Origin of the sequence: Sphingopyxis sp. H073 (assembly GCF_001468395.1) — a bacterium.
GTDB lineage: Bacteria > Pseudomonadota > Alphaproteobacteria > Sphingomonadales > Sphingomonadaceae > Sphingopyxis.
Genome location: NZ_LNSG01000007.1, coordinates 114,050 through 229,392, shown reverse-complemented (window position 1 = coordinate 229,392; position 115,343 = coordinate 114,050). Strand labels below are relative to the sequence as shown.

General features: G+C 66.7%; 100 protein-coding genes and 2 tRNA genes (2 of these 102 running past the window's edge). 51 read left to right on the top strand and 51 right to left on the bottom strand.

Annotation, left to right across the window (positions count from 1 at the left end; all coding sequences use genetic code 11):
* The 3 genes in view from ATE64_RS15090 to ATE64_RS15080 are tightly spaced (at most 22 nt apart) and all read right to left on the bottom strand, a layout consistent with a single transcriptional unit that may run on beyond the window.
* A protein-coding gene (locus ATE64_RS15090) for an SPOR domain-containing protein (protein ID WP_058457520.1) crosses the window boundary here: on the bottom strand, window positions 1–194 show its 5' portion. Its footprint begins 1,243 nt before the window's first position; the window shows 194 of its 1,437 coding nt (coding positions 1–194); its start codon is at window positions 192–194; the stop codon falls past the left edge of the window.
* Window positions 195–216: 22 nt separating this feature from the next.
* Window positions 217–888: a hypothetical protein gene (locus ATE64_RS15085; RefSeq protein WP_058457521.1), complete on the bottom strand. Its 672-nt coding sequence runs from the start codon at window positions 886–888 to the stop codon at window positions 217–219.
* A gap of 17 nt (window positions 889–905) precedes the next feature.
* Entirely contained in the window at window positions 906–1,628 is a 723-nt protein-coding gene (locus tag ATE64_RS15080) for a ParA family protein (RefSeq protein WP_058457522.1), read from the bottom strand.
* A gap of 259 nt (window positions 1,629–1,887) precedes the next feature.
* Between ATE64_RS15080 and ATE64_RS15075 the strand changes: the two genes are divergently transcribed.
* Window positions 1,888–3,042: an SPOR domain-containing protein gene (locus ATE64_RS15075; RefSeq protein WP_058457523.1), complete on the top strand. Its 1,155-nt coding sequence runs from the start codon at window positions 1,888–1,890 to the stop codon at window positions 3,040–3,042.
* Window positions 3,043–3,441: 399 nt separating this feature from the next.
* Window positions 3,442–5,199 (top strand): chloride channel protein, encoded by a 1,758-nt coding sequence (locus tag ATE64_RS15065; RefSeq protein WP_231729186.1) that lies wholly within the window; start codon window positions 3,442–3,444, stop codon window positions 5,197–5,199.
* Window positions 5,200–5,215: 16 nt separating this feature from the next.
* On the opposite strand, the gene serB is transcribed toward ATE64_RS15065, so the two are convergent.
* Entirely contained in the window at window positions 5,216–6,100 is an 885-nt protein-coding gene (serB, locus tag ATE64_RS15060; RefSeq protein ID WP_058457525.1) for a phosphoserine phosphatase SerB, read from the bottom strand.
* On the opposite strand from serB, the gene miaA reads away from it, so the two are divergent.
* From miaA to ATE64_RS15025, 7 genes are all read left to right on the top strand, one after another.
* Window positions 6,099–7,076, top strand: a complete 978-nt coding sequence (miaA, locus tag ATE64_RS15055) for a tRNA (adenosine(37)-N6)-dimethylallyltransferase MiaA (protein ID WP_058457526.1) — start codon at window positions 6,099–6,101, stop codon at window positions 7,074–7,076. The genes serB and miaA overlap by 2 nt on opposite strands.
* Before the next feature lie 86 nt (window positions 7,077–7,162).
* The gene (gene ilvB, locus ATE64_RS15050) at window positions 7,163–8,917 is read left to right on the top strand and encodes a biosynthetic-type acetolactate synthase large subunit (protein ID WP_058457527.1); all 1,755 of its coding nucleotides are present in this window, start codon (window positions 7,163–7,165) and stop codon (window positions 8,915–8,917) included.
* 4 nt (window positions 8,918–8,921) lie between these two features.
* A complete protein-coding gene (gene ilvN, locus ATE64_RS15045) occupies window positions 8,922–9,437 on the top strand; it encodes an acetolactate synthase small subunit (protein WP_058457528.1) in 516 nt (171 codons plus the stop codon).
* A 92-nt stretch (window positions 9,438–9,529) separates the two neighbouring features.
* Window positions 9,530–10,564: a ketol-acid reductoisomerase gene (ilvC, locus tag ATE64_RS15040; protein ID WP_058457529.1), complete on the top strand. Its 1,035-nt coding sequence runs from the start codon at window positions 9,530–9,532 to the stop codon at window positions 10,562–10,564.
* 187 nt (window positions 10,565–10,751) lie between these two features.
* The gene (locus ATE64_RS15035) at window positions 10,752–11,885 is read left to right on the top strand and encodes an 8-amino-7-oxononanoate synthase (protein ID WP_058457530.1); all 1,134 of its coding nucleotides are present in this window, start codon (window positions 10,752–10,754) and stop codon (window positions 11,883–11,885) included.
* Window positions 11,882–12,490 (top strand): dethiobiotin synthase, encoded by a 609-nt coding sequence (gene bioD / locus ATE64_RS15030; RefSeq protein ID WP_058457531.1) that lies wholly within the window; start codon window positions 11,882–11,884, stop codon window positions 12,488–12,490. Before ATE64_RS15035 ends, bioD begins: the two co-directional genes overlap by 4 nt.
* Window positions 12,487–13,764, top strand: a complete 1,278-nt coding sequence (locus ATE64_RS15025) for an adenosylmethionine--8-amino-7-oxononanoate transaminase (protein ID WP_058457532.1) — start codon at window positions 12,487–12,489, stop codon at window positions 13,762–13,764. The genes bioD and ATE64_RS15025 overlap by 4 nt, the downstream gene beginning before the upstream one ends.
* A 304-nt stretch (window positions 13,765–14,068) precedes the next feature.
* Here the strand turns inward: ATE64_RS15025 and grxD are convergent, their stop codons facing one another.
* From grxD to ATE64_RS15010, 3 genes are read right to left on the bottom strand one after another with little or no spacing between them, the layout of a single operon-like run.
* Window positions 14,069–14,401: a Grx4 family monothiol glutaredoxin gene (gene grxD, locus ATE64_RS15020; RefSeq protein ID WP_058457533.1), complete on the bottom strand. Its 333-nt coding sequence runs from the start codon at window positions 14,399–14,401 to the stop codon at window positions 14,069–14,071.
* Window positions 14,402–14,449: 48 nt separating this feature from the next.
* Window positions 14,450–14,683, bottom strand: a complete 234-nt coding sequence (locus ATE64_RS15015) for a BolA family transcriptional regulator (RefSeq protein WP_058457534.1) — start codon at window positions 14,681–14,683, stop codon at window positions 14,450–14,452.
* A gap of 10 nt (window positions 14,684–14,693) precedes the next feature.
* Window positions 14,694–15,020 (bottom strand): DUF1476 domain-containing protein, encoded by a 327-nt coding sequence (locus tag ATE64_RS15010; RefSeq protein ID WP_058457535.1) that lies wholly within the window; start codon window positions 15,018–15,020, stop codon window positions 14,694–14,696.
* A gap of 212 nt (window positions 15,021–15,232) precedes the next feature.
* Here ATE64_RS15010 and ATE64_RS15005 point away from each other — a divergent pair, with 212 nt between their 5' ends.
* The 9 genes from ATE64_RS15005 to ATE64_RS14965 all read left to right on the top strand — a co-directional run bounded on the left by ATE64_RS15005 (window position 15,233) and on the right by ATE64_RS14965 (window position 34,985).
* A complete protein-coding gene (locus ATE64_RS15005; protein ID WP_058457536.1) occupies window positions 15,233–18,328 on the top strand; it encodes a CHAT domain-containing protein in 3,096 nt (1,031 codons plus the stop codon).
* Window positions 18,297–20,408: an adenylate/guanylate cyclase domain-containing protein gene (locus ATE64_RS15000; RefSeq protein WP_197410194.1), complete on the top strand. Its 2,112-nt coding sequence runs from the start codon at window positions 18,297–18,299 to the stop codon at window positions 20,406–20,408. Before ATE64_RS15005 ends, ATE64_RS15000 begins: the two co-directional genes overlap by 32 nt.
* Window positions 20,395–21,159, top strand: a complete 765-nt coding sequence (locus ATE64_RS14995; protein WP_058457537.1) for a hypothetical protein — start codon at window positions 20,395–20,397, stop codon at window positions 21,157–21,159. Before ATE64_RS15000 ends, ATE64_RS14995 begins: the two co-directional genes overlap by 14 nt.
* A 180-nt stretch (window positions 21,160–21,339) precedes the next feature.
* The gene (locus tag ATE64_RS14990; RefSeq protein WP_082657917.1) at window positions 21,340–23,163 is read left to right on the top strand and encodes a ShlB/FhaC/HecB family hemolysin secretion/activation protein; all 1,824 of its coding nucleotides are present in this window, start codon (window positions 21,340–21,342) and stop codon (window positions 23,161–23,163) included.
* A gap of 29 nt (window positions 23,164–23,192) precedes the next feature.
* Complete coding sequence (locus tag ATE64_RS14985) at window positions 23,193–31,103, top strand: hypothetical protein (protein ID WP_156416637.1); 7,911 nt, start codon at window positions 23,193–23,195, stop codon at window positions 31,101–31,103.
* Between the two features lie 46 nt (window positions 31,104–31,149).
* Entirely contained in the window at window positions 31,150–32,625 is a 1,476-nt protein-coding gene (cysS, locus tag ATE64_RS14980; protein WP_058457363.1) for a cysteine--tRNA ligase, read from the top strand.
* A gap of 89 nt (window positions 32,626–32,714) precedes the next feature.
* Window positions 32,715–33,209, top strand: coding sequence for an endonuclease domain-containing protein (locus ATE64_RS14975; protein WP_331458629.1), 495 nt, complete (start codon window positions 32,715–32,717; stop codon window positions 33,207–33,209).
* Window positions 33,206–34,150 carry a D-2-hydroxyacid dehydrogenase gene (locus ATE64_RS14970; protein ID WP_058457353.1) on the top strand — a complete coding sequence of 315 codons (945 nt, stop codon included), beginning with the start codon at window positions 33,206–33,208 and terminating at the stop codon, window positions 34,148–34,150. The genes ATE64_RS14975 and ATE64_RS14970 overlap by 4 nt, the downstream gene beginning before the upstream one ends.
* A gap of 76 nt (window positions 34,151–34,226) precedes the next feature.
* A complete protein-coding gene (locus ATE64_RS14965) occupies window positions 34,227–34,985 on the top strand; it encodes a haloacid dehalogenase type II (protein WP_058457352.1) in 759 nt (252 codons plus the stop codon).
* On the opposite strand, the gene ATE64_RS14960 is transcribed toward ATE64_RS14965, so the two are convergent.
* The 6 genes from ATE64_RS14960 to pyk all read right to left on the bottom strand — a co-directional run bounded on the left by ATE64_RS14960 (window position 34,982) and on the right by pyk (window position 43,870).
* Complete coding sequence (locus ATE64_RS14960) at window positions 34,982–35,830, bottom strand: metallophosphoesterase (RefSeq protein WP_058457351.1); 849 nt, start codon at window positions 35,828–35,830, stop codon at window positions 34,982–34,984. The two genes, ATE64_RS14965 and ATE64_RS14960, sit on opposite strands and share 4 nt — an antisense overlap.
* A 40-nt stretch (window positions 35,831–35,870) precedes the next feature.
* Window positions 35,871–37,808, bottom strand: coding sequence for a cytochrome c3 family protein (locus ATE64_RS14955; RefSeq protein ID WP_058457350.1), 1,938 nt, complete (start codon window positions 37,806–37,808; stop codon window positions 35,871–35,873).
* A gap of 10 nt (window positions 37,809–37,818) precedes the next feature.
* Entirely contained in the window at window positions 37,819–38,700 is an 882-nt protein-coding gene (locus tag ATE64_RS14950) for a hypothetical protein (protein WP_231729184.1), read from the bottom strand.
* On the bottom strand, window positions 38,700–41,135 hold the full coding sequence (locus ATE64_RS14945) for a cyclic nucleotide-binding domain-containing protein (RefSeq protein ID WP_058457349.1): 2,436 nt from the start codon (window positions 41,133–41,135) through the stop codon (window positions 38,700–38,702). The genes ATE64_RS14950 and ATE64_RS14945 overlap by 1 nt, the downstream gene beginning before the upstream one ends.
* Window positions 41,136–41,357: 222 nt before the next feature.
* Window positions 41,358–42,131 carry an arginyltransferase gene (locus tag ATE64_RS14940; protein WP_058457348.1) on the bottom strand — a complete coding sequence of 258 codons (774 nt, stop codon included), beginning with the start codon at window positions 42,129–42,131 and terminating at the stop codon, window positions 41,358–41,360.
* 284 nt (window positions 42,132–42,415) lie between these two features.
* A complete protein-coding gene (gene pyk / locus ATE64_RS14935; protein ID WP_058457347.1) occupies window positions 42,416–43,870 on the bottom strand; it encodes a pyruvate kinase in 1,455 nt (484 codons plus the stop codon).
* 108 nt (window positions 43,871–43,978) lie between these two features.
* Between pyk and ATE64_RS14930 the strand changes: the two genes are divergently transcribed.
* The 15 genes from ATE64_RS14930 (at window position 43,979) to pal (ending at window position 53,886) form a co-directional block, all read left to right on the top strand.
* Window positions 43,979–44,299 carry a DUF1244 domain-containing protein gene (locus ATE64_RS14930; RefSeq protein ID WP_058457346.1) on the top strand — a complete coding sequence of 107 codons (321 nt, stop codon included), beginning with the start codon at window positions 43,979–43,981 and terminating at the stop codon, window positions 44,297–44,299.
* 63 nt (window positions 44,300–44,362) lie between these two features.
* The gene (locus ATE64_RS14925; RefSeq protein ID WP_003039223.1) at window positions 44,363–44,605 is read left to right on the top strand and encodes a DUF2312 domain-containing protein; all 243 of its coding nucleotides are present in this window, start codon (window positions 44,363–44,365) and stop codon (window positions 44,603–44,605) included.
* Between the two features lie 45 nt (window positions 44,606–44,650).
* A complete protein-coding gene (locus ATE64_RS14920; RefSeq protein ID WP_058457345.1) occupies window positions 44,651–44,968 on the top strand; it encodes a YbjQ family protein in 318 nt (105 codons plus the stop codon).
* Window positions 44,969–45,023: 55 nt separating this feature from the next.
* Window positions 45,024–45,770 carry a YebC/PmpR family DNA-binding transcriptional regulator gene (locus tag ATE64_RS14915; protein ID WP_058457344.1) on the top strand — a complete coding sequence of 249 codons (747 nt, stop codon included), beginning with the start codon at window positions 45,024–45,026 and terminating at the stop codon, window positions 45,768–45,770.
* A gap of 148 nt (window positions 45,771–45,918) precedes the next feature.
* Window positions 45,919–46,392 carry a crossover junction endodeoxyribonuclease RuvC gene (ruvC, locus tag ATE64_RS14910; protein ID WP_058457343.1) on the top strand — a complete coding sequence of 158 codons (474 nt, stop codon included), beginning with the start codon at window positions 45,919–45,921 and terminating at the stop codon, window positions 46,390–46,392.
* Between the two features lie 126 nt (window positions 46,393–46,518).
* Complete coding sequence (gene ruvA / locus ATE64_RS14905) at window positions 46,519–47,118, top strand: Holliday junction branch migration protein RuvA (protein WP_058457342.1); 600 nt, start codon at window positions 46,519–46,521, stop codon at window positions 47,116–47,118.
* The gene (locus ATE64_RS14900) at window positions 47,115–47,858 is read left to right on the top strand and encodes a ParA family protein (protein WP_058457341.1); all 744 of its coding nucleotides are present in this window, start codon (window positions 47,115–47,117) and stop codon (window positions 47,856–47,858) included. Before ruvA ends, ATE64_RS14900 begins: the two co-directional genes overlap by 4 nt.
* The gene (locus ATE64_RS14895) at window positions 47,855–48,256 is read left to right on the top strand and encodes a GFA family protein (protein WP_058457340.1); all 402 of its coding nucleotides are present in this window, start codon (window positions 47,855–47,857) and stop codon (window positions 48,254–48,256) included. Before ATE64_RS14900 ends, ATE64_RS14895 begins: the two co-directional genes overlap by 4 nt.
* Entirely contained in the window at window positions 48,253–49,281 is a 1,029-nt protein-coding gene (gene ruvB / locus ATE64_RS14890; protein ID WP_058457339.1) for a Holliday junction branch migration DNA helicase RuvB, read from the top strand. The genes ATE64_RS14895 and ruvB overlap by 4 nt, the downstream gene beginning before the upstream one ends.
* A 102-nt stretch (window positions 49,282–49,383) precedes the next feature.
* The gene (locus ATE64_RS14885) at window positions 49,384–49,863 is read left to right on the top strand and encodes a YbgC/FadM family acyl-CoA thioesterase (protein WP_058457338.1); all 480 of its coding nucleotides are present in this window, start codon (window positions 49,384–49,386) and stop codon (window positions 49,861–49,863) included.
* The gene (tolQ, locus tag ATE64_RS14880) at window positions 49,857–50,555 is read left to right on the top strand and encodes a protein TolQ (RefSeq protein ID WP_058457337.1); all 699 of its coding nucleotides are present in this window, start codon (window positions 49,857–49,859) and stop codon (window positions 50,553–50,555) included. Before ATE64_RS14885 ends, tolQ begins: the two co-directional genes overlap by 7 nt.
* A complete protein-coding gene (gene tolR, locus ATE64_RS14875; protein ID WP_058457336.1) occupies window positions 50,555–51,055 on the top strand; it encodes a protein TolR in 501 nt (166 codons plus the stop codon). The genes tolQ and tolR overlap by 1 nt, the downstream gene beginning before the upstream one ends.
* A 6-nt stretch (window positions 51,056–51,061) precedes the next feature.
* The gene (locus tag ATE64_RS14870) at window positions 51,062–51,898 is read left to right on the top strand and encodes a hypothetical protein (RefSeq protein WP_231729183.1); all 837 of its coding nucleotides are present in this window, start codon (window positions 51,062–51,064) and stop codon (window positions 51,896–51,898) included.
* Window positions 51,898–53,271, top strand: coding sequence for a Tol-Pal system beta propeller repeat protein TolB (tolB, locus tag ATE64_RS14865; protein WP_058457335.1), 1,374 nt, complete (start codon window positions 51,898–51,900; stop codon window positions 53,269–53,271). Before ATE64_RS14870 ends, tolB begins: the two co-directional genes overlap by 1 nt.
* A 96-nt stretch (window positions 53,272–53,367) precedes the next feature.
* Window positions 53,368–53,886, top strand: coding sequence for a peptidoglycan-associated lipoprotein Pal (gene pal, locus ATE64_RS14860; RefSeq protein ID WP_197410193.1), 519 nt, complete (start codon window positions 53,368–53,370; stop codon window positions 53,884–53,886).
* Here the strand turns inward: pal and ATE64_RS14855 are convergent.
* From ATE64_RS14855 to ATE64_RS14785, 15 genes are all read right to left on the bottom strand, one after another.
* Window positions 53,873–54,643 carry an A24 family peptidase gene (locus tag ATE64_RS14855; protein WP_156416636.1) on the bottom strand — a complete coding sequence of 257 codons (771 nt, stop codon included), beginning with the start codon at window positions 54,641–54,643 and terminating at the stop codon, window positions 53,873–53,875. The two genes, pal and ATE64_RS14855, sit on opposite strands and share 14 nt — an antisense overlap.
* 1 nt (window position 54,644) lies before the next feature.
* Window positions 54,645–55,361 (bottom strand): type II secretion system protein N, encoded by a 717-nt coding sequence (gene gspN, locus ATE64_RS14850; protein ID WP_058457334.1) that lies wholly within the window; start codon window positions 55,359–55,361, stop codon window positions 54,645–54,647.
* Window positions 55,358–55,840 (bottom strand): type II secretion system protein GspM, encoded by a 483-nt coding sequence (gene gspM / locus ATE64_RS14845; RefSeq protein ID WP_058457333.1) that lies wholly within the window; start codon window positions 55,838–55,840, stop codon window positions 55,358–55,360. The genes gspN and gspM overlap by 4 nt, the downstream gene beginning before the upstream one ends.
* Entirely contained in the window at window positions 55,837–56,982 is a 1,146-nt protein-coding gene (gene gspL / locus ATE64_RS14840) for a type II secretion system protein GspL (RefSeq protein WP_058457332.1), read from the bottom strand. The genes gspM and gspL overlap by 4 nt, the downstream gene beginning before the upstream one ends.
* Window position 56,983: 1 nt before the next feature.
* Entirely contained in the window at window positions 56,984–57,991 is a 1,008-nt protein-coding gene (gene gspK, locus ATE64_RS14835; RefSeq protein ID WP_058457331.1) for a type II secretion system minor pseudopilin GspK, read from the bottom strand.
* Window positions 57,988–58,599: a type II secretion system minor pseudopilin GspJ gene (gspJ, locus tag ATE64_RS14830; RefSeq protein ID WP_058457330.1), complete on the bottom strand. Its 612-nt coding sequence runs from the start codon at window positions 58,597–58,599 to the stop codon at window positions 57,988–57,990. The genes gspK and gspJ overlap by 4 nt, the downstream gene beginning before the upstream one ends.
* Window positions 58,596–58,967, bottom strand: coding sequence for a type II secretion system minor pseudopilin GspI (gspI, locus tag ATE64_RS14825; protein WP_058457329.1), 372 nt, complete (start codon window positions 58,965–58,967; stop codon window positions 58,596–58,598). The genes gspJ and gspI overlap by 4 nt, the downstream gene beginning before the upstream one ends.
* Window positions 58,948–59,433, bottom strand: a complete 486-nt coding sequence (gene gspH, locus ATE64_RS14820; RefSeq protein WP_156416635.1) for a type II secretion system minor pseudopilin GspH — start codon at window positions 59,431–59,433, stop codon at window positions 58,948–58,950. The genes gspI and gspH overlap by 20 nt, the downstream gene beginning before the upstream one ends.
* Window positions 59,434–59,440: 7 nt before the next feature.
* The gene (gene gspG / locus ATE64_RS14815; RefSeq protein ID WP_082657911.1) at window positions 59,441–59,929 is read right to left on the bottom strand and encodes a type II secretion system major pseudopilin GspG; all 489 of its coding nucleotides are present in this window, start codon (window positions 59,927–59,929) and stop codon (window positions 59,441–59,443) included.
* Window positions 59,930–59,933: 4 nt separating this feature from the next.
* Window positions 59,934–61,151: a type II secretion system inner membrane protein GspF gene (gene gspF / locus ATE64_RS14810; RefSeq protein WP_058457357.1), complete on the bottom strand. Its 1,218-nt coding sequence runs from the start codon at window positions 61,149–61,151 to the stop codon at window positions 59,934–59,936.
* Window positions 61,144–62,637, bottom strand: a complete 1,494-nt coding sequence (gene gspE, locus ATE64_RS14805) for a type II secretion system ATPase GspE (RefSeq protein ID WP_058457327.1) — start codon at window positions 62,635–62,637, stop codon at window positions 61,144–61,146. Before gspE ends, gspF begins: the two co-directional genes overlap by 8 nt.
* The gene (gene gspD / locus ATE64_RS14800; RefSeq protein WP_058457326.1) at window positions 62,634–64,844 is read right to left on the bottom strand and encodes a type II secretion system secretin GspD; all 2,211 of its coding nucleotides are present in this window, start codon (window positions 64,842–64,844) and stop codon (window positions 62,634–62,636) included. The genes gspE and gspD overlap by 4 nt, the downstream gene beginning before the upstream one ends.
* A gap of 8 nt (window positions 64,845–64,852) precedes the next feature.
* Window positions 64,853–65,734 (bottom strand): type II secretion system protein N, encoded by an 882-nt coding sequence (locus ATE64_RS14795; protein WP_082657909.1) that lies wholly within the window; start codon window positions 65,732–65,734, stop codon window positions 64,853–64,855.
* A 174-nt stretch (window positions 65,735–65,908) separates the two neighbouring features.
* Window positions 65,909–68,701: a TonB-dependent receptor gene (locus ATE64_RS14790; protein WP_058457355.1), complete on the bottom strand. Its 2,793-nt coding sequence runs from the start codon at window positions 68,699–68,701 to the stop codon at window positions 65,909–65,911.
* Between the two features lie 89 nt (window positions 68,702–68,790).
* Entirely contained in the window at window positions 68,791–70,383 is a 1,593-nt protein-coding gene (locus ATE64_RS14785; protein WP_058801289.1) for a hypothetical protein, read from the bottom strand.
* A 306-nt stretch (window positions 70,384–70,689) separates the two neighbouring features.
* On the opposite strand from ATE64_RS14785, the gene ATE64_RS14780 reads away from it, so the two are divergent.
* Window positions 70,690–70,776 (top strand) — tRNA-Leu (locus ATE64_RS14780).
* 250 nt (window positions 70,777–71,026) lie between these two features.
* Here the strand turns inward: ATE64_RS14780 and ATE64_RS14775 are convergent.
* Window positions 71,027–71,794, bottom strand: a complete 768-nt coding sequence (locus ATE64_RS14775; RefSeq protein ID WP_082657807.1) for a serine hydrolase domain-containing protein — start codon at window positions 71,792–71,794, stop codon at window positions 71,027–71,029.
* Between the two features lie 347 nt (window positions 71,795–72,141).
* Between ATE64_RS14775 and ATE64_RS14770 the strand changes: the two genes are divergently transcribed.
* The gene (locus tag ATE64_RS14770) at window positions 72,142–72,657 is read left to right on the top strand and encodes a glycine zipper 2TM domain-containing protein (protein ID WP_058456946.1); all 516 of its coding nucleotides are present in this window, start codon (window positions 72,142–72,144) and stop codon (window positions 72,655–72,657) included.
* Window positions 72,658–72,922: 265 nt separating this feature from the next.
* Here the strand turns inward: ATE64_RS14770 and ATE64_RS21225 are convergent, their stop codons facing one another.
* From ATE64_RS21225 to ATE64_RS14740, 6 genes are all read right to left on the bottom strand, one after another.
* Entirely contained in the window at window positions 72,923–73,978 is a 1,056-nt protein-coding gene (locus ATE64_RS21225) for an integrase arm-type DNA-binding domain-containing protein (RefSeq protein WP_082657806.1), read from the bottom strand.
* A gap of 226 nt (window positions 73,979–74,204) precedes the next feature.
* Window positions 74,205–75,188, bottom strand: a complete 984-nt coding sequence (locus ATE64_RS14760) for an acyl-CoA dehydrogenase family protein (RefSeq protein WP_058456944.1) — start codon at window positions 75,186–75,188, stop codon at window positions 74,205–74,207.
* A complete protein-coding gene (locus tag ATE64_RS14755) occupies window positions 75,188–76,387 on the bottom strand; it encodes an acyl-CoA dehydrogenase family protein (RefSeq protein ID WP_058456956.1) in 1,200 nt (399 codons plus the stop codon). Before ATE64_RS14755 ends, ATE64_RS14760 begins: the two co-directional genes overlap by 1 nt.
* Window positions 76,388–76,409: 22 nt before the next feature.
* Complete coding sequence (locus tag ATE64_RS14750) at window positions 76,410–77,603, bottom strand: aminotransferase (protein ID WP_231729153.1); 1,194 nt, start codon at window positions 77,601–77,603, stop codon at window positions 76,410–76,412.
* 89 nt (window positions 77,604–77,692) lie between these two features.
* Window positions 77,693–78,322 carry an NAD(P)H-dependent oxidoreductase gene (locus ATE64_RS14745; protein WP_058456943.1) on the bottom strand — a complete coding sequence of 210 codons (630 nt, stop codon included), beginning with the start codon at window positions 78,320–78,322 and terminating at the stop codon, window positions 77,693–77,695.
* A gap of 11 nt (window positions 78,323–78,333) precedes the next feature.
* On the bottom strand, window positions 78,334–79,098 hold the full coding sequence (locus ATE64_RS14740) for a phytanoyl-CoA dioxygenase family protein (protein WP_058456942.1): 765 nt from the start codon (window positions 79,096–79,098) through the stop codon (window positions 78,334–78,336).
* Between the two features lie 109 nt (window positions 79,099–79,207).
* Here ATE64_RS14740 and ATE64_RS14735 point away from each other — a divergent pair, with 109 nt between their 5' ends.
* Window positions 79,208–80,122, top strand: coding sequence for a LysR substrate-binding domain-containing protein (locus tag ATE64_RS14735; protein ID WP_058456941.1), 915 nt, complete (start codon window positions 79,208–79,210; stop codon window positions 80,120–80,122).
* Window positions 80,123–80,165: 43 nt separating this feature from the next.
* On the opposite strand, the gene ATE64_RS14730 is transcribed toward ATE64_RS14735, so the two are convergent.
* Together ATE64_RS14730 and ATE64_RS14725 are read right to left on the bottom strand one after the other, a co-directional pair.
* The gene (locus ATE64_RS14730; protein WP_058456940.1) at window positions 80,166–81,962 is read right to left on the bottom strand and encodes a sensor domain-containing diguanylate cyclase; all 1,797 of its coding nucleotides are present in this window, start codon (window positions 81,960–81,962) and stop codon (window positions 80,166–80,168) included.
* A 101-nt stretch (window positions 81,963–82,063) separates the two neighbouring features.
* Window positions 82,064–82,678 carry a TetR/AcrR family transcriptional regulator gene (locus ATE64_RS14725; RefSeq protein WP_058456954.1) on the bottom strand — a complete coding sequence of 205 codons (615 nt, stop codon included), beginning with the start codon at window positions 82,676–82,678 and terminating at the stop codon, window positions 82,064–82,066.
* 85 nt (window positions 82,679–82,763) lie between these two features.
* On the opposite strand from ATE64_RS14725, the gene ATE64_RS14720 reads away from it, so the two are divergent.
* Window positions 82,764–84,206, top strand: coding sequence for a carotenoid oxygenase family protein (locus ATE64_RS14720; RefSeq protein WP_058456939.1), 1,443 nt, complete (start codon window positions 82,764–82,766; stop codon window positions 84,204–84,206).
* On the opposite strand, the gene ATE64_RS14715 is transcribed toward ATE64_RS14720, so the two are convergent.
* Window positions 84,127–84,987: an NTP transferase domain-containing protein gene (locus ATE64_RS14715; protein ID WP_082657803.1), complete on the bottom strand. Its 861-nt coding sequence runs from the start codon at window positions 84,985–84,987 to the stop codon at window positions 84,127–84,129. The two genes, ATE64_RS14720 and ATE64_RS14715, sit on opposite strands and share 80 nt — an antisense overlap.
* Complete coding sequence (locus tag ATE64_RS14710; protein WP_058456938.1) at window positions 84,984–86,012, bottom strand: phosphoribosylglycinamide synthetase; 1,029 nt, start codon at window positions 86,010–86,012, stop codon at window positions 84,984–84,986. Before ATE64_RS14710 ends, ATE64_RS14715 begins: the two co-directional genes overlap by 4 nt.
* Before the next feature lie 131 nt (window positions 86,013–86,143).
* Here ATE64_RS14710 and ATE64_RS14705 point away from each other — a divergent pair, with 131 nt between their 5' ends.
* Together ATE64_RS14705 and ATE64_RS14700 are read left to right on the top strand one after the other, a co-directional pair.
* Window positions 86,144–87,658, top strand: coding sequence for a hypothetical protein (locus tag ATE64_RS14705; RefSeq protein WP_058456937.1), 1,515 nt, complete (start codon window positions 86,144–86,146; stop codon window positions 87,656–87,658).
* Window positions 87,659–87,789: 131 nt separating this feature from the next.
* Window positions 87,790–88,842, top strand: a complete 1,053-nt coding sequence (locus tag ATE64_RS14700; protein ID WP_058800346.1) for a hypothetical protein — start codon at window positions 87,790–87,792, stop codon at window positions 88,840–88,842.
* A 100-nt stretch (window positions 88,843–88,942) separates the two neighbouring features.
* On the opposite strand, the gene rplL is transcribed toward ATE64_RS14700, so the two are convergent.
* Together rplL and rplJ are read right to left on the bottom strand one after the other, a co-directional pair.
* Window positions 88,943–89,314 carry a 50S ribosomal protein L7/L12 gene (gene rplL, locus ATE64_RS14695; protein ID WP_058456953.1) on the bottom strand — a complete coding sequence of 124 codons (372 nt, stop codon included), beginning with the start codon at window positions 89,312–89,314 and terminating at the stop codon, window positions 88,943–88,945.
* A gap of 58 nt (window positions 89,315–89,372) precedes the next feature.
* Window positions 89,373–89,888, bottom strand: a complete 516-nt coding sequence (rplJ, locus tag ATE64_RS14690; RefSeq protein WP_058456935.1) for a 50S ribosomal protein L10 — start codon at window positions 89,886–89,888, stop codon at window positions 89,373–89,375.
* 482 nt (window positions 89,889–90,370) lie between these two features.
* Here rplJ and ATE64_RS14685 point away from each other — a divergent pair, with 482 nt between their 5' ends.
* From ATE64_RS14685 to ATE64_RS14675, 3 genes are all read left to right on the top strand, one after another.
* Window positions 90,371–90,922, top strand: a complete 552-nt coding sequence (locus tag ATE64_RS14685; RefSeq protein WP_058456952.1) for a PadR family transcriptional regulator — start codon at window positions 90,371–90,373, stop codon at window positions 90,920–90,922.
* Window positions 90,922–91,245: a DUF2218 domain-containing protein gene (locus ATE64_RS14680; RefSeq protein WP_058456934.1), complete on the top strand. Its 324-nt coding sequence runs from the start codon at window positions 90,922–90,924 to the stop codon at window positions 91,243–91,245. Before ATE64_RS14685 ends, ATE64_RS14680 begins: the two co-directional genes overlap by 1 nt.
* A gap of 65 nt (window positions 91,246–91,310) precedes the next feature.
* A complete protein-coding gene (locus ATE64_RS14675) occupies window positions 91,311–91,601 on the top strand; it encodes a zf-TFIIB domain-containing protein (protein ID WP_197410164.1) in 291 nt (96 codons plus the stop codon).
* A 135-nt stretch (window positions 91,602–91,736) separates the two neighbouring features.
* Here the strand turns inward: ATE64_RS14675 and ATE64_RS14670 are convergent, their stop codons facing one another.
* Window positions 91,737–93,134, bottom strand: coding sequence for an amino acid permease (locus ATE64_RS14670; protein WP_058456932.1), 1,398 nt, complete (start codon window positions 93,132–93,134; stop codon window positions 91,737–91,739).
* A 275-nt stretch (window positions 93,135–93,409) separates the two neighbouring features.
* On the opposite strand from ATE64_RS14670, the gene ATE64_RS14665 reads away from it, so the two are divergent.
* The 6 genes from ATE64_RS14665 to ATE64_RS14640 all read left to right on the top strand — a co-directional run bounded on the left by ATE64_RS14665 (window position 93,410) and on the right by ATE64_RS14640 (window position 103,596).
* Window positions 93,410–93,601, top strand: coding sequence for a hypothetical protein (locus ATE64_RS14665; protein ID WP_156416597.1), 192 nt, complete (start codon window positions 93,410–93,412; stop codon window positions 93,599–93,601).
* 901 nt (window positions 93,602–94,502) lie between these two features.
* Window positions 94,503–96,821 carry a TonB-dependent receptor gene (locus tag ATE64_RS14660; protein WP_058456930.1) on the top strand — a complete coding sequence of 773 codons (2,319 nt, stop codon included), beginning with the start codon at window positions 94,503–94,505 and terminating at the stop codon, window positions 96,819–96,821.
* 127 nt (window positions 96,822–96,948) lie between these two features.
* On the top strand, window positions 96,949–99,009 hold the full coding sequence (locus ATE64_RS14655; RefSeq protein ID WP_269433232.1) for an alpha-glucosidase: 2,061 nt from the start codon (window positions 96,949–96,951) through the stop codon (window positions 99,007–99,009).
* A complete protein-coding gene (locus ATE64_RS14650) occupies window positions 99,006–100,568 on the top strand; it encodes a glycerol-3-phosphate dehydrogenase/oxidase (protein ID WP_058456928.1) in 1,563 nt (520 codons plus the stop codon). Before ATE64_RS14655 ends, ATE64_RS14650 begins: the two co-directional genes overlap by 4 nt.
* A 91-nt stretch (window positions 100,569–100,659) precedes the next feature.
* Window positions 100,660–102,063 (top strand): FAD-binding oxidoreductase, encoded by a 1,404-nt coding sequence (locus tag ATE64_RS14645; RefSeq protein WP_058456927.1) that lies wholly within the window; start codon window positions 100,660–100,662, stop codon window positions 102,061–102,063.
* A gap of 105 nt (window positions 102,064–102,168) precedes the next feature.
* Window positions 102,169–103,596: an FGGY family carbohydrate kinase gene (locus ATE64_RS14640; RefSeq protein ID WP_058456926.1), complete on the top strand. Its 1,428-nt coding sequence runs from the start codon at window positions 102,169–102,171 to the stop codon at window positions 103,594–103,596.
* Between the two features lie 125 nt (window positions 103,597–103,721).
* Here the strand turns inward: ATE64_RS14640 and ATE64_RS14635 are convergent, their stop codons facing one another.
* Window positions 103,722–104,558 (bottom strand): sugar phosphate isomerase/epimerase, encoded by an 837-nt coding sequence (locus tag ATE64_RS14635; protein ID WP_058456925.1) that lies wholly within the window; start codon window positions 104,556–104,558, stop codon window positions 103,722–103,724.
* Between the two features lie 174 nt (window positions 104,559–104,732).
* Here ATE64_RS14635 and ATE64_RS14630 point away from each other — a divergent pair, with 174 nt between their 5' ends.
* Entirely contained in the window at window positions 104,733–106,067 is a 1,335-nt protein-coding gene (locus tag ATE64_RS14630) for an MFS transporter (protein ID WP_058456924.1), read from the top strand.
* The gene (locus tag ATE64_RS14625; protein WP_082657800.1) at window positions 106,064–107,230 is read left to right on the top strand and encodes an iron-containing alcohol dehydrogenase; all 1,167 of its coding nucleotides are present in this window, start codon (window positions 106,064–106,066) and stop codon (window positions 107,228–107,230) included. Before ATE64_RS14630 ends, ATE64_RS14625 begins: the two co-directional genes overlap by 4 nt.
* Before the next feature lie 7 nt (window positions 107,231–107,237).
* On the opposite strand, the gene ATE64_RS14620 is transcribed toward ATE64_RS14625, so the two are convergent.
* The 5 genes from ATE64_RS14620 to ATE64_RS14600 all read right to left on the bottom strand — a co-directional run bounded on the left by ATE64_RS14620 (window position 107,238) and on the right by ATE64_RS14600 (window position 112,869).
* Complete coding sequence (locus ATE64_RS14620) at window positions 107,238–107,813, bottom strand: T6SS immunity protein Tdi1 domain-containing protein (protein WP_058456923.1); 576 nt, start codon at window positions 107,811–107,813, stop codon at window positions 107,238–107,240.
* A gap of 395 nt (window positions 107,814–108,208) precedes the next feature.
* Window positions 108,209–109,276, bottom strand: a complete 1,068-nt coding sequence (locus tag ATE64_RS14615; protein ID WP_058456922.1) for an LLM class flavin-dependent oxidoreductase — start codon at window positions 109,274–109,276, stop codon at window positions 108,209–108,211.
* Window positions 109,273–110,175, bottom strand: coding sequence for an aldo/keto reductase (locus tag ATE64_RS14610; protein ID WP_156416596.1), 903 nt, complete (start codon window positions 110,173–110,175; stop codon window positions 109,273–109,275). Before ATE64_RS14610 ends, ATE64_RS14615 begins: the two co-directional genes overlap by 4 nt.
* A gap of 171 nt (window positions 110,176–110,346) precedes the next feature.
* Window positions 110,347–111,597: an MFS transporter gene (locus ATE64_RS14605; RefSeq protein WP_058456921.1), complete on the bottom strand. Its 1,251-nt coding sequence runs from the start codon at window positions 111,595–111,597 to the stop codon at window positions 110,347–110,349.
* Window positions 111,598–111,840: 243 nt separating this feature from the next.
* On the bottom strand, window positions 111,841–112,869 hold the full coding sequence (locus tag ATE64_RS14600) for a LacI family DNA-binding transcriptional regulator (protein ID WP_058456920.1): 1,029 nt from the start codon (window positions 112,867–112,869) through the stop codon (window positions 111,841–111,843).
* 158 nt (window positions 112,870–113,027) lie between these two features.
* Here ATE64_RS14600 and ATE64_RS14595 point away from each other — a divergent pair, with 158 nt between their 5' ends.
* On the top strand, window positions 113,028–114,128 hold the full coding sequence (locus ATE64_RS14595) for a putative sulfate exporter family transporter (RefSeq protein WP_231729152.1): 1,101 nt from the start codon (window positions 113,028–113,030) through the stop codon (window positions 114,126–114,128).
* A 41-nt stretch (window positions 114,129–114,169) separates the two neighbouring features.
* Here the strand turns inward: ATE64_RS14595 and ATE64_RS14590 are convergent.
* The 3 genes from ATE64_RS14590 to ATE64_RS14580 form a co-directional block, all read right to left on the bottom strand.
* Window positions 114,170–114,245 (bottom strand) — tRNA-Phe (locus ATE64_RS14590).
* A 94-nt stretch (window positions 114,246–114,339) separates the two neighbouring features.
* Window positions 114,340–114,534, bottom strand: a complete 195-nt coding sequence (yacG, locus tag ATE64_RS14585; RefSeq protein ID WP_058456918.1) for a DNA gyrase inhibitor YacG — start codon at window positions 114,532–114,534, stop codon at window positions 114,340–114,342.
* A protein-coding gene (locus tag ATE64_RS14580) for a hypothetical protein (protein ID WP_058456917.1) crosses the window boundary here: on the bottom strand, window positions 114,524–115,343 show its 3' portion. 158 nt of this gene lie beyond the right edge of the window; 820 of the gene's 978 nt are visible here — the last part of the coding sequence; its start codon lies off the right edge, out of view; its stop codon occupies window positions 114,524–114,526. Before ATE64_RS14580 ends, yacG begins: the two co-directional genes overlap by 11 nt.

The following is a 115,343-nucleotide window of genomic DNA, read 5'->3' as shown; positions in this document are numbered from 1 at the left end:
GCCATCGTCACCGCCTTGCTCGCCTTCCCGGCTTCGAGCGCCTCGCGCGCCTTTTCGGCCGATTTGGCGGCCGAAGCCGAGGTGCCGGGTGACTGCGGCCCCGCTTCGGCCGTTTTGCCCATGCCGCTGCATCCGGTGGCGACGCCGAGAACAAAGCCCGAAACGGCCAGGTTCACCAACAATTTGCGGTTCATGGAAGGTCCCCCTTTGCTATTTCTACGGCATCTTCCGGCGCGTCGGGCGCGCCGCCGGCAGGCGGCTGGCCATCGCGTCGATCTCGGGCAGCGACGACAGATATTCGTCGAGCAAATCGGTCAGGATCACCTGCGAAGAGCGGTTCGTCACCGCGCTCGCAAGGCGCAGGCGGAGGTGACGTTCGGCATCGAGGCGCAGCGTGAAGGCTGCCTTTTCGCGGGCGCGCTGGGCGCGCGGCGCGCGTTCCTTCCTCGCCTTGGGCTCAGGGCGCGCCTCGACCTTGCGAGCGACGGCGGCGACGCGATCGATCAGCGATTCCTGCTGAAGGACGATCTGCGGCACTTCGACGGCCTCGGGCTGGTACGAGTCGGCCAGCGCGTCGGCGAGGTCGGGGCCCGCGTCCGGCGTCAGGGCATGGCCCGGCGCCGCATCGACCGCATGTTCAGCGGCTGCATTATGTTCGAGCACCGACCCGGCAAGGAGCGGCTTCAGGTCGACCATGCGCGCCGATTCGGCGGCATTCTGGTCGGGATCGACGTCATAGCCCATGTCATTCCAGCCAAGGTCGTCATAGCCTTGGCCGATCGGCATCGGTCCGCTGCCCAGCGGCTGGCGGCGCATGGCGGGGCGCGCTCCACCCTTGCGGGCAAGAAGTCCGGCGCTCAGCGAAGCGAGAGGTTTGGGTTCGCCCATGGTTCCCGAGCTCCCCGTCACTGGCCAGCGATGCGGCGGCCGAAGCCACCACCCATCGGGCGAACGGTTCCGTAACCCGGCTGCGCGGGCATCGGGGTCGAGAAGACGGTGCGGCGGAAATTCTTTTCCAGCCGGTCGTTGATATAGGTCCAGAGCTGCCGGATCTCTTCGGCCGATCGTCCGTTCGGATCGACCTCCATCACCGTGCGCCCGTCGATCATCGATGCGGCGTAGTCGGTGCGGTGGTGCAGGGTGACCGGCGCGACGGTACCGTGCTGCGACAATGCGACGGCGGCCTCGCTGGTGATCTTCGCCTTGGGGGTCGCCGCGTTGACGACGAACACCAGCGGCTTGCCCGCGCGTTCGCAAAGGTCGACCGTGGCGCCGACGGCGCGCAGGTCGTGCGGGCTGGGGCGCGTCGGGACGACGATCAGTTCGGCAACCGAAATCACGCTCTGGATCGCCATGGTGATCGCCGGCGGCGTGTCGATGACGGCGAGTTTGAAGCCCTGCTGGCGCAGGATTTCAAGGTCGGAGGCCAGCCGCGCGACCGTGGTCTGAGCAAAGGCCGGAAGGTCGGTTTCGCGTTCGTTCCACCAATCGGCGAGCGAGCCCTGCGGGTCGATGTCGATCAGAACGACGGGGCCCGCGCCGGCAAGCTGCGCCTGCACCGCGAGATGCCCCGACAGGGTGGTTTTACCCGACCCGCCCTTTTGTGAAGCCAATGCCAAAACGCGCACAGCTATCCCCCTGGAAAACCAAAATCAGGCGTTTGGATGCCATGCAGGGCGCTAAAATTGAGTTAACGATGATAAAAAGACGGTAAACGATTGCCTCGCTTCCATGGTAAACAAGCTGCTATGCCGATTCTGTACCGAAGCGGGGCAGGTTCGTGCCGCCCTTAGGCGTTGCTAACGGGGTGTTAGCCACTTTACCCCTACAGGGCTTTCCGGGGACTGCGAACCGGCCGCCGGCTGCGCAAGTCATTGGAGATTAAGGATGCGAGCACTCACCGCCGCCATCGCCCTGCCGCTCGCTGCAGCTGCAGCGGCACTGGCCGTACCCGCCTTCGCGGACGTCAAGGACGGCGTCGATGCCTGGCAGGCGGGCGACTATCAGAAGGCGGTGGCCGAATGGCGCCCGCTCGCCGTCGCCGGCGATGCCGATGCGCAGTTCAACCTCGGCCAGGCGTACAAGCTCGGCCGCGGCGTTCCCGCCGACCTTGGCCAGGCAGAAAGCTGGTACCGCCGCGCCGCGAAGCAAGGGCACCTGCAGGCCGAGGACAATCTCGGCCTGATCCTCTTCACCGCGAACAAGCGCGAGGAGGCGATGCCCTATATCAAGGCGTCGGCCGATCGCGGGGAGCCGCGGGCGCAATATGTCCTCGGCACCGCGATGTTCAACGGCGATTATGCGACGAAGGACTGGCCGCGCGCCTATGCGCTCACCAAGCGCGCAAGCGATGCGGGCCTGACGATCGCATCCGCGCGCCTTGCCCAGCTCGACAGCCTGATCCCGCTCGAGCAGCGACAGGCGGGGCTCGCGATGCTGCCGCAGATCGAAAAGGACGAAGCGCGCACGCGCCTCGCCGCCGTGAGTGCGGCCGCCCCGACACCGGCACCGCCCGCACCTTCGCCGGTCAAGACCGCGAGCCTGCCCGCGTCGACGCCCGGCACCAGCTACACCCCGCCGCCGGTTGTCGCGCCGACCGCGAAGCCGGTTCCGGCCGTGTCGAAGCCCGCCCCGGCCCTGTCGACCCCGGCCGCCGTCGCAGCCGCCAATGCAGCGAACGAAGCCACGACCGCGGCTGCGGTCGCAAAGGGCGAACCGGTCAAGATCGCATCGACGGCGCCGAAGCCGGCCCCCACTGTGGCCAAGCCCGCTCCGCAGGCGGCAAGGCCGGTGACCGTCCACAATGGCGCGAGCCCGTGGCGCGCCCAGTTCGGTGCCTTCGGCGTCGAAGCCAACGCCCGCAGCCTCTGGACCTCGCTCGAGAAGAAATATCCGGCCCTCGCCGCGCGCCAGCCGAGTTATGTGAAGGCGGGAACGGTCACCCGCCTGCAGGCCGGCGGCTTCGCCAGCAAGGGCGATGCGGAAAATCTTTGCGCCACCGTCCGCAAGGGCGGCCAGGCGTGCATGGTCGTTTCCAAATAGGCGTCATTCGGGCGCGCGTCCGGGCAAGACCGGCGCCTGACGCCCGCCAATGTTTCCGCGCTTGATCCGCAAGCGACAGTGATTGAGCTGATCCTCGTCGGCCGCCGCCTGGCAGGGCGCGGCGCGCGTTCGTCCGCTCGCACTCGACCGCAAGGACATCGCCGTCGCGCTTGTCCCCACCGGAATGTTCACGCGCGAACTCGCGACCGAGGCGCTCGTTCGGCCCTTCGCGACTGAAATCGACTTCGGTCGCTACTGGCTCACCCGGCCGATGTCGCACGCCCGAAAGCGATGCGATGGCACAATTCCGTCGGTTGCTCGCCGGCGAAGCCGACGCAACCGGCGAGTTTGCCGACGAAAGGGCTTGACCTCCATCGCCGGCAGGCGCTTGGAGCCCGCGTGGCTCGCTTGCGCAAATTTTCGCTGATCCTCGCCGTCGGACGCCAGCGCCGCCGCCTGCGCGAAAGCGAGGCCGCGTTCATCCTCCTCGCCGCGGTCGCCGGGCTTGCAGCCGGCGCGCTTACCAATATGCTGCAAGCGATCGCGCACGGGCTGCAGCAACTGCTTTACGGTGTCACCATCAACCGGCTCAGCGCGCTCGGCAGCATCCACCATCCATGGAAGCTGCTCGCCCTGCCCGCCGGCGGCCTGCTGCTCGTCCTGCTTGCGCGCGGCCTCGGCCGGCGCGCGCGCGTGCCGGTCGACGTGGTCGAGGCCAACGCCCTGCACGGCGGGCGCATCCCATTCACCGACAATCTGGTCATCGCGTCGCAGACCGTCATCTCGAACGGCGCGGGGGCATCGGTCGGGCTGGAGGCGGCCTATGCACAGATGGGCGGCGGGGTCGCTTCGCAGCTCGGTCGGTGGTTCCAGCTCCGCCGCAACGACCTGCGCACGCTGGTCGGCGCCGGCGCGGGCGGCGCGATCGGCGCCGCCTTCGGCGCACCGCTGACGGGCGCCTTTTATGCGTTCGAAATTGTCATCGGCAACTACACCCCTGCTGCGATCGCTCCGGTCATGGCGGCGTCGCTGTCGGCGGTATCGGTCACCCGGCTGCTCGGCGCGCAGCCCTACCTGATCGCGACGGCCACCACCCGCGGCTTCGCCCTGCCCGACTATCTCCTCTATGTGCTGCTCGGCGCGCTGTGCGCCATCGTCGGCATGGTGATCATGCGGGTCGTTGCCTTCGCCGAGCTTCGCGTGGGCGCGTGGCAAAGGATCGCCGGGTGGAAACCCGTGGTCGGCGGCTTTGTTCTCATCCCGCTTGCGCTCCTGTCGCCGCAGACCCTGTCGGCGGGGCACGGGGCGCTGCATCTCGACCTTGCGCTGCGTCCGGCGCTTACCTTTCTTGCGGCGGTCCTGCTGCTCAAGATCGCGGCATCGGTCATCTCGCTCAGCTTCGGCTTTCGCGGCGGGCTGTTCTTCGCCTCGCTGTTCGTCGGTTCGCTGATGGGCCAGCTTTTCGCGGGACTGGTCAATCTCAGCCCGCTCGGCCTGACGGTCGACCCCAACGACGCGGCGCTCGTCGGGATGGCGGCGCTCAGCGTGTCGATCGTCGGCGGGCCGATGACGCTGGCGGTGCTGATGCTCGAAACGACGCACGACTTTGCGCTGATGGGCGTGGTGCTGGCCGCGACGCTGGTGTCGAGTGCGCTCACGCGCGAGATCTTCGGCTATTCCTTCTCGACCTGGCGCCTGCACCTGCGCGGTTCGACGATCCGCAGCCCGCGCGATATCGGCCGCCTGACGACGATGACCGCCGGGCGGATCATGCGGACCGACTGGGTCTCGGTGGATCGGTCGATGTCGGTTGGCGCATTCCGCGCGGCCGTGCCGCTCGGCAAGACCGCAAAGGCGATCCTGCTCGACGCCGACGGCACCTATCGGGGGGTCGTCCCGACCGCCGCGGCCTTCCACCCCGATCTTGACCCCGCCTCGCCGGTCGCGGCGCTGGCGACGCATCCCGGCGTCGCGCTGCGGCCGGCGATGGACATACGGTCGATCCTGACGCTTTTCGACGAAGCCGCGGCCGACGAACTCGCCGTGCTCGATGACCGCGACCATGTCATCGGCGTCGTCGGCGAACGCCACGCGCGCCGCCGCTATTTCGAGGCGCTGGAGGAATCCGAACGCGAATTGTTCGGCGAAAAGGCCTGACCGGCCTCGCCGCCCCTTACCCCAACACCCAGCTCCGGCGCGGATAGCCCTGCGCCCACAGCAGCGCGGTCAGGTCATGGTGGCGGATCGCCGCATCGGCGGCTTCCTCGGCCGCGGGGTGCGGGCGGTATCCGATGCCGAGACCCGCGCTGGTGATCATCGGAATGTCGTTCGCGCCGTCTCCGACCGCCAGCGTCGCGGCCAGCGGCAGGCCGAGCTTCGCCGCCTCGGCCGTCAGCGTCGCGAGCTTCGCATCTTTGTCGACGATCGGCTCGGCGACCTTCCCGGTCAACATCCCGTCCTTGATCACCAGTTCGTTCGCGACGACCTTGTCGAAGCCGATCGCCTCGCCGACCGGCCCGGCAAAGGCGGTAAAGCCGCCGGTGACCAGCACCGAATGCGCGCCATGCGCCTTCATCGTCTGGACAAGCGTGCGCGCCCCGCGGGTCAGCTTGACCCGCTCGTACCGGCATTCGGCCAACACACCCTCGGACATGCCGCCAAGCAGCGCGACGCGCTCCTCCAGCGCGGCGCGGAAATCGAGTTCGCCCGTCATCGCGCGCTTCGTGATCGCCGCAACCTGATCCTTCAATCCCGCATAGTCGGCGAGTTCGTCGATGCATTCGACCGTGATCATCGTCGAATCCATGTCGGCGATGATCAGCTTCTTGGCGCGGTCGCCCATCGGCTGCACGACCACGTCGAGCGCACCATGGTCCATCTTGGCCAATTCGCTCCGCGCACTGACCAGGCTGCCCTGAAAATAGATGTCCGCCGCGTCATGCTCGTCGAGCCAGTGCGGCGCCCCCACGTCGTGTCCCGTCATGTCGAGCCGGTCGATCGCCTCGCGAACCACCTCGTCGGTCAGCTTTCCGGCTGCTATCAGCGTGGCTACGAACATGGCTTCTCCTTCTGTCTCTTTCGTTCGCGCGGGCCTGCCGCCCGTCGCGCTTATCGCCGGACCGACCGCGAGCGGCAAGAGCGCTTTGGCGGTAGCGCTCGCAAAATCCCTGTCCGGGACGGGCGCCGACGCGCTGGTCGTCAATGCCGATGCGAGCCAGGTCTATGCCGACCTCGCCATCCTCTCGGCGCGTCCGTCGGACGAGGAAATGGCGGGTGTGCCCCACCGCCTCTTCGGCCATGTCGACGGCGCCGAAGCGCATAATACCGCGCGCTGGTCCGACGAGGCGCGCGGCGTCATTTCCCACGCCCATGCGGCCGGGAAGGTTCCGGTTCTCGTCGGCGGCACGGGACTTTACCTGCGTACCCTGCTTTACGGGATTGCGCCGGTGCCCAAGATCGACCCCGATATCCGCGATGCCGTGCGCGCGCTGCCCGTTGTTGAGGCCCATGCCGCGCTGGCCAGAGCCGATCCCGAGGCCGCGGCGCGCCTCAATCCGGCCGACACCACCCGCGTTGCCCGCGCGCTCGAGGTCGTCCGCTCGACCGGCCGCACGCTCGGCCAATGGCAGGAGGCGCGCGAGGGCGGCATCGCCGGCAACATCGCGCTCGCCCCGTTGATCCTGCTCCCTCCGCGCGACTGGCTGCGTGACCGCTGCGACACGCGCTTGGTGCAGATGTTCGACGGCGGAGCCATCGAAGAGGTCGAGGCGCTGCTGCGCCGCCATCTCGATCCCGCCCTGCCGGTGATGCGCGCGATCGGCGTCCCCCAGATCGCCGCTCATCTTCGCGGAGAGATCAGCCGCGCCGAGGCGCTCGAGCGGGCGCAGGCGGCGACCCGCCAGTACGCCAAGCGCCAATATACGTGGTTCCGCCACCAATTGCCCGCCGATTGGATGCGCCACGGAGAGTCATTAAACAATGATTCAATCAATATTTTCGCAATTAAATTACGTGATAAGCTGTTGACAGGATAGAATCATACACCTATTGCCCGCCGACCTGCTGCAACGCACAACGTGCGGATTCCAGGGTTTGCGGGTATTGAGAAAGGAGTTTCGTCGTGACGGAAATGAGTGGTGCCGACATGGTGGTTCAGGCGCTGGTCGACCTTGGGGTCGATACGGTGTTCGGCTATCCGGGCGGCGCGGTCCTTCCCATCTATGACGCGCTCTACAAACACCCGACGATCAAGCACATCCTCGTCCGCCACGAGCAGGCGGCGACCCACGCTGCGGAAGGCTATGCGCGTTCGACCGGCAAGCCCGGCGTCGTGCTCGTCACCTCGGGCCCCGGCGCGACCAATGCCGTCACCGGCATCACCGACGCGCTGATGGATTCGATTCCGATGATCGTGCTCACGGGCCAGGTCCCGACGACGCTGATCGGCACCGATGCCTTTCAGGAATGCGACACGGTCGGAATCACGCGCCACTGCACCAAGCACAATTATCTCGTGATGGACCCCGACCGTCTGGGGCCGATCATGCACGAGGCCTTTCATATCGCCACCCACGGCCGCCCCGGGCCGGTGGTGATCGACATTCCGAAGAATGTGCAGGTCGCGACCGGCACCTATACGGTGCCCGAGATCATCCAGCACAACAGCTATCGCCCGCAGATCGAGCCCGACGCCGATGCGATCGCGGCCGCGATCGACCTGATCGCCGCGGCCGAGCGCCCGGTCTTTTACACCGGCGGCGGCGTGATCAATGCCGGCCCCGACGCCAGCGCGGCGCTGCGCCAACTCGTGTCGCTGACCGGCGCGCCGATCACTTCGACCCTGATGGGGCTTGGCGCCTTTCCCGCCGACGATCCGAAGTGGCTCGGGATGCTCGGCATGCACGGCACCTATGAATCGAACATGGCGATGAACCGCGCCGACCTGATCATCGCGGTCGGCGCGCGCTTCGACGACCGCGTCACGGGCCGCCTCGACGCCTTCGCGCCCGAAGCGAAGAAGATCCACATCGACATCGACCGCAGCTCGATCAACAAGATCGTCCCCGTCGATCTCGCGATCGTCGGCGACGCCGGCCGCGCGCTCGACGCGCTGGTCGCCGGCTGGACCGACAGGGGCCTGTCGGCGCGCGACTATGGCGAATGGTGGCGCCGCATCGACGGCTGGCGCGCGACGCGCTGCCTCGACTTTCCCGAAAAGAAGGACGCCGGCGCCGAGATCATGCCGCAGCGCGCGGTGAAGGCGCTGTTCGACGCGACGCGCGGCCGCGACCCGATCATCACGACCGAAGTCGGCCAGCACCAGATGTGGGCGGCGCAGCATTTCGGCTTCGCGGCCCCCAACCGCTGGCTCACCAGCGGCGGTCTCGGCACGATGGGCTATGGCTTCCCCGCCGCGGTCGGCGCGCAGATCGCGCACCCGAACCGCCTCGTCATCTGCATCGCCGGCGAAGCCAGCCTGCAGATGAACATCCAGGAAATGGGCACGGTCAGCCAGTACCGCCTGCCGGTGAAGATCTTCATTCTCAACAACGAGTGGATGGGGATGGTCCGCCAGTGGCAGGAACTGACCTATGAAAGCCGCTATTCGAACAGCTATTCGGACAGCCTGCCCGATTTCGTTAAGCTCGCCGACGCCTATGGCTGGACAGGCATCCGCATCGACAATCTCGGGCAGCTCGAAGACGGCATCAAGACGATGATCGAGACCCCGGGTCCGGTGATCGTCGACTGCCGCGTCGCACAGCTCGCGAACTGCTTCCCGATGATCCCCTCGGGCGCCGCGCACACCGACATGATCCTCCAGCCGAACGACATCGTCGGAACGATGGACGACGAAGCCAAGGCACTGGTCTAAGCCCATGAAAATCAAAACAGAAGCCGGCGAGCGCCATGTGCTCGCGGTCACCGTCGACAACGAAGCGGGCATTCTCGCCAAGATCACCGGGCTGTTCTCGGCGCGCGGCTATAATATCGAAAGCCTGACCGTCGCCGACATCAGCGCCGACCATGCCTTGTCGCGCATCACCATCGTCACCTCGGGGCCGCCCGCGGTGATCGACCAGATCATCGCCCAGCTCGACCGGCTCGTCCCCGTCCACAGCGTCACCGACCTCACCGACCAGGGCGCGCATGTCGAACGCGAGATCGCGCTCGTGAAGGTCGCGGGCACCGGCGACAAGCGCATCGAGGCGTTGCGCATGGCCGACGTCTTCCGCGCGAAGGTCGTCGACACCACGCTGTCGAGCTTCATATTCGAAATCACCGGGACGAGCGACAAGGTCGACCGCTTCATCGCGCTGATGCGCGAATGCGGGCTGGTCGAGGTCGGCCGCACCGGCGTCGTCGCCATCGGCCGCGGGTCGGAGGCGCTCTAGTTTCACTTTCGTGTTCCCCCGCGAAGGCGGGGGTCCAGTCAACGTCAAATGGGTCCCCGCCTTCGCGGGGACACACTATGGGGAAGAATGACATGCAGGTTTATTACGATCGCGACGCCGACCAGGATCTGATCAAGGGCAAGAAGGTCGCCGTCGTCGGCTATGGCAGCCAGGGCCACGCCCACGCCCAGAACATGCGCGACAGCGGCGTGCGTGAAGTCGCGATCGCGCTCCGCCCCGGCTCGGCAACTGCCAAGAAGGCCGAAGCGGCAGGCTTCAAGGTGCTCTCCAACAAGGAGGCCGCCGAGTGGGCCGACGTGATCATGATCGCCGCCCCCGACGAGCATCAGGCGAAGATCTATGCCGACGATATCGGCCCGAACATGAAGCCCGGCGCCGCGCTCGCCTTCGCGCACGGCCTCAACATCCACTTCGGCCTGATCGAGGCACGCCCCGACATCGACGTGTTCATGGTCGCGCCCAAGGGCCCCGGCCACACCGTGCGCAGCGAATATCAGAAGGGCGGCGGCGTCCCATGCCTGATCGCGGTCGCGCAGGAAGCCAATGGCAACAGCGGCAACGGCCACGCCAAGGCGCTCGCCCTTTCTTATGCGTCTGCAGTGGGTGGCGGCCGCAGCGGCATCATCGAAACCACCTTCAAGGAAGAGTGCGAAACCGACCTTTTCGGCGAACAGGCGGTGCTCTGCGGCGGCATCACCCACCTCATCCAGGCCGGATTCGAAACGCTGGTCGAGGCGGGCTACGCCCCCGAAATGGCCTATTTCGAATGCCTCCACGAAACCAAGCTGATCGTCGACCTCCTCTATGAAGGCGGCATCGCCAACATGCGTTATTCGATCTCGAACACCGCCGAATATGGCGACATCAAAACGGGTCCGCGCATCATCACCGAGGAAACGAAGAAGGAAATGAAGCGCGTCCTCGCCGACATCCAGTCGGGCCGCTTCGTAAAGGACTTCGTGCTCGACAACCAGGCCGGCCAGCCCGAGCTGAAGGCGAGCCGCAAGGCCGCCGCCGCGCACCCGATCGAACAGGTCGGTGGCGAGCTGCGTGCGATGATGCCCTGGATCGCGAAGAACCAGCTCGTCGACAAGTCGAAGAACTGATCGGGATCCTCCCCGTGGCGCAGCCATGGGGAGGGGGACCGCGTCCGAAGGACGTGGTGGAGGGGCCAGCAAAGGTTACGCTACGAGCCCCTCCGTCAGCCCTGCGGGCTGCCACCTCCCCATGGCTCCGCCACGGGGAGGATCGAAACGGCCGCTGACGACCACCGTCTCGGACATGAGAGGCAAAATGGCGAACATCTTCACCGCCCACCGCGCCGACCTCGAAGCGCTCGCCGACGACGACCGCCGCCGCACGCTCAGCCCGCGCACAGGCATCGACTTCGCCTCGAACGACTATCTCGGCCTCGCCGGTTCCTACGCCCTCAACGAAGCGGTCGCGCAGGGTCTGCAACGCGGCCTCCCCGCAGGCTCGGGCGGGTCGCGCCTGCTCCGCGGCAATCATGACGAGCATGAGGCGCTCGAGGCGCACGCCGCGCGCCACTATGGCAGCGAGGCCGCGCTCTATTTCCCGACCGGCTTTGCCGCCAACGCCGCGATCTTTTCGACGCTGCCGCAGCGCGGCGACCTCGTGGTCCACGACGAACTCATCCACGCGAGCGCGCACGACGGGATGAAGCTCGGCCGCGCCGGGCATGTCGAGGCACGGCACAATGATGCGCAGGCGTTCGACGACATCATCAGGCGCTGGCGCGCGGGCGGCGGCGGCGGTACGCCGTGGATCGCGGCCGAGAGTCTCTATTCGATGGATGGCGACCGCGCGCCGCTCGCCGATCTCGCTGCGGTCGCCGATCGCCACGACGGTGTTCTGGTCGTCGACGAAGCCCATGCGACCGGCGTCTATGGTCCCGCCGGACAGGGCCTCGCGCACGACCTTGCGGGCCGCGACAACCTCATCACGCTGCACACCTGCGGCAAGGCGCTGGGCTGCGAAGGCGCACTGGTCTGCGCGCCGGCGATCGTCCGCGACTTCATCGTCAACCGCGCCCGCCCTTTCATCTTCTCGACCGCTCCCTCGCCGCTGATGGCATGGCTGGTGCGCCAGGCGCTCGAGATCGTCGCGAACGAGCCCGAGCGACAGGGCCGCTTGCATGGCCTCATCCGCCGCGCCGAAACGCGGCTCGCCGCCCTCGGGCTTCCCGCGAGCGGAAGCCAGATCATTCCCGTCGTGATCGGCGACAACGCCCGCACGATGCGCATCGCCGCCGCGCTCCAGGCCGATGGCTTCGACATTCGCGGCATCCGCCCGCCGACCGTCCCGCACGGCACCGCGCGGCTGCGCATCGCCATCACACTGAACGTCGGCGAACGCGAAATCGATGCGATGACGGAGAGCCTGTCGGCCGCTATGGCCGCGGCATGACCCGCTTCATCATCACCGGCACCGACACCGGCATCGGCAAGACCGTTTTTTCGGCCGCGCTCGCGGGCGCGATGCGCACGCCCTATTGGAAGCCGATCCAGTCGGGCCTCGAGGACGAGACCGACAGCGAGGCCGTCGCGCGCCTCGCGGGCGTAGCGGTCCTCCCCGAAGCCTACCGCCTCGTCACCCCCGCCTCGCCGCATCTCGCGGCCGAGATCGACGGTGTCACCATCGACGCCAAGGCGCTGACGCCGGCCGAAGGCGCGGTGATCGTCGAAGGCGCGGGCGGCGCGCTCGTCCCCGTCACGCGCAGCCTGCTCTACGCCGACCTCTTCGCGCGCTGGCAGATCCCGGTGATCGTCTGCGCGCGCACCAGCCTCGGCACGATCAACCACAGCCTACTGACGATCGAGGCGCTGAAAAGCCGCGGCGTCCCGATCCACGGTCTCGTCTTCCTCGGCGACGCGATGGACGACAGCGAAGCGATCATCCCCGATATCGGCGGCATCCGGCGCCTCGGCCGCCTGCCGTTCCTCGATCCCCTCACGCCCGAGACCTTGGCCCAAGCCTTCACCGCCCATTTCGACCGCGCCGATTTCGCATGACCTCTCCCATCTGGCACCCCTTCACCCAGCACGGCCTCGGCGATCCGATCCCGCTGATCGCCCGCGGCGAGGGCGCGCGCCTGTATGACGCGCAGGGCAACAGCTGGATCGACGCCATCTCGTCTTGGTGGGTCACCACCCATGGCCACGCGCACCCGCGCATCATGGCCGCGGTCCGCGACCAGTCCGAAAAGCTCGACCAGCTCATCTTCGCCGGCTGGACGCACGAGCCCGCCGAAACGCTCGCCGCCGAGCTGATCCGGATCACCCCCGACCCGCTCACCCGCGTCTTCTTCTCGGACTCGGGCTCGACCAGCGTCGAGGTCGCGCTGAAAATGGCGCTCGGCTACTGGTACAACATCGGCGAGCCGCGCAGCCGCATCCTCGTCCTCGAGCATAGCTATCATGGCGACACGATCGGCACGATGTCGGTTGGCGAGCGCGGCGTCTACAACCGCGCCTGGCAGCCTTTGCTTTTCGACGTCGGCACCATCCCCTTCCCGCACGAAGGGATGGAGCAAGTCACGCTCGACGCGCTCGAAGCCGCGTGCGCAGCCAAACCAGCCGCCTTCATCGTCGAACCGCTCATCCTCGGCGCCGGCGGCATGCTCATCTACCCCGCATGGGTGCTCGCAGAAATGCGTACCATCTGCGCGCGCCACGGTGTCCTGTTCATCGCCGACGAGGTCATGACCGGCTGGGGCCGCACCGGGACGCGCTTCGCCTGCGATTCTGCGGGGGTGATCCCCGATATTGTTTGCCTGTCCAAAGGCCTGACCGGCGGCAGCCTGCCGCTCGCGGTGACGCTTTGCATCGAGCCGATCTTCCAGGCCCATTATTCGACCGACCGCGCGAAAACCTTCTACCATTCGTCGAGCTACACCGCGAACCCGATCGCCTGCGCCGCTGCGAACGCGAACCTCGCGATCTGGCGCGACGAGCCCGTGCAACAGCGTATCGACAAGCTGGCCGAAGCGCAGGCGGCCCATCTCTCGCTGCTCAGCCACGACCCGCGCGTCGCGAATCCGCGCCGCCTCGGCACCATCGCCGCGCTTGACATCGTCGTATCCGACGGAGGCTATCTGTCGGCCCTCGCGCCGCGCCTGATCGCCCTCTATCGCGATCACGGCGTCCTCCTCCGCCCGCTCGGGAACAGCGTGTATGTGATGCCGCCCTATTGCATCACGCCGGACGAGCTGGCGACGGTCTGGACCGCGATCACAGCGTCGCTCGATGCGGTCCAAGGCATACAGGAAGCGGCCGGTTTCGGGTAGTTGCGGCCTTGGTGATTCCCGGCGAAAGCCGGGATCCAGCCAACGAGCGCTGCGCTTACTCCCTAGGCCCCGGCTTTCGCCGGGGTGCACATTATGACTGCAACCGAACGAAATAAGCCGTCGCCCCCGCGCAGGCGGGGGCCGCTGTTGGTTTACGCGGCCGCGCAGAAATAGGCGGCTAGCGGCCCCCGCCTGCGCGGGGGCGACGTTGTTGATCCATCCGCTCCCCACCCCAAAACAGACACGGCCAAAAAGAAAAGGACGGCCCAAGGCCGCCCCTGACAACATCGCATGTCAACCGGACCTATTCCGCCCGCGTCGGAACACCGTCCATCAGTTGGTGAAGCTCGCCGGCTTCCCACATTTCCATCATGATGTCGGAGCCGCCGACGAATTCGCCCTTCACATAGAGCTGGGGGATCGTCGGCCAGTCGGAGAATTCCTTGATTCCCTGACGGATTTCCATGTCCTGCAGCACGTCGACCGTGTCATATTCGATACCGAGGCGGTCGAGCATCGCAATCGCGCGCGAGGAAAAGCCGCACTGCGGGAACAGCGGCGTCCCCTTCATGAACAGCAGCACGGGATGATCGGCGACCAGCTTCGAAATACGGTCGTGGATGGCAGGATCGCTCATTTGAATATCTCCGGTGGCGCGTCGCGCCGAAAAAATTGCGTCTCGGCCCTATGAAGGAACGCCGGTGGTCAATTGCAAGGCATGAAGTTCGCCGCCCATGCGCCCGCCGAGCGCGGCATAGACCGCCTTGTGCTGCGCAACGCGCGTCATCCCCCGAAAGGATTCGCTGACGACATGCGCCGCATAATGGTCGTTGTCGCCCGCCAGATCGGTGATCGAGACCATGGCATCGGGAAACGCCGCCTCGATCATCGCCTTCAGATCATCCTCGCGCATGCCCATGACGACCGCCTCAGTTCTGGCTGTCCATGAACTGGCGGCGCGCCTCGGCGGTCTTGTCGTTGAGCACCGAGCGGATTTCCGCATCGCTGATCTCGACGCCCGCCCCGGTCAGGTCGCCCGCGAGCTTGCGGATGACGTCCTCATCGCCCGCTTCCTCGAAATCGGCCTGCACGACCGCCTTGGCATAGGCATCGGTTTCCTCGGGGGTCAGGCCCATGCGTTCGGCCGCCCATTCGCCGACGAGGCGGTTACGGCGCGCGGTGATGCGGAACAGCGCGTCCTGGTCGCGGGCGAACTTCGCCTCGAATGCCCGTTCACGATCGTCGAATGCGCTCATCTTTGTCCTCGCCGGAAATTGCGTTTCACCATCCAGATAGGTCGCTGTGCCAAGGCGCGCAAGGCGCAGTGCCGCAGATCACTTCCCTTTTTCAGATGATGGGTTTAGGGTCCGCGCCGACGGGATGGGTCGTACCGCAGCATTAAAGACTGCGCCTTGCCGCCGATATCGCGGTCACGGCGCCTTCAGGCTTGGGTTTGGGGGATTTGGTGATGACCGCTCGACGTCCGCAATTTCTGTCGCTGGTGACGGCGCTGGCGCTGGCAGCGCCGGGCACGGCGCTGGCACAGGCCGGCGACCCGACGCTTCGCGACAGTTTTTCGATCGGCGACCAGGGCGGATCGCTCTGCGAGGTGCAGGCCACCGTCCGCGATTCGGTGATCAAGGGCATGTTCGACCGCGCCTGGCTGATCGTCTGCCGCGACGCCAGCCAGCCAATCGGCTATGTCCGCATGCTGCGCGCGAGCCCCGAAGAGGCGCGCGCGCGGATCGATGCCGGCCGCTCGGCTACGATCAGCTGCATCGGCGACGCTTGTACCGTGAAGGACAGCGACATCGGCTGGACGACGCGCGTCGAGGCCGACGGCGACACCGCTTATGCCGTCGAGGGCTTCACCGCCTATGACGACGCGCTCAGGATCGCGCTCGCGTCGATCCGCGAGAAACGCGTCGTCCCCGGCCAGATCAAGGTTGCGACCACCTCGGTCGGCGGCAATGACGGCTTCGCCCGCACGCTCGCCGGGACGATCGACGTCGACAAGGCGCTGGCCGAGGGATATCGCCGCAACCACAGCGGCGACTATGCCGAGGCGGCCGAATTCTTCGAGGCCCTGTCGCGGCGCGCGCTCGACGATCAGGCCGCGGCCGACATCGACCCGACCGAATTCACCCTGAATCGCGCCCTCCAGCGCTCGAACCTCGGCGAATTCGCGGAGGCGGACCGCTTGTTCGGCGAGGTCGAGATGGTCCCGACCAGCGATCCGGTCCAGCTTCGTCTGCGCCGCAATTTCCGCGCCATCCATGCGCTGAACCAGCGCGACTATGACGGTGCGGCCGCCATCCTGCAGACGCCGATCCCGCCGCTCACCGACGCGGTGAAGGTCGATGGCGGCGCGGTCACGCTGACGCCGGAGATCGCGGCGGGGATCAACAGCGGTGCGAATGCGCGCGCGGTGCGCCAGGCAAGCGACCGCGAGCGGCTGACCCCTATCGAACGCGCGCAGATCATCGACGCGCAGGCGACCCATCTGCTCGGGACGGTCGAACGGCTGCGCGGGAATGCCGGGGCCGCGAAGAGCGCGCAGCTCAAGGGTCTGACCGACGCGATCGCGGTGCGCGAAGGCCGTGTGACCTCGATCATCCGGCTGCGCTCGCAAATGCTCGGCGAACTCGCGATTGCCGAGGAAGCGCTCGGCGACAACGCCACCGCCGATGCGCGCTTCCAGGAATCGATCAACGCGCTCGCGGTCGAATATCCCGAAACCAACGCGCTGGCTTCGGCGCAGGCGCGTTATGCCGCTTTCCTCACGCGGCACGGTCAGGACGACAAGGCGCTCGGCATCTATCAGGCTGTCGTGACCGCTCTCGCGGGATCGCAGCGTTCGACCACTGGTATGGCGAACATGATGGCGCCCTATTACCGGCTGCTCGCCGCGCGCGCCGCGACCGATCCGAAGGCCGCCAGCGACTTCTTCGTCGCCAGCCAGCTTCAGGTGCGCCCCGGCGTCGCCGACACGCAAGCGGTACTCGCGCGCGAGCTGTCGAGCGGCAGCAGCGACGGCGCACGGCTGTTCCGGCAGGCGACCACGCTCAATCGGGATATCGAACGCGCGCGGATCGAGGATGCACGGCTCGGGCAAATGCCCGCGACGCCCGAGATCAACGCGCTGCGCGCCGACATCAAGACGCAGCTCGACAATCTCTCGTTCCAGCAGGCGGAAACGATCACCAAGCTCTCGGCCTTCCCGCAATATCGCGTCGTCGCGCCGGGCAAGCTCGACCTCGCCGAACTGCAGCAGGTGCTGCGCCCCGACGAGGCCTATCTGAAGATGCTGGTCGTCGGCGATGCGGTCTATGCGATGCTGATCGGTCCCGACAGCGCGCAGCTGTGGAAGAGCGACATCAGCGCGCAGGGCCTCGAAACGGCCGTCGACACGATCCGTTCGACGATCTCGATCGTGGAGAATGGCAAGCGCGTCACCTATCCCTTCGACGCGGCGACCGCGCGCAAGCTCTATACGCAGCTCTTCGCCCCCGCCGCCGACCGGCTGCCCTCGACAGCGCATCTGATCTTCGAGCCCGATGGCGCGATGCTGCGCCTGCCGATCAATCTGCTCATCACCTCCGATGCCGGGCTCGCCGAATATGAGCAGCGCGTCGCCGACCCCAACGCCGATGCCTTCGACATGCGTCGCATCGCGTGGCTGGGCCGGACAACGCGGCCGAGCACGGCCGTGTCGGCACTCGCCTTCCGCAACGCGCGACAGGCGCCGCCGTCGAGCGCGGTGCGCGAATATTTCGGGCTCGGCGAAAACCTACCCGTCAGGGGCGGCATCCTGCCTTCGACCGGCACGCGCGGCGGGATCGGCGGCGGTGTCGACGACACATGCCATTGGGACGTCAGCCAGTGGAGCCGTCCGATTTCGGCCGACGAACTCGTGACCGCGACGCGAACGATGGACCGCGACGCCGCGACCTTGCTTACGGGCGGCGCCTTCACCGACACGGCGGTCAAGAACCGCAGCGACCTCGGCGATTATCGCATCATCCATTTCGCGACCCACGGCCTCGTCACCGCGCCGCGTCCGTCGTGCCCCGCGCGGCCCGCGCTCGTCACCTCGTTCGGCGACAAGGATTCGGACGGCCTGCTGACCTTCCAGGAAATCTTCGATCTCAAGATCAACGCCGATCTGGTCATCCTCTCGGCATGCGACACCGCGGGCGCCGCGACGGTCGCCGCGACGCGCGAGGCGGGTGTCGCGAGCGGCGGCGGCAATGCGCTCGACGGGCTGGTGCGCAGCTTCATCGGCGCGGGCGGGCGCTCGGTGATCGCCAGCCACTGGCCCGCGCCCGACGATTTCGACGCGACCAAGCGGCTGATCGGCGGCCTGTTCGCGGCGCCGCAGGGCGAAAGCGTCGCCGATGCGCTGTGGGCGACGCAGATGAAGCTGATGGACGACAAGCAGACGTCGCATCCCTATTATTGGGCGGGCTTCGCGATCATCGGCGACGGCGGACAGGCGCTGTTGCACGGCACGCCTTCGACGACAGCACAAAATGGGGGGACTGCGGGCCGCGCGGCCCGCTGAATTGATGGCGACCACGACGATCGACGCGGCGGCGCCCGACGCGCTGCCCAAGACCATATCGCTACGCAAGCGCATCCGCCGGCTGGTCATGCAGCTCGGCCCCTCGCGCATGGCCGCGACGATCCTGTTCCTGATTGTCGCCACATTATTCGCCCGCTTCAGCTGGGACATGCCGCTCGTCGGCGACGCCGAGCGCGCCCTTTACGATGCGCGCGCGATGGTGATGGCGCCGCATGTCGCGCAGGACCAGCGCATCGTCATGGTCACCTATGACGACGAGACGCTGTTCAACACCGGCATCCGCTCACCGCTCGACCGCACGTACCTCGCCAATGCGCTCGCCAATCTCGACCAGATGGGACCGAAGGCGATCGGCATCGATATCGTCTTCGATTCGCCGCGTCCCGACGACGCGTTGCTCAAGGCGCAGCTTCGCGCGATGAAGACGCCGACCTGGCTCGCCTATGCCGAGCAGGCGAGCAACCCGAACACCATCTTTTATGAACAGCAGAAATATCTAGAAGCCTATCTGGCCGAGGTCACCACCGCCCGGACGAAGCCGACGAGCGTGCTGTTCCGCACCGACAGCGACGGCGTGATGCGCAACTGGCCCGACCGGCCAAAGAATCTGCCGCCGCTGATGGCCAACGCGCTCGCGCCGGTCGATCCGGCGCACGCCAACTATCAGGGCAATATCCGCTTCCTCGTCCCCGCCCGCGTGACCAAAGGTGCGGAAGAGCCCGTTTTTTCCAAGATCCCGATCGACACCTTCGCCGCGCCGATGGATGCGGAGACGCGCGCAGCCTTTTCGGAGATGATCCGGGGCCGCTATGTGCTGATCGGCGGCAACATCATCGACAACGATCAGTTCAATACGCCGCTCAGCCGCTTCACCGACCCGATCACCGGTCAGCATGAAACGATGATCGGGCTGGAGGTGCACGCCCATATGCTCGCGCAACAGCTCGACAAGGACTGGCCGCGCCCGCTGCCGGGCCCGTCGCTGTGGGCGCTCGCCGTGCTCGTCGTGCTCGCGGGCGGGCTCACCAGCCTGATCGACCTGCGCGCGCGCTGGGTGGCGCTGGCCTTCCTCGGGCAAATGGCTTTCTTTGTCGCCTTCCCCTTCTGGCTGCAGGGGCATGGCGTCGACACGACCACCCTTCCCGCCTTCGGCTGGGCGATGGGCTGGCTGCTCGGCTATGCCGCGGTCGGCACCGCCGCGCGCACGATCGGGTCGCGCCAGCGCGCCTTTGCCCAGTCGGCGCTCGGCAAATATCTGCCCGCCGACGTCGCGGCGCAGATCATGCGCGATCCCGATCAGCTTTCGCTGCACGGCGAGCGGCGCAACATCTATTGCGTGTTCACCGACCTCGAAGGCTTCACCAAGCTGAGCCACGCGGTGACCCCGGAGACCGTCGCGCGGCTGCTCAACGAATATCTCGACCGGCTGTCCGACGTCGTGCTCGACCATGGCGGGACGATCGACAAGTTCGTCGGTGATGCGATTGTCGCCTTCTGGGGCGCGCCGATCAGCCGCCCCGACGATGGCCCGCAGGCGGCGAAAGCGGCGATTGCGATGCATGCGGTGGGCGAACAGTTCCGCAAGGATCTGGCAGGCGAGGACGTGCCGCCGATCGGCATGACCCGTGTCGGACTGCACGTCGGCGACGCGATCGTCGGCAATTTCGGCGGCGAGGACCGCATCCAGTACACCGCGCTCGGCGACAGCATGAACACCGCATCGCGCCTCGAATCGGCGAACAAGAGCCTCAAGACGCGGGTGCTGATCTCGTCCGAAGCGGCGGCGGGCGCCGGTCGCGACGACCTGGTCCCGATGGGGCGCGTGACGTTGCGCGGGCGAGCGCAACCGGTCGACGTGCTCACGCCGCGCCCCGATCTTTCCGAGGAGCAGCGCGCCCGCATCGCGGCGCTGGTCGAGGCGCACGCCGCAGGCAATAAAAAGGCCTATGTGACCTGCGCCACAGCATTGGCCGGCGAGTTCGGTCAGGATCCAGCCATAATGTTCCTGATAGAACGTCTGAACGAGACCCAAAAAGGAGAAAGCTATGTCCTTTCCTGACTTCTCGATGCGCCGCATCGGCCTGACCGCCGCCGCCGCGATCGCTGCGATCGCCGTCGCGGGCGTCGCCTCCGCGCAGTCGATGGTGGTCCGCTCGACCGGGCCGTCTGCCGGAAAATATCCGAGCGGGACCAAGCTCAAATCGACCGACAAGCTGACCCTCGTCTCGGGCGACAAGGTCGTGCTGATGCAGGCGGGCAAGACCCGGACGCTGTCGGGGCCCGGCACCTATGGCGCCACCGCAACGATCCAGGCGAACCAGTCGATGGGCGCGACGGTGACGCGCATGCTTTCGACCGGCCCGACGATGCGCTCGCGCGGTGGGTTTTCGCGCGGTGGCGAAGAGGCTGCCCCGGTCAACGTCCGCGCGCCGAACGTCTGGCTGCTCGATTATCGCGACGCGGGAACCTTCTGCGTCGTCGATCCGGCGACGCTGATGCTGTGGCGCCCGAACATGGAGGGCGACACTGCGCTCGAAATCGAAGGCGGCGGCAAGAAGGCGACGGTCGCCATCGTCGACGGCGCCAATTTCCGCAAATGGCCGACCGACACGCTGCCGGTGCAATATGGCGTCGACTATCGCCTGTCGGGCGGCGGCCTGCCCAAGCCGGTCACCGTCCGCTTTACCGCGATGGGCACCGTGCCCGACACCGTCGAAGGGTCGGTCGACATGCTGATGGCCAAGGGCTGCACCCCGCAGCTGAATCGTCTCGTCGATGCGATGTCGGAAACCGAGACAGCGGGTGGTTAACGGAATCGCCTTTGCATTGAACCGTTTTGGACCATCTGGTAACAAGCGTGTGAAAAGCAGCCGCAAAATGCGGTAAGTCCTTTCCTTGGGTCGAAAATTCGCACTGTCGCATGGGCGGCAGAGCCTTATGAATTTGTGCGTCCCGGCAGCCGCCGGCGCATATGTACGCAAGGGGTGGTGATGATCGATTTGGGGGTAATGGAATCCGTCTGCGTCGCGCGGGCGGTGCGGCGCACGGGTCGCCGGAAACTGATCTGTTCGGCGGGATTGGCGGCGCTGTCGGTATCGTTCGCGGCGCAGGCACAGATCGCCCCCTCGGTCCCGACGCGCGAAGAAATCCAGCGCCCGACCCTGCCCCCCGCCAGCCCCCCGGGCGAACAGGTGGTCACCGCCGACGACGGCATCGAGCGCGCGCCCTGCCCGCTCGCCAACCCCGAGTTCGCCAATGTCCGCGTCACCGTGCGCAACGTCCGTTTTTCCGAGGTCGAGGGGATCGACACGTCGATCCTCGACGCGAGCTGGCAGGACAAGGTCGGGCAGGATCAGCCCGTCTCGGTCGTTTGCGACATTCGCGACCGCGCCGCGACGATTCTGCGCGCAAAAGGCTATCTGGCGGCGGTCCGCGTGCCCCCGCAAACGATCAGCGACGGCGTCGTCAAGCTCGATATATTGTCGGCGCGGCTGACCCGGGTCGAGGTGCGCGGCGACGCCGGCGCCAACGAAGGCCTGCTCCAGCGCTATCTGTCGCGGCTCGATGACCAGCCGGTGTTCAACATAGTCGACGCCGAACGCTATCTCCTGCTCGCGCGCGATATTCCCGGAATGGACGCGCGGCTGACGCTGCGCCCCGGCGCCGTGCCCGGCGAGGTCGTCGGCGAGGTGACCGTCACGCGCACCCCGATCCTGATCGACGGCAGTACCCAGAATTACGGATCGCGCGATGTCGGCCGTTGGGGCAGCATCAACCGCGCGCGCTTCACCGGCCTGACCGGCATGGGCGACATGACCACCGTCAGCTTCTATTCGACCCCCGATTTCGACGAGCAGAAGGTGTTGCAACTCGCGCACGAATTCCGCGTCGGCGGCGAAGGGCTGCGTTTCGGCGCCAGCTACACCTATGCCTGGACGCGCCCCGACATCACCGGCTTCAACATCAGGTCGAACACCCAGATCGTCAGCCTGTTCGCTTCCTATCCGCTGGTCCTCACGCAGGCGCGGCGCATCACGCTCGGCGGCGGGCTCGACATCATCGACCAGGACATCAAACTGGGCAGCACGCCGCTGAACCGCGACCGCATCCGCGTCTTCAACCTGCGCGCCGACGGCATCTGGATCGATCCCGCCTCGGTCGCGGGCAAGCGTGGCTACAGCCCGTCCGAACCGCACTGGTCGCTCGGCGCCTCAGTCGAGGCGCGGCAGGGCGTCAATTTCCTCGGTGCCAGCAACGACTGCGGCCCGGGCGGCGCGGCCTGCTTCCTGCCCGGCACGGTGCCGCTGACACGGATCGAGGCGAAACCCGACGCCTTCCTGGTCCGCGCCAATGCGCAGGCCGAATGGCGCCCGACAAGATTGTTCACGCTGTCGCTCGCGCCGCGCGCGCAATGGGCGAGCGACCCGCTCGTCGCCTATGAGGAGTTTTCGGGCGGCAACTTCACCGTCGGGCGCGGTTTCGACCCCGGCACGATCATCGGCGACAAGGGCGTCGCGGTCTCGGCCGAGGCGCGCTACGGCTCGTTCGTCCCCGCGAACCGCAAGGCCTTCGCCTTCCAGCCCTTCGCCTTCTTCGACGCGGCGTGGGTGTGGAACACGGACAGCGCCTTCAACGGCCTCAATCCGCAAAAACTCTATTCGGCCGGCGGCGGGATGCGCGTCGCGTGGGGCGACCGGGCGCGGCTCGACGTCGCGCTGGCCGTCCCGCTCAACCGCGGCGGCTTCCTGACCGAAAGACCCGATCCGCGGCTGCTGATTTCGTTCACAAGCCAGTTCGGCGTGAAGGCGCGCTGACCATGACCATTGCATCAAGGACGACCGCCATGCGTGCCCACCCCGCCCTCTCGCCCGCCCGCAAAGGGAAACGGCGCCTGCTCGAGAGCTGCGCGATCACCGCCGGGCTGGTCGCCCTGGCCTATGGCGGCCCCGCGATGGCGCAGGGCGTGGTCGGGACGGGAGTGATCACGACCGGCGGCGTCGGCGGCTCGATCACCGATTCCGCAAACAAGACGACGGTCACGATCACCTCCAACGAGGCGATCGTCAACTGGACCCCTTCGGGGACGCCGACCGACGGGGTCATCGACTTCCTGCCGGTCGGCAATACGCTGGAATTCCGCGGCGGGCTCGGCGGCTACACGGTCCTCAACCGCTTCGTTTCGGGCACGGGGACTTCGATCAGCGACACGATCGCGCTCAGCGGCACGGTGCAAAGCTTCCGCACCGCGGCGGGCGTCCCCGACGCGCAAGGCGGCAACATCTGGTTCTACAACGCGGGCGGCATCCTGATCAACTCGGGCGCGGCGATCAACGTCGGCAGCCTCGTTTTGACGACCAACGACATCGACACGACCGGCGGCCTCGCCCCCGGCGGCACGATCCGTTTCCGCGGCGCGCCGAACAGCAATGCGACGGTGACGGTGGCGAACAACGCCTTCATCGGAGCCGACAACGGCGTCGCGGGCGGCAGCTATGTCGCGCTCGTCGCGCCGCGCGTCGTCCAGAACGGCATCGTCAACGTCAACGGATCGGCCGCCTATGTCGCGGCGGAAGTCGCGGATATCACGATCAACGCCGCCAACGGCCTGTTCGACATCAACGTGACCACCGGCGCGAACGGCGGCAATGTCATCGCCCACGGCGGCGTCACGACAGGCCCCGAACAGACGGGCGCGCTCGCGCACCGCGTCTATATGGTGGCGATTCCCAAGAATGACGCCGTCACGATGCTGGTGTCGGGACAGGTCGGCTATGACGACGCATCGTCGGCGACGGTGTCGAACGGTTCGATCGTCCTGTCCGCGGGCTATAACGTCACCGCGGGCGCCATGAACGAGACGCCGGCCAACAACACGGCGGCCAATATCTCGGTCAACGACATCATCTTCCTGAGCGACGTCACCGCGCACGCCAGCAACGACTTCCTCGGCCAGCCGCTCGGCGTGGTACCGACGGGCGGCCCCTTCACGGTCCTGCCGCCGGCGTGGCAGGGGCGTTTCTCGATCCAGGGCAACGGCACTTTCGTCGGCGAGAACAGCGCGACGCTGGCCATCAATGCGGGCCGGCAGAGCATCGTCACCGGCGACTTGCTGGTGCAGGCGAACGGCACCGCCGCCGGGCCCGGAAGCGCCACGATCACCGTCGATGGCGGCGGCCTGGTGGCGCTCGGCAACATCAACCTGCTGGCAACCGGCGCCCCGAACGGCACGACGGGCATCGGCCAGGGCGGCAGCGCGACGCTCAATGTCCTGAACGGCGGCCAGATGGGCGCGGGGGTGGACCTCACGGTGTCCGCCGACGGCTTCGGCGGGTTCGACGATGGCGGCGAAGGGGGCTCGGGTACCGGCGGGACGGCGGCAATCAATGTTTCGGGGACCGGGAGCCTGCTGATCGGCGACACCATCTCCGCCAGCGCCGATGGCTTGGGTGGCGCGCTCGCCCTCGACGCCGTCACCGGCAATGCGATCGTCGCCGACAATGGCGGCGACGGCATCGGCGGCAATGCGGCGATCAGTGTCAGCGGCGGGGCGCAGTTGACGGCGACCGTCGGCGTCGTCGCAAGCGCCGCCGGTCGGGGCCGCGTCGGGCTCGACCAATCGGGCAACGGCACCGGCGGCGATGCGCGGATCCAGGTTACGGGTGCGGGCACCAGCTTCACTGCGCCGCAGACGACGGTCAATGCCGCGGGTGTCGGTGGCGGCTCGATTTCGGATGCTATCTATGGAACGGTGCTGTCGGCAAATGGCGGCGATGGCGTCGGAAACGCGGCGCTGCTCAGCTTCGGGACCGATACGGGCTCCTCGGTCAGCGCCGGCGCGGTTTCGGTCAATGCGTCGGGGACCGGCGGCGGCGCCAATGGCGACGGTGCGGCCGGCGGCAACGCCGTCGGGGGCGGCATACTGGTCGAAGCCAACGGCAGCGGCACGGTCGCGCTGAGCCAGCTTACCATCGACGCCAGCGCCAACAGCGGCGGCGCGTCGAGCGCCAGCAGCGGGGGCAACACCGCGCGCTCCGGCGACGCCCAGGGCGGGACCGCCTTGCTCCGGACGAGCAATGTCTCGACCCTCGCGATCAGTACGGGGCTTTCGATCGACGTCAGCGGGCGCGCCGTGTCCAGCGAGAATGTCGGCAGCGGGACCGGGGGCGGCGCCAGCCTGTCGGCGATCGAGAGCAGCACGATTTCCGTCGGCGACACCATCGACGTCACGGCGTTCGGCGGCAGCCAGAGCAGCGCCATCCCGGTTGTTGCCGGCAGCGGGACGGGTGGTACGGTCGATCTTCTCGCCGATCTCAGCGGCACCATCTCCGCCAGCAACTACAGCCTCGACGCCAGTGCGTCGGTGGTCAATGTCAGCGGGACGAACGGGCCGGCGCAGGGCGGTTTCATCACGATGACCGCACTCAACGGCGGGCTCATCAGGGCGACGAACGACGGCGTCGACCAGCTCAACGTCAGCGCGCAGACGGGCGTCAGTACGGCGGGCAGCTCGGCGACGGGCGGCAGCATCACGATCTTCGCCAACGAAGCCGACATGCAGTTTTCGAACCCCGTTTTCTCCGCCAGCGGGGTTTCGGGCGGCGCGACCGACCCCAACGCCACCGGCGTGGTCGGGATCGGCGGGCTCATCCAGATCGGTACCGGCTTCGATCCAGCGCATGGCATCGACCTCGGCGGCGGCCTCAACGCGGACGCCGACGGCCGAACCTTTGTCGACGTCGAAGCCGCACCCGGCCTGCCGCGCGACACGTCGGGCGACGGCCAGGGCGGCACGATCGACGTCCAAGTGAGCGGCGGCAGCCTGACCGGCGGCAGCCTCTTCCTCACCGCAAACGGTTATGGCGGCGCAAGCGGCAGCAACAGCACCGGCCGGGGCGGCGCTGTCACCTTCACGCAGATCGGCGGCGATACGTCGCTCGGCGACGTGACCCTGAACGCCGACGGCATTGGCGGCGACTTCGCCGGACCGGCGGGCGGCGGCGTGTCGGGCGACGGGATCGGCGGCAACACGTCATTGGAGATCACCGGCGGCACCTTCACCGCATCCGACGTCAGCCTGTCGGCATCGGGCCAAGGCGGACGCGGTTTCGACGGCGACGATTTCGACTTCCTGAATCCGACGGCGGCGGGTGATGGCGGCAACGGCCAGGGCGGTGGAGCCGGCATCTCGATCGCCGATACCGCAGTCGTCAACACCACCGTCCTTGCCGCCTATGCAAGCGGCAGGGGCGGCGACGGCGGCGATTATCGCACCGTCGGCAGCGTGCCGGGCAACGGCGGAAACGCCGGCTTCGGCAGCGGCGGCAACGCGACGATCAGCCTGAACGGCGGCGAGCTCGTCAGCGATGCCGTGACCGTCGACGCCAGCGGTTTCGGGGGCGCGGGGGGCAGCGCCTTCCTGTCGAGCAGCTCCGGCCCCTCGACAAGCGTCGGCACCGGCGGCCGCGGCGGCGATGCCTTCGGCGGTTTCGCGACGATCGGCCTCGGTCCGACGCTGGTCAACATCAGCGAAAGCATCACCACCTATTCGACGGCGTCGGGGGGTGTCGGCGGATCGGGCACCGGCGGCGGCGGCGGCGGCAATGCGTCGGGCGGCGTCGCGCAGGTGCTGGTCGACGATTTCGATGCGGGCGAACTGTCGATCGCGCTCGACGGCTCGGCGACCGGCGGCAACGGCGGTATCGGCTACGACGGCGCGGGGGGGAACGGCGGATCGGCGCGCGGTGGCACCACGGCGGTCGAGGCGCGGGGACCGAACGGCAATGTCATCGTCTCGCAGTCCAATTTCGTCTCCGTCGCGACCGGCGGCACCGGCGGATCGGCCTTCACCGACTTCTTCTCGACCCCCGAGGTCGCCGGCAGGGGCGGCGACGGAGGCGAAGGTATCGGCGGCGAGATCAGCATCGTCGCGACCGATGGCGGCACGGTCGGCCTCGGTATCGGAGGCACCGGCGGCGGGACGCTGAGCAGCGTCGGCAACGGCGGCGACGGCGGCCGCGGCGCCGACAATCCGAACACGATCCGGCAGCCCGGCCCCGACGGGATGCTGTTCACGGCAGACGACACCTTCCTCGGCCTGACCGGCGGCAATGGCGGGTTCGGCGGAGCCGGCACCGGCGGCACCGTGGCGCTGCTCGCGCGCGGCGGAACGATCACATCGGATGGCGCGCCGGTGGACATCTCGGTCTCCGGCATCTCGGGCAATGGCGGCGACGGCGGGGTCGGCTCGGGCGGTACCGGGTCGTGCTGCACCAGCTTCGTCGATCTCGGCGGCCGCGTCGTCTTCCGGTCGGAAACGACCGAGGCGGGCGCGGGCCAGATTTCGCTCGGCGACACCACTATCGCGGCGAACGGCTTCATCGCGGGTCGGATCGAGCTGCGCAGTTCGAGCAGCATCTCGCTCGCCAGCCTCGATGCGAATGCGGCTGGCTTCGCACAGCCGACCAACAACGACACCGATCTGTCGGCCTATGGCGTCTTCTTCGCGGCGAACGGCGGGTCGATCGAGGTAGCAGACGACCTGACCGTGCAGACCGGCGGGTCGTTCGGCGCCTATGCGCAAGGCGGCGGACAGGTGCGCGCCGGCGACCTGTTCCAGATCAACGCCGCAGACCAGGTCGATATACTTCACGACATGCGCGGTGCGTCCGAGGAACGGACGCTGTTCGCGGGCGGCGATCTGTCGATCACGGCGGGCACCACGATCCGCGGCGCAACCGGTTCGCTGCTGGCTGGAAGCGGCGTCGTCACGCTGACGGCGCTGGGGACGACCGGGCGCATCGACGTCGACCATGTCGAAGGCGGCACGGTCGTCATGTCCAGCACCGGCGCGACCAGCGTCGAGCATGCCGAAGCCGACGATGACTTCACCGCGAGCGCAGGCAGTTTCCGCACCGGGCTCAATTCGATCATCACCGGCGGCGACATTTCGATCACCTCGCCAGGCGCGGTCGACCTCGGCAATTCGAGCGCCGGCGGATTCGTCTCGGCAACGGGCGAGTCGATCGTCTTTACCAACATCGACGCGGGCCAGACGGTCGACCTCACCGCGAACGGCACCGTGGCGGGCGCCGAGGGTATTCGCGGCGGATCGATCGACGCAGGCGGCACGATCACGCTGTTCGGCAACAGCATCGCGCTCGGCGGCAACGTCACCGGCACCGGTTCCTTCTTCGCCTTCGGGACCGGCGGCAATGTGGCGGTGAACCAGGCCGATGTCGACGGCACCGTCTCGGTCTTCGCCGACGGCAACCTTACCGGCAATTACGCCGCGGGCGGCGACGTTCTTCTGAATGCAAATGGCGACGTCACCGTATCGGCGAGCGCGGCGGGGACATATGTCGACCCGAACGGGATCGGCACCAACGGCAACGTCTATATCGACGCGGCGGGCAATGTAACGCTCACCGGGGGTGCGGCGGCGCGAATGCTCGGCATCAATGCCGGCGGATCGGCCAGCGTCGGGGCCGCCAGCGCGGGCGAAGACGTCCTCGTGGTCGCGGGTACGACGGCGTCGCTGAACGACGTCAGCGCGGGCGACGACGTCAACGTCCGCGCGCTCGGCGCGATCGATGCCGTCAACGTCCGCACGACGGGGACCGGACCCGATAACGCATTCCTGAACTACACGCCCCCCGCCTCGTCGGGTTTCGGCGGCTTCACGATCACGGTGGGCGAAGGCAGCTCGGCGACCGACGGATCGGATATCGTCCTGTCGTCGGGCAGCAATATCGACGCGACGACCCTGTCGGCGGGTGACGATATCATCGCGCTGGCAAGCGGAACCATCGGCCTCAGCGGTGCGACGACGCTCGGCCTCGGCGTCACGACCGGCGGCAGCAACATTCGCACGCAGGGCGGCGACACCAGTGTGACCGGGCTCGATGCCTTCGACGACGTGCTCATCGACGCAGCCGGCGCGGCGAGCGCCGATGGCGTGGTCAATGCGGGCCGCGACATCGTGATCAATGCCGACAGCATCGGGATCGCCGAATTGACCCAACCGGGCGGGACGCCGGTACCGACCCTGGTTGCCGATGGAACGATCAGCCTTGCATCGGCGAACGCGATCGAGGGAGGCAGCCTGTTCACGCAGGGCGACGTCAATCTGGACGCCGGAACATTCGTCGACCTCGCCGGCACGGCCAGCGGCGGAAATACCGTTATTTCGGCTGCCGAAGACCTCTCGGTCCGCCGGCTGGATAGCATCGGCACGACGACGCTGCTCGCCACCGGCGGCGCGATCGATATCGGCGCTCTTTTCTCGGCCGGAGAGATCGATGCGCAGGGCGACACGATCAACGTCGCGGGTGGCGGCGACATGATCTTCGCCAATCTGGTCACCGATGTCGGCGACGCATCGCTGGTCTCCAGCGGCGACCTCTTCGTCCAGAACGGCAGCATCGCGGGCCGCGCCACCCTTCGCGGCACCGGCGAACGGGTCGGCGTCGACGCGCTCACCGCCGACAGCGCTTCGATCGAGGCAACCGGCGGGTTCGTCACGCTGAACAGCGTCTCGGTCACCGACGACCTCACCGCCACCGCCCGCGGATCGCTGCTGATCAGCGGCATCGTAACCGGCCGCAGCATTTCGCTGGGGTCGAGCGACATCACGATCGACACCGCGGCGCGCGTCGGCACTGCCGGGACGACCGAAGCGCTGTCGGTCATGAACACCGACGACCAGCGGCAAACCTTCGTCGGCGGCACCGGCACGCGCAATGGCTATCATATCGACGCCGCGGAACTGGCACGCCTGTTCGGTTCCGATATGGTCATTTTCGCGCCCGAGGTCGGGGCGGTAAGCCAGCAATCGGTCGGGAGCAGCGCGCCGCCCGACGTGATCGTCGACAGCTTCACGCTCGCGGGCGGCGCCGCCGGGTCCAATCTTGGTGCGGGCGGCTCGCTGACCATCCGCACGCCGGGCAAGATGCGGGTGATCGGCAACGTCCAACTGACCGGGCTTTCGGATACGAACGCGCTCAACCTGTTCGCCGACGAAGCGCTTGAAGTCATCCTCGGCCAGGGCACCGTCCGGTTGCTGGGCGCCAACAACGCGCCGGGCGGACAGCTGAACATGGCATCGGAGGATATCATCGTCGCAACGACCGCCGCGATCGCCGACGTCGCCAACGCAAGCTCGATGGCGGCGATCAACACCCGTCTCGGCCAGAATGACGGCGTCACGATCGACGAAGGCGCACTCTTTGCACGTGGCATCCGTTTCAACGTCATCGGCGGCGTCTATGTCCAGAACAGCGGTACGGGCACCGACTTCGGCCTGCGCCGCGGCCTGACCTTCGGCGCGGGCGGGCTCGACGTCCTGACCGAAGGGCCTTCGTCGCGGATCGTCCTCAACGGCGTGCAGCTCGGGGCGAGCGGACAGGTCACCGGCCTCGACACGCTCCAGTTCCTGACGGTCGCGGGCGTTCCTGCGAATACCGCGACGGGCAGCTACGATCCAGAATCGACGCTGAACGGCTGCTTCATCTCGAACGTCGCATCCTGCACGACCGTCCGCATCGATTTCGACAATAATTTCCCGGTCCAGGACGTGATCGAGGACGAAGTCGGCGACGGCAGCGAGGATGAGGGCGACGGCACCAGCCTGCCGACCGCGCTCATCACGATGCGCGACCTCGACCCGCTCACCGGCGAGCCGCTGCTCGACGATCCGGTGACGGGCGCGGGCAACGACGATCTGTGGACGCCGGCGCCCGACACACAGCAGCCTTAAGCCTTTCGGTTGACGGACCGCCTCGGGGCAAGGCATGGGCGCGGTGATGATCGACGCCCCTGTCCCCCCTTCTGGCGCCCCTCTCCGGCTGTTCAACAGTCTGACGCGCCAACTGGAAAAGTTCCAGCCCGTCCACCCGGGTGAGGCGCGCGTCTATTCGTGCGGCCCGACCGTCTATAATTACCCGCACATCGGCAACATGCGCGCCTATGTCTTCGCCGACACGCTGGGGCGGACATTGTCGTACAAGGGGTACAAGCTGACCCACGTCATCAACATCACCGACGTCGGCCACCTGACCGACGACGCCGATGCGGGCGAGGACAAGCTGGAAAAGGCCGCGGCCGAACGTGCGCAGTCGATCTGGGACATCGCGAAGCATTATACCGAGGCCTATTGGGCCGACGTGAAGGCGCTCGGCATCCGCCAGCCCGCGCACTGGTCGATCGCGACCGACTATGTCCCGCAGATGATCGAGTTCGCCAAGGCGATCGCCGACAGGCATTGCTACGAAATCGCTGAAGGCCTGTATTTCGATACGTCGACTGTAGCTGACTACGGACACCTCGCAGGCAGACATATACTTGATCAGCTGGAGTTCAATGAGTCCGCGCACATGCGGATCAGCGAGGTTGAGGGTAAGCGCCATGCGGCCGACTTCGCGATCTGGCGCAAGACCCCGGCGGGCGAGACGCGCCAGATGGAATGGGATTCGCCCTGGGGGCGCGGCGCTCCCGGCTGGCACCTCGAATGTTCGGTGATGTCGGAGGCGCTGCTCGGCTTTCCATTCGACATCCACACCGGCGGCATCGACCACCGCGAGATCCATCACCCGAACGAGATCGCGCAGAACCAGGCGCATAGCTGCACGACCGACAGCGGCGCGCGGATGTGGCTGCACAATAATTTCCTCGTCGAACGATCGGGCAAGATGTCGAAGTCGAGCGGCGAGTTCCTGCGCGTGCAGTTGCTCGTCGACAAGGGCTATCACCCCCTCGCCTACCGCCTGATGTGCCTGCAGGCGCATTACCGCAGCGAACTGGAGTTTTCCTGGGAAGGCCTTGGCGCTGCATTGACGCGGCTGAAGCGGCTGGTGATGGCGGCGGCCCCGCTGCGCGATGTCGAAGTGGCGGAGGTTACCGACAAGCGCCTCGTCGACCTGCTGGCAAAGTTCGACGCGGCAATGTCCGAAGACCTCAACACGGCGGTCGCGCTCACCCTGCTCGAAGAGGCCGTCGCGATGAAAAAAGTCGACGCGGCGCAGAAGCGCAGTGCGATCGCGGTGATGGACGCGGTGCTCGGCCTTCAGCTTCTGTCGCTGTCGCGCGCCGATCTCCGCGTCCGGCCAAAGACCGCGACAATCACCGAAGGCGAAATCGAAACCATCCTCACCCGCCGCAAAGAGGCGCGCGCCGCCAAGGACTTCGCAACGTCCGACAAGCTCCGCGACGAACTCATCGCGGCGGGCGTCGAGGTGATGGACGGCGACCCGCTCGGCTGGGACTGGCGGCTGGAGGCGTAGCCCGCCCCTCCGTCAGCGCTTCGCCGCTGCCACACATTGCAAGTTGTTAGGAAGGATCGTTAATAGCCAATCCTCCCCATCGACTTGCGATGGGGAGGGGGACCGCCCGCGAAGCGGGTGGTGGAGGGGCAATAACGATGCGTCCTGATAAACCGGCAAGATCGGTGCGCCGCGCCAGACGCTTGCGGCATACTCTAACACTCCCGGAAGCAATGCTTTGGCAGCTCCTCCGCGTCTCGCCGAGCGGCCATAAATTCCGCAAGCAACATCCCGCCGGCCCCTACATCCTCGACTTCTTTTGCGCCCGCGCCAATCTCGCGGTCGAAATTGATGGCATTGCGCACGATATGGGCGACAATCCCTTGCACGACGAACAACGCGACGCATGGCTTTGTGCCAATCGCATCGACACGCTCCGCATCAGCGCGCGCGACGTGCTGGACAGCGCCGAAACAGTCGCTCAATCTGTCGTCGACATCGTCGAAAGCCGTCTGAAGGCATTCGGCAAAGCCCCTCCGTCATCGCTTCGCGATGCCACCTCCCCATCGCAAGTCGATGGGGAGGATCAGAAGGATCGTTTATGACCAAAACCGTCACCGTCCTGTCCGGCCTGATCCGCCCGCTCGTCGAAAACCGCCTGCCCGACTGGGTCCAGCCGCGCTTTTTCGCGAGCAAGGAGGAAGCGATGGGCCTCGCGCCCGAGGCCGAGATCGGCTGGTTCGACATGTACGACAAGAAGGACATGGCCGCGGTCATCACCGCCGCAACCAACCTCAAATGGCTGAACTCGATCTATGCCGGGGTCGACGGGATGCCGCTCGACTTGCTTCGCGAACGCGGCACCGTGGTCACCAACGGCGCCGGGATCAACGCCATCACCATCGCCGAATATGTCGTGATGGGGATGCTGACGGTCGCCAAGGGGTATCGCGAGGTCGTCCGCGCGCAGGACCGGCGCGAATGGCTGATGGACTCGCCCGGCAAGGTCGAACTGTTCGGGTCGAAAGCGCTGCTGCTTGGCTATGGCGCGATCGGCAAACTGGTCGAGGAGCGCTTGAAGGCTTTTGCCGTCGACGTGACCGTGGTGCGCCGTTCGCCGGGGCCGAACACCCTTGGCCCGGACCAGTGGCGCGCGCGGCTCGGCGATTTCGATTGGGTCATCCTCGCCGTCCCCGCCACGCCGGAGACCGATGGCATGATCGGCAGCGCCGAACTCGCGGCGATGAAGCCCTCCGCGACGCTGATCAACATCGCCCGCGGCAGTGTGATCGATCAGGACGCACTGGTCGCGGCGCTCGACACGCAGCAGATCGCCGCCGCCTTCCTCGACGTCACCACGCCCGAACCCCTGCCCGACAGCGACCCGCTGTGGAGCCTCGACAACGCCCATATCACCATGCACCTGTCGGGCCGCGCGCAGGACAAGATGTTCCTGCGCTCGGCGCAGCGCTTCCTCGAGAATCTCGATCGCTGGAACCTGGGCGAGGCCGTCGAACCGCGCGTCGACCTGGCGCTGGGCTACTGATCGCGACAGCCTGTCACTTTTCCGGTCCCGACTGCGAATGGGAAGCAGCGCGCTTCCCACATTGCAGAGGATTTTCATGGATAATTCGATCGATCGCCGCTCGCTCTTGATCGGCGCTGCGGCCTCCTCGCTGATCGCCCCCATTCCCGCTCGCGCCGCACCGGCCACGATCCGCGCCATCGGCTTGGACGGCTTCCCGATCTTCGATCCCCGCAGCGTCGCCGCACGCGCCAAGGCGATCATCGGAGACAAGGGCGAAATGCTGGCCGCGCAATGGGCGACGAAATTATTCGGCTACAGCTGGCTCGAAACCGCGGCGGGCCGATATCAGGACTTCGGCACCATCGCCGACGCATCGTTGCGCCATGTCGCGGCGGCGCTCCGGATAACGCTCCGCGAGACCCAGCGCGCCGCCCTTGTCGCAGCCTATGACGAGCTCGAGATCTGGCCCGACGTGCGCCCCGCCCTCGAAAAACTTCGCACCGCCGGCATCCGTCTGGCGTTCGTTTCGAACCTGGGCGCCGACACGCTCGCCGCGAATATGCTGCGCAACGACATCGCGCATTATTTCGACCCCCCGCTCAGCACCGACCGCGTCCGCGCGTTCAAACCGTCGCCCAAAGCCTATGCGATGGCTATCGATGCATGGGGTTTGCCCCGCGCCGAGATCGGCTTCGCGGCGTTCGGGGGCTGGGACGCGGTCGGCGCGACGTGGTTCGGATATCGCACCGCATGGGTCAATCGCCTGGACGTGCCGGCCGAAACGCTGGATGTTGCCCCGGCTATCACCTCACGGGGGATCGACGGCGTGCTTGCGCTCGCCGGAATCGACTAGACCGGCCGTTCGGCCTTCAGCTCGCGCACCAGTGGTTGCAGCCGCTCGTCATATTTGGCGAGCATCGTGTGCGCCCCGGCATGGTCGTAGAAACTGACGAGTTCGCGCCCGTTCCAGCGATGCAGCGCATAGGCGGGATCCTCGGCGACGATCATCGGGCGGTCGTCGGGATGATTTTCGTCGATCGGCCGGAGATCGAGCGACACTTGCGGCGCGGTCGACGAGCAGATGGCGACGGTGCGCCCCGCCCACGCCACCGTGACGCTGCGGTGGAGATGGCCGCAAATCAGCCCGCGCACCTGCGGATGGCGCTGGACAATCTCGCTGAAGGCCGCGACCCACGGCTCGTCGGGGTGCGTGTTCATCCACTCGATCCCGCTTTCGACCGGCGGGTGGTGCATGACGATATAGGTCGGCTTGCGGCGATCCTTCGCCAGTTCGGCATCGAGCCACGCCGCACGCGCTTCGCAGAAGGCCCCCCCATGGCGCCCTTCCTCGAGCGTGTCGACGGTGACGAGGCGCAGTTCGGGCAGGTCGATCACATATTGGATGAAGCCGTTGCCGTCGTCGAACCCCGGGAATTGGGCATGAAAATTGTCGCGCAGGTCATGATTGCCGACGCTCGGCCAGACCGGGAACGGGCAGCGCGAAAAGGCGGTGGCGAGCCGGCGATAGCTGTCGGGATCACCGCGATCGGTGATGTCGCCCGTCGCCAGCAACAGGTCGGGACGGTTCGGCCCCTCGATCAGCACGTCGAGCACGTCGTCGAGCCGCTTGCGGTTATATTCCGCCGGATTGTCGGGATCGAACCCGATATGGATATCGGTGATCTGCGCGATCAGCATATCCGTCCCCTGCTCCCGCCGGTCGACCCCGGACTCAATCCTAGCCGCCCCGCCTTGCCCCGTGCAGGGCGGGTGTGCGCCACGTCACATCATAGAGCCCCCGCTCCGCCGAGCCTGTGACCATGCTCACACCATAGGTAGCACGAAGAGGTTTATTTGTGATTGCCGCGCTGTTTACCTTACGCTGACGCGCCGGCATCCACGGTTTGCCCCCGTCCGAGTGATATTCGTGACACATTGCGCAAGGCGATTCGGTCGCCGTTTCGACCTTCACCAGCCGCGCGCCGCCCTCGCCGACATGGCAGTCGCGGCACTGGCGGAGGCCCGGTACGAGCAGGTCGGTCGCTGCCTTCGATCCCCGCGCCGCCGTATGGCAGTCGGCGCAGTCGGTCTCCTTGTGCGCATCATGGTCGAACCAGCCCTTGGACAGGAAACGCGGCGTCTGGTCGACCGCCATCACGCGCCAGCCTGTCCCTGCCTGCGGCGCGAAGATGGTGTGGCAGTCGTAACAGGCCCCGCCCTTCGAGAAGACCGCGCGCACCGCATCCTCGGCGCGGTTCGGACGCAACGCAACCTCGCGGAAATAGATGTTATAGACCTGCCCTTCGGCATAGTTGCCAGGGCGGCGGCGCTGCATCCCGCCAAGCTGGAGCGGCCGCGTCGGCGGCGTCGAGCGGTAATAGGCCATCAGGTCGGCGACGACCTGGTCGGGCTCGCCGTGGCGCAGCGTACGCGTCACGCCGCCGACGGTCTCGAACGCAAGGCTGTGGCACATCGCGCAATCGCGCTCCATTTCGACCGGCTTGACCCGCACGCCGTCGGATTCGACGCGGTGGCAATTTTCGCATTCGAGCTTGTTGCCAAAGTCGTACCTGCCGCGGAAACTCGCCGCCATCCGCGCGACGCCGCCGGTCGCTTGCAGGTGCAGGTCGTGCGGGAATTTGAGGCCGTCATAATCGACGAGCGCGCCCTTGCCCGGCATTGCGCGCACCGGCTTTGCACCCGGCGAAGCGCGGACGAGCGGGCGGAATTCGGGATGGATGGTGCCGAAATCGGCGGCGTCGGCGACAGTCGACTTGAAGCCCGCATCGATCAGCCGCTCCGACATGCCATCGTGGCAATCGGCGCAGAATTTCTGCGGCGTCGCGGGCATCGGCCCCGCCCCCTCATGCTCGGTATGGCAACCGACGCAGCGCCCCTGCGGCTTGTTGAAGGTCTTCGCGAAACCCGCAAGAATGCGCTCGCCGACCCCCGGCGGATGGCGCGCCGCGAGCAGCATCGCGGTCGGCGCATTGGCATGCGCCATGCTCATCGCCTTATGCTCGCCGGTGTGGCAGCCAACGCACGCCTTGTCGGTCACCGCGACGAAGGGCTCGACATGGCACGACTGGCAGTCCTTCTTCAGGCTCTTGTGCGCGCTCGACAGCGGCCCCGAGAGCCAAGCCTGGTCGGCATGATAGCCCTGCGGGCGCTCGTCGACATTCCTGAAGCTGCTCCATGCCCAGATCGGGCCGATCAGGAAAGCCAGCAGGACAAGGACGCCGAACACCCACGCACCCATGCGCTTGCCGGGCATCACGCCCGCAAGCGAGAAGGCCTTTGCCTCGTCGACATCCTTCGACGATTGCGACAGTTCGTCGATGCGCTCGACGAGCAGGATGATCTTCTCATCCTCGCGCGCGATCGTCAGGCGGTGCCCGCCGAACCGCAGCTCGGCGCCCGCGGCGCTGTCGATGTCCGCCGTGTCGACCGTCCGGCCGTTGATGTCGAAGCCCAGCCCCTCGCTCGCCTGCACGCGAACGTGGCGCCCGTCGGTGCTGGTGATCGTCGCATGATGCGGGTTCACCGCCAGATCGGCGATGTGGATGACATTGCTGCCCTCGCGGCCCAGCGTGATCGTATCGCCCGGCAGCGGCTGGTCGCGGACGATCTGCTTGCCCGTCTTGGTGGTCGAGATCCGGCGCAGGATGAAGCTCATCGTCGCCGCCTCACCAGTAGAAGAAGACGCTGATGATGTGCGCCGACAGCGCTGCGATCAACGCGAAGGTCAGCGGCACATGCACGTAAAGCCAGATTTCGAGCAGCGCGCGAATGCGGAGGTGCTGGCGCAGCCGCGCGAGCGCGACCTCCTTTTGCGAGAGCAGCCCGACCACCTTCTCGCGCGCCTCGGCATCGCTGCTCCGCGAGGCGCCGAGCGCCCGGAGTGCCGCCGCGGTCGCGCAATGGGGATAGCGGCCCGACAGCCGCGCCATGATGCCACCCGCGAAGGGGTCCTCATCGAGCGCGGCGAGCACCGGCGCCGTATCCTGCGGCGTCAGCGGCTGCGCGGCGGCGTGAAGCTGGCGGTCGAAGGCGCGGATCGCCTCGAGCATCTGCATCTGCGTCATCTCGTCGCGGTTGTTCGACAGCGCGGCGGGCAAGGTCGAATAGACGATGACGCCATAGAGCCCCGACAGGATGACGAGCATCATCAGCACCCACGCGAGGGTGTGGACATTCCAGCCGAGCTGGAAGCCGGTGTGCCACGTCCCGATGACGATCAGGCTGAGCCCAAGATAGACATGCGCCGAGGTCCAGGCCTTCAGCGACCAGTGATCACTGGTCATCTTGCGCTTGCGATAGCCGAGCGCAGTCAGCCACAGGATCAGCCCCGCGCCGATCGTCCCGAGCGTATAGCCGTACCAGCTCCCGCCATTGGGCCGCGGCGTGACGTCGATCAGCGCATAGGAGACGATGATGAGCAGGCAGAGCCCGCCCGAAATCTTTGCCCAGCGGAAATTGGCGTAGCGCAGGAACCCCTCGTGCCGCCGCTCGCGAACGCGCTCGGTCTGGGTCGCCTTGCCGCGACGGCGCTGAAACAGGCTCGCCATCAGCCCGCGTCCTCCTGCAGGCGCGCGATCGACAGAAATTCCTCGGGCGAGACACGGATCGCGGCGCCGGTCGGGCAGGCGCGCACGCAGGCGGGGCCGCCCGCGATTCCCTTGCACATATCGCATTTGACCGCGATCTTCTTGGGCTTCTCGTCACCCAATTGCTTCTTCGTCCATTTGGGCGACGGCTCGCCCGGGCCGGGGCCGAAACCGGTGAGCAGCCAGCGCAGCAGGCCGGGCTTCGGCGGCGGCGCCGCCTCCATGCGGATCACGCCATAGGGGCAGTTGCGCATACAATTGCCACAGCCGATGCAGCCCGGCTCCATGAACACTTCGCCATCGGGCCCGCGATGGATCACGTTTGGCGGGCAGTCGGCCATGCAGTGCGGATGTTCGCAGTGGCGGCAGCTTGTCGGCACGTGCAGATGCGCGAAGGTCTTGCCCGCCTCGCGGTCGAGCCGCGACAGCCCCTCATGGCTGTCGGCGCAGGCCTTTTCGCAATTGTCGCAGCCGACGCACAGATTTTCGTCGATCAGCAGCGCGTCGGTCGCCTCGCCCAGCCCCTCCTTCATGATGAAGCTCGCGGTGTCCGAATAGAGATCGACCGCGCTCGAATAGGTCGCCTTGCGCGATTCGATGAAATTGTTCATCTGCGCGCGTTCGGCGACCGCCGCCTCGGTCGCCTCGCGCACCTGCGGCCGCGCCGCGAGCATCTTGCGGAAGCTCTCGCCGGTCAGCTTGATCAGTTCGGCGCCGACTGCGGCCTTGACCGTTGCATTTCGGGGCTGTCCGCTGAGCACACCCATCTCGCCGAAGAAGCTGCCGGCGGGAAGGTAGCGCAGGAAGATCGGCTTGCCGCCGATATCCTTCTCGACCACCATCGAGCCCGAGCGGATGACATAGACATCGTCGCCCTGCTCGCCCTCGGTCAGCACCACCTTGCCCGCGGGCACGCGCTCGACCTCGGCGGCGTCGACGACCGGCGCCAGATCCTCGACCGTCAGCCCGCCCTTGAAGATCTGCAGAAGCTGGCGCTCGAGCGAGATGCGATTGATCACGCGCTTCGCGCCCGGCACCGCCGCCATCAGCTTGAGCGCCGCAGTACGCGACACCTCGACGAAGATGCTGTCGGCGCCGGCGCGGATCGTCGCGCCGCGCTTGCGGCCCGAGATCAGGCCGACCTCGCCGAAAATCGACCCCTGCTCGATCGGCACCGTGATGCCCGGACCGACCTCGACCTCGGCATGGCCGTCGGCGATCGCGAACAGCGACGATCCGGGCTCGCCCTTTTCGAACACGACGTCGCCCTTGCGATAATATGCCACTTTGGAATCGAGCATGAATTCGCGCATCTGCAGCGGCGACACGTCGGCGAAGATGCGGACCCGCTCGCGCAGATAGTCGAGCCATTCGCTGACCGACTTCTTCTGCGGCAGGTTCGCGAAGATCGCCGCCAGATCCTTTTCGTCGGCGGGGGTCAGGTTCTTGTTGCCGTTGATGAACTCGACGACGTCATAGCCCTGGTTCATGCAATGCTTGATCAGCGGATAGCCCGCGAGCGCGCCGATCACGAAGATGCCGGGCACGGTCGATTCAAAGGTCGGTGACAGCTTCGGAAAGGCTTCGCGGTCGGGCCCGGTGAATTCGATCCCCATCGACTCGACAAAGCCGCGCGGCGCGACAGATCCCAGCCGCGCCACGATGACGTCGCACGGGATCTTCTCGTCGCCGGTCGGGGTTTCGAGCGTCAGCCAGCCGGGCTCGACCTGCTTCGGCTGCGTCTCGGTGCGAATCGACATGAAGCCGTTCTCGGCCGCCTCCATCATGTCGGAGACATTCTTCGCCTTGGCGCGCGCGAAATCCTTTGAGCGGTTGAGGATCGTGACGGTATTTTCCAGCGCCTCCTCGGCAACGCCCAGCGCATTCTCGATCCCCGCGTCGCCCGATCCGACGACGGTGATATGCTTGTCCTTGAAATCCTCGGGATCGTCGACCTGATAGATGATGTGCGGCAGGTCGGCGCCCTCGCAGCGCATCCGGTTGGGATTGCCCTGCGTCCCGATCGCGAGCACGATCGTCTCGGCATGATAGACGTCGCCCTTGGCGGTCTTGATCTCGAACGCCCCCTTCTGCCCGGTCACCGCGGTGACTTCGGCATGTTTGACGACATTCACCTTGTTGTTGACCGCATCCTCGTCCCAATTGCCGAGAATATATTCGCGCGCGCCCTCCGCGAAGCGGCAGTCGGAACGGAGGTCGAGGCGTTCGGGCGTCGCGAGGACGCGCTTGCCCTTCTGATATTTGAAGATGGTGTCGGAGAGGTGATCGGTCTTTTCGAGGAGGATATGGCTGAGTCCGAGCTGGCCCGCGCGCGACGCGGCGCTGAGGCCCGCGGGGCCCGAGCCGATGATCGCGACCTTGACGGGCTCGCTCATGCGCGCGCGCCCTCGTCGCCCCTGCGGCTGTTCCCGGCCCTGATGCAGACGAACGCGCGAACGGGCATCCTGATCCCCCTATCGCCCACCCCTGGACGACCACCAAACTGGATGCGACCCGGACTATGTCCTGGACGAAGAGCTATGCCCTTGAAAGCGGGAAAAGGTCAACCGGCGAGGGACAGTTTTCCGCTGCTGCGAGACGTTCGCAATAGCGCGGATTCACGCGACTTCGAACATCGCGGCGATGCGGTCCGATGTCGCCGGCTCGAAGCGCGACCAGCCGTCGGGGCCCAGCTTTTCGAGCGGGCGGAAACGCGCCTTGTACGCCATGCGCGACGACCCCTCGATCCAGTAGCCGAGATAGACATAGGGCAGCCCAGCCTTCGCCGCGCGCAGGACATGGTCGGCGATGATGTACGTCCCGAGCCCTTCGCGCATCGGATGCGCGGAATCGAAGAAGCTGTAGATCATCGACAGCCCGTCGCCCTGCCGGTCGGTCAGGCAGCAACCGACGAGGCGGCCGCGGCTGCCGTCGGTGGTCGGCTCGCGATATTCGATCATATAGCTGTCGACCGGGGTCTGTTCGACCATGTCGGCGAAATCCTGCTCGTCCATGTCGGCCATCCCGCCATTGGGATGGCGCGAGCCGAGATAAGCGCGGAGCAGCGCATATTGCTCCTCGGTCGCCCACGGCTTGCACGCGGTGGCGACGAGATCGCGGTTGCGACGGATCGTCCGCTTCTGCGAGTTGCTGGGGACGAACTCGCTCGCGCACACGCGCACCGACACGCACGCCGAACAATCGGCACAGCTCGGACGATAGGCGACCGACTGGCTGCGGCGAAAGCCGATGCGGCCGAGCGCGTCGTTGAGCTCGCTCGCATTGTTACCGCTGAGTTCGGTGAAAACCTTCCGCTCGGTCTTGCCCTCAAGATAGGGGCACGGCGCGGGACTCGTGACGAAAAAGCGTGGGAAACGGAACGGTGCGGACACGCGGATTGGACCTCCCAGCTGATGATGCGGATCCCCCCGATGCGGGTCCGATGCACGACATGCAGCGAATATGCCGTGCCCGGTCAATGGTGCAAAGTCTATTTACCATTTTTGTTCGTGCCGAACTGAATCAGTCCCGAAATTTTCTGAATCGCGCGGTAACTTTTGTGCCGGACTGAATCAAAAAGGCGCGGGGGGAGGTCAGCGGCATCGCCGGTCCGGACCATGCTTCTCAGATCGTCACCCCGGTGAAGGCGGGACGGCGAAGACGGGCGAGCCCCCGGTCAGCTATATCCGCGCAGTTCCTCGCCGGTCAGCGTCGCCACGTGCAGCACGTTGGTCGACCCCGGCGTACCGAAGGGAACGCCCGCCATCATCACCAGCTTCGACCCCGCCGACGCGACGCCATGACGAAGCGCCATGCGCTTGCCCTTGGCGATCATCTCCTCAAAGCTGCCGATATCCTTCGTCGGCACCGCATGGGCGCCCCACAGCAGCCCCATGCGCCGCGCCGCCTCCTTCTTCGGGGTCAGGACGAGCAAGGGCGCTCCCGGGCGCTCGCGCGCCACGCGGCGCGCGGTCGATCCCGAAAAGGTGAAGCAGATGATCGCGTCGGCGCCCACCGTCGCGGTGATGTCGCCCGCCGCCTCGGCCAGCGCGTCGGCGGTCGTCGCATCGGGCTGCGTCTCGGTGAAATGCAGGCGGCGGAAATAGTCGGGATCGCCTTCGACCGAACGCGCGATCGAATCCATCATGGTGACGGCTTCGACCGGCCAGGCGCCCGCCGCGGTTTCGGCCGACAGCATGATCGCATCGGCGCCGTCATAGATGGCGGTCGCGACATCGGACACTTCGGCGCGGGTGGGCGTCGGCGAGACGATCATCGACTCCAGCATCTGCGTCGCAACGACGACGGGCTTGCCCATCCGCCGCGCGGTCGCGACGATGCGCTTCTGTAGCGGCGGCACCGCCTCGGGCGGCAGCTCGACGCCCAGGTCGCCGCGCGCGACCATCGCCGCGTCGGCGATCTCCAATATCTCGTCCATCCGCTGAACCCCCGAAGGCTTCTCGAACTTCACGAGCAGCGCCGCCTTGCCGCCGATCAGCCGCCGCGCCTCGGCGACGTCTTCGGGACGCTGGACGAAGGACAGCGCGATCCAGTCGACATGCTGTTCGAGCGCGAAGGCCAAGTCCTTGCGGTCCTTTTCGGTCAGCGCCGCGAGCGGCACGACGACGTCGGGGACGTTGACGCCCTTGCGGTCGGAGATCTTGCCGCCGACCTCCACGATCGTCTCGATGCGGTCCTTCGCGACGCTCCTCACGCGCAGCACCAGCTTGCCATCGTCGACGAGCAGCCGCGTATCGGGTTCGAGTGCAGCGAAGAGTTCGGGATGCGGCAGGTGGACGCGCGTCGCGTCGCCCGGCGCCTTGTCGGTGTCGAGGACGAAGGATTTGCCCTTCACCAGCTCGGCGGGACCGTCCCTGAACGTCCCGACGCGCAGCTTCGGCCCCTGCAGGTCGACGAGGATCGTCGTCGGACGGCCGGTTTCCTTCTCCAGCGCGCGGATCGCGGCGATGACCTGCGCGTGGCCCTCATGGTCGCCATGGCTCATATTCACCCGGAAGGCGTCGGCCCCGGCGCGATGCAGCGCCGCGATCATTTCGGGATTCGCGCTGGCGGGGCCGAGGGTCGCCAGAATGCGCACCTTGCGCTGGCGGGGGGTGAAACTCTGGGCCACAAATGCTCCGATGACGTGGGGGAATTCAGACCGCTTGCCTAGTCTCGTTGCCCCGGCCAAGGCAAGCCGCGTATAGCTATTCATCCGCCGAGCAGAAGGAAAGCCATCATGTCCTGCAGCAACGATACGACCGCCCCGACCGACGCACTCGATACGCTCGACGACGCGGTCGCTGCAGCGGCCTTTCGCCGTCTCGTCCGCCTGCTCCAGCACCGCAGCGATGCGGCGAACATCGACCTGATGGGGCTTGCCGGCTTCTGCCGCAATTGCCTCGGCGACTGGATCGCCGAAGCCGGCGGCATCGACAAGGAAGCCGGCCGCGCGATCGTCCACGGCATGCCGACCGCCGACTGGAAAGCGCGCTTTCATGTCGCCGCGACCCCCGAACAGCTCAAGCGGATGGAAGAAAGCATGGCCAAGAATCCCTGACCCCGCTAATCGGGCGCCGGGGCGATTCTCGCCAACCCACCATCCATCCCAGCGGAGTACACAATGAGCGAAGCCACGACTGCCGACGAACAACTGCGCCTTTTCATCGAGCGCATCGAGCGGCTGGAAGAAGAGAAAAAGGGCATCGCCGACGATATCCGCGACGTCTATCTGGAATCGAAGTCGCAGGGCTATGATCCCAAGATCATGCGCCAGATCGTCCGCCTGCGCAAAATGCCCGTCCACGACCGCAAGGAAATGGAAGCGATCCTCGACGTTTACAAATCAGCGCTCGGCATCGTCTGAGCCCGATCAACCAGCCCCCCCATCAACCACCCAGGGAGAGTGACGATGTTCAGCACCACGACCAATACTATCGAAGGCCATCCGGTCCGCGAATATCTGGGCATCGTCACCGGCGAGGTGATCGTCGGCGCCAACCTGTTCCGCGACTTGTTTGCCAGCATCACCGACATCGTCGGCGGCCGCTCGGGCAAATATGAGGACGTCCTCGCCCGCGCGCGCAAGGAAGCGATCGGCGAGATGGAAGCCGAAGCCGCGCGCCTCGGCGGCAATGCGGTGGTCGGCGTCGACCTCGACTATGAAGTGCTCGGCCAGAACGGCTCGATGCTGATGGTCAGCGCGTCGGGAACCGCCGTGGTTGTCTGATCGGCGTCGGCACGCTAGGGCGACGCCACATTTCCCGTTTCGATGGAGGTAGGCCGTGGCCGGCCATAGTAAATTCAAGAACATCATGCACCGCAAGGGCGCGCAGGACAAAAAGCGCAGCGCCCTTTTTTCGAAGCTTGCGCGTGAAATCACCGTCGCGGCGAAGATGGGCCTGCCCGATCCCGATGCGAACGCGCGCCTGCGCGCCGCGGTGAACGCGGCGAAGGCGCAGTCAATGCCGAAGGACAATATCCAGCGCGCGATCGACAAGGCGTCGGGCGGCGAGGGCGAGAATTACGAGGAAATCCGCTACGAGGGCTATGGCCCCGGCGGCGTGTCGCTGATCGTCGAGGCGCTTACCGACAACCGCAACCGCACCGCGACCAACGTCCGCACCGCCTTCTCGAAAAATGGCGGCAACCTCGGCACCTCGGGCAGCGTCAGCCACGGCTTCGACCGCCTCGGCCTGATCAACTATCCTGCCAAGGCGGGCGACGCCGACACGGTTTTCGAAGCCGCGCTCGACGCGGGCGCCGACGACGTCGAGTCGTCCGATGAAGGCCACGACATCTGGACCAGCGTCGACAGCCTGCACGAGGTCGCGAAGGCGCTCGAGGCGAAGCTCGGCGAAGCCGAGGGCGTGAAGCTCGCGTGGCGCCCGACGCTGAAGAGCGAAGTGGCCGACGAGAGCATCGCACAGACGCTGTTCAAGCTGATCGACACGCTCGACGACGACGACGACGTCCAGACTGTATGGGGCAACTACGAAATCCCCGACGCGGTGATGGAGAAACTGGGTTGATGAATTTCCTCCCTGTGGCGAAGCCATGGGGAGGGGGACCGCTCGCGAAGCGAGTGGTGGAGGAGCGGCGACGTTCGCGCCAAAGCCCCTCCGTCAGCGCTTCGCGCTGCCACCTCCCCATGCCTATGGCACAGGGAGGATTGAAAATATGATCATCCTCGGTCTCGACCCCTCGCTCAGCTGCACCGGCTGGGGCGTGATCCGCGTCGAGGGCAGCCGGATCAGCCATATCGCCAACGGCCAGATCAAGACCGACGCCAAGGCGCCCCTGCCCGACCGGTTGGCGCATCTCGACACCGTGCTCGCGGCGGTGATCGCCGATCATGCGCCGACATGTGCGGCGGTCGAGGAAGTGTTCGTCAACGACAATCCGCAATCGACGCTGAAGCTGGCGCACGCCCGCGGCGTCGCGCTGCTCGCCTGCGCGCGCGGCGGCTTGCCGGTGGGCGAATATGCTCCGCGCCTCGTCAAGAAAGCCGTCGTCGGCACCGGCGGCGCGGCGAAGGAGCAGGTGCAGGCGATGCTGCGCGTGCTGCTGCCCGGTGCGAAGGTCGCGGGCGCCGATGCGGCCGACGCGCTGGCGGTCGCGATCTGCCACGCGAACCACCGGCCGCGCGTCTAGACATTCGTCACCCCGGACTTGATCCGGGGTCCATACCCAGCGCCGCGATGGATGCCGGATCAAGTCCGGCATGACGAGGACGGGAAATTGATTCCCTTTTCGTTCTCCCCGCGCTAGCACGGACGCATGATCGCAAAACTGACGGGACGGCTCGATTCAAGCGGCGCAGGCCATGCGGTGATCGACGTCGGCGGCGTCGGTTATCTGGTCGAGGCATCGGCGCGCACGTTGGACGCGCTCGGTCCGGTCGGCGGCGACGTCACCATCCACACCGAAATGCTGGTCGGCGAGGATTTCCTCCGCCTGCTCGGCTTTGCCAAGGCCGCGGAACGCGACTGGTTCCGCCTGCTCACCAGCGTCCAGGGCGTCGGCGCGAAGGTCGCGCTCGCGATTCTCTCGGCGCTCGAGATCGGCGACCTGCAACGCGCGCTCGCGAGCGGCGACAGCGCGATGATCGCGCGCGCCAATGGCGTCGGCCCGAAACTCGCGCAGCGGATCACGCATGAGCTCAAGGACAAGGCGGGGGCGCTGGGCGGCATCGCCGGTTCGAGTCCGGCCAGGGGCACCACCTCCGGCCCACTCGGCGACGCCGTCACCGCGCTTACCGGCCTCGGCTTCAAGCCCGGCGAGGCAAGCGCGGCGGTCGCGGCTGCAAGCGAGGAATTGGGCGCAGATGCCAGCCTCGACGCGCTGGTTCGTGTGGCGCTGAAGAAAGCGGCGAAATGAACGGCAGGACGATCGCGGTCTATAGCCTCAAGGGCGGAGTCGGAAAGACGACGCTCGCGGTCAATCTTGCCTGGGCGGCTGCGACCCTCTCGAGCCGCCGCACCCTGCTCTGGGACCTCGACGGGCAAGCTGCCGCAACCTACATCCTCGGCCACGAGGGAACGGGCAAAAAGGCGCAGGCCGCGATCCGCCGCGATCTCGATCCGGCGAAGCTGATCGCGCCGACCGCGACCGACCGGCTGAGCCTGCTTCCCGCCGACCGGTCGCTGCGCGGGCTCGACGTCGAGTTTCACGAGCTCGACAAAAAGAAGCGGCTCGCGAAAATTGCCGGGGACTTTGCGCGCGGATTCGAGCGCATCCTCATCGACTGCCCGCCGGGACTTACCGACACCTCCGAACAGATTCTCCGCGCCGCCGATCTTGTAATCGTCCCCGTCATCCCGTCACCGCTCGCGCGCCGGGCGCTGGAGGCGATCGAGGAGCATATGGGCGGCAGGAAAGCGCTGCGCGTCCCGCTGCTCCCGGTGTTCTCGATGGTCGACCGCCGCCGCGCGCTCCACCGCGAGACTCTCGCCGACGCGCCCGACTGGCCCGTCATACCGATGGCGAGCGCCTACGAGCGGATGACGGAAGCGCGCGCGCCAATCGGGATGCTCGGTGGCCGGAAGAGCGCTCCCGTCGCGGCGATCGCCGCCCTCTGGCAGACGGTCGAAAAGCGGCTGGCAGCCAGCGCATCATGAGCGACCGCATCCGCCACGCCTCCTGCCGCTGCGGCCAGATCCGCATCGCCTGCACCGGCGAGCCGATCCGCGTGTCGGTGTGCCACTGTCGCAACTGCAAGGCGCGAAGCGGCAGCGCCTTTGCCGCGCAGGCGCGTTTTCCCGCAGCAAATGTGCGCACCGAAGGCGAAGCGAAGCTCTACCAACATGCCGGTGGCAGCGGCACTCTCGCGGATTTCTATTTTTGCGGCAATTGCGGCTCGACGCTCTGGTTCCTCAACCGCCCAGAGATGGACAGTTACGCGGTGCCGATCGGCAATTTCGAACCCGGCCATGATTTCGAACTTCAATTTTCGGTCTATGAGGATCGTCAGGAACCTTGGGTTTGCATCGTCGGCGAGGCAATAGAACGGTTATGACTGAGCCCGCCCTCACGACCCCGATCCGTACCCCCGAGGATGCCGACGCCGCGCTGCGGCCGAAGTCGCTTGCCGAATTCGTCGGACAGGCGGCGGCGCGCGAGAATTTGCGGATATTCATCGAGGCCGCGAAAGCCCGGTCGGATGCGCTCGACCATGTACTCTTCTATGGTCCTCCCGGTCTCGGCAAGACGACGCTGGCGCAGATCGTCGCGAAGGAGCTCGGCGTCGGGTTCCGGTCGACCAGCGGCCCGGTGATCGCGAAGGCCGGCGACCTCGCGGCACTGCTCACCAATCTGGAGGACGGCGACGTCCTGTTCATCGACGAGATCCACCGGCTGTCGCCCGCGGTAGAGGAAATCCTCTATCCCGCGATGGAGGACCGCGCGCTCGACATCATGATCGGCGAAGGGCCGTCGGCGCGCAGCGTGCGGATCGACCTGCCGAAATTCACCCTCGTCGGCGCGACGACGCGGCAGGGCCTGTTGACGACGCCGCTCCGCGACCGCTTCGGCATTCCGGTGCGGCTCAATTTCTACACGCATGGCGAGCTCGAACAGGTCATATCGCGCGCCGCGCGGCTACTCGCGCTGCCGATCGCCGCCGACGGCGCGCTGGAGATCGCGAAGCGCTCGCGCGGGACTCCGCGCATCGCCGGCCGCCTGCTCCGCCGCGTGCGCGATTTCGCGACCGTCGCGGGGCACGCGGTCGTCGATGCGAAAGCTGCCGACGCCGCGCTCAACCGGCTCGAGGTCGACGCGCTCGGGCTCGACGCGATGGACCGCCGCTACCTCGCCATGATCGCCGACATCTATCGCGGCGGCCCCGTCGGGGTCGAGACCCTCGCCGCCGGGCTCAGCGAACCGCGCGACACGATCGAGGATGTGATCGAGCCCTATTTGCTGCAGGCCGGCCTGATCGCCCGCACCGCGCGCGGGCGGATGCTCAACGCCAGCGCGTGGAAGCACCTTGGGCTCAATCCGCCCCAAGGCACGCAGGACGGGCTATTCGACGAGGGAAAATAGCGCCGATTCCTGCGCCTTTCATTCCACCAACCGGCTCTTGGGTACGACGAACCGTTGAAGAGGGGTTCCCGCCGACTCACCCACCCGCTATCGGTCTTAACCATGGTCAGCGGCCCTCCCCCCTTCGTCCCCGGCGCCTTCGTCGGGGCGGCGCATTTTTACCGGTTGCGCGTCTATTTCGAGGACACCGACCTCAGCGGCATCGTCTATCACGCCAATTACCTGCGCTATATGGAGCGCGCGCGCTCGGACATGCTGCGCCTTGCGGGCATCGACCAGCGCGCGGCGATGGAAGCGGGCGAAGGCGCCTGGGCGGTTACCGACCTTGCCATCAAATATCTGAGGCCTGCGAAGCTCGACGACGACCTGACCGTTGTCAGCACCGTCGAGACGGTGCGCGGCGCGAGCGTCATCATCGCGCAGCGCATCCTTCGCGGTCAGGATGAGTTAACGCCAGAAGTGCTGACAGGCGGACGTGTTACCGCGGCCTTCCTGTCGCCCGAAGGCCGGCCGCGCCGTCAGCCCGCAGGCTGGGCCGAACGCTTTACCGCGATCATGAATGGAGAGACGAACCCTTGCTAGACAATATCAAGCTGGCCGCCGATGCGGCGACGCTGTCCCCCGTCGCGCTGTTCATCCAGGCCGACATCGTCGTGAAGGCGGTGATGATCGGGCTGCTGCTCGCCTCCATATATGTCTGGGCGGTGATCTTCACACACGGCCGCAGCGTCGGCAAGCTGATGCGCGCATCGGAACAATTCGAGCGCGATTTCTGGCGCGCCGAGAATATCGACGCCTTTTTCGACAAGAATGGCGGCGAAGAGCTGCCGAGCGCGAAGGTGCTGGGCGCCGGGATCAGCGAATGGCGCCGCTCGACCAAGGGCAAGGTGATCGACCGCGACGGAACGCGCGAGCGGCTGGGCGTCGCGATGAATTCGGCGGTCGAGGGCGAGGTCGACCGCCTCGCCGAGAAGATCGGCACGCTGGCGACCATCGGCGCCGTCGCACCGTTCGTCGGTCTGTTCGGCACCGTCTGGGGCATCATGCGCAGCTTCACCGCGATCGCGGCTGAGAACAACAGCAGCCTCGCCGTCGTCGCGCCGGGGATTGCCGAGGCGCTGTTCGCGACCGCGATCGGCCTGTTCGCGGCGATCCCGGCGGTGATCGCCTACAACGCCTTCTCGCAGCGGCTGAACCGCCTCGAATCGCGCCTCGGCCGCTTCGCCGACGGGCTGCACGCGACCTTCAGCCGAGAGCTGGAGGCGGACGCCTGATGGCGATGTCGGGCCCTTCCGGCGGCGCCGGCGGACGGCGGCGCGGTCGCGGCGGACGCCGCGCGCCGATGGCCGACATCAATGTCACCCCGCTCGTCGACGTGATGCTGGTGCTGCTGATCATCTTCATGATCACCGCGCCCCTGCTCGCCTCCGCGGTGCCGATCGACCTGCCCGAAAGCCGCGCGAAACCGGTCGAGACCGAGGAGCAGGAACCGGTCCAGCTGTCGATCAATGGCGACGACACGATCTACATCGGCGATCAGGTCGTGGCCGAGGCCGAGCTTCCCGCTCGCCTCGACGCGATCGCGCGCGAGAATGAGGGCCAGGACAAGCCGCGCCAGATCATGCTGCGCGCCGACAAGACTCTCGACTACGGCCGCGTGATGCGCGTGATGGGCGAACTCAACCGCGCGGGGCTGACGCGCATCGCGCTCGTCACCACGGGATCGGACGACGCGCCGGCTGCGGTCACCACCGGTTCAGATAGCGGCCAATAGGGTCGGATGATGGTTGCGGAAACGGCGCCAGGGGCAAATCAGCGGATCGGCATCGCGGTGGCGGTGCTGCTGCATGTCGTCGTGATCGGCCTGCTCTCGGTGCAGTGGACGCGCGGCGACCGCCGCTTCGACAATCCGCCGATGGAGGTCGATCTGGTCGCCGAGACCGCGCCGCAATCGACCGCGCCGGTGATCACCGAGGAGGCTCCAGCCACAAGGCTGGGCGAAGAAGACGCGACGGACATCGCCGCGCCCGAACCCATGCCCGCTCCTCCGGTCCCCGAGCCGATCGTCCGCCCGACCCCGGCGCCCGCGCCCAGGCTGGTGCAGCGTCCGACCCCGACACCCGCGAAGAAGCAACCACCCGCGCAGAAGGCGCAGCCTAAACCCGCGCCCAAGGCTGCACCGCCGCCGAAGAAAACACCGACGCGCCCGACCGGCCGTCTCGACGGCATCACCGAAGGGCTGAGCAGGGCGCCGAGCAAGTCGACGCAAACCAAGGGTGCGCCCGCGGCCGCCACCGCGGCCGAGGTCAAGCGATCGATCGACGTCGCGATCGACGGCAAGATCCTGCCCTTCTGGCGCCGCAACGTGCCCTCGGGCGTCGATATCGACCAGCTCCGCGTCGTGCTGCGCATCCAGCTCAGCCGCGACGGGCGGATCACGAGCATCGCCCAGGTCGGCGAACTCACCGGCAAGACCGACAGCAATGCGCCGCAGCAGAAATTGTTCGTCGAGCGCGCTGAGCGGTCGATCCGGCAGGCCTCGCCGTTCGACCTGCCCGACGAATATTATGATCAGTGGAGGGTCTGGGACGTGACCTTCCGAGCGAAAGGAATGTGATGAAACGCTCGCTGGCCACCCGGCTCACCCTTCTCGCCGCCGCGATGGGCGCGTTCGCAGCGCTTCCCGCGGCGGCTCAGACGCCGCCCGCGACCACCGAGGACACGCCGCGCACCGCCGAGGTCGTCGCCGAAGTCTCGACCGAGCGCACGGTGATCGCGGTCCCCGCCTTTGCGACCCCCGCCGTCGTCAATGTCGCGGGGCTCAGCACCGGCACGCTCGGCCGCCAGATCGCCGACGTCATCGCCGCCGACCTTGAACGCAGCGGACTCTACGCGCCGCTTGGCCCCGGCAGCGTGCGCGCGATCACGATGGGCGAAGTGCGCGCGCCGCAGTTCGCCGACTGGCAGGCGCGCAACGCCGACAATGTCGTCCATGGCTTCGTCCAGGCGAGCAGTACCGGTGGGCTCGTCGTCGGCTGCTATCTCTACGACACCGCGCTCCAGACCGAACTGGTGCGCCAGGGTTACGAGATACAGCCCGGCGACTGGCGCCGCGCCGCGCACAAATGCGCCGACGCCATCTATTCGCGCCTGTCGGGCGAATCGCCCTTCTTCGACAGCCGCGTCGCCTATATCGCCGAGAGCGGGCCCAAGGGGAACCGCATCAAACGCCTCGCGATCATGGATTCGGACGGCGGCAACCACCGCTTCATCACCAATGGCCAGGCGCTCGCGATCAGCCCGCGTTTCTCGCCCGATTACAAGAAGATCGTGTACGTCAGCTACCTGAACAACCGCGTTCGCGTGTTCATCTATGACATCAACGCGGGGACGCAGAAGCTCGTCACCGAAAGCAGCAACGCGACCTTCGCGCCGCGTTGGTCGCCCGACGGGCGGCAGATCCTCTATTCGATGGCGGTCGGCGGCAACACCGACATCTATCGAGTCTCGGCCGACGGCGGCACGCCGGTTCGGCTGACGAGCACGCCGGGGATCGACGTCGGCGGCAGTTTTTCGCCCGACGGGCGCAAGATCGTGTTCGAAAGCGACCGGTCGGGCAGCCAGCAAATCTATACGATGAATATCGACGGTTCGAACCAGCAGCGGATCAGCTTTGGCGGCGGGCGCTATGCGACCCCCGAATGGTCGCCGCGCGGCGACCTGATCGCCTTCACCAGGATGGGCGGCGGCGAGTTCCGCGTCGGCGTCATGACGCCGTCGGGGGGCGGCGAGCGGCTATTGACCAACAGCTGGCAGGATGAGGCGCCGACCTGGTCGCCGAACGGCCGCGTCATCCAGTTCTTCCGCACCTCGCCGGGGCGCGAGGGCAAATCGACCCTGTGGCAGGTCGACCTGACCGGCGTGAACCTGCGCCGCCTGCCGACGCCGCAGGACGGATCGGACCCGAGCTGGGGGCCGATCCTGCCCTGAAGCGCGGGCGCGGAACCAAAGGAAAACCGGGGGGTTCAACTTGAGTTCATCCCCGACCCCCACGACTGAAGACTGAGCAACAAGAGGACAGAACCCATGACGATACGCAAAACCACCGCGATGATCGCGGCGATCACCATGCTGACTGTCGGGGCTTGCGCGAAAAAAGCGCCCGATACGCTTCCGCCCGCGCCCGATGGCAGCGGCACCGACACGGGGGCCGGAACCGGCACCGGCGTCGTTCCGGGATCACAGGAAGACTTCCTCGCCAGCGTCGGCGCCATGGGCGACCGCATCTTCTTCGATCTCGACCAGTACAATGTCGATGCGCAGGATCAGGCGACGCTGCAGAGCCAGGCGCAGTGGCTCGCCCGCAACCCCGCGGTCCGCGTGACGCTGGAGGGCCATGCTGACGAACGCGGCACACGCGACTATAATATCGCGCTCGGCGAACGCCGCGCCAATGCCGCGAAAAACTATCTCGCCTCGATCGGCGTCGATCCGTCGCGCATCGACGTCATCAGCTATGGCAAGGAACGCCCGGCGGCGCTCGGCTCGACCGAGGAAGCCTGGGCGCAGAACCGCCGCGCGGTGACCGTCGTCATCGGGCGATAAGGACAGGCCACAGCGGCACCGCGACCCACGCCGCGGCGCACGCGAAAAGACCGAAGGGGATCTGCTGCTCACCAAGCGGCCGGTCCCCTTTTTTCTTGCCGAGCACCGCAAAAACAACCCCTCCGAGGCTCGCGAGCAGCAGCATGAGCGGCAACGCCTGCCAGCCGAGCCATGCGCCGATCGCCGCGACGAGCTTCGGATCGCCGCCGCCCATCCCGTCCTTCAGGCGCAGCTTGCGATAGAGAGCCGCGATTCCGGCAAGCGTCAGCCCGCAGACTACAGCGCCGACCCAGCGGTCGACGAGCGTCGTTTGCAGCAACGGCCCCGCGATGAGCAGCCCTGCAACGCCAAGCAGCGCGTTGAGCCCGTCGGGGAGCCAGAAATGCCGCGCGTCGAGCAAAGCCAATGGCAAGAGCAGCCAGCCGAACAGCGCCCAGAGCCATCCTGCCGTGCCGGGCATGATCGCCAGCGCCGCGACGCCCAGCAGCGCCGACCCGAGCTCGACGCGCCAATGAAAGGGATCGATGGCTCGACCGCATTCGCGGCATCGCCCGCGTGATGCGAGCGCCGACAGCAGCGGCACGAGATCGAGCGCACCTAGCTGGCGCCCGCAGCCATCGCACTGCGACCGCCCGAGGACGGACCTGCCTGCCGGCCAGCGCAATACCAGCGTCGCGATAAAGCTGCCGAGGACAAGCCCGATCAGCCCTGCCAGAAAGACGCCCGCGCCGATGGGCAAGGCGTCGAGGATGGTCACGTCAGAAGCGGCCCGAGGTCGCCAGCACGAACCCGTTCGCTCCGGACTTGAAGCCGAGTACCGCCAGCGCCGCCGCCATCGCCGGATCGCGGTCGACGTTGATCGCGAACTCGGCGCGATAGGCGCCCTTGCCGTCGAAGGCGAGCGTCAGCCGCTCCATCCCGGACTGGCTCGCAAGCGCCGCCTGCGCCCGCCCCCCCGCGCATCGCAGCGGCCCCGACAGCCCCTGCGACAGGTCGAGCCCGGCGATCGGCGCCGCGACCGACAGCTGGATGCGTCCCGTCGCTTCGGCGCATTTGCCGCCATCGTCGAAACGCACCGTCGCGCCCTCGAAGCGGATCGTGTCGGCGGGGATCAGGCCCAGGCCGCCCGCAATCGAGGTCGTGCCGTTGACATCGGACATGCCGCGCGGGTCGCTGCCATAGAGGCGCCCCGACAGCGGGCCGAGCCGTTCGTCGGCGCGTTCGAAGGTCAGTTCGGTGCTGCCGCCCAGCAAGTCGATCGGCGACAGGCTCGCACGCACCGTGCCGAGCGGCAGCGCGCCCAGCCGCGCGTCGATCAGCGCGCCAGACCATATCGAGCCGCGAATTTCGCGCGCCGATACGCCCGCGTCGGCGGCGCCGGCCAGCGACAGCGCCAGCCGCATCGGAAAGGTCGCGACGATCAGCAGCAGCGCCAACAGCGCGGCCGCGATCGCCCAGCGTCGCCGCGCGCTCATTGCCCGCCCTTTCTGAGTTCGGCGGTCATCCCGACGGTTCCGTCCGCGGCCGGCGTGATCGTCAGCTGGTCGACGACGAAACCCTGCGCTTCCAGGCCGGCGAGCCAGTCGGTCAGCACCGGCGCCTTCGCCGTCGCGATCGCGATCGTCACCTGCCGCTCGCCGCGCGCCTCGTTGCGGTCGAGCGTCAGGCCGATCTCTCCCGCCGACTGCGCAAGATACTGGTCGATCGCCACCGCATCGACCGCCGCCGCGACCGACTTCGCCGGGCGCCGGGAAAGCAGCCCGACCTTGGCCGCGACGCGCCCCTCGCGCTCGATCGCGGCGCGATGGCGGCTTTCGAGGTCAAGGAACGCTGCGACCGCCGGGCGCCCGAGCGCCCAGCCGAGCACGGCGACCGCCAGCGCGCCTGCAACGCCGACCAGCCAGCGTTCGCGTGTCGACAGCCCGCTCCACCAGTTTTTCATCGCTTCCATCATGGTACCGCCCGAATCGTCACATTGGCCATCTGCTGGCCGTCGGTGCCCGCCATCGGCTGCGCGGTGATGCGATATCCGCGCGCCTGCAGCGCCAGCAGCACCTTGTTGATGTCTTCGACGCGCGGGGCGGCGAGCGTCGTCGACAGCGTGCCGTCGGTGCGGTGCGACAGCGTCTTCAGCGCCACCCCCGGCGTATCGCGCATCGCGTCATAGAGCGCCGACGCGGGTACGGAGAAAGCGAGCGGTCCGCCGCCCGCCGCGGCGAGGCGGCGATCGAGTTCGGCCTCGGCCGCTTCGGCATCCTGGGCTTTGATGCCGGCCTTTTGCGCAAGATCGACAGTCGCATCGTCGGCACGGCTGGTATCGCTCGTCAACCGCACCGCATGGACGATCGGGATCAGCAGGCTCACCGCGACGAGCGCGATCAACAGCCGCTTGCCGATCCGCACCAGCGCGGGATCGAGCGACCAGCTCCGCTTCGGCTTCCACGCGCCGGTCAGCAGGTCGATCGGCGGGGTGGCAAGCGACAGCAACAGCGCCTCGCGCATCGGCTCGGCCGCCAGCGGCGCAATCACCCGCTCGCCCGCGATCAGCTGGTCGAGCTCGGGATCGGACAGAAAGGCGCGGTCGGCGGTGCGCACAATCGCTTCACCGCCGACATCGGCGGTCCACAGCGCATCGGGCTCGGGCGGCGGGACGGTCGCGGCCGACGGAACGATCGCTGCCGCCGAAAGCCCCCGTGCCTCGAGCCAGTCGCGCCAGGCCGCCATCGCCGCATGGGTCGTCACCGCGACCGGAACCGCCTGCCCGTCCCCCGTCGGCTGCCCGGCAACGACATGGAGCGCCGCCGCGTCGCCCAGACTGCCGCGCAGCGCGTCGACCCGCGCCGCGGCGGCCGCCTGCGCGGGCGCGGCGTCGGGATAGTGATACCAGCGAACCGGAATATCGGCGGCGGGGGCCAGCGCGACCAGCCGGTCCTCGGCTTCGCCGTCCGCCGGTTTCTCCCAGGCGTCGATCCAGCCATCGTCCTGCCCCGAATCGACGATGACGCCATCATCGACGCGCAACCAAGCGGGGCGGAAGGCATCCTCGCCCGACAACGCCGCCAGCGGGGGCAGCCAGAGAACAAGCGTGCGGCTCACGTCAGTCGGTCTCGCCCCAGTCGCGGCGGACGATCGTCGGGGCGGCCTGGCCGGCGCTGGCCGCCCCGCCGTTCGCGTCGATGAGCGATCTTGCCGTCAAAACCCCGTCCCCTATCGTAACATTCGTCGTCAGCGCGAGCCAGCGGCTGTTCACCCCGGCCTGTTCGGCGACATCCTGCGGCGGTTCGCGGCCCTCAAAGGCCCGGCCCTCCCAGAATCGCACGCTGCTGCCATAGCCGCCCGCAGGCCGTGCCGCCAGCGCCGCCCGCGCGTCGGCGACACTGATCTGGCCGGGCAGCAGCATTGCGATCAGCGGCGCCTGTTCGGGGGTCAGCGTGTTGACGTTGAGCTTCACCGCGTCGGTCACCGGCAACACGCAGACCCAGGGTTTGAGCTGCGCATAGATTTTCGGCGTCACCCCCCGCACGGCGCGCAGTTCGCTGACGTCCGCCATCTTGCGGTTCGCCGCGAGATAGCTCGTCTGCATCCCGCGATAGACATTGTCTTCGGCGCCGAGCGGGCCGTCGTTACTGTCGCTGTCGACCCAGTCGGCCGCCGCGCCGGCGATCTGCTGCGCCTGTCCCTCGCCGATGCCGATCAGTTTCATCAGCGCGGCGAATTGGCGCACCGAACCCGACCGCTGGCTCAGCCTTCCCGGTGCGGTTTCGGCGGCGAGGCTGTTGAGGTTGAAACAATTGTTCGCATCGGTCAGCCGCGCCTGCCCCTGCCCGCCCGGCAGCGGCAGGGTGAAATCGCGCCCGAGCCACCCCCCGTCGAGCGTCAGCCGCGTCGGATCGCGCGACACAAGGCTGGAAACCCGGCGCAGCGCAATCTGCTCGGCGGCGAAGGCATAGGCGCGCCCCTGATCGACCGTCGATGCGCTGCCCGCGATCCGCGTCGCGAGCGTCAGGCGGTCGAGCGCGGTCGCGGCGATCACCGCCATCACCGCGACGAGCAGCAACACCGTGAGCAGCGCCGCGCCGCGTTCGCCTTTCGGATGGCGGGTCATGCGGGCGGCGCTCCCGCAGCGACGGGCGGCGGCAGCGTCGGCCCGGTCAGGAACAGCATCGTCAACGGCGCGCGGCCGGTCCGCGTCAGCCGCACCTCGACCGCACGCGGCAGGCGGTCGCCGGGATCGCTGCTCCAGCTTTCGCTCCAGTTCCCCTGCGCATCGCGATAGCGCACCGCAGCCGCGGTGACGTCGCCGATCAGCCGGTCGCCATCCGACAGCGCGGTGCCGTCGAGCATCGGCTGGGTCGCGCGGCGCCATTCGCCGCCGGTCAGCGCGTAGCCGACGCGCTCGACGTTCGGGCGCGGGCTGCCGTCCAGCGACCCAGCGCCCGCGTGAACGAAGGCGAAGCCGTTGGACGATCCGACAAAGGCGGGGACGGGCTCGCCCGCCTGCCCGCGCGTCGACCGCTGCACCGCCTGCGCAAGGTCGTTCGCCATCACCGCGCGGACGCGGTTGATCCCGCTCATGCCCTGAAGCCGCGCCTGCACGGCATCCTGCGTGTCGACGCTGCTGCGCAGCAGGCTGACCCCCATCGCCGCGATCACCGCGAAGATCGATAGCGCGACGAGCATCTCGACGAGGGTGAAGCCGCGTTCGTCCTTCATCGCGACGGCCTGATGATCGTCAGCGTCGCCTGCCCGCGCCCGCTTTCGGGCCGGACGATCAGGTCGATGCGCAGCAGGCTGTCGTCGGCGGTCTTCGCGACACGCTGTTCGACGCGCCAGTTGCGCCCCGCATTGGCAACGTTGCCCGCGCTCGCACCGATCGTCGGCGGCGACGGGTCGGTCCAGAGTTCGACGGCGCGGTTCTGCGCCACGATGCCCGCCATTGTGCTTTCGTCGAGATCGCCGGCGGTACGCACCGCATAGGCATCGAGCCGCACCAGCGTCAGCGCCGCGATGCTGATGATGCTGAGCGCCACCAGCATTTCGAGCAGAGTGAAGCCTCGTTGATTATTCTCCACGACTGACATCCCCCGTCGCGGAAACGCGGACAATCTCGCGCGCGTCGCCGCCCGACAGCACAACCGCCTGGGGGGTCGGGCTGGTGCCGACGCGGTCGAACAGGATGCGCGCCGCGCCCAGCCCGTCGCCCGCGACGAAGCGGACATCGGACGGCCAGTTCCGCTGTTCGAACGCGCGGCCGGGCAGCGGCTGCCAGGCGCCCTCGACCCGCCGCTCGAAGCCATAGCCGGAGGGCGCGAGATTGACCGACACGCTGCGCCCCTCGATCACCGCGACATCGCGCGCGGCGGCAAGGCGCGCGGCGAGCCGGTCGGCCTCGCTGCGCACATTGCGCTCTTCGCCGGGAATGGTCAGCACGACCGCGGTCGCTGCGAGCGCCATGATCGCCAGCACGACCATCAGTTCGACGAGCGTGAAGCCGCGTTCGCTTACCGGCGAACGCGCCCCCGCGAAGGCGGGGGCCCAGTCGAACATCGGCGGCTTATCCTTCGCTGCGAATATCCGCATTTTCGTCGGTCCCGCCAGGCGCGCCGTCGGCGCCCATCGACCACACGTCGAACGCCTTTCCGTTCGCGCCGGGCGCCTGATAATTATAGGGGCGGCCCCAGGGATCCTGCGGCAGTTTCTTGATGTAACCGCCGCGGCGATAGCGCTCGGGCTGCGCGAGCGCCGGCGGCGCGGTGGTCAATGCGTTCAGGCCGTCGGTCGTCGCCGGATAGCTGAGATTGTCGAGGCGATATTGCTCGAGCGCGCTTTCCAGCGTGGCGATATCGGCCTTCGCCTTGGTGACCATCGCCTTGTCCTGACTGGGCAGGACGTTGATCAGAACGACCGTCGCAAGCAGGCCGATGATGAAGATGACGACCATCAGTTCGGTCAGGGTAAAGCCGCGCTCGTCCTTCTTGCGCCGACGGCTGTCGGGACGTGCGGGATCGATCATGAGGCGAAGGAAAAGCTGCATCAGCGACATGTATTTATAGCCCTGCAAGGTTCTGCAACTGGAGGATCGGAAGCAGGATGGCGAGGATGATGAGTGCGACGCACGACCCCATAACGACAATTATGACAGGTTCGAGAAGGGCCATGGACGCGGCGGTGAAACGGTCGAACTCGCGTTCGAGATAGTCGGCGGCGCGCTCGAGCATCTGCTCGACCCGCCCGGCGCTTTCGCCGCTCGCGGTCATATAGACGAGCAAGGGCGGAAAGACTCCGGCGTCGCGGAGCGCGGCCGACAGGCTGCCGCCCGCGCGCACCTGATCGACGATGCTGGCAGTGGCGCCGGCGAGCGCGGCGTTGCGGATCGTCGGCACGGTGAGCCTGAGCCCCTCGACCAGCGGCAGGCGACTCGACACCATCGTCGACAGCGTGCGCGCGAAGCGCGCGGCGTAAAGATCGCGCAGCAGTCGCCCGAACAGCGGCAGCCCCAGCAACCGCGCGTCGACCGCGGCCTTGAACGCCGGGCGGCGCATCGCGCTGACCCAGCCGAAGGTGGCGACGGCGATCAGCAGCGCGATGAGCCACCACCAGCTCGCGGCGAAGCTCGAGATGGCGATGACCGCGCGGGTCAGGAAGGGAAGCTGCTGCCCGACGTCGTTGAACTGTTCGACGACGCGCGGCACGACGAAGATCATCAGCGCGGCGACGACGCCGATCGCTACCACCGCGAGCACGACCGGATAGGCGAGCGCGGCTATCAACTTGCCGCGCACCTCGGCCTGGCGTTCGAGCAGGTCGGCAAGCCGCGCGAGGATCGTCGTCAGGCTGCCCGTCGTCTCCCCCGCCGCGACCATCGCACGATAGAGCGGCGGAAAGCTGCCCGGCTGGCGGGCCATCGCGTCGGCAAGACGGCGCCCTTCGAGCAGGCCGGCATGGACGTCGCCGATCACCGCACGCGCGCTTTCGGCCTCGCTCTGCCGCGTCAGCGTGCGCAGCGCCTCTTCGAGCGGCGCGACCTCGACAAGCGTGGCGAGCTGGCGCGTGAACAGCGCGAGCTCCTTGGAAGAAAGCTTGCCCCGGCGAAAGGCGAGCAACGAGCGGCCGGTTGTCGGCTTCGTCCCCGCCTCCTCGACCGCGACGATATGGAACTTGCGGCGGACCAGGTCGGCGCGGGCGGCATCGTCGTTCGCGGCGGCCAGCCGCCCCTTGCGCTCGCGGCCCTGGCTGTCGATCGCAACATAGCGATAATCAGGCATCGACATCCTCGCGCCGCGCGATGCGGATCGCCTCCTCGGGCGTGGTAAGCCCCTTGGCGACCATCGCGCGCGCCGCCGACGCCAGCGTCGGGGCCTTCAGGAAGGCGTGCTTTGCGATCATCGATTCATCACCGCCGGCATAGATATAGCGGCGCACGGTCTCGTCGACCTTGATTGCTTCGAACACTCCGATCCGGCCCTTGAAGCCCGTGTGGCCGCACTGGTCGCAGCCCTTCGGGCGCCAGATCACCGTGCCGATGTCGAGCCCGAGCATCGCCGCGACGCTGTTGTCGGCCTGCACCGGCTCGCGGCAATGGTCGCACAGCTTGCGGACAAGCCGCTGCGCCAAGACCGCGCGCAGGGTCGAGGCGAGCAGGAAGGGCTCGACCTTCAGGTCTTTCAGGCGCGTGATCGCACCGACCGCATCGTTGGTGTGGACCGTCGAGAGCACGAGGTGACCCGTAAGCGACGCCTGCACCGCGATATCGGCGGTCTCGCGGTCGCGGATTTCGCCGACCATCACGACGTCGGGGTCCTGGCGCAGGATCGCGCGCAGCCCCGCCGCGAAGTCGAGCCCGACCTTCGCATTCACCTGCGTCTGGCCGATGCCGTCGACGGCATATTCGACCGGATCCTCGACCGTCAGGATGTTGCGCTGGCCGTCATTGAGCTGCTTCAGCGCCGCATAGAGCGTCGTCGTCTTGCCCGAACCCGTCGGGCCGGTGACGAGGATGATCCCGTTGGGTTCGGCCAGCGCCTCGCGCAAAATCCGGTCCGCCTCGCCCGACAGTCCCAGAACGTCGAAGTCGATCCCTGCCGTGTCCTTGTCGAGGATACGCATCACGACGCGCTCGCCGGCCCGGCTCGGCAGGGTCGAGACGCGAACGTCGACCGCCTTGCCCGCCAGCGTCAGCGCGATGCGCCCGTCCTGCGGCACGCGGCGCTCGGCGATGTCGAGGCGCGCCATGACCTTGATGCGGCTGACGACGACGGGGGCGACGTGCGGCGGCATCCGCAGATGCTCGCGCAGCACGCCGTCGGTGCGCATCCGCACGACGAGCCCGCTTTCATAGGGTTCGATATGGATGTCGCTGACGCCCTGCCGCACCGCTTCGGCGATGATCGCGTTGATCAGCCGGATCGCCGGGGCGTCGTCGGCGCTGTCGAGCAGATCCTCGGCGCTCGGAATGCCGAGTTCGAGGTCGCTGCCATCGAGCGTCCCCGCCATCGCCGCTGCGGAGGCGTCGACCGCATAATGGTCCGAAAGCAGCCGGTCGAAATCCGCCGCGTTCGCGGTCGCAACCCGGATCGGCTGCGCGAGAAAGCGTTTGACCTCGATCAGCACCGCGGGGTCGCTGCCTTCGCGCAGCGTAGCGAGCCAGCGCCCGCCCTCTTCCTGCGCGATCACGACGCCGTGGTTTCGCGCGAAGCCATAGGGAATATCAACCGGCGCCGGGGAAGGCGCCACCGGTTCGATGTCGCTCACGGATAGTCTCCGGCGGGAGGGGCGGGCGCCTGCGAAATCGAGGGCGGCACGCCGGTGCTGATCACCTTGCCGTCGGGACCGCGCAGTTCCTGCAGGTTGACGGGACCGACCGTGACGTCGGTCGGGGTCGCCGCGCTCGGAACCGGCGGCACCGTGCCCAGATAATCGCGCACCAGCGTATCGATCGCGGGCTCCTCGCCCGGATTCCGCTGGAGCTGGAAGTCGCGGATATAGCCATAGCGGCGCGCGGTCAGCGCGGCATTATCCTCGCGATTGCGCAGCACCGTCGGACGGATGAACACCATCAGGTTCGTCTTCGACCGGCTCCGGCTGCGCGATTTGAACAGTTCGCCGAGCAGCGGGATGTCGCTCAAAAGCGGGATGCGCTCGATCGTCTTGCGCTCGTCGTCGTTGAGCAGGCCACCGATCGCCAGGATCTCGCCGTCGTCGACGGTCAGCACGGTTTCGAACGAGCGCTTGTTGAGGATCAGGTCGCTGTTGCGCGACGAGACCGGTCCCGCCACGCTCGACACTTCCTGACGGAGGAAGAGCTTGACCTCGCCGGCGCCATTGACTTGCGGCGTGACCTCCAGCTTGATGCCGACCTCTTCGCGCTGGACGGTGCGGAAGGCGTTGTCGAAATTGTCGCTGAGCGCTTCGCCCGTCGTGATCGGCACTTCCTGCCCAACGAGGAATTTCGCGGCCTGATTGTCGAGCGTGACGATATGCGGCGTTGCAAGCAGGTTCGAAGTCGTGTCGGACTTCACTGCGTTGATGATCGCGCCGAAGATCGTGTTCTTGCCGATATCGCCCGCGAACCCCGCGAAGCCGCCGGTCGCCGAAAGCAAGGAAGCTGCAGCAGCTTCCTGCAGGCTGCTGCCGAGCGCGCTCGACGTCTGCGTGACGACCGTGGTGCCGTCGACCGTCGTCTTGTCCTCGGTGAGCTTGGTCGCAGCGTAAGCGCCGCCAAGCGTGAAGATATTCGGCTGCGCATTGCTGTAGTTCGTCGCGACGAACGGGATATTCTTGCCGCCGAGCAGGAACTGGACGCCGAGGCGCTTCGCGGCGTCGTCGCCGATCTCGACGACGATCGCCTCGACGAGAACCTGCTCGCGGCGGCTGTCGAGCTGGCGGATCAGCTCGCCGAGCATCCGCTGCACCTCGCTGTTCGCCGCGACGATGATCGCGTTGGCGCCCTCATAGCGCGTGACGATCGCAGGGCCGCGCGTCGCGATGCTGCCGCCCGAGCCGCTGACCGAGGTCGGGGTGCTGGTGGTGGCAGCCACAGGCGCCGGCGTGCTGCCGCCCGTGGTCGTCGACGAGGAGGAGGATGCCGGGGGCAAGCCGGCCTTCTGCGCGGGGTCGCTGCCGCCCCCCACGAGCTGTTGCAACGTCGGCAGCAAGGTCTCGGCATTGGCATGTTCGAGCCAATAGACGCGCAGCTCGGTGCCGCCCGCCGCCTTCGCGTCGAGGTCGTGCGCCATCGAGACGAAACGCGCGACGAGCGCCTGGTCGCCGCGCAGCGCGATCGCGTTGCTGCTGTCGACCGGCACGATCGCGATCGGCGCCTTCGCCCCCTCGCCCGCCGCGGGGACGAGCGCGGTGAGCGCGGCGGCGATCTCGCGCGCGCCGGCGTTTTTCAGCGTCACGATCTGGCTGGTCGAGCTGTCGCGGTCGATGCTCGCCGCGAGCGCGCGAATGCGGCGGATATTGTCCGCGAAGTCCGCCACCACGAGACTGTTCGCGTTGCGGTTCGCGGTGAGCGACCCTTGCGGGCTGACGAGCGGGCGCAGCGTTTCGACCGCCGCGACGGCGTCGATATGCTTCAGGCGGATGATCTCGGTCACGAACTGGTTCTGCGCCGCGCCGCTGCTGCCGATGCGGCCCGGCTGCGCTGCGGCGCCGTCGATCGGCTGGACACGGTAGCTGCCGTTCGGACCCGGCACCGCGACAAGCCCGTTCGAGCGCAAGGTGGCAAGGAAAATCTCGAAATATTCGCTGCGCGACAGCGGCCGGTCGGTGACGACCGAGACCTTGCCGTTGACGCGGCCGTCGATCACGAACGTGCGCCCGGTGATCCGCGCCGCGTCCTGGATGAAGGCGCGGATATCGGCGTCGCGCACGTTCAGCGTATATTGCGCGAACGCGGGGGCTGGCGCAGCGGAAACGAGCGCGGCGGCAAGCATCAGTGACAGTTTGAGGCGCATGATATCCGTTATTTCGAGAGGATGAGAGCGATGGGGACGACGCTGGCGCCGCGTTCGACCTCGACCGAGATCCGCGCGCCGGGCGAAAGCTGGTTCGCGAGCGAGGCGGCGTCGCTGGCCGAACCGATCGGGCGGCCGCCGACCGAGCGGATGACGTCGCCGGGGCGCAGGCCAGCGGCGCGGAAGACGGCGCCGTCGCCCTGCGGCTGGACGAGCAGGCCGGTGACCTTGCCATTCTCGGCCCGCGGCGCGAAGGCAACCCCCGCCTTCAGGGCGTCGGGCGAAATCTCGCCGCTCGGCGAGACGCCGTTCGCGCCCGCCGACCCGGGCTCGGGCGTCGGCGCCGGAAGCGCCGCGCCCGGGGTTGCGACCGGCGCCGCGGCGCTCTGGTCGAGGAACAGGCTTTCGCGCGCCCCGCCGCGGTCGAGCAGCACATGGTCGAAGGCGACGCCGACAAGCTTCAGCCCCGGCGCGATCTCGTCGCCGACGGCATAGCTGGTCTGGATTCCGTCCTCGCCCGCGATGATCGCCGAACCGCCGCCGGTAGCCTCGTTGATGTTGACCCCGAACAGGGTCAGCCCTGCCGAGGTGACGGTGGCGCTCGCGGGCCCCTGCACGGCGTTACGGAAGAAAGGATCGAAGCCGGCGAAGAGCGCGCGGCGTTCGGCGGGCGATGCGATCACCGCGGTCTGCGGCTGCCATGCGCCGAGCGGCGACAGCGGCACGACGAGCGTCCACAGCAATCGGACGCTCTGCCAGACGAGCAGCGCGCCGAGCAGTCCGATGACGAGCAGCGGGAGGATCGCGCGCGGCGACCGCTTGCCGGCGCGGAGCCAGGCGGGCAGCACGCGCGGCAACCGAACGGCCGATCCGGACATCAGCGTTGCCATGAACTTGTCCCTGTCCCCCAGACTGAAAAACGGTCTCGCGAATCGCCTAGGGACGATCGGTGACAATCAGTTGACAGGAAGATTACAGTTTTTTGTCAGCCGGGCGAGTCCGCCCTGCACGGCTTGCCTCGGGCGTGACCCCGGCCACAGCCGGGATCACGCACGGGGATTTCTTCAGAATTTCAGCGACCCGCCAAGCGAGAAGGTCGTGCCGGTCTTGTACAGGTTGTAGTAGATGGTGTTGTCACCATTCTGCTGCAGTTCCTTGTACTTGGTTCCGAAAATATTGCGCGCCTCGAACTTGATCTCCAGCTCCTTGCCGAACAGCGGGAAGCCCTGCCGCGCGACGAAATCGACCTGGATGCCGGGCTTTTCGAAGATATCGGGCTGACCCGACGGGCCACGCCGCGTGATGCGGTCCGACGCGTAGGAGATCAGGATCGTCTGCTGCGACAGCTTTTCGGTATCCTCGAGGCCGAATTCGACGTTCACCAGATGGTCCGACTGGCCGGTCAGCGGCGCCCCGTCGCGGAAGAACTGGCTGGCCAGGGTTGCGCCGGTGAAGGGGAAGGCCTTGACCGGATCGTCGGCGCCGACCTTCAGCTTCGAATTCGACCAGGTATAGTTGCCGATGAACACACCGCGGCGCGTCGCGAAAAAGCCGTCGCCCCAGCCGCTGAGATCGAAATGTTTCTGCACTTCGAACTCGGCGCCATAGAGCGTCGCTTCGGGCGCGTTGGCAAAGCGCGTCGTCACGCTGTTGCCGTCGAAGCTGGCATAGGTTTCGATCGGATTCTTGATCTTCTTCCAAAAGCCGCCGATCGACACGCGCTGTTCGGGCGCGAAATACCATTCGAGGCGGCCTTCGGCATTGTAGAGCTGGCTGTCGACAAGCTGCGGGTTGCCCTGGAAGCTCCGGTTGGTGTCCGGGTCATAATAGGACTGGAACACAAGTTCGCGGAACTGCGGCCGCGCGATCGTCTTCGAGGCGCTGAGGCGAACCTGCATCTGCGGCTGGATTTCGTAGGTGATCGTCGCGGCGGGAAGCAGGTAATTGCGATTGAGGTTGGTGTCGGGCGGCAGCGTCGGGTTGACGGTATAGACCTGCACCGCGCTCACGCGCTCGACCGCGGTTTCGTAGCGCGCGCCGATGTTGACGTTCAGCCCGTCGAGAAGGTCGGCCTGAATCTGGAAATAGGCCGCATGGTTGCGCAGGATCGCGCGGAACGTCGGGTTCGAACCCGTGCTGTCGACCAGGCTGATCCCCGTCGGGCTCGGGTTGGCCGGGCAATTGGGGTCGGTCGGCGGATTGAGCGGCGGGAAACAGATCACCGCCTGCGACAGCAGCAGGTCGGGACGCAGCAGCGACACGGCCAGCGGGATATCGTTGTTGCCCTGGAACAGGAAGTCGCGGCGTTCGGTGACGCGGTTCGTGTCGCTATAGGCATAGCCATAGACCGCCTTGATGCCCGGCGCGATCTCGTAGGTGAAGTCGATCCCCGCCGAATAGAGGTTTTCGTTGAGGTCCGAAAAGGCGATCGATGCGCTGCCCGGACGCTGGCCGGTGTTCAGCGTGTTGGTGAAGAACTGGCCAAAGGGATCGGTCGCGCTGTTCGACCGGCTATAGAGGAAGCTCAGCTCGAACGGTGCTTCGCGCTGCGAATTGGCATAGCTCGCGCGGACGTCGATATCGAGGTCGTCGAACGGCTGGAATTCGCCGACGAACTGGGTGTCGATCAACTGGCGCGCATACCAGGCGGTGTCCTGGTACTGGAAGCTGACGCCAGGGTTGGAGTCGGCGGTCAACGGGCGATCCTCGGCGCCTAGACGCGCTTGCTTGATCGTGTCGCGAATATAAAGGCTGGTCCAGCGAACCTTGTTTTCGCCGAATTCGGCGCTGAGGCCCAGCAGGCCGTTCACGACGACGCGGTTGTCGGTGATCACGCGATTGATATTGGTGTTGAGCGACGACAGGTCGAGCGCGTTCGCGGTCTGCTGCGTCACGTCGCGCGTGCGCCACTTGCTGGTATAGCCCGCTGTCGCGATCAGGCCGATCTCGGTGCCGCCGATCGTCCACGACTTGCCGCCGGTGATGTTCGCGCCCCAGTTGACGGGCATGTCGTTGTTCGTCTGGACGAGCGCATTGCGCGCGGTCACGAACTGGCCGGCGATCGCCTGCTGGTTCACGCTGGGATCGTTGATGCGAAGGCCCGAGGCGCGCCACGCGCGATAGGCCGACGGCAGGTTGCGGCCGCCATCGCCGAAGCCGGTCCAGTCGCTGCCGGTGCCGTAATAGGTGTAGCCGAGCTGGCCGGTGGTTTCCGAATTGCCGCCGATGCTGCCACCGATCGTCAGGAAGGGATCGCGGGGGACTGCCTTGGTCGTGAGGTTGATCACGCCGCCGCCGAACTCGCCGGGGAAATTCGCCGAATAGCTTTTCTGCACCAGCGACGAGGCAATGATGCCGCTCGGGAAGATATCGAGCGGCACGACGCGCTTCAGCGGCTCGGGGCTCGGCAACGGCGAACCGTTGAGCAGCGCGAGCGAATAGCGGTCGCCAAGGCCGCGGACATAGACGAAGCCGTTGCCGACGACGCTGAGGCCGGTGACGCGCCCCAGCGCGCCGGCAATATTGCCCTCGCCCGTCCGCGCGATATCGGCGGCGCCGAGTACCGAGACGACCTGCGGCGCGGTGCGCTCGATATTGGCGTTGCGGCGGCCGGTGACGACGATCTCGGCCCCCGGGATCGACACGTCGGTTTCGTCTTGGGCGGCCTCTTCGGCGGCCACGTCGGCCGGCGTTTCGGCGGCGGGGTCGGCCGGATCGACCGGCGTTTCGGCGGCGGGGTCGGCCGCGGGCGGCGCGGGGGTTTCCGTGCCCGGCTCGGACTGCGCCATGGCCGTGGCGGGCGCGACGAGCGCCGTGGAAATCAACAACAGGCTGGCGAGCGGGAGCGGCTTGGACATGGCGATCACCCCTTGGGATCCTTAAAAATCTGGAAGATATGCGAGAGGGAGCGGCGCGCGCCGCTCCCTCCCGGTCGAAGCCAAAAGCCTCAGAAGGTCGGCAGCGAGGTGCACAGACCGGTGTTGCCCGTACCGAAGTTGGCGGTGGCGCTGTTGCAGGTCCAACCCTGGAACCACGTGTCGGTCGCATCCTTGACCGCGCCGATATAGGTCGTCTGGTCGAAGAAGCCGGCGCGGGTCAGTTCGATCGAGTTGAACGTCTGGCCGTTGAGCGTCGAGACGTTGAACGGCGTCACGGCCGTTTCGGTCGCGCCGTTGATGTAGAGGCTGGTCAGCGTCGGCGTATAGGCGTCATTGTTGCCGTTCGTACCCGTGCCGAAGATGGCCGCCGTCGCACCGGCGGTGATGCCGCTGTCGATATATTTCGTCGACGAACACTGCATCAGCACCGAACGGAAGATCGGGGCGCCGAACTCGTCGATCGCCGCGTCCTGGGTACCCGAGGCAGTCTGCGTGCGGCTGATGCGCAGGCAGGGGTTGTTCGGGCTGACCAGCACAGAGTTGTACACGCCATAGTCGGTGCCGCCGCGCAGCAGCATCGACGCCTGGTCCGCCGAGGCGTTCTGCGAATTCTGGTAGAAGACGAAGTTCGCGACGCGGGTGTTCTGGCGCGGCGTGTTGCCGTCGAACGCATTGTCGGTGTCGGCCTCGATCATCGCGTCGCCGACGTTCGGACGCTGCACGATGATGCCGTACTGGAAGTTCGCCTTCGCGCCGACGTCGGTGTCGAGGTTATCGTCCTCGGCGCCGATACCGATCAAATGCTTCACATGGGCGTGCCCGCCGAAGACTTCGAGCGCGTCGTCCGAGCTGTTGTACGACATGATATGGTCGATCTGCGTCGCCGAACCGATCGCCTGCAGCGTCAGCGACTGGAGTTCGCTGTTGCCCGACAGGATATAGCCCGAGAAGCGGATCTGGACATAGCTCATCCGGCCGCTGTTGTCGTTGTTGAGCACGCCGCCATAGAGCGCGGGGTCGACCGCGCCTTCGGTCTGGCGTTCGCAGGCGTTGGTGCCCGGCGTCGCGGTGCCCGATGCGCAGTCGGTGATCTGCGAGCGGCCGCTCAGCACCACACCGCCCCACTGGCCCGACGAATTCTCGGTGTTCAGGCCCTGGATATTGTCACGGCTGGTGAAGATGATCGGGCGCGTGGGCGTGCCGACGGCCGAGATGCGGTTGCCGCGGTTGACGTTCAGCCACGACGGACCCGATTCGCCGTAAAGGATGACACCCGGTTCGATCGTCAGCACGACGTCGGCCGGATCGGACGTTTCTTCGGTCGGCCCCTGGTCCGAACCGACATCGACGCGGCCGTTGATGCGATAGACCAAGCCGGCGATCTTGGGCAGCGTGGTGCTGCCGGTGATGACGGACGGCAGGGTGCAGACGCGGAAGCTGCCGATCGACGGATTGTTGATCGTGCCGCTGTCGGTCAGCGAACCACCGCTGATCGTCGGACAGCCCGCAGCCGGAGTCACCGACGGCGGGGTCGGGGTCGGGTTGATAATGATCGTGCCACCTTCACCCGGCGACGCGATGTCGTCGGCGCCGCACGCGGCAAGGGTGGAACAGGCCACGCTGGTGAGCATGATCAAACGAACGCGTGCGAAAGCCGCCATGAAATTCTCCGTTCCCGGTGTGCGCCGCGTTGGGCGCTGTGATAAACCACCGGCGAACGAAGGATGAGCACCACCTTGCCCCCGGTGCCGCCGCCACTAGGGTGATTCGATGACGGTCTGACGCCAGAGCGATGACAGTTGGATGACTCTTTGGAGTCCATTTGGTGACACCCGCCGAAGCCGCGGACTTCTGGCTTCGCACCTGCAAAAAAATAAAAGCGCCCCAGCTCGCTTGCATCGCCCGAAAAGCTTTGCTAGGCGCCCGCTCCTACCTGGTGCCGGACGCGATCCGGACCATCATGATGTGCGGTCGTGGCGGAACTGGTAGACGCGCAACGTTGAGGTCGTTGTGGCCGAAAGGCCGTGGAAGTTCGAGTCTTCTCGACCGCACCATCATCGCCAGAATATGGCGTATTTTCAAAGTCTTAGGTCGATTTTTGCAATTTGCAGTCCACCTTACGGTCCACCTTGTGAATGCAGTCCAGCATCGACCTTCCGGCGTCAGCGCGATGTCGCCAGGATATCTCATTCAAATTGTTGTTATTTTTGAACGCATCGCAAACAAATATGGCAGCAACTGGCCGACAGCGGTCAGGCAGCTAATGGAGAGGAGTTTCAGTTAGCGGTCGTTAAACCGTGGCGCCTAATGTTCAGTCCCTTGGCTCTCAAGCCCTTGCACCTGCCTACGCGCGATGGCCACCAAATCTCGAAAGGCCAACTGCTGCGTCGTTACTCCGGCTACTGCTGTCCGAGTGGCCGGATCGTAAAGTGCATAAGTTCCCCAAAACCCGCTGTGCCAGTAGAATGTTCGGCCATTGAATTGTTCGGCGAACATTCCCAGCCGGTAGCGATCAGAGTCTTTATGTGATCCCTGCCGCAGCATCTCATCGAGGGTACCGGGTTGAGCAAATATCTTGCCCTCGAAGAGCGCCTTCCAGAATATCGCCATGTCGCGCGCCGACATTAGCAAGCCCCCACCTCCAAAGAGATCGACGGAGGCGTGAACGTTCGTTACCTCACGATTCCCGATCCACTGACGGGTCCTAGGAACGACGCCGGCGGGCGGCTCTTCCAGAATTTCCCACCATGTGTCGAGCACCCCGATGCGAGAAAAGCCAAGCTCCTCACGAACTGCCGAAGCCAGCGATTTGCCGGTAATGCGTTCGATGATATTGCCGAGCAGGATATAGCCATCGTCCGAATAACTGAACTCCATTCCGGGTACGCTCCGCGGATCACCATATTCGGTCATTAGCCCTAAGAGGTCAGACGGAGTCCAAACGCGTCCGGGATCGGCCATAAAGGTTTCGGCAAATCGCGGGTCACTGGCGTGATCGAAAAGTCCAGCGCTGTGACTCAATAATTGACGTACTGTAATTCGATCGGGGTCGTAGCCAACTGTGACGACGATATGGGCCGCAGGGCGCGACTGATCGCCCGCGGCAGGCTGTTTGGTGCAAGGCCAGCGGTGCGTTCACTCCCGCCCGTCATTTCAGCCTGATTTTTCGCGTGCCGGCTCAGGCGGCGACGGGGATATTCTGCGCACATCTCATCAAATCTCCCACCCGTCTACCAAGACCGTTGATAAAATCCCGATTAGAAACAATATAAATTACCCAATATATTTATCATGATATGAAAAAATAAATCGAATCTTGAAACCATAATTTCAGGAAACGGGGGAAATAGGGGAACTATAAAAAATACTGAGCGTTGTTTAATTGCGAGCGGCATCTTGTCAGCTCCAGGAGCCCCCAAATGTACAGGTTTATTCTCGCGGCGAATATCGCCGCCATCGCCCTTGTTCCGTCCATCGCCGGCGCACGAACGCAGTCGCAGGCGACCTGCGAAGAACAGCGCTCGACGCGCGTCGTCGCCACCATCGGTGGAGCGGCGGCCGGCGGCGTGCTCGGCAATGTCGTCGCCGGTCGTGGCGACAAGACGGTCGGAACCGTGGTCGGCGCCGCCGCAGGAGCCGTTCTCGCCAACCAGATCGCCAAACCGACGCGCGATTGCCGCGATGCCTTTGGCTATTACGACAATGAAAATCGCTGGCACGCCACCGGGGTGAACTCCTCCGATGCCCGCGGCTATTATAATCGTGACGGGATATGGGTCGATGGTCCGCCCAACGGTCGATATGGCAGCGATGGCCGCTGGGTCACTTACGCGGCGTCCAGTCGCGGAGAAGGCGACTATCGACCGGGCGGCGAATGGGTGCCCGCATCAGCGAACGGTTATTACGACCGCGACGACCCAGGCAAGATTCTTTGACTTCGAACTGGGCATCCGTCTTCTCCTCGACCCAAGTTCGAAAGCTCGCCCGGAATCCATGCGGCCGGGTTTCGAGACCGGCGCGTTTCATCAACGTCGCCATTGCGGCGTCCGAAATTGGCTGGCCGCAGTATGCTGGAAACAGAAAGTTCGTGCCTGATGCTGCAACGCGATTTCGCACAATCTCCTGCGCTTCGGCAACGAGTGGAATTCAGCGGCCAATGCCCGTTTTCGTGCGCTCGTCCGGTAGGGTCCAAATTTCCTCTTAGAATTCTGGGAAAGCCGAGAGGCGGACCTCGGTAGTACGGGACACCGTCAGGATCAGAAGGCGAAGCGCGCTTGCTGACACCGTCGTTTGTCCCTTCAACCATTTATAAAAGGAGGGCACCTCAGCATCGGGCATGGAAGGAATATGGGTCGTGGTTCGCCGCTGCTTGCCAAGGAGCGCCTTGGCCTTCATCGTAGCCTGAAGGTCGACCGACAGCCCGAGCGTGGCTGGGTGCCGCAGCGCGATTTGGATGCGGTTGAGTGCCTTTTCAGCAGACTCCGCTTTCTCATGCCAAATCGGCGCCAGCGTCTGTTTCAGTACATGCTGATCTACCTCCTCGATGGGATATTGGCCAATCTTGGGAATCACGTGGACGAGAAGCGGGCTCATCCACCTACCGTTTTTGCCTTCCCCCTTCAGTTCGGCTTTCCTGGCCTCGAAGCAGTCGTCAATTACCTCCCTGGCCGTCAGCGGCTTGGCTACGCACTTTAGCTTAGCTCTTTCGAAGACCGGGTCTTTCCCCTCGCGAAAGGTTCGCCGAGCAGCCTCTGCTTTTTCCCGCGCCTCAGCTATGGATACATCCGGCCATCGCCCAAGCCCCATTTCACGGCGGCGGCCATTTATGGTGAGGCATAAAAACCACTTACCCGTTCCCTGTGTTCGCTTCACAAACCACAACCCTTGGCCGTCGGCATGCTTGCCAGGCGGGAGCGAAACCGAACTCGATTTCGAAAGGGCGTTTATGCGCAAACGGGTCCACCTTCTAGTCCACCTCAACGCATAAGATTGGATGAGACGGAGTGATATTGGATGAGGTAAGCATATCAAAATATGAGAGTAAATTCGATGATCGGTGAGGTGCGCTGCGCTGCGCTGGGATCTTAATTTTTCCCTCTCGACCGCACCAAACAGTCCTGCGGGACTTCGAAAAAAGCAGCAGTGATCCAGGATCGCCCCGCAAGGGCGCGCCTTGCCGAGGCTAAACGCCGGTCTCCGCGATCGACGTGAAGCATGATCTTTGGGTGTCGCTCCGGCGGCTTTTCTAACGGCCATTCGGGCGGGGCGGCGATCGCGGACAAAAAAAGCGCCGGCCGGAATGGAACCGGCGGGCGCCAGATGAAGATTTCCGTCCTCGAACGAGGAAGAACTCTTCTGGGTCGCAAGGCGCAATTACACCCCGCGACCGGGTCGCGATTGGACGAAAGCGCCAAATCGTCCCCTGATATCACACTCTTGCTAGAGAGTTTTGGCAGCGCCGCAACGGCGGGCCGGGGGCCGCTTATGCCGAGAACAGCTCGGCGCGCGTGAAATCGACCGATCCCGCCTCGCTGCCCATACGCAGCCTGCCAAGCCGCCGGTTCCAATAGCTTTCCGACCCGTCGGCCAGCCGCCACGCGTGCAGGCGGCGGGTGAAGAGCTGGAGGTCGTATTCCTCGCTGATTCCGATCGCGCCATGAACGGCGTGCGCGCTCGCCGCGATCCGCGCCGCCGCCTTGCTGGCGACCGACTTCGCCGTGGCGGCGGCCGCGAGCGCCGGCGGGAAGGCGCCCGCGCAGCCGAGCTGCGACGCGATGCGCGCGGCAACCGCGTCCTCGGCCATGACCGCCATCGTCTGCTGCAGCGCCTGCTGGCGCCCGATCGGCTTGCCGAACTGGATGCGCTCGTTCGCATAGGCTGCGGTCATTTCGACGAGCCGGTCGGCCGCCCCCGCGATCAAGGCGGCGCGCAGCACCGCTGCCACCGCGCGCAGTCCGGTTTCGGGCGCGGCGGAGGCGTCGGCGTCCGGCAAAGCGTCCCAGCGCATCACCGCCGAGAGGTCGCCGGTCACGCCGGTTGCTTCGGGGTCGCCCGAGGCAACCGCGACCAGATGCAGCCTCCCCTCGCTCTCGACCAGAACATGGTGCGCGACCCGCCCGAACGGCACGACGGTGCGCCGATCCGGGCCGGCAACGGCGAGCGCGACCGGTCCGTCGGGGATCGGCCGTCCGGCCGCGGCGAGCAGCGCGCGCGCGATCATTGTCTCGCCGACCGGCAGCGGCACGGCGCGCCGCCCGAGTTCCTGCCACAGCGCATTGGCGACCGCGAGCGGCAGGCCGGCGCCGCCCGCATCCTCGCCGACCAGCGCGTCGAGAAAGCCCGATGCCGCAACCTCGGCCCACATCGCATCGGCGCTGCCGCCATGCTCGACGGCGCGCACCGCGGCGGGCGCCGCGATCGTATCGAGCATCCGCGCGAAGGGTTCGATCAGATCCGCAGCGTCCATCAGCGTAATCCCATGCCGCGCGCGACGATGCCGCGCAGGATTTCCCGCGTCCCGCCGCGCAGCGAAAAGCTGGGCGCGAGGTGGGTGACGTAGAGTAGCGTCCGGTAGAGCTCGGCATCGACCGCCTCGTCCGGCCACGCGGCAAGATCGGCGCCGATCGCCACCGGCAGCTCCTGTTCGAAACTGGTGCCCAGGTCCTTCACCAGCGATGCCTCGACGACCGGGCTCTCCCCCGCGGCGAGGCGCGCGGTGCAGGCGATCGACATCGCGCGCAGCACGCCAAGCCGCGCGGTGAAATCGCCGACCAGATCGAGCGTCGCGGTGTCGTCGCGCCCGGCGCCACGCAGGTGGCGGATCCACGCATCGAGCAGCACGACGCTCGAATAGATGCGCTCGGGCCCGCTGCGTTCGAACGCCAACTCGGCGGTCACCTGCTTCCAGCCCTCGCCCTCATGGCCGATCAGCGCCTCGGCGGGAAGGTCGACATCCTCGAAGAACACCTCGGCAAAATGCGCGTCGCCGGCCAGATCGACGATCGGCCGCACCGTGACGCCCGGCGCCTTCAGGTCGATGATCAGCTGCGACAGGCCCGCGTGCCGATCCTCGCTGCTGCCCGAGGTGCGGAGCAGCGCGATCATATAGTCGCTGTGCATCGCGTTGGTGGTCCATATCTTCTGCCCGTTGACGCGCCAGCCGGTCTCGGTCCGCGCCGCGCGGGTGCGGACGCTGGCGAGGTCCGATCCCGACCCCGGCTCGCTCATTCCGATGCAGAAGAACAGCTCGCCGCGGCAGATGCGCGGGATATAATATTGCCGCTGCTCCTCGGTCCCGAAATTGAGGATCAGCGGCGCGCTCTGCCGGTCGGCGATCCAGTGCGCCGCGACCGGCGCCCCTGCCGACAACAGCTCCTCCACGACCACAAAGCGCGCGAAGGGTCCGCGCTCGTGCCCGCCATAGCGCTTGGGGAGCGTCAGCCCCAGAAAGCCGGCCTCGCCGAGCCGCCGGCTGAACGCGGCATCGAACCCCGCCCACGACCGGGCGCGGCGATCGTCGGGCAGCGCCGCGACCGCCTCGGCGACGAGCGCGCGGATCGCGGGACGGATCGCCTCGTCTTCGGGCGGCAACGCCGCCAGGCTCAATGTGTCGAACAGCGTCCCGCCTCCCGCTTCTCGCCCGCACCTACACGCGGCTGGCGGCACATTGCAGCCGCGCGCATCGGGATCAACCGATTTCCTCCGCCAATCGCTCCCGAAAGCGCGCGAGGCGCGCGGCCGCTTCGTCGAGGACCGCACCCTCCTTGGCGAAACACAGGCGGACGATAGACGTCGGGCCGCCGCCCTCGCACAGCGCCGAAACTGGGATCGACGCCACCCCCGCCTCCCGCACCGCGCGCTCGCTGAACAGGCGGTCGTCGATCGCGAGTCCCGATGCCGCGAGGTCGACGCACAGGAACCATGTCGCCGCGCCGGGCAGGACGGCGAAGCCCGCGCCGGTCAAACCCTGCGCCAAACGTTCGCGGCCCGCGGCCCAGGCAGCACGCTGCGGCGCGAACCAGCCCTCTGGCCGGTCCAGACCCTCGGCGACCGCCCATTGCAACGCCGGCGGCGTCGTGAAGGTCAGGAACTGGTGCGCACGCCCGATCGCGCGCGCCATGCCGGGCGAAGCGCAGAGCCATCCGACCTTCCACCCCGTCAGCCCGAAAATCTTCCCCGCCGACCCGATCTTGACCACACGCGCCGCCATGCCGGGCAGCGAGGCGAGCGACCGGTGCGCGATTCCGTCGAAGCGGACATCCTCCCACACCTCGTCGCAGATCGCGACCAGATCGTGCCGCCGGCACAGGTCGGCGATCATCGCAAGCTTGGCGGCGCTCGCGACCGTGCCCGCCGGGTTGAGCGGATCGTTCAGCACCAGCGCCCGCGTGCGCGGCGTGATCGCGCGCGCCAACGTATCGGCGTCATAGTGCCAGCCGGGCGGGCGAAGATGGACCGACACCGGCGTGCCGCCCGCCCGCCGGATCATCGGCGCATAGCTGTCATAGGCGGGCTGGAACAGGATGACCTCGTCGCCCGGCCCGACCAGCGACAGGAAGGTGGCGGCAAGCGCCTCGGTCGCGCCCGACGTCACGATCACCTGCTCGCTCTCGAGGGCCATTCCCTGCCGCCGCGCATAGAAGCGGCAGATCGCCTCGCGCAGTTCGGGGATCCCCCAGGCCGGGGGATATTGCTGCGACCTTTCGTGCAGCGCGCGCACGGCGGCGTTCAGCATGTCGGGCGACGGCGGCCCGTCGGGAAACCCCTGCCCCAGATTGATCGCGCCGTGCGCGCGGGCGAGCCCCGACATATGCTCGAAGATCGTCGGCGCCATTGCGTCGTAAATCGGGTGAATGGCGGGCATCATGCTCCGGCGCGTCATGGGTGGCGGTTTGCACACGATGTTCGCACCGAGGGACGCTGTAAAGGGGGCAGCCGTGCGTCGCCCTTCGGGCAACCGGGCCGCGGATTCTATGCCCGCTGGACCTCCGGCTGCCGCTGGGCCCCGGCGGGGTCGTAAGCCGCCTTCATCCGGGCGAACATCATCACCTGGCTCGTCATGATGTCGATCTGCACCGCGATACCCTCGTCGGTCAGCAGCCCGTCGGGATCGAACAGCGGCTGGCTGCTGTTCGCGGTGACCGCCATCGGGGTCGGCCAGCCGCGCAGCGCATGGGTGATCGAACGCAAGGTCGCGAGCGTGCTTCCCGCCGCCTGCCAGCCGCCCGCGACCGCGACCAGCCCGACGGCACGGCCATCGAAATAGGGCTGCGCGTCGGAGACGAGATCCTGCGCATAGTCGAGCGCATTCTTGACCACCCCCGACACGGTACCGTGATAGGCGGGCGACGCGACGATGATCCCCTCGGCATCGCGCAGCGCGCCGGTCAGCGCCTCTGCCTTCGCGCACCGCTCGCTATGGTGGGGGGCATAGAGCGGCAGGTCGATCGCTTCGCCCGCGAACAGCATCGTATCGGCACCCCGCGCCTCGCAGCGCGCAAGCGCGTGGCGGAGCAGCCGCTCTGCCGAGCCGCCGGTCGTGGCATTGCCCCCCAGCGCGACGATGCGCGGACGGCGGACGGAAATGGGACGATCGATCATCACGCTCTCCCTTAGTTGAAGGTCACCTGGCTACCGCCGCGCAGGAAGGCGATCGCGTTGCGGCGAAGGTGGTTGGTGCCGGGATTGAGGATCGGCTCGGGCGAATATTGCGCCAGATAGACGCGGCGCATGTTCGGGGTTGAATTCGATCCGGTCGCGTGGAGCGCAAGGCTGGAAAAGGCGACAACGCTGCCCGCAGGGACTTCGAGCGTCACACCCTCATCGTCGCCGGTGTAGCCGACCAGATCGTTGCTCCCCGGCTGACGGACGTGCGGGACGATGCCTTTGCGCGTCTCGGGCGCCTGCGAAAAGGGCATGATGCGCACGGTGCCGTTCGCCACCGTGGTATCGTCGAGCGTGCACCAGCAAGTGAGGTACGGCTTGTGGTCGGCGGGGCCGCCATTGCCGACGACATAGCCCGAATCCTGGTGCCAGCTGAACGGCATGCCTTCGCTGGCGCCCTTCACGACATATTGGTCGTAGAAGAAATAGGCGTCGTCGCCGAGCGTCGCGCGGCAGATGTCGGCCATCGTTTCGCTGAACAGCATCTTCCTGAGGTCGGGCTGCTTGCGCTGGCATTCGCCGGCGAAATAGCGCTTGCCCTTGTGGCTGATACCGTCGACCTCGACCCCCAAAGCGTCGAGCCGGGCGTCCTCGCGCTCGATGACGCGACCGCATTCCTCGCGCAGCAGGTCGAGCAGCGGGCCTTCGAGAATGCGTTCGAACACTGCATAGCCTTCGGTCGCGAACTGTTCGCGCTGAGCCGCGTAATCCATTTCCGTCTCTCCCGGATTTATCCGATAGCGACTCGATACCCCCAAATCGGCCATCGTATCCAATCGAATTGCATCCCTCAGCCATACGTCTATACTATGGCTCATGCGAATGAGGCAGGTCGAGGCGTTTCGCGCCGTGATGATAAGCGGGGGCATCACCGCCGCCGCGACGATGCTGAACATCAGCCAGCCATCGGTGAGCCGGCTGATCGCCGACATGGAGCGGGCCGTGGGGTTCCGGCTCTTCGACCGACGCGGCGCGCGCGTCCATCCGACCGCGCAGGCGCAGGCGCTGTACGAAGCGGTGCGGCGAAGCTACGCGGGGCTCGACCTGCTCGACCAGGCGGCGCGGCGTATCCGCGCGCACCCGGTCGGCACGGTGCGCATCGCGGCGCTGGCCGCCATCGCCATGTCGGTGCTGCCCGCGGTGATCGCGCGCTTTCGCATCCTCTATCCTGAGATCAAGATCACGGTCGAATCGCTGGGCCAGCGCGCGATCGAGGAACGCGTCTTCCTGGGGCAGGCGGACCTTGGCATCGGGGTCGATGCGCCGGGGCGCGAAGGCATCAGGTCGACGCTGCTCGCGCGCGCCGAATATGTCTGCATCCTGCCCGCGAACCACCCGCTTGCGGCGCGGCCGCAACTCGCGGTGGCGGATCTGGCGGGGGAGGAGTTCATCGGCCCGATGCACGAGGCCGACGCGCTGTGGAACGGGATCGACGCTGCGCTCGACCATTCGGGCATCCCGGTGTCGCGGCGGCTGGAGACGCAGCATTCGCAGATATTATATGCCTTCGTCGAGGCGGGGCTCGGCGTGTCGATCGCCGAACCGTTCAGCGCCCCGCTGTTCCACCGGCTGAACGTTGCGGTGCGGCCGATCGCGCCGCCGGTCTATCTCGATTTCGCGCTGCTCGAGCCCGACATCGGGCCAACGCCCGAGATCGTCGCGTGGCTGAATGCCGATGTGGCGCGCGAGACGACAGCGTGCCTCGCGCATGTGCGAAAGGTCGTTTCTTCCAATTAGCGTCCGGTGGTTGGGTGGCTGTCAGATGCCCGGCGCAGTCCGGTCAGGCCGCCATGCGCAGCCGGTTCCGTCCCTCGCGCTTCGCCGTATAGAGTGCCTGGTCGGCGCGGTGGAGCAATTCCTCGGCGTCGAGCTCGCCGTCATAGACCGCCAGCCCGATGCTGACCGTCGCGGGCGGCAGGTCGCCGCCGCCGTCGTCGGCCTCGATCGCCTTGCGCAGCCGTTCGGCGACCAGTTCGGCCGCCTGCGCGCTCGACCGCTGGAGGATGCAGACGAACTCCTCGCCGCCGAAGCGCCCGACCATGTCCTCGTCGCGCAGCGACGCCTTGGCGCGCCGCGCGACGCGGCGGATCACTTCGTCGCCGACCGCGTGGCCGAACTCGTCGTTGATGCGCTTGAAATGGTCGATGTCGAAGATCGCGACCGCCAGCGGCGCGCCATGGTCGCGCGCGCCGACCATCGCCTTTTCGAGGAAGGCCAGCGTGTGGCGCCGGTTCGGCAGGCCGGTCAGCATGTCGGTGTTGGCGACCCGCTCGGCCGCGTTCCGCGCGGCTTCGAGGATGCGGGCATTCTCGACCGTCTCGGTGACGTCCTGCAGCGTTCCGAAGATGCCGACGGGCTTGCCACCGCGTCCCGTCTCGATCAGTCCGTGCGACTTGACGTGCCTGACCTCGCCGTCGGCGCGCCGCAGCCGGCCCTGATATTCGAAGGGCTGACCGCTTTGCACCGCCTCCCGCAATATGCTTTGCGCGATTTCCCGGTCCTCGGGCAGATATTGCTCCATGCTGTATTCGACGTCGACTGGCGTGCCGGGGGCGAGCCCGTGGATGCGATAGGTCTGATCGGACCATTCGATCGCCCAGCGCACCAGGTCGACGCGCCAATGGCCGACGAGCGCCGCGGCTTCGGCCTGCAACAAGGAACGATTGCTCTGTTCGAGCCGCCTCGCCAGCCGCCGCTGGGCGACGAGCAGCGCGGCGAGCGGCAGCGTCGTGAACAGCATCGCGAGCAGGTAGAATTGCAGGAACAGGACGCGCGTCGTCCGATCGGCCTCGATCGCGGCCACCGGTCCCATTCCCTGACCGGTCAACAGCGAGGTAATGATCGTCACGATCAGCATCGCGGTCGCGGCGCCGAACGGGCCGACGCGATAGGCGGCAGCGACCACCGCGATACACGGCAGGAAGGTCGAGGGGAAATGCGCCTGCGAAAAGGCGGTTGCGGTCACCGCGGCGGTGGCGGTCAGGATCAGCACCGCCTCGCCCTTCATCCGCGCCGGGGCGTGCTCCAGCGCCTTCGAGCCGATCAGCCGCGCCAGCGTCACGATCGGCGGCGTCACGATCAGAATGCCGAGCGCGACCGTCGTCAGCCACGACAGGAAGAAGTCGAGGCTGCGCCCGCCCAGACTGGCGCCGACGAGCGCGGTCGCGATCGAGGCGCTGAGTGCGCTTGCCGACAGCGCGGCGATGCAGAAATTGGCGAAGGAGCGCGGGACCATGAACGACAGTTCGCCGGCTTCGCGGCGGCGGATCAGCCACAGCGCGGTACAGGCCTCGCAGCCATTGGCGACGGTGAAGGCGGCCGACAGGGCGAGACTCGATCCGCCGAGCATGTTCGCGGCCAGGCTCGCCACGGCCATGCCGGCCAGCGACGCGAGGCGGGCATGGGCGGGCATCAGCAACAGCAGCGCGAGCAGGTAACCGCTCGGCGGCCAGACCGCGGCGGTGTTGTCGGCCCCCTTGGTGGCATGGAGCGACACGGCGGCCAGCAGGAAATAGCCGAACGCCGTCAGCAGCGCCCATACCGCCACTTCGACTCGGGGAGAGTGCGACCGCGTCATCGGGTTACCCTAGGTCGACGCTGGCAAATAAAGCGCTAAGATTTTCCCCGTTTTGTACCATTTTGCCGCCATACCTCCCCCGGGCAGGCTGGGTCGCGGTGTCAGTCGACCCCGCCAAAGGTCATTCCGACCACCTGCTCGACCATCGCCTCGTCCCATTCGATGCGGCGGTCAAGCACCAGCATCGCAAGGCCGTGGACCAGCGACCAGGCGTGCAGCGCCGCGACATCGACCTTTTCTTCCAGATGGGGCAGCGATTGCTGGACGCCGGCGCGGAGCAGGCCATAGGCGACATCGCCGCCGTCGCTGCCCTTTTCCTGATAGCGTTCGGGCATCTGGCGCGTGAAGCTCAGGCGGAACACCGCAGGCTCGTCGTGCGCGAAGCGGACATAGGCGACGCCGATCGCCAGGAAGCCGGTGCGGCCGCCGCCGGCGCGCAGCCACGCCTGCGCCTGCAGCGCGCCGAGCCGGCGCAGCCCCTCGTCGGCCAGCGCGTCGAGCAGCGCCTCCTTGTCCGGAAAATGGCGGTAAAGCGCGGTCGCGCTGACCCCGACGTCGCGTGCCAGCGCGCGCAGGCTGAGCTCGGCGCCGTCGCCTTCCTCCAGTCGCCTCAGCCCCGCCGCGATCACCGCCGCGCGCAAGTCGCCGTGGTGATAGGCGCCCGCGGTTTTCCCACCGGCATTTTCCATGTTGACACTGTTATCTTGTTCGGTCATGTTGTCACCGTAAACATTCCGAGTCGCCCGCGCAACCCCCACACCGCGCGGCACCTTCGTAACCTTCCACTTAAGGAGCATCGACATGGCGAGCAACGTAGAAAGCCTGATCCGCGGCGCGGTGAAGAAAGGCATCGGCGCCGTCGCCGACTTCAACCGCAAGCGCCTCCCCACCCCCGCCGACGCGCATCCCTATCTCACCGGTATCCACACGCCGATGGACGAGGAACTGACGCTGGAGGCGCTGCGCGTCGACGGCGAAATCCCCGCGGCGCTGACCGGCCGCTATCTGCGCAACGGCCCAAACCCGGCGGTCGCCCCCGATCCCGCGAGCTACCACTGGTTCACCGGCGCGGGCATGGTCCACGGCATCCGCATCGAAGGCGGCAAGGCCGACTGGTATCGCAACCGCTGGGTCCGCGGCACCGAAGCCTGCGCCGTGCTTGGCGAGGAAATCCCGGCCGGACCGCGTGAGGCAAGCAACGACGCCCCGAACACCAATGTCATCGGCGTCGACGGCCGTACCTTTGCGATCGTCGAGGCGGGCGGCAAGCCCGTCGAACTCGGCTATGAGCTGAACACGATCGCGCACAACCCGTTCGACGGGACGCTGAAGGGCCCGTACACCGCGCACCCGCACCTCGACCCCGCGACGGGCGAGATGCATTCGATCACCTACAAGGGCGACGACTTCAACACCGTCTGGCACGTCGTCGTCGACAGCAAGGCCCATGTGATCCGCGAGCTGGCCATCCCGGTCAGCGACGGCCCGTCGATCCACGACTGCGCGATCACCGAAAATCATGTGCTCGTCCTCGACCTGCCCGTCACCTTCTCGATGAAGCGCCTGCTCGCGGGCCATAGCTTCCCCTATGCGTGGAACGAGAAGCATCCCTCGCGCGTCGGCCTTCTCCCCAGGAAAGGCAACGCGGACGACATCGTCTGGATCCCGATCGATCCCTGCTATGTCTTCCACCCCGCCAACGCGTTCGAGACCGTGGACGGCAAGGTGATCGTCGATGTCGTCGCGCACGAGACGATGTTCGCGGAATCCACGCGTGGCCCCGACAGCCAGAAGGCGCAGATGGAGCGCTGGACGCTCGATCCGGTCGCGCGAACCTCGATGCGCTCCGTCATCCACGGCCATGCCCAGGAATTCCCGCGTTACGACGAGCGGCTGACCACCAAGCCCTATCGCTATATCTATACGATCGCGATTCCCGACGCGGCCAGGTCGGAATGGCAGCTCGCCGATACGCGGTTGTTCCGCCACGACCTCTATAAGGGCGTGACCGACATCCACGACTTCGGCCCCGGTCGCCATCCCGGCGAGTTCGTCTTCGTCCCGCGCAGCGAACAGGGCGCCGAGGATGACGGCTGGCTGATTGGCCTCGTCGTCGACATGAATGACGAGACCACCGATCTCGTCATCCTGAACGCCGACGATTTTACCGGGTCACCGCAAGCTGTGGTTCACCTGCCGCACCGTGTTCCGCCGGGATTTCACGGAAACTGGGTCGCGGATTGACCATATCGGGGCGCCTGATCAGCGCCTCGGTAACGCGCAGCGACCGCTCGTTGTCGACATCGATCGCCGTCGCCCCGTTGCTCACCAGCAGCGGGGCGATGTCGACTTTCAGGTGGCGCGAAATGCGCTGGAAGATGTGGTGGATCGGCCCGAGCCCGAAGCGGAAGCGCAGCAGGTTGACAAGGCCGAAGGCACGGATGATGCGGACGGGCTTCTTGACGAACTGACCACCGCCGCGAAACGCCTCGGCCGCGCGGAGCGCCGACCGGTCGCCGATCCAGTAGGCGTTGCAATTCGAGACCGCGACGTCGGAAAATTCATAGAAGCGCCGCTGCCCCTCGGGATGAACCGCGAGCACATCCTCGCGCCGTGCGAGCGCAACCCCCGCCCCGACGCCGAGCCGCGCCGCCTCGGCGCCGATCTCGGCGATTGTCGCGGGGGTCAGCAGGCAATTGTCGGCCGTGGTGATGAACAGCGGAAACTCGGCCTGTTCGGCAACCGCCAGCACCGAGTCCGCCAGATTGTCGGCCGCCGGCACAATCGTGAGCCGGTCGCCCAGTCGCTCGACCACCTCGTCGGCAAGGTCATCAAGCAGTTTCTGATGATGCGTCGAGACGAAGATATGCGCGGCATTGGTCTGCGCCGCGCTGTCGAGCACATGCGCGATCATCGGGCGGCCCGCGACCGGAACCAGGCATTTGTCGCGAACGCCATGCGCCTCGGCCAGCGCGTCGACCGCGCCCGGCCGGCGCCCCGCGAGGATGAGGATCGAGCCGCTCATGCCGCATTCCTCCGCGCAAAGCCCACAAGCTGGCGAATCATGCTCTCGGCCACGATCGTCTCGATCAGGTCGGCCTGGGTGAAACCCGCGGCGATCGCGGCGCGGCCGAACACCTTCTCCGACCAGAGATTGCAGTTGAGATTGACTTCGAGAAGCCGGATTTCGCCCGTCGCGAAATCGACACGAAATTCGAAGCGGCCATAGTCGAAGGGCCGGAAAACCTCCGCCATCTCCATCGTATAGCGAACGAGCCGCGCACCGACCTCGGCGTCGTCGAACAATTTGAGACTGTATTTCTGGCTGCGGTCTACGAGGTCGCGCTTTTCCTGATAGGTACGCAGGTGGCTGGGGTCGGCCTGTTCGAATATCATCATCGGCAACATTGCGGGGACGCCATCGGTCGTGATGACGGGCACCTCTACGTCGCTCCCCTCGATAAACGGTTCGACGATCGCGTCATGATCCAGCGCATGAATTTCGGCGACCGCCTGCGCGAGTTCGCTCCGGTCTTGGGCGTCGCGAATACCCCATGAGGCCGAGCTGTTGTTCGGCTTGATCACCCAGCGCCGCGCGGGCGGGCATCGTGCGACGTCGACCAGCGCGCCGCGGCGAAAAAGCGACCAGGGCGCGGTCGGAATACCCCGCGCCGCCGCTTCCAGCTTGGTCAGATGCTTGTCGTCGGAGAGCCCGCGGATGATTGGCGATGCCCCGACATAGGGCAGCCCCAGCCGGTTACAGAGCAGCGGCAGGAGCATCTCCGAATTAAAGAAGCCGCCCCTGTTGAGCAGCGGGAAGACGAAATCGGCGTCGGGCCTCGCGAATAGGTCGGCATAGTCATCCGCGATGACGAGCGGTATCCCCAGCGCCTCGAGTATCTCGCGCGTCTCGCGATGATAAAGCGCGTGATTGCCGTCGTCGGGATGCAATCCGCCGGTCCAGCGCGCATGTTTGGCGATGAAAAGGAGCCGCTGCGTGTCGCGCAGGCGTTGGGGGAGCCGGGTCGGCACGAGGTCGGTGGTTCGCATGTGACGGATTCACCATGGCAAGGTTGCACCGCGATGACTTTTCAATGACCGGGCTGACACCAAACCGCCAAATCAGTGTCATCCTGCGCCGGTAGTTTGCAGGAAATCTCCTCCATTCCGGATAGCTCCCCATGCTCCTGAATTCGCAAAGTTTAGACTACCCCTCCTCGCGCGCGAGCACCCGATACGCGGCCCGCCTCGCCTCCGCGCTGGTCAGTGGAGGCGACGGACGCATCCGGCTCGATGCGCAGGGGCGCAATCAATATCATGCGAGCGCCGCGCCGAGCGACGCGCTCGCCTATGGCTCATCGACCATCAGCAGCATTTCGGCCCACGCATTCGACATGCTGATCGGCCACTGGCGCGACCGGCTCGACCAGCCGGTGGCGAGCGCCGACTATGTCGAGGGGCTGGGCGCGATCCGCGAACGGCTCGGCGACTATTTCGGCCTCGCGGGCGAGGCCGCGATCGTCTTTGCAGCGTCGGGAACCGATCTGGAATATGTCGGTCTCGCCGCCGCTTATGACGGTCATCCCTTGACCGCAGTGCTGCTTGGCCGTGACGAAGTCGGCAGCGGCTGCGTCCATAGCGCCGCCGGCCGCTTCTTCGCAGGAGAAACCGCAACCGGCGCGCGCGTCGTCGCGCAAGCTGCGATCGACCCAACATTTGCCGGAACCGAACTGATCGACGTCGCGGTGCGCGACGCAACAGGCAATCCTCGCGCTTCGGCAGCGGTGACCGCCGAACTGTCGCTCCATATCGAGCGTGCGGCGGCGCACCGGCGGCGCGCGGTCGTGCACGTCGTGCACGGATCGAAGTCGGGGCTCACCCTTCCCGCGCTCAACGATGTCGAGCGACTCGTCGCGACGCATGGTGATGCGATGACGATCGTCGTCGATGCCTGCCAACTCCGCATTACCCCGGAGGTGGTCCGCCGGTATATCGCGCTCGGCTGCGTGGTATTGATGACCGGATCGAAATTCGCTGGCGGTCCGCCGTTCAGCGGCTTTGCGCTGGTTCCAGCCTCAGCGCGGGATCGTGCGCAGCCTTTGCCGGAAGGATTTCGGCGCCTTTCAAATCGCGCCGAGTGGCCGGAGGATTGGCCCGGCACCGATCGCCTGCACGCGACGGGCAACTTCGGGCTCCTGCTCCGTCTGCAAGCAGCGCTCTTCGAAATGGAGCGCTTTGCCGCGCTGCCCGAGGACCGCGTTGCGCATGTCGCCGCGCGGTTTAGCCACCATGTGATGCGCCTCGTTGAACGGCTCGAACTCGCGGAGGTGTCTGGCGCCGGGACGAGTTGCCTCGCCACCGAGACGCTTCGCACGCTCGATCTGTCGGCACGTTGGCCGCAATGTGATTTCGATGCGGCGAAAGACATGCACGGGCTGATCGCGCGCGAGACGCGGCAGTGGCTGGGGCAGGAGATCCGGCTCGGCCAGCCGGTGAAGACCCACACGCTTTTTGATGGCCGGATCGCGGGTACGCTCCGCCTGTCGCTTTCGATGCCGTTGCTCACCGAGATGGCCGGGCTGCCTGACGGCGCGCTTGATGCGCGTCTCGATCGCGACATGTCGCTCATCGGCGCGGCGATCTCGGCCGCAGGCGCGGTGCGCTTCGCGGCGCCACGGCCCGCCCCGGTCGATTGAACCGGAAAGCGATTCCGGAACACGACGAACGGGACCGGAATCGTCGCCGCGCCGTCCGGCCGGCACGGCTCGTCGTGGAATCCGCCGCATTTTTGCAGCGCTTTCCGACTGCCGCTCGTTTGTCCCTCGCTATGACGAAAAATCTCCCCCTCTCTCGCTCCGCCACGAGCGCGATTGCCGCGTTCCTGGCCCTGTCCACCCCCACTGCCTTCGCGCAGGAAGCGCCGGTCGTCCCGATGACGCCGCCGGTCGCCGAACCGGCGGCGCCGCCGACCGTGCAGCCGCCGAGCCCGACGGCGCCGACCGCTTCGCCTGCCGCCGCCGAGCCCGCGGCGCCGCCGGTGATCCGCGTCCCGACGGTGATAGAAACGCCGCCGGCGCCGAAGGCCGCCGAACCGAGCGCGGCCGCCGCTCCGCCCCGCGAGGCCCGTCCAGCGCCGCGCCAGCGCGCTGCGGCCCCGGCCCCGGTCCGCGCCCGCGCCACCGTGCCGGCCGAACCCGCTGCCCCGGTCCTGACCGAGGAGGTCGCGCCGCTCGCGGCACCGGTCGCCGAGCCCGTCCAGCCGATCGCCGAACCCGCGCCGGCGCCGGTCCAGAAGGCGACGAACGGCGGCGACAGCTTCCCTTGGGAAATCGCCGGTGGCGCTGCCGCGTTGCTGGTTGCGGGCGCCGCAGGTTTCGCGCTGATGCGCCGCCGCCGCGCCGCGAACGAAGTCTGGGAATTCGACGAGAGTCATCGCAGCGCCGAATGGGTGCCGGCGGCGGAACCGGCCTTTGCCCGCGAGGAAATTGCGCGTGACGACATCGCCGCGGCCCCCGTCGCCGATCCTGTGCCCGCGCAGCCGGTTACCGCCGCCGCGCCCGGCTTCCCCCGGGTGCCGACCCGCAGCATGGGTCGCCACGAAACTCTCGCCATGGCGGGTCCGACGCCGGACAATCCCTTCACGACGCTGAGCAAGCGCCTTGCCCGTGCGCGGTTCCTCGATCGCCAGGAACGCGCCGACTATGACGCGGCGCTGGCGACCAGCCAGCCGCAGACCGAACAGGTGCCGGTGCGCAAGCCGGTCAGCGCGTGGGAAATCTCGCAGCGTCATACCGTCCCGGCCCCCGCCGAGCAGGAGGTCCGCCGCCTGCAGCCCGGAGGTATCCGCAAGGTTCTGAAGCCCGGCTGGACGCGCAACTGATCCGCCCGCTCGCGGGCCAAAGAAAAAGGGCGGCGCCGCGAGGCACCGCCCTTTTCTTTGTCGCAAGCACGGCGGGCGAACCCGCCGGACCCGAACCGAATTACTTCAGTTCGACGGTCGCGCCGGCGGCGATCAGCTTGGCCTTCAGCTCTTCAGCTTCAGCCTTGTTCACGCCTTCCTTGACGGCCTTCGGCGCGCCTTCGACGAGCGCCTTGGCTTCGCCGAGGCCCAGACCGGTGATCGCACGGACTTCCTTGATCACGTTGATCTTGTTGCCGCCGTCACCCGTCAGGATGACGTCGAATTCGGTCTGCTCTTCAGCAGCCGGGCCGGCAGCGGCAGCGGCCGGAGCGGCAGCAACAGCAGCGGCAGCCGAAACGCCCCACTTTTCTTCGAGCATCTTCGAAAGGTCAGCCGCTTCCAGAACGGTCAGCGCCGACAGGTCTTCAACGATCTTTGCGAGATCAGCCATGTTCATTCTCCATCAGAACCGGGATATCCCGGTAGGTAGTTTCAAGGTTAGTTCGAAATCACGCTGCTTCTTTGGCGGCATATGCGCCAAAAACCCGCGCCAGCTGACCCGCCGGGGCTGCGGCAATCTGCGCAACCTTGGTGGCCGGAGCCTGCACCAGACCGATGATCTTGGCGCGCAGCTCGTCGAGCGAGGGAAGCGAAGCCAGCGCTTTCACGCCATTCACGTCGAGGACCACGTCGCCCATGCCGCCGCCAACGATTTCAAGCTTGTCGTTGGTCTTGGCAAATTCCACGGCGATCTTCGCAGCCGAGACCGGATCGGTCGAGGTTGCAAGGGCCGTGGGACCGGTCAGCAGGTCGCCGATACCGGTGTAGGACGTGCCATCGAGCGCGATTTTGGCAAGACGGTTCTTCGTGACGCGAAAGTCGGCTCCTGCGTCGCGCATCTGCTGGCGCAGAACCGTCGACTGAGCGACGGTCATGCCGAGGTTGCGGACGACCACAACCGAAGCGGCATTTGCCAGCGTAGCGTTCAGCGAGGATACGGCTTCGGCCTTTTCCGTACGATCCATGCCTATACTCCACTCATCTGCCCGGATGCGCGGGGCGCCGAAACGCACGCGCCGCCGGGCGGCTAACACACGCTAAGACAGACGCGAGCCAAGGCTCGCCTGTCGTTCGCGCAACGATGTCCGATGGGGTCGGTCAAGCCGCGTCACCTGCATCGCAGGCGGGCGACCGATAAAAGACTGTTCCCCGTCTCGGCTGGAAATTAAGAAGGGCAAATCCCCTTCACCAACTGTCTCGGACGGAATTGCCGCAGGCGAACCCGCGGCAACACGGGGGCGCTCATAGCGGGAATGGGCGGGGAGTCAAGGAAATCGGCGGAAGTTGGCTAACTTCGCGCACATCGCGACGGTTGCCCCTTGCAAAGTCTGTTTTACGATATATCTTAGATACATCGAATCGCATGAAGGAGTTTGCTATGCGACATGGAATGAACCGGCATGGTTGCGGCGAGCGCCATGCCATGCATCGGATGATGCGCGAGGCGATGCGGCATGGAATGCGCGGGGGCGGCCGCGGTTTCGGATATGGCTTTGGCGGGCGCCACGGGCGCGGCGACGACGACGGCCGCGGCCGGCGCCGGCGGATGTTCGACAGCGGCGAGCTGCGGCTCGTGCTGTTGAAGCTGATCGCCGACGAACCGCGCCACGGATACGACCTCATCCGCCAGATCGAGGAGCTGACCGGCGGCGCCTATGCGCCGAGCCCGGGCGTGATCTACCCCACCCTCACCCTCTTGGGCGACATGGGGCTGATCGAGGCGGCCGACAGCGACGGCGCGAAAAAGCTGTTCGCGATCACCGCAGCCGGCCAGGCCGAACTCGATGCGAACAAGGACGCGGTCGAGGCGCTGATCGCCCGGCTGGCCGAGGTCGGCGACGAGCGCCAGCGCGCCGACAGCGCCTCGGTCCGCCGCGCGATGGGCAATCTCCGCGCCGTGCTGATGAACCGGCTGGGCGACCGCGCCCTCGACGAGCCGACGCTGCACGCCGTCGTTGCACTGATCGACGAGGCCGCGCAGAAGATCGAGCGGCTGTGATGGCAAATGTCGTCGCAAACGTCCCGACCGGGCACGCGAGCAAATATCTGCAGCAGCTGTGCAAGCACTGGCAGCATAGCCTGACGGTCGAATTCACCGCCGATCGTGGCACCGTGACCTTCCCCAAGGATGCACGCGGTGCCACCTGGGCTGGCGACGCGCTGGTCACCTTCGATGCGGGCGCCGACGCGCTGACGGTGCGCATCGATGCCAGCAGCGACGCGCATGTCGAGGCGATGACGGGCGTGGTGGCCCGGCACCTCGACCGGTTTGCGTTTCGGGAAGCGCCTTTGGCGTTCGACTGGCAGCGCGTTTCATCCTAAAGCAGCAGGCGAGGTGGGAGAATCGGCAAAATTTGCCAGTTTCTTCGTCAAGGAAAGGAAATTCCGTGTCCGAACCTCAAGGTCTGCTTTGCCCCACCTGCCGCGTAAATTTGACGATGTCGGAGCGTCAGGGGATCGAGATCGACTATTGCCCGCAGTGCCGCGGCGTCTGGCTCGACCGCGGCGAGCTCGACAAGATCATCGAGCGCAGCGAAGGCGCCGGGGCGCCGCCGCCGCGGCAGGCCGCGCCGCAGCCGCAATATCGCGAGCCGCGCTACGACGACGATCGACACTATGCAAAGCCCTACAAGAAGAAGAGCTATACCAAGAGCTTCCTCAGCGATCTGTTCGATTGACCGAGCATTCCTCCCTGTGCCGCAGGCATGGGGAGGTGGCAGCGCGGAGCGCTGACGGAGGGGCGATGACGCTGCCCCTCCACCACGCGCTCCGCGCGCGGTCCCCCTCCCCACCGCTTCGCGGCAGGGAGGATCCTATCCCACCACCGCATTTCGCCGCGCGTAGGCGAAGTACACCGCCAGCCCTGCGACATTCCAGATGCCGAACCAGATCTGCGTCTTCGCCGGCAGGCTGAGGAATAGATAAAGACAGCCGAGCACCGCGATCCCGCCGACGACCCAGGGCATCGGCGTGCGGAAGGTGCGCGGCGCGTCGGGCGCGCGGCGGCGCATGATGAGCATGCACAGCGACACCGCGGTGAAGGCCGCGAGGGTCCCCGCGTTGGCGAGCGCGGCGAGTTCGTCGAGCGGAATGAAACCCGCGAGGATCGCGACGACGATCGCGGTAAAGATGGTGATGCGCACCGGCGTCCCGCGCCCCGACAGCCTGGCGAGCCCCTTGGGAAGCAACCCGTCGCGCGCCATGGTGAAGAAGATGCGGCTCTGCCCGAAGAAGAAGGCGAGGATCACCGTCGGCAGCGCCACGATCGCCGAGATGGCGAGATATTTCGCCGCAAGCGGCTGGCCGAGTTCGCGCAGGATCAGCGCGAGCGGTTCGGGGCTGTTCGCGAATTTGCTGTAGGAAATCGCACCGACCGCCGCGATGGCGACGAGGATATAGATCGCGACGCAAGCGAGCATCGATCCGACGATCCCGATCTTGAGGTCGCGGTCGGGATCCTTCGCCTCCTCGGCCGCGGTCGCGATCGCATCGAAGCCGTAGAAGGCGAAGAAGATGATCGCAGCGGCCGCCATGATCCCGCGCTCGACGCCGTCGGGGCCGACATGCTTTGCAAAGCCGAAGGGGCTGAAGGGTTCGAGGTTCGCGGCGTCGAACGCCGGCAGCGCGACCGCGACGAAAACGGCGAGCGCGATGATCTTCACAACGACGAGGATCGCATTGACGGTGGCACTCTCGCGCGTGCCATAGAGCAGCATTCCCGCGACCACCGCGATGATCGCAATCGCGGGCAGGTTGACGATCCCGCCAAGCTCGGGCCCCTGCATCAGTTCCATCGGCACGTTCGCCCACGCCTGGAGCAGCGGCGCGGCATAGCCCGACCAACCGACCGCGACCGCGCTGACGACAAGCGAATATTCGAGGATCAGGCTCCAGCCGACGATCCACGCGATCAGCTCGCCGATCACGACATAGCTGTAGGTGTAGGCGCTGCCCGAGGCGGGAATCATCGTCGCCATTTCGGCATAGGCGAGCGCGGCGCAGGCGCAGATCAGCCCCGCGACCAGGAAAGAGACGATCACGGCCGGCCCCGCCTTGTCGGCGCCGACGCCGATCAATGTCAAAATACCGGTGCCGACGATCGCGCCGACCCCGAGCGCGACTAGATGCGGCCAGCTGAGCGTCCGTGCGAGCCCGTGCCCCTCCTGCTGTTCCGGAACGATGGTCTTGCGACGCAGCAGGCTGTCGGTCATTCGAGCTCCCCTTAGGCTATGGCCCGCTTGTAAGGGAGTGACGCGTCAGCGCAAGATAATGACGACGGCGGAGGCTGGGGTGGGCCGGCCGTGGAAACGCGCCATGCCGGGCATGGTTCTGTGCGGGCGGCGGGAATGGCAGGACCATGGATGTCGCCTTCCGGGCTTTAGCTGCCCTTTGCGGCCGATCTGGGTTTAATGACCGGGAACGACCGGTAGCGGACCTTGCGGTAATGGCTCATATAAGATCGAGACCGCAGGAGATGGAAACGATCATGAAGCTGAAAAAACCAAAATTTCTAATCGTCGCCATTTTGATGTTGGTCGGCGGTGCTGCGGGGGTCAGCGAACTTTACCAAAGTCGCGATTGGTCCAAAGGCTATTACGGACCGATATTCCTGATTCTCGGTCTCCTCTGGCTTTATGGTGCGTTTCGTGAACCTTCATCGAGCGTAAGTGAACGCTGACTGGAAACGACCGATTGCGGTCCTAGACGATCCTCCCCCACCAGGGGAGGGGGACCACCCGCAGGGTGGTGGAGGGGCACAGGAGATCATAGGCCGCGCCAGACTGCACGTACCCCTCCACCATGCTTCGCATGGTCCCCCTCCCCGTGCCGGGGAGGATCGGCGAAGTCCGCTCCCCCACCCAAATTCAGACATTCCCTCTTCGTCATCCCGGACTTGATCCGGGATCCATCGCGGCGTTGAAGTCGTGGACCCCGGATCAGGTCCGGGGTGACGAATGTCTGGAAACCACCCCAAGCGGCCCCTCCCCGGGAGAGGGGGAGCGAGCGGGTCGAAGGAGCGCGCGGGGCGCGTTGCTGCCCGCGAGGCCGCAGGGTGGTCGAGGGGTACAGGAGGTCATAGGCCGCGCCAGACTGCACGTGCCCCTCCACCATGCTTCGCATGGTCCCCCTCCCCGTGCCGGGGAGGATCGGCAAGGTCCGCTCCCCACCCCTGGACCGGGAGAGCGCCATTGTTCAGGTCATAGCATTTGGACATACTATACCGACATTTCTCGATTGGACTGCAATGATATTGGCGCGCATCCCTGTGCAGGCTGACGGGCGCAGGCGCCGGTCAGTCGATTCGCGGCTGTGGGCGATGCCCCGACCGCGGCTTGCAAGTCGAAGCGGACGGACGATCCGCGATGACATGGGGAGACGTCGATGCCTTATGCCGGGTGGGGAGCAGAACGCGATCGCGTCGCGCGCCGCCCCGTCGCGCAGATCGTAGCATTTGCACATGGCATCGCGACATTTCCCTATTGGACCACAAACATATTTGCGCGCATGGGTCGCCCATGATTATCAATCAAATCGATTGAGAAGTTGATTCAGCAGCGCATCCAAGGGAGGATTTGAGGATGATTTCGTCGAACGCCAAAGCGTATCTTGCGGTCACATCGGCACTGGGACTGGCGCTGGCCGCCGCCCCGGCCCACGCCCAGACCATTCCGGCCGAAGCCGATGCCCCGTTCGCCAGCAACGACATCATCGTCACCGCGCAGAAGCGCGAACAGAATCTGCAGGACGTGCCGGTCGCGATCTCGGTCGTTTCGGGCGACATGCTGGAGCGCGCGAACGTCAATTCGGCCGAGCAGCTGTTCCAGCGCGTCCCCACCCTGACCTTCCGCAAGGGCAACACCAACAAGGATTCGGCGCTGTCGATCCGCGGCGTCGGCACGATCAGCTTTTCGTCGGGGGTCGAACCGTCGGTGTCGACGGTGATCGACGGCGTCGTCTATGCGCGCACCGGCCAGCAGACGTCGGACTTTCTGGACGTCGAGCGCATCGAGGTGCTGCGCGGCCCGCAGGGCAGCCTGTTCGGCAAGAATGCCAGCGCGGGCGTGATCAACATCGTCACGCGCGAACCCGGCGACGCGCTGGGCGGCTATGTCGACGCCGCCTGGTACGAGGGCAATGAATATCGCATCCGCGGCAGCGTCGGCGGCGCGCTTTCGGACAGCGTCAAGGCGTCGCTCACCGGTTTCTGGTCGCAGTACGACGGCAACGGCCGCAACGTGTTCAACGGCCACAAGGTCAACGGGTACGAGCACTGGGGCGTGCGCGGCAAGCTGATCGCCGAGCCGACCGACGCGCTCAAGATCACGCTGATCGCCGATTATTCGAAGAACAGCGACAATGGCTATGCCGACAGCATCGGCACCGTTTTCCCTTCGGCATTCAACAATGCGGTGTTCATCCCCAGCCTCGCGCCGCTGGTGCTCGACGGCAAGAACAAGGACATCGACAACGACCTCGACCCCTATACCAAGGACAAGAACAGCGGTGTGTCGGGGCAGTTCGACCTCGACCTTGGCGGCGCGACGCTGACCTCGATCACCGCCTATCGCCACTGGTACAACTTCCAGCAGCGCGACGGCGATTTCCGATCAGACGCGCCGAAATATGTCAACACCGGCACCGCATCGGGCGACGTGCGCTCGCACGACCGCGGCGACCTGAAATTCGACCAGTTCACGCAGGAGCTGCGCATCGCCTCGTCGAACCCGCAATTCTTCGAATATGTTGCGGGGCTCTATTATTACCACACGAAGGAAGTCGACTTCTTCAACCGCACGGTCACAGCGTGCACCGCATCGACGCTGCCGACCGTCGGCGGGCTGACGCCGTGCGCGCAGGGATCGTCGACCTATACCACCAACGAGGGCAATGCCGATTTCACGACCAAGCTGACCAGCTATTCGGCGTTCGGCCAGGGCACGCTCAATTTCACCGATGCGTTCCGCGGCATTTTGGGCCTGCGCTATACCGAGGACAAGGTGTCCTATGACTTCGCGCGCCGCTCGACCTCGCTGACTGCCTTCCCCGGGGTCAATCCGGCGTTCACCGCATCGGGATCGATCAAGGATCACGGCTGGTCGGGCAATGCCGGGCTGCAATATGACGTGACCGACGATGTCATGGCCTATGGCATGTACACGCGCGGTTACAAGGGACCGGCGCTCAACGTCTTTTTCAACATGCAGGCGCGCGACACCGGCCGCATCGACCCCGAAAAGTCGAACGCCTATGAAGCGGGCCTGAAGACGCGGCTATTCGACCGCCGCCTGACGCTGAACCTTGCCGCCTTCTATGCCAAATATGACAATTATCAGGCGAATTTCCTCGACATCGTCGCGGGGCAGGTCGTCACGCGCCTGACCAACGCGGGCACGGTATCGACGCGCGGCGTCGAGCTGGATTTCAACGCCGCGATCACCGACGATTTCTCGCTGTCGGGCGGGGTCAACTATACCGACGCGCACATCAACAAGTTCATCTGTCCGACCGGCGCGGCAGTGACCTGCGCCGATGCGATCAACGGCAAGCCGCTGCCCTTTGCCCCCAAATACAAGGGCACCGTGACGATGGACTGGCGCCTGCCGCTGAACCTCGACGGGTTCAATGTCGATCTGAACAGCTCGCTCGTCTATCAGAGCAAGACCAATTTCGACATCAACCAGAACCCCAACGCCTTTCAGAGCGCCTATGCGATCTGGGACGGCGGCATCCGCGTGAGCACGTCGGACGACAAGTACAGCCTGTCGTTCATCGTCAAGAATATCACCGACAAGCAGTTCGTGATCCAGCGCATCCCGAACGGTACCAGCTTCATGCGCCAGATCACCCCGCGCGACGCCGAGCGTTATTTCGGGGTGACGGGCCGCGTGAATTTCTGACCCTCCTGCCCCCGCCGCGGTCGCTATCCAACGCGGCGGGGGCTTTTCCTGGCCGGGCAACGGCCCGATATCCTGAGCCGTCGCCACGGACTCGATCCGGGGACCGTCTTCGCGAGCGAAAGGGCGGGTGCCGGATCGGGCCCGGCACGACGGGAAACAGTCGAAAGGATCCTGCTCCATGGCGCTCGAAGCGCTCGACACCGGTTTTGCGATCCGTCTCGGCGGGCGGGCGATCCTGACGCACAGCGAAGGCACGCCCTGTTTCGCGGTCGGGCGCGGGGTGCCGCATGTCCATGCGAAGCTCGGGCATTTCGACGTGAGCCAGGAGGTGATCGAGCGGATCGCGCTGGCGCATGTCGAGGGCGATGGCGATGTGCTGCGTTTCGCCGAGGCGGCGGGGAAGCCGTGGCTCCTCGAAGCAACTGTATCGAGCGATGACGAGGATGCCGCGATCGCGCTGACCGCGCTCGACCCGGCGCTCAACCGGCTGTGGCTGCGCGTCCCCGCCGAGGCGGGCGAGCATGTGTGGGGGGGCGGCGAGCAATTCTCCTATTTCGACCTGCGCGGGCGGCATTTCCCATTGTGGTCCAGCGAGCCGGGCGTGGGCCGCGATCCCTCGTCGGCGCTGTTCCGGCAGGTCGAGGCGCACCGCAAGGGCGGCGGCGGCAGCTATGCCCACACCAATTATCCGCAGCCGACCTATGTGAGTTCGCGGCGTTATGCGCTGCATGTCGACAGCTTTGCCTATGCCGCGTTCGATTTCCGCCATGAAGATTTCCACGAGGTCGAGGTGTGGGAGATTCCCGCGAAGATCGAGCTGTGGGCGCGGCCGCGGTTCACCGAGCTGGTGTCGGCGCTGTCGGCGCGTTTCGGGCGCCAGCCGCCGCTGCCCGAATGGCTGCTGAAGGGCGCGGTGATCGGGCTGAAGGACGGCGACAACAGTTTCGCGCGCCTGAAGGCCTATGAGGAGGCCGGGGTCGCGGTGTCGGGGCTGTGGTGCGAGGATTGGGTGGGCCTTCGCATCACCAGCTTCGGCAACCGGCTGTTCTGGGACTGGCAGTGGAACGCCGAGCGTTACCCCGACCTGCCGGCGCGGATTGCCGAGCTGCGCGAACGCGGCATTCGCTTTCTGGGTTATGTGAACCCTTATCTGGCGGTCGACGGGCCGCTCTATGCCGAGGCGGCGGCGCAGGGCTTCATGGTGATGCGGCCCGACAGGGACGAGCCCTATATCATCGATTTCGGCGAGTTCGACTGCGGGCATGTCGACTTCACCAACCCGGCCGCGGCGGCGTGGTTCGCCGATACGATCATCGGCGAGAAGATGATCGATTTCGGGCTGTCGGGCTGGATGGCCGACTTCGGCGAATATCTGCCGGTCGATGTGCGGCTGGCGAATGGCGAGAGCGGGATGACCGCGCACAATCGCTGGCCGGCGCTGTGGGGCGAGGTCAATGCCAAGGGGATCGCCGGGCGCGGGCAGACGGGCGAGATGATGGTGTTCATGCGATCGGGCGCCGCCGGCGTGCAGGGCCATTGCCCGATGCTGTGGGCGGGCGACCAGGCGGTCGATTTTTCGCGCCACGACGGGATCGGCACCGTGATCTGCGCCGCGCTGTCGGCGGGGATGCTGGGCAACGCCCATCATCACAGCGATTGCGGCGGTTATACGAGCCTGTTCGACACGGTGCGCGATGCCGAGCTCGCGATGCGCTGGGCCGAGATGGCGGCGTTCACGTCGATGATGCGCACGCATGAGGGCAACCGGCCGCGGCAGAATGTGCAATATGACGACGACCCCGACCTGCTCGCGCATTTTGCGAAGATGACGCGGATCTATGCGCATCTAGCGCCCTATCTGCGGCGACTGTCGCAGCAGGCTTCGGAGACGGGATTGCCGGTGCAGCGGCCGCTGTTCCTGCATTTCGAGGACGATGCGGAGACCTATGCGATCCAGACATCCTATCTGCTTGGCCCCGACCTGTTGGTCGCGCCGGTGATTGCGGCGGGGAAGCGCGAGTGGACGACCTACCTGCCCGCGGGGGCCGCGTGGGTGCATATCTGGTCGGGCCAGACATATGGCGGCGGCGCGGAAGTCACCGTCGCGGCGCCGTTCGGGCAGCCGCCGGTATTCTATCGTGCCGGATCGGCGGATAGCGCATTGTTCGACGGAATCGTCGCGGCGTGAGCGGGACTGCGGTCGACACGCGGCAGCGACGACAGGTCTTTGCCGAGCTGGAAGCGCGGACGTTCGACCTGGCGGTAATTGGAGGCGGGATCACCGGCGCCGGGATCGCACGCGATGCGGCGATGCGCGGTCTGTCGGTCGCGCTGGTCGAGGCGCGCGACTATGCGAGCGGGACGAGCAGCCGGTCGTCGAAGATGATCCACGGCGGGCTACGCTATCTTGGCCAGGGCGATATCGCGCTGGTCAAGGAAGCGGCGTCGGAGCGGCAAGTGTTGCGGCGGATCGCCCCGCACCTGACTCGGCTGACCCCCTTTCTGATCCCGACGACGAACATGGCGATGACCGCGAAGCTGCGGACCGGCCTCTGGACCTTCGAGAAACTCGGCGGGGTGCCCGAGGCCGAGAAGCATGAGGTGATCGGGCTGAAGGCGTTGCAACGGCGCGAGCCGTTGCTGCGCACCGACAGGCTGAGCGGCGCGGTGATCTATCCCGAATTCCTGACCGACGATGCGCGGCTGGTACTCGCGAACATCCGCAGCGCGCAGGGTGCAGGCGCGGTGGTGGTCAATCATGCGGCGGCATCGGAACTGATCGAGGGCGGACTGGTCGCGACCTCGACGCTGGGCGACGGGCTGGGCGCCCGGATCAAGGCGAAGCTGGTGGTGAACGCGGCGGGCGCATGGGTCGACACGGTGCGCGGGCTCGAGACGGGCGAAGGCGATACCCGGCTGTCGCTGAGCCGCGGGATCCATCTGGTGCTGTCGCGCGCGCGGCTCCCGGTCCATTCGACGCTGATCATTCGCGCGCCCGACAAGCGCAGCATCTTCGTCGTGCCGCGCGCGGCGTTCACCTATATCGGGACGACCGATGTGTTCCACGAGGGGGCCGATTACTGGCCCGCGCCGACGCGGGGCGACATCGACTATCTGCTGCGCGCGACCGAGGCGGCGCTGGCCATCGATCCGATCCGCGACGCCGAGATCGTCTCGCTCTGGTCGGGGGTGCGGCCGCTGATCGCGCAGCCGGGGAAGAAAGCGAACGAGGTGTCGCGCAAGGACGAAATCTGGACCTCGCCCACCGGGCTGGTGTCGATCGCGGGGGGCAAGCTCAGCGCCTATCGCGCGATGGCCGAACGCGTCGTCGATCTGGCGGTCGAGCGGTTGGGCAAGAGCGCCCTGCCCTGTGCAACCGCCGAGGTGCCGCTGCCGGGCGGCTTTCGCGAGTTGCGACTTGCCGGACTCGATCCGCTGGCGGCCGAGCGGCTGGCGGGGCTGTATGGCGACGAGGCAAACGAGATCGTGATCGCGGGCTGTGATGTCGCCGCCGAAGCCGCACGCGCGGTCACGCACGAGGGCGCTGCCAGCCTTGAAGATTATTGGGTGCGGCGGAGCGCGCGGGCGTGGTTCGACGAGGATGCGGGGCTGGCCACATTGGCGCCCGCCGCCGAGGCGATGGGCGCGTTACTCGGCTGGGACGACGCCATGACGGCGGCCGAGATCGCACATTGCCGACAGATCAACGAGGAAAGCCGCAGGCTGCTCGCGGCAACAGAGAGATGACATCCAACAACCCGCTTCCCCGAACGAGCCCCTCGTCTTCGCTCGGGGCGACGGAGTGGAAGGATGCAAAGGGCTTTGAGGGAGAAATAGCGTGAGTTCGATTGCCGAAGCCCTTGCCGCCGCGATCGGCGCCGACCGCGTCGCGACCGATGCCGCTGCGCTGAATGCCCGCCGCTACGACCAGTGGGCGGTCAAGCATCTGCGCGACTGGCGCGGCGCGGCCGTGCCCGCGCCGGGGTGCGTCGTGCGGCCGCAGTCGGTGATGGACGTGCAGAAGGTCGTGCGACTGGCTGCGGAGAAGCGCGTGCCGCTGATCCCCTATGGGCTTGGCAGTGGAGTCTGTGGCGGGATCGAGCCGACGCCGGATGCCATCCTGCTCGACATGAGTTCGATGAGCAAGGTTCGCTATATCGACGAGGGCGACCTGCTCGCGAGCTTCGATGCCGGGCTCAACGGCATGGAGGCCGAGGAGGCGGTCGCGGCGCACGGGCTGACGATCGGCCACTGGCCGCAGTCGATCGCGATCAGCAGCGTCGGCGGCTGGGTCGCGACGCGCGCGTCGGGGCAATTCTCGACCGCCTACGGCAATATCGAGGACATCATCCATTCGATCGAGGCGGTGCTACCGAACGGCGAGCTGGTGACGCTGGGCAAGGCGGTGCGCGCCGCCGCCGGACCCGACCTGCGCCATCTGCTGATGGGCGCCGAAGGAACCATGGGGGTGATCACCGGGGTGACCTTCTCGCTCCGCGCCAAGGCATCGCACCGCGATTACAGCATCTTCTATGCGAACGACATGCGCGCGGGGTTCGAGGCGCAGCGCCAGATCGTCCGCGCCGACTGGCGCCCGCCGGTGATGCGCCAGTATGACGGGCGCGAGGTGCGGCGGCTGTTCCGCGATCATGAGCGGGACGGCAAGGCGATGCTGCTGATGGTCCATGAAGGACCGAAAGCCCGCGTCGATGCCGAACTGGCGGCGATGCACGAGATTTGCGGCGCTGCCGGCCTCGAAGCGGGCGATCCGATGGCGGCGAAGCAGTGGATCGAAAAGCGCAACCATGTGCCGAGCTGGCGCGACATGTTCGAGCGCGGCTATGTCGCCGACACGGTCGAGATTTCGGGGCGCTGGAGCGAGATCGGCGCGATCTACGACGACAGCATCGCGGCGCTGAACGCGATCCCCGGCGTGATCAACGCGTCGGCGCACAGCAGCCATGTCTATCGATCGGGCATCAACCTCTATTTCAGCTTCGCCGCGACCTTCGAGGACAGCGCGAAGATGGAGCCCGCCTATTTCGCGGGATGGCGCGCGATCATGGAGGCGACCGCGAAGCATGGCGGCGGGGTGGCGCACCATCATGGCGCGGGGCGGCTGAGGAAGCCGTATCTGCATCATGATCTGGGCAACGGCGGTGTGGCATTGCTGCGGCGGGTGAAGACTTGTCTCGATCCGGACGGGATCATGAACCCGGGCAATCTCATTCCGGATGCTTGAAAACTCCGTCATTGCGAGCGGCGAAGCCGCGCGGCAATCCAGAGCAGGCGTATACCACCCTGGATTGCTTCGCTTCGCTCGCAATGACGATGACGAGAGGGCGACGTGAGCATCCACGGCCAGCTCCTCCTTGCGCTCGACGCGGGGACCACCGGCGCGCGCGCGATGCTGGTCGATCCGGCAGGCGCAGTGCTGGGGGTGGACAAAAGGCCGATCGCCAGCCGCTTTCCCGCGCCCGGTCTTGTCGAACAGGACGCCGCCGAGGTCTGGACCATCTGCCGCGCGGTGATCGACGGCGCGCTCGCTGCGGCGGGGCGCAGCATCGCCGACGTCGCGGCGATCGGGGTGACGACGCAGCGCGCGAGCATCGTGCTGTGGGATCGCGCCACCGGCGAGCCCGTCGCGCCGATGCTGGTGTGGAGCGATTTGCGCGGGATGGACGAATATAAAAGGCTCCGCGCGGCGGGGTTTGCCGGCTGGCCGCAGGTGCCGTCGGCAAAGCTGCCCGCGGCGATCGCGCTATCGGGGCGCAATGCCGCCGATCTGCAATGGGGGACGCTCGACAGCTGGCTGATCTACAAGCTCAGCGGTACGCATGTCACCGACGCCTCTGCGGCATGGCTGACGGGCTATTATGATTATGCGAACGGCGCGGGATGGGATGCAGCGTTACTGAGGTACCAGCGGCTGCCCGCGACGATGTTTCCGGCGCAGGTCGAAAGCTGGGGCGCTATTGCGGAGAGCGACGCCGCAGTGCTTGGGGCACGGGTGCCCATCACCGCGCTGATCGCCGATCAGGAGGCCGCGATGGTCGCGCATGGCGCATTGGAGCGCGGCGACTGGAAGGCGACCTATGGCACGTCGGGGGTGCTGATGGCGGGGACCGGCGAGGTGCCCCAGACGATCCACAGCAGCATGCCCGCCGAGGCGCTGGCGTTCGCGGGCGGGAAGCCGCGCTTCTGTGTCGAGGGGATGGTGATCACCACCGGGTCGATGATCGAGTGGCTGTGCGGGGGGCTTGGGCTGTTTGCCTCGCCCGCGGCGCTCGAAGCGGCGGCGGCTTCGGTGGCCGACGCCGGAAAGGTTGTGGTGCGGCCGTCGCTCGCGGGCATGGGCGCGCCGCACGGGAAGTTCGAGGCGCGCGGGCTGATTGCGGGGCTGAGCTTTGCCGACGGGCCGGGTCAGGTCGCGCGCGCGGCGCTCGCGGGGATCGCCTTTCGCTTTCGGGAGATTGCCGAGGTGATCGCGGCGGCGCTGCCGGTGCCCGAGGCGCTGCCCGTCGCGGGCGGGCTGTCGGCGAGCGATACGCTGATGCAGTTGCAGGCCGATGCCTTGCAGCGGCCGGTGCGGCGACACGCGGTGCGCGAGGCGAGCGCCTATGGCGCGGCGCTGGCGGCGGGGATGGGCGCCGGATTGTTCGGGGAAAGCGATCTGAAGCGGTTGGCGCGATATGATGCCGAGTTTCTGCCGAGGGTGTCGCGCGATGAGGCTGACGCGGCGTTTGCGCGCTGGCGGGAGGCGGTGGCGGTGTGAGAAACGCCCTTCCCTGTGCCCCTGCGAAGGCAGGGGCCCATCATCGAACCCATCTGCTATCTGCCGCCGGCTGCTTGGCAACGAAAGGGCCGGTGATGGGCCCCTGCCTTCGCAGGGGCGCGGCGTTAGTTACCCGTCACCTCGCGCCACAGACCGCGCACGATGTCGCGCATGCGCTGCGCTTCGTCCCAGCGGTTCGTGAGTTCGCTGCCGTCGGGCGCGGTGATCGCATAGGGCGGCGGGCCGAGCTCGCACATGAAGGTCAGCGCGTCGCCCGCGCGCGCCTGTTCGAGCCACAGCTCGAAGCCGCGGCGCCACCAGGCGATATGCTGGTCGAGCCAGCCTTGGTGCTGCGGCGCATCGATCGCGACCTGCACCTGATGCGTCGTCGAAACGCGGCCGTGAAAATTATGACTGCCCTGCAGGATCGTTTCGATCGCGGCGAGCTGGTCGGGGCGAAGCGGCAGCTCCATCTCGCCCGCGACGGGATAGTGCGAAAGGTCGGCGGTGAGCGGCAGGCCGGGGCGTTCCTCGAGCAGGCGCAACGTGAAGAGCAGATCGTTGGTGAGGCGGCCGCGGTGGGTTTCGAACCAGACGGGGAGCGGCGCATCCTTCGCCGCGGCTACGAGGCTGTCGATCAGGTGCAGCGCGGCGCGGAAGTCGGCGGTCGGGCCGGCGATCTGGACGTTGAGATGGTGCGCGCCGAGGCGCTGCGCCTCGCCGATCCAGTGGGTGAGCTGGGCAGCGTCGTCGACGAGCACCTGCCCTTCCCATGCGAGGCCGAGCGGGTTCATCGCGCGCGCGACGCCGTCGGTACGCGCGGTGCGGGCGAGGTTGACGCCGACACCGTCGAAGCCCGCGGCGACGACTTGCTCGAGCGCGTCGTCGAGGCGGTTGTCGATGTCAAAACCGGGGCATTTGTCGAGGCCCCAGACCGACTGGAGGACGAGCAATTCGGGCATGGACTTCCTTTTCAGACAACGCTGTCATATCGTGCCGGGGGTGGGAGTCAATTGCGTGTTGCCTAACCTCGTCATGCCGGACTTGATCCGGCATCCATTGGGACGTGACGAGGGCAGATCGACCCCGGATCAAGTCCGGGGTGACGAAGAAAAGAAGAAGAGTGAGAGGATGAGATGACCGCCGAAGCCCCCGCCCCGCCCGCCATCGCGCCGGTGTCGAAAGCATATCGCCGCTACGCGCTGAGCGTGCTGCTCGTCATCTATATCCTCAATTTCCTCGACCGGCAGATCGTCGCGATCCTCGCCGAACCGATCAAGCACGACCTCGGCCTCGCCGACTGGCAGCTGGGGGTGATGACCGGCCTCGCCTTCGCGCTGTTCTATACCGTGCTCGGCATCCCGATCGCGCGCTATGCCGAGACGGGGCACAGGCCGCGGATCATCGCGGTGGCGGCGGGGCTGTGGAGCCTGTTCACGCTGGCGTGCGGCTATGCGCAGAATTTCGTGCAACTCGTCGCGTGCCGCGTCGGGGTGGGGATCGGCGAAGCGGGGTGCACGCCGCCCGCGCATTCACTGATCACGGATTACACACCGCGCGAGAAGCGCGCGTCGGCGCTCGCCTTCTACGCACTCGGGACGCCGCTCGGCGGGTTGCTGGGGCTCGCGCTCGGCGGACTGATCGCCGATGCCTATGGCTGGCGAACGGCGTTTCTGTTTGCGGGACTGCCGGGGCTGTTAATGGCGCTTGTTGCGTGGACGACCTTGCGCGAGCCGCGGCGGCAGATGAATGTCGACCTGGCTGCGCTGAAGGCCGCGCGGCCCGACTTCAAGACCGCGATGGCCGAAATTCGCGGCAAACGCACCTTCTGGCTGATCGCCTTTGCTGCCGCGATCAAGGCGTTCATCGGCTATGGCGCCGCGGCGTTTCTGGCACCCTTCTTTTTCCGCAACCATGCGGCCGAGCTAACCGTGATCGCCGACGATTTCGGGCTCGGGCTGACGGGCTTTCTCGGCGTTGCGCTGGGGATCGTGCTGGGGCTGACCGGGGCGGTCGGGACGTGGATGGGCGGCTATCTCGCCGACAAATATGGCGCGCGCGACTTGCGCTTCTATGTCGCGATCCCCGCGGTTTCGACCTTGATTGGTATTCCTTTCTACATCGCCGGCCTGCTCTCGGACTCCGCGGTTTTCGCGCTGATCATGTTTGCCTTTCCGCCGGTGCTGAACACGATGTGGTACGGGCCGGGCTATGCCGCGGTGCAGGGGCTGGTGCAGCCGCAGACCCGCGCGACGGCGTCGGCGGTGCTGCTGTTCATCATCAATCTGATCGGGCTGGGTTTGGGACCGCTGGGCGTCGGTGCGGTCAGCGATTTCATCAGCGGCCCGATGGGGCTAGGGTCGGCCGAAGGCGTACGCTGGTCGTTGATGATCTTCATCCTGTTCGGCGCGGTGGCGTCGGGACTGTTCTGGCTGGCGCGGAGGTCGATCCGCGAGGAGATGGTGAGTTGAGTATCGCAAGCATCGCCCTGCCCCGCATCCTGCGCATCGGCGGTGGGGCGTCGAAGCAATTGCCCGAGGTGCTGGCGGCGCTGGGGCTGTCGCGGCCGCTGATCGTGACGGACCGATATCTGGTGAGCAGCGGGCGTGTCGCCGAGCTGACCGACGGGCTGGCGGCAGCAGGAATCGCGGCGCGGGTGTTTGCCGATACGGTGCCCGACCCGACAGTGGCGTCGGTCGATGCGGGGGTCGCCTATCTGCGGGACGGCGATCATGATTGCGTCGTCGGTTTCGGCGGCGGCAGTCCGCTCGACAGTGCGAAGGCGATCGCGCTGCTTGGCCGGTTCGGCGGGGCGATGGCGGATTACAAGGCGCCGCATGTTCAGGACGCGCCGGGGCTGCCGGTGATCGCGATCCCGACGACGGCGGGCACGGGGTCGGAGGCGACGCGCTTCACGATCATCACCGACGAGGCGACCGACGAAAAGATGCTGTGCCCGGGGCTCGCCTATCTGCCCCTCGCGGCGCTCGTCGATTATGAGCTGACGTTTACGAAGCCCAAAAGGCTGACCGCCGACACCGGCATCGATTCGCTGACACACGCGATCGAGGCCTATGTGTCGAAGCGCGCCAATCCGTTCAGCGACGGCATGGCGCTGCTCGCAATGCGCGCGATTGCGCCGAATTTGCGGCGCGTGTGCAGCGACCCGACGGACGCGGCGGCGCGCGAGGCGATGATGCTGGGCGCGACGCAGGCGGGGATCGCCTTTTCGAACAGCTCGGTCGCGCTGGTCCACGGGATGAGCCGGCCGATCGGCGCGCATTTCCATGTCCCGCACGGGCTGTCGAACGCGATGCTGCTGCCTGCGGTAACCGCATGGTCGGCGCCCGCGGCGCTGCATCGCTACGCCGATTGCGCAAGGGCGATGGGGGTGGCGGACGAAGCCGAGGGCGATCAGGCAGCGGTGGCGCGATTGCTGGATGAACTGGCGGCGCTCAACCGCGAGCTCGAGGTCCCGGGGCCGGCGGCGTGGGGCATCGACGCGGCGCGCTGGGACGCACTGGTCCCGACGATGTGCGCCCAGGCGGCGGCGTCGGGATCGCCTGCGAACAATCCGCGCGTGCCGGATAGCGAGGAAATGGCGATGCTCTATGCGCAGGTTTGGGCGGGTTAGTGGCCGCTTAGTCGGAAATTTTGAAGCTGTTGATCCGGGTTCCTGGCGGCAAATCCTTTACCTGCTCATGTATCTGCCCGGCTATGTGCAGTTTCACGACAAAGGACATTTTTTCAATATTTTCAACGTCCATTTGGCCGCCAAGGATCGGAGCTATCCTGTAGTCATAGCACTCTTCCGGCGAGAGGACCAATCCGCGACTTCGTGCAGCTAATACCATTCCACCGAACAACAGCTGATCGCGCTTCTCCACCTCCTGAAGGTCAGCAGTGAAGGCGGACAGGCTGGGCGCGATGGCGACAATTCGACCCTCAATTGTGTCCAGATAGAGAATCTCTTGGCTGTCGGTCTGAAAGAAAGTCTCGCCAAACGCCGAGACAGCAACCACAGTCAGACCCTCAAGGCCAATCCACGTCCAGCCTTCCAGCGCGCGAACCACATCTATCGGCTTCGGCCTGATAAAAAGAAAATCAAGTTCTGGAGCACCGCCAATGCTGATCAGAGAGACCTTAATTTCTGGCTCCGCATCGGCAGTTGGTGGCGCCTGTTCAGCAGGCCGTTTCCCAAAGAGTCGTTTGAACATTTCATTCTCCCCAAGAGGAGGGCGTAGTTTCCAAAGTCGAGCTTCGCAATCGCCGGGAGAAGGGGCAAGCCGCTCCGTTCACCCGCCCGCAATCCGTTTCCTGCTTAAGCGCGCTCGCCCCGTCCCCTTCTCTCCTACGTCTCAAACGTGGGGGCGGGGCATCCTCCTCCCGCCATCGTCATCCCGGACTTGATCCGGGATCCATGACTTCGATCGCGGTGCTAGCTCTCGTGGACCCCGGATCAAGTCCGGGGTGGCGGGGTTTGGTTGCCGCGCATCACCACTTATCCGCGTCCCCGCGAAGGCGGGGATCCATCTTCCGCCGGTTCCATTTCGCGCGGACCGGAGATGGGCCCCCGCCTTCGCGGGGGCACGCAGCTTTCAATTCGGACGGGTCAGAGCACCAGCGGACCGTGGTTCATCTTCGGCAGCACATGGCGCGCGAAGAGGTCGGCTTCGGCGGCGTGCGGGTAGCCCGAGAGGATAAACGCCTCGATGCCCATGTCCTGATAGCGGTTCAGCTTCGCGAGCACCTGGTCGGGGTCGCCGACGATCGCGGCGCCGCAGCCCGAGCGGGCGCGGCCGACGCCGGTCCATAGATTATCCTCGACATAGCCGTCGTCGGACGCCGCTTCGCGCAAGGCGACCTGCGCGTTGACGCCGAACGACTGCGAATCGAGCGACTTCGCCTTGATCTCGGCGCCCTTCGCGGCGTCGAGTTTCGAGAGCAGCCGGTCGGCGGCGGCGCGCGCTTCGCTTTCGGTGTCGCGCACGATCATGTGCGCGCGGTAGCCGAATTTGAGGGTGCGGCCGTACGCGGCGGCGCGCTGGGTCATGTCGGCGATGATCGCCTTCACCACCTCCTCGCGATCGGGCCACATCAGGAAGACGTCGCAGCCCTTCGCGGCGGCGTCGCGCGCGGCCGGAGACAGGCCACCGAAGTAGAGCGGCGGCGCCTTGCCCGACACGGTGCCGACGCGTGGCGGTTCGAGTTGCAGCTTCCAGAACTCGCCGTCATGGTCGAGCGCTTCGCCATTGAGCAGCGTCTTCAATATGTGCATCGCCTCGACCGTGCGGCGGTAGCGCGGTTCGGAGTCCATCGTCTCGCCCGGCATGTCCGACGAGATGATGTTGACGGTCAGCCGGCCGCCGAGGATCTGGTCGATCGTTGCGATCTGGCGCGCGAGCTGCGGCGGCCAGCTTTCGCCGATGCGAACCGCCATCAAGAGGCGGATGCGCTTCACCATCGTCGCGATCGCCGCGGCGAAAGCGGTGGTGTCGATGCCGAGCGCATAACCCGACGGCAGCAGGATATTGTCGAAGCCCTGGGCATCGGCCTGCATCACGATATCACGGCAATGCTCCCAGCTCGATTTGAGCATCGGGTCGGGAACGCCGAGGAATTCATAGTCGTCGTCGCAGAGCGCCGAAAACCAGCTGACTTCGCAACTGCGGTCGGTCATGGCAGATTCTCCCCCATCGATGTTTGCAGCACCGCGTACCACTCGGCGCGCGTCCAGCGCGGGGCGAAGGCCTGCGGAATTTCCTTGATTCGCTCGACATTCTGCGTGCCGACGATCGGGATCGGGCGCGCGGGATGCGCCATCACCCAGCTGTAGGTCGCGGCGGCGCGCGAGACGCCATACTCCGCGGCCTTCGCGTCGAGCAGTCCGGCGACTGCGCGCGTGCGCTCGCCCTCCGGATCGCCGAGCCGGCCGCCGCCGAGCGGCGACCAGGCGAGGAAGCTCATGCCCTCGGCCATCGACTGATCGAAGATGCCGTCGAAGAGCGGGTTCAGGTGAAGCGGCGAAAATTCGCTCTGATGGCTGACCACCGGAACGGGCAAGAATTTGGCGAGCGCCTCGGTTTGCGACGGCGTGAAGTTCGACACGCCGATCGCGCCGATCTTGCCCGCGCGATGCGCTTCCTCGAGGGTCCGCGCGATTTCCTGCGGGTGGCTGAGCAGGTCCGGGCGGTGGATCTGCCACAGCTCGACATGGTCGGTGCGCAGGCGTTTCAGCGAGATGTCGATGGCGGAGGTCAGATAAGTTGCGCTGCTGTCGTAGGGGACGCCGAGGATGATCCCGCCCTTGGTCGCGAGCACCATTTTTTCACGCAAGTCGGGGGCTTCGGCGAAGACTTCGCCGAGCAGCGCCTCGGCCGAACCGAAACCGCCGGGGGTGTCGCAGCCGTAGATGTCGGCGGTGTCGAACAAAGTGACGCCCGCCTCGAACGCGGCGTCGATGCGCGCGCGGGCAGTCGAAATATTGACGCCGGCGAAGCGCCACATGCCCCAGGCGATGGGGGAGACTTCATGACCGGCGAGGGTCACGTTGGCGGGAGCGGGAAGATGGTCTGACATCGCTGTCATATACTCCATAAGTCAGGTCGAGGGAAGCGGGTTTCGTATGCGGTTTTGCGGTTCGTTAAATTTCGCCCTTCGTGTTCCCTGACGAAAGCCGGGGTCCATTCAGCGGCAGGAGATGGGCCCCGGCTTTCGCCGGGGAACATAAAATACGCGCCAGCATTCCGATCAATGCGCCAGCACCTGCACCTCGCCATCCTCCTCTTCATCGACCGCGACGATGCGCGGCAGGATCAGATGGATCGCCGCGAGCGCGACAAGGTAGGTGACGGCGCAGACGAGCATCATCGGCAGATACCCCCTGCCCGTGTCGAGCGACCAGCCCGCGAACTCGATCATCGCCATGCCCGAGAGATTGCCCGCAAAAGCGCCGATGCCGATCGCCGAGCCGACGATCCGCGCGGGGAAGACGTCGGTGGTGAGCCCGAAGAGATTGGTCGAGAAGCCCTGATGCGCGAAGAGCGCGAGGCCGAGGATCATCGCCGCGACCCACGCGCTGTCGACGCCGACGAGCAAGGGCACCGGCAGGATGAGCAACGCGTAGATGAGCATCGTCGTCTTGCGCGCGGCGTTCACGCTCCAGCCGCGGCGGCCCATCAGGTACGACGGCAGATAGCCGCCGGTGATGCCGCCCAATGCCGCCATGAAATAGACGAAGGCGACGGGAAGACCGAGCGTGCCCTGCGTCAGGCCGAAGACGCGGTGGAACAGGTCGGGCATGAAGAAGAGCAGGAACCACCAGACTTGGTCGGTGAGCGCCTTCCCCAGGATCACCGCCCATTGGCGGCGGTCGCGGAGCAGGCTGGCCCACGCGATCTTCGGCGCGGCGGCGTCGCGCGCGGCGTTCGGCTGTTCGGGGATGCGCACCATCAGCCAGACGACGACCCAGACGAGCCCGAGCCCGCCCGCGATCAGGAAGGTCGCCTGCCAGCCCCACATCATCGCCATCAGGGGGATGAGCAAAGGCGTGAGGATCGCACCGACATTGGGGGCGATGCCGCCGAGCCCGAGGACGAAGCTGCGCTCCTTCGCGTTGAAATAGGTGGCGGCGGTCTTCACCGCGGCCGGGGTGCCGATCGATTCGGCGGCGCCGAGCACGGCGCGCGAGGTGACGAAGCCCGCGACGGTCGACGCGAAGGCGTGCGCCATGCCCGCGAGGCTCCACACGCCGACCCCGATCGCGAAGCCGCGGCGCAAGCCGACCTTGTCGATGAACCAGCCGGTACCAAGGAAAGCGAGCGCTGCGGCGAACTGGAACGCCGAGGCCATGTGGCTGTAATCGCGGTCGGTCCAGTCGAATTCGGCCTGCAAGGTCGGCTTGAGCAGCGCGAGGATTTGGCGGTCGACATAGTTGAGGACGATCGCGACGAAGACGAGCCCCACCACGAGCCAGCGGCGTTTGTCGGCGATTTGCGCCAAGATCGTCTCTCCCCGAATCTGTTTGGCTGATGAGATAACGTTGTCATAGCCGGATTGATAGCCGGTTTTTTCGATGGTGGCGGGAAGGGGGGGGAGCCGTCGCCACGTCAGTCGTCATCCCGGGCTTGACCCGGGATCCGCCTTTCCTCTTCGGGCCTCGGATGAAAAGACAAGGCAGGCCCCGGATCAAGTCCGGGGTGACGATGAAAGATAGGTCAGCTTCCGGTCGTTTTCAGGCCTTCGTCATCCCCGACTTGATCCGGGATCCATTGGCCGCGGCGGCGCGGTCGATCCGCGGACGATCAGTTCGTGCGGCAATTGCCGGCGCTCGATCGTCTCGCCGAATTCGAGCAGCAGGTCGGCGGCGGCGTAGCCCAAGTCGCGGATCGGCTGGCGGATCGTCGTCAGCGCGGGCCAGACGACCTGCGCGAGGTCGGTGTCGTCGAAGCCCGCGACCGAAAGCTGGTCGGGCACCGATATGCCGATGCGGTGCGCCGCCGCGAGGACGCCCGCCGCCATGTCGTCGCTGCTCGCAAAGATCGCGGTCGGCGGCTCGTCGAGCGCGAGCAGCGCCTCCGCCGCCGCGGCGCCCGACTGGAAATCGAACTGGCCGGGAAAGACGAGCGACGCGTCGAAGCCGATGCCCGCGCGTTGCAGCGCCTGCCGGTAGCCGGTCAGCCGCTGGCCGCTGGCGAAATAATTGGCGTGCCCGGTGACGAGCCCGATGCGCCGATGGCCGAGCGAGATGAGATAGGCGGTCATGTCGTCGGCCGCCTGCACATTGTCGATGTAAACCGCCGAGGTCGCAGTGAGGTCGGTGCCCGGCTGGACGCGGACGACGGGGATCTTGCGCCGGAATAGCTCGGCGAGCGCGGTGCCGACGTCGGTGACCGGCGGGGTCATGATGATACCGTCGAGCTGCGCCTGATCGATCAGCGCGCCGATATCGTCGACGAGGCCGGGCGAGTTGATGTCGCACGGCTGGACGATCATGCGAAAATCGGCCTCGCGGCACCGTTGCCCGACCCCGGCCTGCATGTTGAAGATATAATAGGGGCTGGGGTTGTCGTGGATCAGCCCGATCTGGAACGAACGCCGCCCCGCGAGCGTGCGCGCGGCGAGGCTGGGATGGTAGTTGAGCCGTGCGACCGCCTCCTCGACCTTTTGCCGCATGTCGTCGCTGACATAGCGTTCCTTGTTGAGGACGCGCGACACCGTCTTGATCGACACCCCCGCGACGCGCGAGACATCCTTGATCGTCGCCCGGGTCATCCGCGCAAACGCTCCGTCCCCGGCTGGCAAGTCCCTGTCACGGCCGCGCATCTCCCCGTCCCGCCGATTGACCATCGCTGTCTGCTTTGGCGCGTCGCGCCGCGCACCGCAAGAGAAGCCTTGCGCCCTTCCCTCGCCTCGCGATATGGCGCGATCCTATGACAACGTTAGACAGAAACGTCGGCACCTCGATGCGGCACGCGCACTGGAACGACCTGCCGAGCGGCGGCGACCTGTTCGGCGAGTTGCACCTGGCGCAGGTCAAGGCGGGAACCGCGCCGAAAGGCAGCCTGTTTCCGGGTCTCGCCGCCTGCGCGGCGGGATCGGCGGCGGCGGCGTGGCTGTCCGACCATTATGGTTTTCCGATCATCCTGCTCGGGCTGCTTGTCGGGCTGTCGCTCAACTTCGTCTCGGCGAACGCGGTGACGCACCGCGGGCTCGATTTCGCGTCGCGTACCTTCCTGCGCATCGGCATCGTCGTGCTGGGGCTGCAGGTCACCTTCGGCCAGATCGCGGTGCTGGGGCCGGTGCCGTTCGCGGCGCTGATCGTGATCATGACGCTGACGATGGGCGCCGGGTTCCTGGGCGCGCGGCTGTCGGGGCAGACGCCCTACGCCGGATTGCTGGCGGGCGGCGCGACCGCGATCTGCGGCGCGAGCGCGGCGCTCGCGCTCTATGGCGTGATCGGGAAGAACCGGCTGTCGCAGGCGCAGTTCGCGCTGACCCTGGTCGGCGTTTCGCTGGCGAGCGCGCTTGCGATGACGATCTATCCGTTGCTCGCGGGCGAACTCGGCCTCACCGACAAGCAGGCGGGCTTCCTGATCGGCGCGTCGATCCACGACGTCGCGCAGGCGATCGGCGGCGGCTATGCCTTTTCCGACGCGGCGGGAGCGAGCGCCACGATCGTCAAGCTCGCGCGCGTGGCGCTGCTCGCGCCGGTCGTCGCGCTCGTCGGGCTGCTGCTGAAGCCCGAGGGCGGTGGCGACACGCGCATCTGGCGGCGCCTTGCCCTGCCCTGGTTCATCACGGCCTTCTTTGCGATGGTGACGCTGAACAGCGTGGCGCCGATCCCCGAAGCGATGCGCGCCGCCGCGCTCACCGGGTCGAAGGCGCTGCTGCTGCTCGCGGTGACGGCGACCGCGATGCGGACGCGGCTGGAGCTGCTGCTCGAGATGGGCTGGCGCGCGGCGGTGCCGGTACTGCTGGCGTCGCTGACGAGCTTTGCCGCATCGCTGCTGTTCGCGCTGTCGATCGTCTGAATCGCCACCGCGCCGGTGGCCTGAAATCGGTCTGGGAGATATGGTGCCCGGGGACGGGGTCGAACCGCCGACACTGCGATTTTCAGTCGCATGCTCTACCAACTGAGCTACCCGGGCAGCACCGCTTCGGCCGGTCGGCCGTGCAGGCGAGCGGCGGCTATAGGCAGGGTGTTTCGTCCTGTCCAGTGACTTTCTTGGCTAAAATCGCGCCTCAGTCGCCGCCGAATTTCCCGTCGTCGGTATTGCCGTCGGGCCCCTCGTGCGCGGGAACGCGATAGCCCTCGTCGAACCATTGGTTGAGATCGCGGTCGCGGCAGCCGCGGCTGCAGAAGGGGCGATATTGCTGGACGCGCGGCTTGCCGCAGAGCGGGCATTTGCCGGATTTTGCGGGGGTTTCACTGGGCATGGCCGACTCCTTTCACCTGAACGTCGCGCGCCAGCTCGACCGGGCGACCGGTGCGGCGTTGCAGCTCGGCGATCCATTGCGGGTGCGCGGCGATATGGTCGGCCACGGCGGGGCGCGCGGCGAGTTGCAGCGCGCCGACGCCCCGCGCGCGTTCGGCCTGGCGCAGCAGCAGCGCGGCGTCGGTCGCGACGGGATCGAATCGCACCTGCTCGATCAGCGACGGCCGTTCGCGGCGGCGGATGATCTGCAGAAAGCCGAAGCCGTTGATCGCGGTACGCTCGAAAGGCTGCGGCAATAGTTCGTCGACCAGCGCGTCAATCGCCTGCCGCTCGGCGCGGCCGGCGAGCGACGGGAAATCGATGCCGATCGATCCGCCGACATCGCAGCAGCGGACGAGGCGCAGCGCCGCGGCGCCCCCCGCCTTCGCCAGCACAAATGCATCGCCCTCGCCGTCGATGTCGATCAACAGCATCGCAGGCGTCGCATCGACCCACAGCGCGCCGCCCGGAAAGGGGACGTGGCCGGTGCGGACCCGGTCGATCAGTTCGGACCAGCCCGCCTCCTCCAGCCGGTCGGGACCGGTTTGCGACACTTCGGCAACGGGCCATCCGCTCGCCGCGATCCGGGCGCGCAGGTCGGGCCCATCGGTCGGCGCCGCATCGGTGATACGCGCCCGCGCCGGCTTGTCGCGCCCGCGTTCGCTGAGCGCCATCCGAACGATCTCGACGTTGAGGCGCGCGCCGATCGAGGTTCCGGGCGGGACCGACGCCAGCGTCGCCTGCGGTTCGCCCGGCAGGTCGAGCGTGACG

Bases quoted from the DNA above. Each gene is read 5' to 3' on its own strand.
- ATE64_RS15085 (WP_058457521.1), bottom strand. From the start codon at position 888: ATGGGCGAACCCAAACCTCTCGCTTCGCTGAGCGCCGGACTTCTTGCC.
- ATE64_RS15075 (WP_058457523.1), top strand. From the start codon at position 1,888: ATGCGAGCACTCACCGCCGCCATCGCCCTGCCGCTCGCTGCAGCTGCA.
- miaA (WP_058457526.1), top strand. From the start codon at position 6,099: ATGGCTTCTCCTTCTGTCTCTTTCGTTCGCGCGGGCCTGCCGCCCGTC.
- serB (WP_058457525.1), bottom strand. From the start codon at position 6,100: ATGTTCGTAGCCACGCTGATAGCAGCCGGAAAGCTGACCGACGAGGTG.
- ilvN (WP_058457528.1), top strand. From the start codon at position 8,922: ATGAAAATCAAAACAGAAGCCGGCGAGCGCCATGTGCTCGCGGTCACC.
- ilvC (WP_058457529.1), top strand. From the start codon at position 9,530: ATGCAGGTTTATTACGATCGCGACGCCGACCAGGATCTGATCAAGGGC.
- ATE64_RS15035 (WP_058457530.1), top strand. From the start codon at position 10,752: ATGGCGAACATCTTCACCGCCCACCGCGCCGACCTCGAAGCGCTCGCC.
- bioD (WP_058457531.1), top strand. From the start codon at position 11,882: ATGACCCGCTTCATCATCACCGGCACCGACACCGGCATCGGCAAGACC.
- ATE64_RS15025 (WP_058457532.1), top strand. From the start codon at position 12,487: ATGACCTCTCCCATCTGGCACCCCTTCACCCAGCACGGCCTCGGCGAT.
- grxD (WP_058457533.1), bottom strand. From the start codon at position 14,401: ATGAGCGATCCTGCCATCCACGACCGTATTTCGAAGCTGGTCGCCGAT.
- ATE64_RS15015 (WP_058457534.1), bottom strand. From the start codon at position 14,683: ATGGGCATGCGCGAGGATGATCTGAAGGCGATGATCGAGGCGGCGTTT.
- ATE64_RS15010 (WP_058457535.1), bottom strand. From the start codon at position 15,020: ATGAGCGCATTCGACGATCGTGAACGGGCATTCGAGGCGAAGTTCGCC.
- ATE64_RS15005 (WP_058457536.1), top strand. From the start codon at position 15,233: ATGACCGCTCGACGTCCGCAATTTCTGTCGCTGGTGACGGCGCTGGCG.
- ATE64_RS15000 (WP_197410194.1), top strand. From the start codon at position 18,297: ATGGGGGGACTGCGGGCCGCGCGGCCCGCTGAATTGATGGCGACCACG.
- ATE64_RS14995 (WP_058457537.1), top strand. From the start codon at position 20,395: ATGTCCTTTCCTGACTTCTCGATGCGCCGCATCGGCCTGACCGCCGCC.
- ATE64_RS14990 (WP_082657917.1), top strand. From the start codon at position 21,340: ATGATCGATTTGGGGGTAATGGAATCCGTCTGCGTCGCGCGGGCGGTG.
- ATE64_RS14985 (WP_156416637.1), top strand. From the start codon at position 23,193: ATGCGTGCCCACCCCGCCCTCTCGCCCGCCCGCAAAGGGAAACGGCGC.
- cysS (WP_058457363.1), top strand. From the start codon at position 31,150: ATGATCGACGCCCCTGTCCCCCCTTCTGGCGCCCCTCTCCGGCTGTTC.
- ATE64_RS14975 (WP_331458629.1), top strand. From the start codon at position 32,715: ATGGGGAGGGGGACCGCCCGCGAAGCGGGTGGTGGAGGGGCAATAACG.
- ATE64_RS14970 (WP_058457353.1), top strand. From the start codon at position 33,206: ATGACCAAAACCGTCACCGTCCTGTCCGGCCTGATCCGCCCGCTCGTC.
- ATE64_RS14965 (WP_058457352.1), top strand. From the start codon at position 34,227: ATGGATAATTCGATCGATCGCCGCTCGCTCTTGATCGGCGCTGCGGCC.
- ATE64_RS14960 (WP_058457351.1), bottom strand. From the start codon at position 35,830: ATGCTGATCGCGCAGATCACCGATATCCATATCGGGTTCGATCCCGAC.
- ATE64_RS14955 (WP_058457350.1), bottom strand. From the start codon at position 37,808: ATGAGCTTCATCCTGCGCCGGATCTCGACCACCAAGACGGGCAAGCAG.
- ATE64_RS14950 (WP_231729184.1), bottom strand. From the start codon at position 38,700: ATGGCGAGCCTGTTTCAGCGCCGTCGCGGCAAGGCGACCCAGACCGAG.
- ATE64_RS14945 (WP_058457349.1), bottom strand. From the start codon at position 41,135: ATGAGCGAGCCCGTCAAGGTCGCGATCATCGGCTCGGGCCCCGCGGGC.
- ATE64_RS14930 (WP_058457346.1), top strand. From the start codon at position 43,979: ATGTCCTGCAGCAACGATACGACCGCCCCGACCGACGCACTCGATACG.
- ATE64_RS14925 (WP_003039223.1), top strand. From the start codon at position 44,363: ATGAGCGAAGCCACGACTGCCGACGAACAACTGCGCCTTTTCATCGAG.
- ATE64_RS14920 (WP_058457345.1), top strand. From the start codon at position 44,651: ATGTTCAGCACCACGACCAATACTATCGAAGGCCATCCGGTCCGCGAA.
- ruvC (WP_058457343.1), top strand. From the start codon at position 45,919: ATGATCATCCTCGGTCTCGACCCCTCGCTCAGCTGCACCGGCTGGGGC.
- ruvA (WP_058457342.1), top strand. From the start codon at position 46,519: ATGATCGCAAAACTGACGGGACGGCTCGATTCAAGCGGCGCAGGCCAT.
- ATE64_RS14900 (WP_058457341.1), top strand. From the start codon at position 47,115: ATGAACGGCAGGACGATCGCGGTCTATAGCCTCAAGGGCGGAGTCGGA.
- ATE64_RS14895 (WP_058457340.1), top strand. From the start codon at position 47,855: ATGAGCGACCGCATCCGCCACGCCTCCTGCCGCTGCGGCCAGATCCGC.
- ruvB (WP_058457339.1), top strand. From the start codon at position 48,253: ATGACTGAGCCCGCCCTCACGACCCCGATCCGTACCCCCGAGGATGCC.
- ATE64_RS14885 (WP_058457338.1), top strand. From the start codon at position 49,384: ATGGTCAGCGGCCCTCCCCCCTTCGTCCCCGGCGCCTTCGTCGGGGCG.
- tolR (WP_058457336.1), top strand. From the start codon at position 50,555: ATGGCGATGTCGGGCCCTTCCGGCGGCGCCGGCGGACGGCGGCGCGGT.
- ATE64_RS14870 (WP_231729183.1), top strand. From the start codon at position 51,062: ATGATGGTTGCGGAAACGGCGCCAGGGGCAAATCAGCGGATCGGCATC.
- tolB (WP_058457335.1), top strand. From the start codon at position 51,898: ATGAAACGCTCGCTGGCCACCCGGCTCACCCTTCTCGCCGCCGCGATG.
- pal (WP_197410193.1), top strand. From the start codon at position 53,368: ATGACGATACGCAAAACCACCGCGATGATCGCGGCGATCACCATGCTG.
- gspN (WP_058457334.1), bottom strand. From the start codon at position 55,361: ATGAGCGCGCGGCGACGCTGGGCGATCGCGGCCGCGCTGTTGGCGCTG.
- gspM (WP_058457333.1), bottom strand. From the start codon at position 55,840: ATGATGGAAGCGATGAAAAACTGGTGGAGCGGGCTGTCGACACGCGAA.
- gspK (WP_058457331.1), bottom strand. From the start codon at position 57,991: ATGACCCGCCATCCGAAAGGCGAACGCGGCGCGGCGCTGCTCACGGTG.
- gspJ (WP_058457330.1), bottom strand. From the start codon at position 58,599: ATGAAGGACGAACGCGGCTTCACCCTCGTCGAGATGCTCGTCGCGCTA.
- gspI (WP_058457329.1), bottom strand. From the start codon at position 58,967: ATGTCAGTCGTGGAGAATAATCAACGAGGCTTCACTCTGCTCGAAATG.
- gspH (WP_156416635.1), bottom strand. From the start codon at position 59,433: ATGTTCGACTGGGCCCCCGCCTTCGCGGGGGCGCGTTCGCCGGTAAGC.
- gspG (WP_082657911.1), bottom strand. From the start codon at position 59,929: ATGTCGCTGATGCAGCTTTTCCTTCGCCTCATGATCGATCCCGCACGT.
- gspF (WP_058457357.1), bottom strand. From the start codon at position 61,151: ATGCCTGATTATCGCTATGTTGCGATCGACAGCCAGGGCCGCGAGCGC.
- gspD (WP_058457326.1), bottom strand. From the start codon at position 64,844: ATGCGCCTCAAACTGTCACTGATGCTTGCCGCCGCGCTCGTTTCCGCT.
- ATE64_RS14795 (WP_082657909.1), bottom strand. From the start codon at position 65,734: ATGGCAACGCTGATGTCCGGATCGGCCGTTCGGTTGCCGCGCGTGCTG.
- ATE64_RS14790 (WP_058457355.1), bottom strand. From the start codon at position 68,701: ATGTCCAAGCCGCTCCCGCTCGCCAGCCTGTTGTTGATTTCCACGGCG.
- ATE64_RS14785 (WP_058801289.1), bottom strand. From the start codon at position 70,383: ATGGCGGCTTTCGCACGCGTTCGTTTGATCATGCTCACCAGCGTGGCC.
- ATE64_RS14770 (WP_058456946.1), top strand. From the start codon at position 72,142: ATGTACAGGTTTATTCTCGCGGCGAATATCGCCGCCATCGCCCTTGTT.
- ATE64_RS21225 (WP_082657806.1), bottom strand. From the start codon at position 73,978: ATGGCCGTTAGAAAAGCCGCCGGAGCGACACCCAAAGATCATGCTTCA.
- ATE64_RS14760 (WP_058456944.1), bottom strand. From the start codon at position 75,188: ATGGACGCTGCGGATCTGATCGAACCCTTCGCGCGGATGCTCGATACG.
- ATE64_RS14750 (WP_231729153.1), bottom strand. From the start codon at position 77,603: ATGACGCGCCGGAGCATGATGCCCGCCATTCACCCGATTTACGACGCA.
- ATE64_RS14745 (WP_058456943.1), bottom strand. From the start codon at position 78,322: ATGATCGATCGTCCCATTTCCGTCCGCCGTCCGCGCATCGTCGCGCTG.
- ATE64_RS14740 (WP_058456942.1), bottom strand. From the start codon at position 79,098: ATGGATTACGCGGCTCAGCGCGAACAGTTCGCGACCGAAGGCTATGCA.
- ATE64_RS14735 (WP_058456941.1), top strand. From the start codon at position 79,208: ATGAGGCAGGTCGAGGCGTTTCGCGCCGTGATGATAAGCGGGGGCATC.
- ATE64_RS14730 (WP_058456940.1), bottom strand. From the start codon at position 81,962: ATGACGCGGTCGCACTCTCCCCGAGTCGAAGTGGCGGTATGGGCGCTG.
- ATE64_RS14725 (WP_058456954.1), bottom strand. From the start codon at position 82,678: ATGACCGAACAAGATAACAGTGTCAACATGGAAAATGCCGGTGGGAAA.
- ATE64_RS14720 (WP_058456939.1), top strand. From the start codon at position 82,764: ATGGCGAGCAACGTAGAAAGCCTGATCCGCGGCGCGGTGAAGAAAGGC.
- ATE64_RS14715 (WP_082657803.1), bottom strand. From the start codon at position 84,987: ATGAGCGGCTCGATCCTCATCCTCGCGGGGCGCCGGCCGGGCGCGGTC.
- ATE64_RS14710 (WP_058456938.1), bottom strand. From the start codon at position 86,012: ATGCGAACCACCGACCTCGTGCCGACCCGGCTCCCCCAACGCCTGCGC.
- ATE64_RS14705 (WP_058456937.1), top strand. From the start codon at position 86,144: ATGCTCCTGAATTCGCAAAGTTTAGACTACCCCTCCTCGCGCGCGAGC.
- ATE64_RS14700 (WP_058800346.1), top strand. From the start codon at position 87,790: ATGACGAAAAATCTCCCCCTCTCTCGCTCCGCCACGAGCGCGATTGCC.
- rplL (WP_058456953.1), bottom strand. From the start codon at position 89,314: ATGGCTGATCTCGCAAAGATCGTTGAAGACCTGTCGGCGCTGACCGTT.
- rplJ (WP_058456935.1), bottom strand. From the start codon at position 89,888: ATGGATCGTACGGAAAAGGCCGAAGCCGTATCCTCGCTGAACGCTACG.
- ATE64_RS14685 (WP_058456952.1), top strand. From the start codon at position 90,371: ATGCGGCATGGAATGCGCGGGGGCGGCCGCGGTTTCGGATATGGCTTT.
- ATE64_RS14680 (WP_058456934.1), top strand. From the start codon at position 90,922: ATGGCAAATGTCGTCGCAAACGTCCCGACCGGGCACGCGAGCAAATAT.
- ATE64_RS14670 (WP_058456932.1), bottom strand. From the start codon at position 93,134: ATGACCGACAGCCTGCTGCGTCGCAAGACCATCGTTCCGGAACAGCAG.
- ATE64_RS14665 (WP_156416597.1), top strand. From the start codon at position 93,410: ATGAAGCTGAAAAAACCAAAATTTCTAATCGTCGCCATTTTGATGTTG.
- ATE64_RS14660 (WP_058456930.1), top strand. From the start codon at position 94,503: ATGATTTCGTCGAACGCCAAAGCGTATCTTGCGGTCACATCGGCACTG.
- ATE64_RS14635 (WP_058456925.1), bottom strand. From the start codon at position 104,558: ATGCCCGAATTGCTCGTCCTCCAGTCGGTCTGGGGCCTCGACAAATGC.
- ATE64_RS14630 (WP_058456924.1), top strand. From the start codon at position 104,733: ATGACCGCCGAAGCCCCCGCCCCGCCCGCCATCGCGCCGGTGTCGAAA.
- ATE64_RS14620 (WP_058456923.1), bottom strand. From the start codon at position 107,813: ATGTTCAAACGACTCTTTGGGAAACGGCCTGCTGAACAGGCGCCACCA.
- ATE64_RS14615 (WP_058456922.1), bottom strand. From the start codon at position 109,276: ATGACCGACCGCAGTTGCGAAGTCAGCTGGTTTTCGGCGCTCTGCGAC.
- ATE64_RS14610 (WP_156416596.1), bottom strand. From the start codon at position 110,175: ATGTCAGACCATCTTCCCGCTCCCGCCAACGTGACCCTCGCCGGTCAT.
- ATE64_RS14600 (WP_058456920.1), bottom strand. From the start codon at position 112,869: ATGACCCGGGCGACGATCAAGGATGTCTCGCGCGTCGCGGGGGTGTCG.
- ATE64_RS14595 (WP_231729152.1), top strand. From the start codon at position 113,028: ATGACAACGTTAGACAGAAACGTCGGCACCTCGATGCGGCACGCGCAC.
- yacG (WP_058456918.1), bottom strand. From the start codon at position 114,534: ATGCCCAGTGAAACCCCCGCAAAATCCGGCAAATGCCCGCTCTGCGGC.